The sequence below is a fragment of the Herpetosiphon gulosus genome (genome assembly GCF_039545135.1).
GTDB classification, from domain to species: Bacteria; Chloroflexota; Chloroflexia; order Chloroflexales; family Herpetosiphonaceae; genus Herpetosiphon; species Herpetosiphon gulosus.
The window spans coordinates 288,358-403,700 of sequence record NZ_BAABRU010000003.1 but is presented as its reverse complement, the minus strand read 5'-3'; the positions used below and the strand labels follow the sequence as shown (position 1 = coordinate 403,700).

Sequence of the window (115,343 nt, the reverse complement as noted above, 5' to 3'; positions counted from 1 at the left end):
CAATTGAGCAGGCGCAAACCCATGTTGCTGAACATGAGCATTTGGTTGCTGTTGCCCGTGAGCAAGCCGAAACCGCAGCGGCAGCTAGTCGGGCTAGCGAGGAGCGGGTTGCCGCAGCGCGGGCAGCGATTGTTTCCAGCGATGCAACCTTGCAGGCGACCCAGCGTGCCCAACGCGATCAGCAACAGGTGATTGATGGTTTGGCGCGGCGTAGCCGTGAGGATCAGCAACGTCAGCACGAGTTGGCTGAACAATTGGCCTTGGCTGAAGCCCAAAGCGTGATTGTGGCTGAACGCCGTCAGCAAGCTCATCTGCAACGTGAGGCCGCTTATGCTGAGCAAGCCCCGCTGCTCGAACGCTTGAATCAGGCTACTTTGACATTGCAACAAGCTGAACAGCAAGAACGGACAGCCTCGCAGGCCTTTGTTCAAGCGCAAGCTAGCCTTAGCCGGGCTGAAAGCCAATTGGCAACGGCCAACACCCGCCGTGACCATGTGTGGGAACGTTGCGCCGAAGAGAACATTGATATTGAGCAATTGGATTTGAGCCAAACGCCTGAGGCTGAAGAGGCTGAATTATCAGCCCAAGCCTTGAACGAGCAAATTGATCAGTTGCGCAATAAACTGCGGCGAATGGGCACGATTAACCCGCTTGCACCGCAAGAATATGCTGAACTTGGTGAACGCAATCAATTCTTAACGGGCCAAGTCAGCGATATTCGCCAAGCGGCTGATGGTTTGCGCGAGTTGATTAATGAGCTTGAAACGGCCATGAATAGCCGTTTTGCCCAAACATTTAGCGCCGTGGCCGAGGAATTTAGCTTAGCCTTTACCCGTTTGTTTGGTGGTGGTACGGCTCAGTTGATTTTGAACGACCCTAATAGCAGCGAAAGTGGCATTGATATTATTGCCCAACCACCAGGCAAACGCCGCCAACCGCTCTCGTTGCTCTCTGGGGGCGAACGTTCGTTGACCGCCGTGGCGCTGTTGGTGGCCTTGTTGAAAGTTAATCCTACGCCGTTTTGTGTGATGGACGAAGTTGACGCAGCCTTGGACGAAGCCAATGTTGTGCGACTTCGTGAACAATTAATCGAGATGAGTCAACAGACCCAGTTTGTCTTGGTGACGCATAACCGTGGTACTGTGGAAGCGGCTTCAACCTTGTATGGCGTAACTATGAATCCTGATGGAGCTTCCAAAGTTTTGTCGATTCGCTTGGATCAGTTGGTCGATGATGGTGGGGCAGTGCGAATTGTTGAGACAGTTGGTTAAGAAACTACCACACTATCCGGCCAAAGATTGTGATACACTCTATGCTGAAACGCCTATGTTTCATGGTTTGTTGGGTGGTGCTGGCTAGTTTGTGGTGGACAGATCTAGCAGCGGCTCATGGCGGCAATTACATCATCAATGAAACCCGTAATCAATATTTTGTGGTCGTCTCCTTGGCTCCTGCGCCCATGAGCGTTGGCCGTGGCGATGCGAGTATTGCGGTGCGCAACAGCACCGATTATGCCGCGTTGCCAGTCGAAGCGATTTCATTGGTATTGATTGATCCTGATGGTCAAGAATTTCGCTACCTGCCTGCGCCCGAAAGTCGCCCAGAAGATGCAATTTATGGTTCGCATGACCTCGATTTTTCGAGCAGTGGCGATTGGCAATTTCTGATGAGCTTCAGTGAGGCGGGCCAAACCCAAGAATTTCGCACAACTGTGAATGTTGCTGGTGGCATTATGCGCTGGCTAAATGTAATTCTCTACTTGGCACCTATCATTGTGCTAACAATCTTAATTACCTTGGCAGCGTTGCGCAATCGCATGCTGCGTAAGGCGGCGATGGAGTCGGATGCCCATGCAACATAAACTCAATCGGTGGCGGCTGATTGCCCTGTTGTTGACACTTGGAATCCCTAGTTTAATTGCTTGTGGTGAGGCTGCTCAACAAGCAACGCTAACTTTAGGCGAACCAACCGTACCCTATATCGAGCCAGCGTTTGGCGAAAAATTGGCCAGTGGTCAGGCCTTATTTGGCCAATATTGTGCCAACTGCCATGGCCAAAGCGGCGAGGGCATGGGGCCGTTTCCAGCACTCAACGATGGTATGCATGCCTATTCACACCCCGATTGGGAATTGATTTCGCTGATTCGTGATGGTAAAAATTCAATGCCGGCCTTTGGCTCGCAGCTCAGCGAAGAAGAAATAATTACGATCATCGCCCGAGTGAAAGCATGGTGGGGGCCGGGTAAACTATCCGAGCAACGCCAATTATGTTTGATCTCGCCGGGGCCAACGCCGACCTTGATGCAATAATTTCATGAAGCAACACTGGCACAAATTAACTAACAAACAGGCATGGCTGCCGATCGCTGGCAGCCTATGTGGCTTGATCCTCACTCATGGGATTGCCTTGGCTTGTATTGTCTATTGTGCCGTGATTCAAGCCGATAATCCATTAATTGCCCATCACGGGCATCATCATCACCAAACTCAAATTCCAGTTGTGATTGATGATTTTCAACATTTCCAACCAGCGCCGTTTACCTCAGGCGTGCTGGAGCAAGGCCATGAAGTGCCATTGGCTTTGATAGCCTTGGTGATTTTGCTTGGCTCAATCCGAATTGCCCGTTGGATTTACCGCGAATTAGGCTACCTTGGGCGTTCTTGGATCGAACGGCCACTTGCCCCGCCCCCACGTATCCTTGGTTGTAATGCTTAATCTCATTCGCTTAATCGGTTTTTGCATTCTTTGGCAGATCGTTGTGATCTGCTGCAATCAGGGATTTACATAATGAAACGTTTAATTGCAGTATTGGCCTTGGTGATTATTTTTGCTCAGCCTGGGGTTAGCTCGGCTCACTCCAAATTGGTTAGTTCAACGCCCGCCGATGGCTCGAAATTGGCAACTGCTCCGAGCGAAGTTGTGCTGACCTTCAACGACGAATTGGAATCCGAAGGCTTGAAATTAAGCGTTACCGATGCCAATGGCACAGTGGTTGATACAGGCGATGGCCGAGTCGATTTGGCTGATCTTGAGCGCAAAACCATGCGGGTTTCATTGAAATCGGGAGTTGGCACAGGCAGCTATACCGTTAGCTGGTCGGTTGTTGGTAGCGATGGTCACGAAGTAACTGGCTCAATTGGCTTTGCTGTGGGCGATGCTGCTCTGCCAGTAACTCCTCCCGAATCCGATCAGCACAACCCAGGCTTGCCAGCAACTGGCAGCAATGGCTTTAATCTTGGCATGCTTGTGGCTGCAATCATCATCTTTATGGTTGCTGGCGTGGCCTTGCGCCGCCGCTCAGTTCGTGCCTAAACTAGGATTTTGAGTGATTAAGCGTGCTAGGTTTAGGCCTAGCACGCTTTTTTTAGTAGATCTATCCAATAATTGGCATTGTATATGATGTTAATAATTGCTTGGATGCCCTCCCCCCCTAGCCCCCTCTCCCGCCCAGCGAGCGAGGGGGAAGCACCGTATCATGACCGGTGGAACGCCCCTCGCTCGCCGCAGTGGGAGAGGGGACGGGGGTGAGGGATCTTTAAAACCTAGCCCCGACCCTACTATACTTAAGGAACACTAGCTATGAAGCGGATTTTAGTTGTAGCTCTATTTGTGCTGTGTTTATGGCCAAGTGTGGCGGCAGCCCATGCCTTGGTTATCGAGAGCAGCATTGTTGATGGGGCAGTGCTTGATGTTGCACCTGCCGAGGTTGTATTGCGATTTAGTGAGCCGCTTGATCGTAGTTATAGCTCACTAACGCTTTACAATGAGCAATCGCAGCCAATTGGCCTGCCGCAAACCCAGTTTCCCGCTGCCGATAGTATGCAGGTGGCCTTGCCTGCTGAGCTGCGGCCTGGTGAATATACTTTAATTTACAAAGTGCTTTCGACCGCTGATGGTCATCGTTCGGCTGGCTCGTTGTTGTTTAGCATTGGCACTGGAGTTGCTCCGACTGCGCCCTCGGTCGAAGTTAGCGCAACTGCCGATGCTAGCTTAAATTGGGGCGTGGTCAGCGGGCGTTCAATCGCCTTAACTGGCGGCTTAGGGGCAATTGGCGGTTTAGCGTGGTTGTTGATTTTGCTCTTGCCTGCAATTCAACATAATCCTGAATCGCGCTTGCCTTTGCTGGTTCGGCCAACGATTTGGCTGACTCAATTGAGTTTAGTTTTGTTGTTGATTGGCTCGGTTTGGGAATTTGTGGTACGCGCCAGCGATTTTGGCGATGGTAGTTTGGCATCAATTCAATATGCCGATGTGCTTTCCTCGATGGCGATTAGCCGTTGGGGCGTGTTGGCTTTGATTCGCTTGGTTGCGATTACGCTGTTAATTCCGCTGACGTTCTTGGCTGCTTACCAAAAACCAATGGGCTATGCCGCTTTGGCTTTGGCAAGTTTAAGCCTCTTGACCTTCAGTATGAGCGGCCATGCAGCGGCCAACATCGACGATCCAATCACGCCTGTAGCCTCAGATTGGCTGCATATGCTGACGGCGGCGGTTTGGTTTGGTGGCTTGATTGGCATGGCTTTGAGTGCTTGGGTGTTGCGCAAAACAGAAGCTGCCTTACGCAACAGTGCCTTGGCATGGCTGATTGCCCGATTTAGCCCGTTGGCCTTGTTTAGCATTGCGATGGTTGTCTTGACTGGCACGATGCGTACCTTTGACCAATTGCCAACCTTGGCAGGCTTGTGGGAATCGCGCTACGGCCAGACCTTGTTGATCAAGTTGGCGGTGATGTTGGCGGCGTTACTGCTGGGCTTTTGGCATTGGCGTAAGCTTAATCCACGCCTGCAAGCCGCCAAAGATCAAACAACCGTCGTCAAAATTGGCCTGACTTTGGGCTTGGAAAGTGCTTTGGCGATCGGGGTGATTCTGGTTGCTAGTGCCTTGACCCAAACGCCGCATCCAGTCAAAGCCGCTCCCAGCGCTGGTGGCACTGCCCGACCAACCTTGCCAACACCAACCCCGCGTATCGCTCAGCCGCTTTATCTAACAGCCCAGCGTGAAGATTTAACTATGACCCTCGATACTGATGATAATCGGCCTGGTGAGCGTCAATTTAGTGCAACCGTCCGCGATGCGAATGGCGTAATTCGCCCAGATCGAGTACGCTTACGCTTTGAATCGCTTGATCTCGAAGCTGGCCAACAAGTGGCAATGCTCGAACCTGCTGCTGATGGACGTTTTACCGCGACCTCAGGAGCGCTAAGCTTGGTTGGGCGCTGGAAGATCGAAATGCAGGTGCGTCGTTTGAATCTGCCCGACGTAACTGCTGAATGGACTGTGGAGATAACGCGCTAATGCTACGTTTTGCTGTGCCTTCCAAAGGCGCTCTTGCTGATGATACGTTTCGCTTTTTTGAAAGCTGTGGCCTGAAAGTCTCACGGCCTAATCCGCGTCGCTACACGGCTTCGATTAAAGCGCTGCCCGAAGTTGAAGTCTTGTTGCATCGTGCTCCCGATATTGTCGAAAAAGTCGCCGATGGCTCGATTGATTTGGGCGTAAGTGGCTATGATTTGGTCGAGGAACTGGGCGGCGAGAGCGATGATTTAGTGGTGGTCTATAAAGATTTGGGCTTTGGCTACTGCGATTTAGTGCTGGCTGTGCCTGATCATTGGATTGACGTAACCTCGTGGCGTGATGTGGCCGATTTGGCGGCGGAGTATGCCCGTGCTGGCCGCCAATTGCGGATCGCCACCAAGTTTCCCAATTTGGTGCGCCAATGGTGTCATCAGCAAGGCATCAATGTTTTTGCGCTGATCGACTCGCAAGGGGCAACCGAGGCCGCGCCTTCGTTGGGATATGCCGATATCATCGCCGATTTGACAGCCACTGGGACAACCCTACGCGATAATCATCTCAAAATGATTCAAGGAGGCACGATTCTGCAAGCGCAAGCTGCATTAATCGCCAACCGACGGTCGCTACGGGAAAGTTCGCAAAAACAACGGGTTGTTCAATCGATTTTAGAGCTGATCGAAGCTCGCCATCGCGCCAAAACCTATGTTTCGTTGATTGCCAACGTGCCAGGCTCGGATGTCGCTGATGTTGGCGCAAGGGTCGTGGCCCATGCAGCTTTGGCGGGCTTGCAAGGCCCAACTGTTTCGCCAGTTTGGAGCCGCGATGGTGGTGAAGGCTGGTACGCAGTCTCGTTGGTCGTCGATAGCGCCAACATTTTGCCAGCCATCGATCATTTGCGTTCGATTGGCTCAACGGGGATTACGGTTTTGCCTGTGCACTATGTTTTTGCCGAACGTTCCCAAAGTTTCGCCGCATTGAGCGAGTTGATGCACAAAAGCTAGCAGAAGGTGCTCCACGCTGGAGGCACTGATGTTAACTGCAAGTGAACAATTGGTAACTGCGATTAAATTGCGCGAGCTGGGCTTGCAACGCGAGCAAGCCCTTGCAACCTATGCTGAAATTAGCCAACGTTTAGCTACAATTGAAGAACCCCACGCTCGGATCAATCTGCTCCACGAGCAGCTCCAGCAGCTAACTTTTGCCAAACAGCCGCTGCACCCAAGCATCACCAACATGCGTTTACTGAGCGATCCGGCTACGCCTGCGAGCAGCGAATTGACCGCTTGGTGGTCGGCTGAGCTAGAGCGCGAATTAGCTAGCGGACAACTACGAGCCGAATTAGTCTCGATTTTTGGCGCATTATTTCAAGAATGGCTTGATCATGCTGAAGTAGCGGCGAGCTACCCTGAGCAAGCCCAAAGCCTTGTTACCCAGATTAATCAGCCGAGTACCGAGACCAAACATGCGACGGTGCTCGATGCAGTGTTTCATAATCAATTTGAGCCTGAAACCCGCAACGAATTGAACAAAGCGCTGCAAACTGAGCCTGATGAAATTGATAGCGACACGCTTTGCGCGATTTTGCGGCGGATTGCCAAAGATAGTTTTTATAGCGCTGCTACTCGGGCCGAGGCTCGCCAGATTTTAGGCGACACAATTATGCGCAAAGAATTGGCCGATGCCTTGATGATTGTGCGGGCCCAGTTGGCCGATTGGCACTGGCCTAAGGCGGGAGTTACGGCGGTTGCTCAGTATGCCCGTACCAAATGGCGCTTATTTTTGCAAGAAGATTTACTGACCGCCTGTTTGCATCATGTCGTTGCCGAGCATTGGCAAGATTATTTTGCCAAATTTTGTCGGGTTAACAGCAGCTTGCCCCTGAAAAAACTCAAGCGCATCGCCCAAGATCGCGGCTATGATCGCGATTTGAATAAGCTGATTGCCGAAAGCTATGCAGTTTCCAAAAGCGTTAATTTGTGGCACACCTTGCGCCGCCCGCTCACGCTCGATGCTGCTGAGCAACTTGAACTGTATGGTAATCCTAATTCGATTTTTGCCAGTCGGGCGGCGGAAATTGAGCGTTTGCAGCAATGGAGCCAATTGGCTGAGTATGATGGCAATTATGAGCATAATCTCGAAGTTGCATTACGTTTGATCAACGCCGAAATTCAGCTTGGCTTACACGCCACGCCCGATCAAGCCATGTATGTGCTCAAAACCGATTTCCGCGATTATTATCCGTCGCTCAATCAGCAATTTGTGCTGAATGTTTTGCAGCGCATGGGCTTGAGTGAGCAACAAATCGGCTTTTTTGCTGAATATATGGCAGTGCCGTTGCAAGTCAATCAGCAAGCAACCCAGCAGCAGGTTGGTATCCCCAATCATCGTCCAATTTCAGACATTTTAGGCGAGTTGGTGTTGCGTTTGATGGAGCAATATCTTGAGTTGCATGCTCATGTGCAAATCGTGCGCTTCGTCGATGATCTAACGATTATCGCCACTGATCCTGAGGAAATGCGCAAAGCTTGGCGAGCACTGCAAACCTGGTGTGTGAGTTGTGGCCTCAATCTGAACGAGCAAAAAACTGGTGCAATGGCAATTAATGGGCAATTACCCAGCGAATTACCACAACAAGCACCACATTGGCTCTTTTTGACGCTTGATGCTCAAGGCACATGGCAACTTGATCATAGTCTGATTGGCGAATATATTAACCAAACTGCTCAGACGATCACCAATACCCCTGCAATTCTTAATAAAATTGAGGTGTATAATGGCGCTTGTACCTATCTTTGCCAAGCGATTGGCCTGCGGGTTAACCTTGGGGCCAGCCATCGCGAGCAGGTGCGTACAACCTTATGGCGCTATGGTCAACAAATCATTCAACAAGGCAGCATGGTCGCCTATGTGGGCGATTTGATTCACCAGCGTTTGAACAACAGCGTTAGCTTGCCCGAAGGTTGGTTTCATTGGCCAATCACCGCTGGCGGCTTGGGCATTCAACAACCGTTGGTTATTGCTCATAGTTACCAGCAAGCGTGGCAAGAAGCTACAGCACCAAACATGCCAAGCGAACGCTTAGCATGGTGGCAACAAAACGATAATCCATGGCGCAAGTTTTATCGTCATTGGTTGCAAAAACTTGCGGCAAGCGAGCCAGAAGCCAACAGCGTATTAACTTCATTGACCGATGATTTTATTGCGCGAGGCGGCGAGGTTCGTAATGGCGAGCAACATGGTTTATCAGCCTATTGGCGCTGGGTGCTGGCACTCTACGGCCCCCAAATGCTTGAACGCTGCGGAAGTTTTCGTTTTCTCTTTACAGAACTCGTGCCATTACAACTGATTGCCCGTAAATCAGCCAATAAATTGCACGGCGCGGTCGAATAAACTGCCTCGCGAGAGAAATCACATTTAAACTCCTGATCTTGGTCTAATAGTTAGTTTTTGTTAATGTTAATTGAGGTCAAGCGAGGTGATTAATAACTCCTACAGGGGATTGTTAATCACCTCAGTGTAGTATCACGAATCACCTATTTCTACTCCCTTGACTGTGATTAACAATACTAGCTAGCTATGTTAGTATTTGTAAACGTTTACACAAATTAAAAAGGCCTAACTATCTGTGAGGAAGCAAGGACTATTCAACCATTGCTGAATAGGCTGCAATCAGCGACACTTTTGCTAGTTAGGTGCTATATGTAATGATTTATTGTCTTGGCAACGCAATGCTTCCCCTCACCCCCTGACCCCCTCTCCCGCATGCGAGGCGAGGGGGAACCGCTCCAACAGTGCTCCCCTCGCCCACCGCAGTGGGAGAGGGGCTGGGGGTGAAGGAATACATGATGTTTGTTAATGGTATAAATCATTACAATTACATTCTAGCCATTCCCCACTAGCGGCAATGTGAGCCGCCCAACCGATGGTGGTGGAACTCGTATATAAGGAAGGAGCGGGCGAACGATGACGATCATGCTGCTCTCAGATCATCGCGCATTTCCTGCGCTACGTGATCAAGCCCTGCCAAGTTTAGGGATTTTCACGCTACATCCAACGTTCAATGTCGAACCAATTATGAATACTCCCAGCGTGCAACGTGTGCATGAAGCCCATAGCGGCGTGCACGTGGTGATTAAGTCGTTTGAGCATAAAACTGGCCTAGATGGCCGTCGCTTTTTGCCGACCTACTCACGCACGTTGTTGAACCGTGAAGCCACGACGCTGGCGCAATTGCATGCGCTTGGTTTTGCCCAAGCCCCCTATTTGGTGCCACGCCCACTGGCGACCGACCCTGAGCGCCTGCTGTTGATCACTGAATGGCTGCCAGGCCAAAGCTGGGGCACAATTCTCGAAACCACCCTGCAAACCCGCAATCTTGGCCCATTGATGGCCTATGTCAATACGATTACTGGTTGGTTGGCCACCTTGCACCGCCGCACCGCCACCACCGATAAAATCGATGTGACCAATGCTTGGGAATATTGGGAAAAATTGTTGCGTCAATTGCGTGAACAAGAATTGCTCAATCATGCAGCGTTGGCCAATTTACGCATGCTCCAAGTGCATTGGCAAGCCAGCGATATGTTGCATCAAGGCCTGCGCTCGATGATTCATGGCGATGCAACCCCGGCGAACATGCTCTTTACTGCTCCGGAAGAACTTGCATTAATCGATTGGGAGCGATCCCGCCACGATGATCCAGCGATTGATATTGGTTGTATGGTGGCTGAATTGAAGCATGCCTTCTTCAATGTCACAGGCGATCCAACCGCTGCCGAGTGGTTAATCCGTCGGGTTTATGATCGTTATGGCTTGTTGAGCGATTTTGATCAAGAGGAATTTGCCGCCTTTACTCAACGTGGCCAATTTTATATGGGTTGCTATTTGCTGCGGATCGCTCGCAACGAATGGTTTAGCTGGGAATATCGCCAACGGTTGGTCGCGGAGGCACAGGCATGTCTGGTCGTCCGCTAGTTTTGTTTGATATTTATGGCACGCTGGTTGATGTGCATACCGACGAGCATCAACCAGCGTTGTGGCAACACTTGGCGCAGTGGTTGCGCTATCGTGGCGTGGTTTGTAGTGCTGAGAGTTTACATAAGCGCTATTTTGCGGCGATGCAAGCCAATTTGCCAGCCCACGAAGCCTACCCCGAATGGCAAACTGAGGCAGTTTGGGCTGAGTTGCTCGCTGAACTTGGGCTTGATCCAGCTGAGGCTGTCAGTATCACCCAATTATTGCGAGTCTTGAGCATCAAGCATCTACGGCTTTTCCCCGATACAAAAGAGGCCTTGCGAATATTACGCCAACACTATCGACTTGGGATCGTCTCCGATGCGCAGCGAGTGATTGCACTGGCCGAATTAGCTGAGTTAGAAATTCTGGACTATTTCGACCCAATTGTCATTTCTTCGGATTATGCCTATCGCAAGCCCGACCCGCGTTTGTTTGCCCATGCTCTGGCTCAAGTCGAAACTCCGGCCAACCAGCCTTGGTATATTGGCGATAATCTGTTTCGCGATGTGCAAGGTGCGCAGTTGGCAGGCTTACGGGCGGCCTGGGTCAAACGACCGCAAGCCACCACCGAAGCCTCGCAGCATACCCCCGATTTGATTGTGCCTGATCTGATGACCTTTGCGCTGCATTTGATTGCCAACTTCTAGCTTACTTGAGCAAAGCGCTGAGCCGTCGAATATCGCTCCAGTTGGTGCTGCTCTCGGGGTTGCCAATCGGCGTGTAAAGCGTATCGAGTGCAAAGACTTGCACCGAAAATTGCTGACCGCCAACTGTGATCCGTTTGCTTTCGCCGAGTGGTGAGCCAAGAAAGCGTCCAGCCTTGGCCTCGTTCATTGCATATTGATGAAAAGCCCACTCGGGATGATAGGTTGCGCCAACCGCCTCGAACGCTGCTACCATCAAGGCATCTTGTAATTCAGCCACGCTTGGACCTCCTGTCGAAACTACCACCGGCTGCGGATCTTCCGCCTGCCAACGAGTTACCAATCGCTCAACATGCTGGATATAGGCTTTTTCGTTGTTGCCATCGGATGAAGGGGCATAGACCGGAATCGCCGCATCGACCGTAGTTAGGCCACGTTCTTTGATATAGCGATTGAGAATCCGCTCACACCAATCGCGCAACCCATCCTGCCACGAGCGAAAACAGACGAATTCGCCATGACCGCTAGCGCTTTGCACGGTTCCGGCGGCCCGTTTGGGATCGTAGGGCGTGCGCACATTGCCCCAATTGAGGCTTTTGGTTGAAACACCATCAAGGCCAAATTGCGATTCGTGGGCGAAAAACCCGAGTGCTACTGCTGGATCTAAGCCATAGCCAACAATAATTTGATAGCACTCATCGGCGAAAGGGGCGACGGGCGAGCGACCAAGCTCTGTGCCACGTTCGAGTACACGCCGAAACTCTGCTTGCGAAATGCGTGGGGCGGTTTGAAAGGTTAAGGCCATCGTTGCAACCTCCGTTCAATCCAGACGCTTGGCGCTAGTATAGCTGTTGGTTCGGGCTTTGGCTAGCCACAAAACGAGCACTGCTAGAGTTTATTGCTTTTTTATTTCCAATATGGTTGCTGTAATTATTGAAACTTAAATAATTGAAAGCATATGATCATTGCTGCTATCATAAGGAAGATAATGGGGATTGACCAATATGCACTAATTGGTTCTTTAGTGCTTGTATTATATTTGTCATTATTGGGACTGTATTTAATTGAATCATTGAGTAATTTTTTATTTAAATCAATACTATAAGATTCTACTGATATATTATTAGTATTAGTGTACTTGATTTATTGATGGATATATTATCTTTATATATATCCCAATATGAATTTTTTGAGGTTTAATAAATTCTTGTATAAAATCAAATGATAGAGGTGTAATTATTGTATCTAATAATTTTGATTGTTTTTCTTCATTAAAATAAAAACCTGAATTTTCAAGATTTTCTATAAGATAATTAAATATTTTTCTTAATAAATTTCTATCTTCTTGAGGGAAATGATATGAATAATTTAATTCACAATATGGGAATCCATGTGCATTAAGATATAGAAAACCAGTAAACAAAGTATAACTTGATGTAAATCCTGTTTTATCTTCAAATATTGAAGCTATGCAACTGAAAGAAATATAAAGATCAAGATCTTGATATGGTTTATTATTTTTAATATAAATTGATAATTTACCAAACACAGCAATATTTTCATTACTATTTAGATGATTTACATTATTTTGGGTGATGCTTCCTTGATTGCCGATTGCAACGTTGCCGCCATTAATAGTGCTTCCATTAATAGTATTCGAGATTTGTGGATTGTTGGGATTCATGGGGAGCCTCCAACGTTTTAGTAGCTGTAGAGTTTTGCGCCCTCACCCCCTAGCCCCCTCTCCCGCCAAGCGAGCGAGGGGGAACCATCTCTATAAAAGTTGTAACACCCCTCGCCCGCCGCAGTGGGAGAGGGGACGGGGGTGAGGGATTGTGTATTTATGGGTGTCAGGCAGTTACAGTATAACGGAGATAAACGAATTATCAAGCTTAAAAATATAAGGGAACGATAATCATTTAAGGTTATCGTTCCCTTATATTGTTGTGGCAATATTTACTCTGCCGTAATCTCGGCTAGCGCCACTCCACCGCTGACTTGTTGGCCTTGGTGGTAGGGCAGTTTGGCGACAGTGCCAGCGTAGGGCGCGGTCACGGTGTGCTCCATTTTCATGGCTTCCATAATCAGCAATGGTTGGCCTGCACTGACTTGCTCGCCTTCGGCTACTAGTAGTTTGATAATTGTGCCGGGCATGGGCGCTTCAAGGCTGGCATCGCCTTTGTGTCCATTATTTTGGTCGAGGCTGGGAGCGGCAGCAGGCTGAATCTGATAGCCGACCCCTTGCCAAACTAAGCTATCCTGCTCAAGTTGGCATTGATAAATTCGATCGGCAACCCGCACAACCATGCGATTAAGATGGCGACGCAAAACTACAATCTCAAGTTGCTCGTCATTAATCGTTACCAGCCATGCTTGGGGCGCTTGTGGCTGAGCTTTGATCGGCACAATTTGATCGTTGGTTTGGTAGCGCAGTTGATGCGGCATGTGGGCCGCCCGCCATGGTACATTCCAAGGGTCGCCAACCAACGTTGCATCAGGATCAGGCTCTAAATCAAACAACGCTCTGGCTGCTAAAGCCAAATTGGGCGGCAATTGGCGCTGTTGCAATTGCTCGCTAATTGCATAGGTTTGCAGAAAATCGGTGGTGGTGGCTCCGGTATGGTAGGCTGGTGTGTTGATAATCGCCTGCAACAACGGAATGTTGGTGGTAACTCCAGCAACCGCGAAATGTTGCAAGGCATAACGCAAACGGGCAATTGCTTGCTCGCGCTGCTCATCCCATACAATCAACTTGGCCAGCATTGGATCATAATTGATCGTGACATGATCGCCAACTGTAACCCCAGTATCCAGTCGAATGCCTGGGCCTTCGGGCGGTGTGTAACTGGTGAGTTGGCCAATTGAAGGCAACATTTGCACTGGATCTTCCGCATACAACCGCACTTCAATTGCATGGCCAGTTTGCTGGATATCCGCTTGATCAAAGGGCAAACGCTGGCCGGCGGCGATGGCAATTTGCAACTGCACCAAATCCAAGCCTGTCACCAACTCAGTCACGGGGTGTTCAACTTGTAGGCGGGTGTTCATTTCGAGGAAATAAAACTCACCATTGGTATCGAGCATAAACTCTTGGGTGCCAGCATTGTAATAATTAACGGCTTGAGCCAAACGCACAGCCGCTGCGCCCATCGTAGCGCGTAATTCTGAGGTTAAGGCGATTGAGGGCGATTCTTCGAGCACTTTTTGATGGCGGCGTTGAATTGAACATTCACGTTCGCCCAGATGTAGCATAGTGCCATGTTGATCGCCGAGGATTTGAAACTCAATATGGCGTGGGCGTTCGATCAGCTTTTCGAGCAAAACATGCTGATCGCCAAAGGCGGCGAGAGCTTCACGCTGCGCTGCTGCCAAAGCCGCCGAAAATTCAGTAAGCCGATGCACGCTGCGCATCCCTTTGCCGCCGCCACCAGCTGAAGCCTTGATTAGGAGTGGAAAGCCAATCCGTTCGGCTTCGGCCAACAAGCGTTGTTCACTTTGGTCATCGCCGTTATAGCCAGGCACAGTTGGCACGCCCACCGATTCGGCGAGGCGTTTGGCGGCGCTTTTCGAACCCATCGCCTCGATTGCTTCGGCGGGTGGGCCGATGAAGGCAATTCCGGCCTTACTACAAGCACGGGCAAAATTGGCATTTTCTGAGAGAAAGCCATAACCTGGGTGAATCGCCTGCGCTCCAGTTTGTTGAGCAGCAGCTAGCACTGCTTCGATATTCAAATACGATTGAGCGGCGGCAGCTGGGCCGATGCGAATCGCTCGATCAGCCTCGCGCACATGCAAGGCGCGTGCGTCGGCATCGGAATAAACCACGATTGCTTCGATGCCCAACGAGCGACAAGCCCGAATTACCCGCACCGCAATTTCGCCCCGATTGGCAATTAACAAAGAGTCGAAGTAGGTCACCGTTGACACTCCGCACTAGCGATGCAGGCGAATGCTTGCATCATTCACGACAAATGCAGCCATTGATAGCGTTGATCAGTGGTTGCTACCATTATACAGCCTTGATGCTTGTGCGTTGTGCTACCAACCTCGGTTAAAATAGGCTTGTTAATATTGAGGAAGTAGCATGACCGAACAATCGATTGACGAATTATTGCGCTCAGCCAAAGCGGCGGCCAATCAAGGTAATACTGAACAAGCGCGAAAATTGTTGAGCAACATTGTGCAACGCGACCCCAACCACGAGCAAGCATGGCTCTGGCTGAGCGGCGTGGTTGATTCTGCCGATAAAATGCGCTACTGCTTGGATCGGGTGCTGACGATTAATCCAGCCAATCAGCTAGCACTTTCAGCTTTGGAAGATTTTGCTGAGCTTGCTGAGCAGCGTTTTCGCAACCAAACCAAGCCACTGGAAACGCCAACCCCGCCAATTGCTAGCCAAACCGAGCCACTGGAAACCCCAGCCGCGCCAAAACAGCCAACCAAGCCGCGACCGCGTGCTCGCAATGTGGCTATGCCGCGTCCACGCCCCGAATCGATGATTGAATCGGGATCAGTGCAAGAGGTATTGCAAGGCCATCAACGCACGACTTGGGGCTATATTGGGCTTTGGTCAGGTTTGGTGGCGGTGCATATGTTGTTATTGCGTGCCCCCAATTTAGCCCAGCAAAGCTTGGTGCAAGCGATTGGCGTGGTGCTACAACTGGGGCTGATTATTGCAATTATTCAACTGCCAGCATGGTGGTTATTATTAAACAACCAAAGCCGCATTCAGCACGAAACCTTGGGGCGAACAACCTATTTGGCTTTGTTGAGTGCCATGCTTTGGCGTAGTAGTTTGCTACTAATTGCAGGGATTGGTGTGGGCTTGCTCGGTGTTTGGTGGGGTGAGCCATGGTTGGCGGTTTTGCGCTTAGCCCAATTATTGATTGTTGCTTGGAGCGTGTTTAATTTAATGACCCAACTCCTGCGGCCAGCTATTCCAGGCTTAGAGCTTGATCGGGCGACGAGTGCCAAAATGACCCAGGCCAGCTTGATTTGGTTTTGTCTCTGGGCTGTCAGTTTGATTGGGGCATGGCTTTGGTGAGTTAATAGCTGTTCATCATTTTATTACATCGCTGACCTAGTTTGTAACCAGGGGCCGTGCTACTATAAAACCGTTCAATACTGCTAGGAGGAATCAAATGTTCAAGCGAATGTGGAGCTTGATGCTCGTGTTAACAATGGTGTTAGCAGGCTGTGGTCAAGAAGATATCACGGCTGAAAACATCGTTACCAAAATTCGGGAAGGCCAAGCCAATACCAACAATGTTCATGCAATTATGCGCGTCGATTACACCTCAGATCAAGCGACTGGCTTTATCAAGGCCGAAGTTTGGTCGAGCAAAACTGGCAACAAAGATGCTGAAGGCAACGAAATCAAAGCCTTCCGCGCGAAAATTCTTGATGCCAACGATGCCAAGATGGTTGGCGCTGAAGTCGTGACTGATGGTACTCAAGGCTGGTTCTATGATCCTGCTGAAAATAAAGCTTATGTTGGCACTGCCGCTGAGTTGAGCGAATCGCAAATGGGACAAGGCCAACAAGACGAAGAGCAAGGCCAAGGCGGTCGCGGTCGCATGGATCAAACCGAAATGCTCGGCCAATTGCAAGGTGTAGTTGAAAAAGGCTTGGATGCCTTGACGATTACGATTTTGGGCGAAGAAGAAGTTGCCGGTTTCAATACTTACAAAGTTAGCATTGCGCCAAAATCAGATGCCCAACAACAATTGCCAATCGATTTGTTGGTTGATATCAACGTTTGGCTAGAAGATACCAACTGGATGCCAGTCAAGTTTGTGCTTGATGCGAAAGATATGGGCAACGTCAGCTTTGCCGCTGAAACCCTTGAAATCAATAAAGGCATCGATCTGGCAATTTTCAGCGCTCAGCCACCAGCTAATGCCGAAATCGTCAAGATCGCCGATATGATCAAGGAAATGGAACAAGCTGCTCCAGCTACCGATTTGACCTTGGACGAAGCCAAGACGCAAGCAGGCTTCGAACTGTTGGCTCCCAGCGAAACCTTGGGCACAAGCTTGAGCGATGTTCAATTGCTGACCCTTGCCAAAGCCACCACCGTAATTCAAACCTACGCTGGCACTGACTTGGAATGGACATTGGTTCAAGCCAAAGGTGATGATCCAGATGCGAAGATTCAACGTGGCGGCACTGAAGTAACCGTCCGTGGCGTTCAAGGCACCTTGATCGAAGGCCGTGGGAATGTTGGTGTGGTGTTGACCTGGCAAGAAGGCGATGTGACCTTCGTGATTACTGGCAACATCGATGGCGAACAAGCCACCAAGATTGCCGAAAGCCTCAAGTAACTTTCGATTACTCTCAACCAAAAGGCCTGCTCAACCAAGTGTTGGGCAGGCCTTTCTCGATCAATGGCTGAATTTGGCTAATCCTAACAGGCTATGCATATCGAAGGATGAATTATGAAGGATGAGGGATGAATGACACAGCCTTAGCTGCTTGAAACTGAATATTCATCCCTCCATCTCGATTGATTTTAAATATTCATTGAGACCAACGGAGTTTTCATCCTTCATTCCTCATCCTTCATCCTTGTATCAGGCTTGGTAAGTGCCAGCAGTTGTCGTACCGCCTTTGCCTGTCCAGTTGGTGTGGAAGAACTTGCCACGTTCGGCATCGATGCGCTCGTAGGTGTGAGCACCGAAGTAATCGCGTTGGGCTTGCAACAGGTTGGCTGGCAAATTGCCCGTGCGGTAGCCATCGAAGAAGGCCAGGGCACTCGATAAGGCTGGCACTGGAATGCCTGCCAGCACTGCGTGAGCAATTACCCGTCGCCATGCTGCTTGCGATTGCTGCACTTCGTTGCTGAAATAGGGGTCGAGCAACAAGTTCACCAATTCGGGGTTATTGCGGTAGGCTTCCTCGATTTTGCCCAAGAAGGCCGAGCGAATGATACAGCCACCACGCCACATCAAGGCAATCCCGCCATAATTGAGATTCCAGCCTTGTTCCTTAGCAGCGGCTCGCATCAACATATAGCCTTGGGTATATGAAACAATTTTGGCAGCATACAAGGCATCGCGTAGATCGTTAACCAAGGCTGCACGATCAACGCTTGGCTGATCGACTGGTCCACTGATTACGCTGGCGGCGTGCACCCGTTCATCTTTGAGTGCTGACAAAAAGCGGCTAAACACTGCTTCGCCGATCAAGGTCAGCGGAATGCCATTATCCAAAGCGGAAACGACCGTCCATTTGCCTGTGCCTTTTTGACCAGCGCTATCCAAAATCTTATCGACCAAGGGTGCGCCATCGCTATCGCGGAAGGCCAAAATATCGCGGGTAATCTCGATCAGATATGAATCGAGTTTACCCGCGTTCCATTCGCCAAACACGCTGCTCATCTCGTCGGCGCTCAAGCCCAACGAGCGCATGACATCGTAGGTTTCGCCGATCAATTGCATGTCGCCATATTCGATGCCGTTATGTACCATCTTGACGAAGTGGCCTGCACCGCCCTCGCCAACCCAATCGCAACAAGGCGAGCCATCATCAACTTTGGCTGCGATGGCTTGGAAAATTGGCTGCACATGCGGCCATGCGGCAGGCGAACCACCAGGCATAATCGATGGCCCATGGCGTGCACCTTCTTCGCCACCAGAAACCCCTGTGCCAATGAACAACAAGCCTTTGGCTTCGAGATCAGCGGTTCGGCGGTTGCTATCGGTAAACAGCGAATTCCCACCATCAATGATAATATCGCCTGGTTCGAGCAAGGGCACTAATTGATCGATTGTGGCATCAACCGCGCTTCCAGCCTGAATCATCAACATCACGCGGCGTGGGCGCTTGAGTTTGCCGACCAATTCTTCTAACGAATGTGCCCCGACAACATTGGTGCCTTGAGCCTCGTTAGCCAAAAATTGATCGACCTTGCTAGTGGTGCGATTATAGACAGCGACCACAAAACCGTGGTCGTTCATGTTCAAAACCAAGTTTTGGCCCATTACGGCCAACCCGATTAAGCCAATATCGGCTGTTGCGTCCATGGGTTCTAAGCCTCCGCACAAAGAATGGCCTTCGACTCTCTCGCTTAAGTATACCAGCCACAGCATTGGGGCGGAGTAGGGATTTAATTATATTGTATATCATCAACATACCAAATCCCATCTTCATTGATCAACGTTACAATATCGTACATCTCATTAAGTGGATTGGTTACGAACTGGTTGTTCTTGACAACAATAACCATATCACCAGAAATAATTTTAAGCCGAATTTTTTGATCTTTAACTTCAGAAATCACCGAATATTGAATCGGCGTAACATAGGCTTGGGCAATCAGCGGAAGAATTGTTTGGATATCATCGCCTGCGCCCTCCTTAAGCCCACCAATCATATCTTCAGCATAAATTCGAGGATTCCTACGATATTTTGCGGCAAAGTAGGTTTTAACCAATGGTTCTGCAGTCAGTTTAGCCCCATCAACCCCGTATGATTGAGGGTTTGTTGACATTTTGACAATATCGTTCAACATCGCTGTTGTGCGATCTTGGGCGCTAACTTTGGGTGTTGGCGGTGGTTCTTTGCCTAAATCGCTGAGAACGCTAATTCCAAAACAGACTACCATTAAACCGAATACCGCAAAAACCAGCCATTTCAAGAATTTGGCTACGCCACTTGGCTCCACATGGGGGTAGACCACTTGGCCATATTGCGGTTGAGCTTGGCCATAATTGGCTACTGGCGGGATGAAGGCTTGGTTGGGTTGGGCATAATTTGGCTGGTTATAGGCAGGCTGAGTTGGCTGAACATAGCCAGTTGGTATTGCAGGTGTGTTGCTCAACTCGACCAACGACGGTGTTTGGGCCTGCGCCAATGGCCGAATGCCGCTAGGCGAGTTTTTTGGTAATGTTGAGGTTGCGATCGGCCCACCAACTTGGGCGGTTAGTTCTGGCTCAGCTGATTTGTTGCCAAACCACGCCGATTTGGGTAATTCAAAGCTGGCGGCAGCAACTGGGGCTGGCGCATCAAGTTGGTTCAGTGCTTGTTTGGCAATTGGATTCGTTGGATCGATGGCCAAAATTCGTTGAAAGCAATCGCGTTTTTGCGCGGGAACTTCGACTAAATCAGCCAGTAAAAGCCATGTTTCGATATGCTTGCTATCAAGTCGCAAGGCTTGTGAAGCTAATTGCTTGGCTTTGGCGCGATCTCCTACACTCAAGGCATGACGAGCCTCGGTCAATAATGCGGCTATTTGCATTGTTCTTCCCTCATTGGTTTAGTACTTTGGTCAGTATTTCCCTAGTATAGCATTACAGGTTTGATTAATGAAGCGCCTTTTGATTGAATTTATGGTTTAGCGTAGCAGATTAAACGCCCACCATGCTGCTCCAAGCCATAGCCCAATAATCAGGCCTGCACTGATATAACTAACTGGCTTGGTTTGGGCTGGAGTTTGCTGGGCCTTGATTGTATATTCTTGCCAAACGACGCTAGGAATGAGTTTGATTGTTAACATAATGCCGAGTGGCAAAATCAAAAGGTCGTCTAAATAGCCTAACACCGGAATAAAATCGGGAATTAGGTCGATTGGGCTAAAAGCATAGCCCAAGGTGCAAATTGCTAGGGCTTTGGCATACCACGGCACACGCCGATCACGCCATGCCAACAATAATACCCGTAGCTGTTGTTTAAGCTGGCGGGCCGATTGTTGCCAACCCGCGAGTTGCCGACGCATTATGGGGCATCCTCAGGCTGCACATTTAATAGATTAAGGTAAATTTGCTCGTCGAGCCGTGCTTGACGTAATTGATCGCCCCAGAGAATTGGCTGTATACCGCGCCAACGTTCTTGCAAAAAGTGCTCAATTGCCTCGACACTTTGCTGTTGATCGGCAACTTGGGCTTCGTAGGCGAGGGCGGCGGTGCGCATCGTGCAAAAACCACCTTGGCACGGCCCCATGCCGATGCGTGTATCGCGGCGTAAATCGTCGATGCTGGTTGCGCCTGCTTGCCAGGCATCGAGCAAGCGTTGGCGGGTAACCAATTCGCATTCGCAAATTAAATCGCCATAGCTTTGTTCGGCTTCAATTGTTGCCAATGGCGCACCAACCGTAAATAAACGGCGTTGATCGGGGGCTGGAATGACTTCCTCAGCAGTGCGACAGGCGCTGGTGTTTTGTAGATATTTGGCAACCAGATCGACTGTACGTTCGGCCATCATGCGGTAGGTTGTATATTTGCCGCCTACAATTGAAATAATTCCTGCCACCCCATCGCGTTGCGTATGATCAAGAACTTTAAAATCGCGGCTAAGATCGCGATCTTCGGTGGTGGCTTGCTCGCGGTAGAGTGGGCGCACGCCAGCCCAAGCTCGTAGCATGCGGGCTTGAGATAAGCCGGGAATGAGAATCTCACCTTCATCTAAAACCGTAGCAATTTCATGGGCCAGCATCGAACGATCATCGGGGTCGGGCACGCTTTCGTCGGTGGTTCCAGCCACACAAACTGTGCGCACTGGCACAATAATGTCGCCATCACCTGGCTGCTTACAGCGATTGATCACGCTGTTGACCAAGCGATGATTGAAAGCCACCATCACGCCTTTGCCTGCCACGATATCGACTGAAACTCCAGCCATGGCGGCAATTCGGCCAGCCCATGCCCCAGCAGCATTGACCACATAACGACAAGTCAGATTAAATTCCGCGCCAGTCAGGGTGTTGCGCAAGCGAGCGCCAACCACTGTGCCAGCCTCAACGATTAAATCAATCACTTCGTGATAGAGTAAGGTCTGCCCTCCATACTCCCGAGCTGAGCGTACATTCGCTTCAACCGTCAAAAAGGCATCAGCCGAACCATCGGCAACCTCAAAGGCATGCGAAATCCCACGATTGAGGGCTGGCTCACGTTGCAAAAGGCTGCTAACCCGCACTTGTTGGGCTGGCACGCCAGCAGCAAAGCACAAACCTAAAAATTCTTCGGCATAGCGCTTGGGATCTTGGGGCGTTGAAACGAAGTAACCGCTGGTATCCTCGATGCAATGCGGAATGATACGGCGCAAAATCTGGTTTTCAATTGCGCAATCGCGGGCGGCTTCACGGTCGCGGCCAATGTAGCGTGCGCCTGAATGCAGCAAGCCATGGTAACGGCCAGTTGTGCCATCGGCCAGATCGCGGCGCTCGACCAAAACGCAACTCAAGCCACGCATCGCCAAATCGCGCAAAACCCCAGTGCCGGTTGCGCCACCACCAATCACCAAAACATCAATCGAATCAAGCATCGCCAATATCCTTATGCCAGTTTAAATAACCCGAAGATCGTGCAACTTAGCTAAATCTTCGGGTTATGTTGTTTATTTGGGTATTAATCTACCAGCGGCCAATTTGTGGCCCAGCTGGGAACATTGCTCCAACCGAAATCCCAGTGTGGATACGCTGAATGACCTCGCCCAAGAGTGGGGCAACCGATTTGACCACCAAGGCTGGCCAGCGTTTTTCCGGTGGCAAGGTGATTGTATCGGTGGTAACAAAGCGCTCGATCGGGCTGCGCTTGATCCGTTCAACCGAATCGCCGTAGAGCAAGGGATGGATACAGCAAGCGCGAACTGAGCGTGCGCCGCGTTCCATCAACAACTCTGAAACCCGCACCATGGTATGGCCAGTTGCCACTTCATCATCGACGATCACACAATCGTGATCAGCTACATCGCCCAAAATTGCCAAGTGACCAACTGTACCATCCTGGTGATTGATGCGGCGTTTTTCGACCAAGGCCAAGGGCATATCGACCGCTTCAGCAAAGTTGCGGGCTTTTTTGGCAAAACCCAAGCCAGGCGAAACGATGATGCCATTTTCCAAGCCCCACGATTTGACCTCGTTGGTCAGCAAGTGCATGGTGCTCATTTCATCGACTGGAACGCTGAAAAAGCCTTGAACTTGGCCAGCATGCAAATCGAGGGTCAGCACCCGTTGAGCGCCAGCAGCGACGATCAAATCGGCTAGTAAACGGGCAGTGATTGGCACACGTGGTTGGTCTTTTTTATCGGTGCGGCTATAGGCGAGGTAAGGAATCACAGCGGTAATGCGACCAGCCGAAGCCCGCTTGAAGGCATCGAGCATAATCAACATTTCCATAATCAAATGGTTAAGCGGAGCACCTAATGATTGCACCACGAACACATCTTGTTCGCGGACGCTTTCTTCGATTTTGACAAAAATATTTTCATTAGGAAACGTATGGATACTCAGTTCACCGTGGCGAATGCCAATGTACGAGCTGATCGCCTGCGCTAGGGTTGGGTTGCCCGTTCCACTAAAAATGCGCATTTCATCAAAACGGCTCACGCGGTGTTCTCCTTATGCTTGCAATATGCGGCTGGCTGGCTACGTTGCCAACCAGCATCTCGCGGCGAATGGCTATAACGCGATAGCTTGTTCAAATTCAGCGGCCTCGGCATGCGGGCCGATGATTGCTAAGTATAAGTTATCTGGGCGAATTAGGCGTTGAGCCACGCGCTGAATATCTTCGAGTGTGACCGCTTCGATCCAAGCCACAATTTGCTCAACCGGAATCACTTCGCCATAGCGCAGTTCGTGGCGAGCATTGCGATTGGCCACCGACCAAGTATCTTCCAGTCCAAGCAACATTCCGCCCTTAACTTGCTCTTTGATCCGGTGCAACTCGGCGGCAGTCACCCCATGATCGCGCAATTTGCGCAGTTCTTCGACGACCGCTGCAATCGCATCGACCGCTTTGCTGACCTCAACCCCGCCATAGACAATCCACTTGCCAGCGTCATCATATTCAGCAGTGTAGGAGCCGACGCTATAGGCTAAGCCGCGTTCTTCGCGAATTTCTTGGAACAAACGTGAGGACATGCCGCCGCCAAGGATGCTGTCGAGCACGCTGAGCGCCCAGCGATCGCTATCGCCATAACCAAACGATTTGAGACCGAGCACAAAATTGGTTTGTTCGGTTGGTTTATTTAAAAGATGCACGACTGGAGCTGTGCCAAAACTATTGGTAGTGATTGGTTTGGGTACATCAAGCACGCGATAATTGCTAAATAAGCTCGTGAGGCGATCGACAATTTCGGTGCTATTAAAATTGCCGGCCAATGAAATCACCGTATTACCTGCAACATAATGCTGATCGCGATAATTCAACAAATCTTCGCGGGTAAAGGCTCCAACGCTTTCGAGTGTGCCAGCGATATCACGGCCAAGTGGCTGATCGCCCCACATTAATTCATCGAGCAATTGATGCACCCATTGAGCGGGCACATCGAGCGACATTTTAATTTCTTCTTGAATCACACCACGTTCTTTTTCAACTTCTTTTGGATCGAACAAGGCAGCATTGAGCATATCAGTTAACACATCAATGCCGCGTTCGGTGTGAATATTGGCAACTTTACAATAATAACAAGTTGTATCATATGATGTAGAAGCATTGATATAACCACCAATGCCCTCAATTGCCTCGCTCAAATCCTTGGCAGTGGGATATTTGGTAGTGCCCTTAAAAAACATATGCTCTAAAAAATGCGAAATTCCCGTCAGGCGAGCATTCTCATAGCGCGAGCCAACTTGGGTAAAAATACCCATCGAGACTGAATGGGTATGGGGCATTTCATCGGTATAAATTCGAAGGCCATTTGGTAAGACAACTTTTACAGGGGCCATAGTACACTCCTAAAACCTGATTAAATCATCACATTTCGCAATGGTTTAGGTTAATCATAACACGGCATTTTGTGCCAAGGAACAGCTCTTTTGGCGAGTTAGGCTAGGGGTGTCATGCCCTCACCCCAACCCCTCTCCCACTGCGGTGAGCGAGGGGCTGTTAGTTTTGTGGTTCCTCTTTCGCTCGCTGGGCGGGAGCAGATGGTGGATTTTTAGGATGGACTGCATTCCCTCACCCCAACCCCTCTCCCACTGCGGTGAGCGAGGGGCTTTCTGCTGAGTAGTTCCCCCTCGCTCGCGTGCGGGAGAGGGGGCTAGGGGGTGAGGGCATGAAAATCAATCACACATTCATCATGCCTTTGTTATACAACCAATCCTTGATAAGGATGGGGCTAGAGGTGAGGGCATAAATCATCAAATCCCCTCGACAGAGTAGCCGTGGATGTTATATAATCGTCAGCGAGATGTAAGAGAAACTGCACTATTTCCCCTAATCATTCCCTGCTTGGCAAAATCTCTCCACCATCTCAATCACACCATAATCATTATGTGTGAAAGGGATTCATTGATGTGCTAATCAATTAATATATGACTCATTCGTTCAGGCTCATCAACTCATGCATAGCTGTTAGATGGCAATATTTGGCGGCTTGCTGAGACTCGGCTTACAAGGATTATGTGTGGAACGTTACATGTGCTCGATTCTTGGCGTGTTGGTTCTGGTTTTGGCGGCATGTGGGCCAAACCAACCTGATCCAACAGCCCAAGCAATTACCTATCGCCTTGCCCAAGAGGGCGCTCACTTTAGTGATACTGCCAACGTTTATCTTCCAAAGAACTGTTTCGATCTGCATGAATCAATCACTATCCGGCTGACGTTGCAAGCAGGTACCTTAAATCTTCATCTTGCACAGCTCTCATTCATTGTGAAAGGTCCGCTGTATACCGATGCACCGCAACGCTTTGTCTGGACTCCTCCTACTGCGACGGTACTTCGGGCCAGCGATCCCGCACAGCAGTATGACTGGACGCTTCCCGACCTTGAACCGGGGATGTATATACTCGTGATTGGGAGTGGAAACAGCGAGGAACCTACACGGATGCTGTTTGGTGTCACCTATCTGCAGAATTTCTATGATGTCAATATCCCGTGTGATCAACTCGAAACTGAATAACCATATCCGTTCGTCAGTTCATCGTGAGGAGTCACTGTACTGATTTAATGTTGCTGGCTGATCGGGCAACTACAGAAACTACAATTACCCTAATAATCCCCCCTTAATCATTTCATCATGCCAATGAGACTGTGTTATAATAAAGCGCAGCATATCAGCAATCACCATTAAGTACCGCTTTTTTATACCATTTGAGAGCCATCGGAGCGTGATATTTCGAGTTCTCCCCAAATGAGGTTGTACAACTTTCAGCCACGGGGTTTATCTGTAATCATCTGCCAAATCAGGTTTAACGCTGATTTGGTTCAGGCTATAGATTGATATGCGAATTAAGGCACTGTCGATAAGGAGGTTGATTTTCATCGTAGTATTCCCAACTCGCCCAGGTCTGAATTCGGTATAGCTGAAGGAGTAACTGGTAGTGAAACATCGTTACACTCGTTTAGCAACGGTCTTAGCGTTGTTAACCATGTTAGCGGGCAATTTGAGCGCTAACAATGTCACACGGGCGGCAGAACCCCTCAAGCCCGCTGTGGAAACGGCCACTGATTCGGTTCAGGTGAACCAAGCCAGTGCTAATCGTTCAAGCAAGCCCACAATTGCCCCATTGTATGGTGATTTCCCCAAGTCTGGCAAAGTTAAAGTTATTGTTCAATTCCACGATGCTCCGTTGGCAACCTATGCTGGCGAAGTTAAGGGTTTGAAGGCTACCGCCAATGCGCAAACTGGCCGCACCAAGCTTGATGTCAAGACGGCTGAATCCCAAGCCTACTTGAAATATCTTGATGCTCAGCACGCCAGCTTCCTCAAAGATGTCCAAGCCAAATCAAACCAAATCAAACAAATTTCTGATTATCAAGTCGCCTTGAACGGGATGTTCTTGGATGTTGATGTTTCAGCGATTACCATATTGCGCAACCACCCTGATGTTGCATCAGTTGAAATTGCCAAAGTTGAAAAACTCGATACAGATAGCAGCAACCAATTCATTGGTACGCCAAGTTTTTGGCAAAACCTTGGTGGTGGCAGCACTGGCACGAACGCTGGTGAAGACATTGTGATTGGGGTGATCGATAGCGGTATCTACAACCCTTCAAGTGTTTTGACCTCAACTGGTATTCACCCATCATTGCGCGATCCATCACCAGTTGGTGGCGATTACAGCGCATGGCCAGGTGGCTACAAAGGCGTTTGTGCTCCAACGATGCCTCCAGGTCAACAGCCAGATAATAGCTTTGGCCCTTGTAACGACAAACTGATCGGGGCTTGGTGGTATAACGGTGGCGGTATCGCCAATGACGGTGAAGTTGATTCACCAATGGATGAAGATGGCCACGGTACGCACACCGCTACCACTGCTGGTGGTAATGGTGGCACTGCTTCGCCATTCGGCACCGTCTCGGGCGTGGCTCCTCGCGCTCGGATCATCGCCTACAAAGTTTGTTGGGAAGAAGATCCAGCAATTAGCGATGACGGCGGTTGTAACGGTGGCGACTCAGTTTCAGCTATCAACCAAGCCTTGATTGACGGCGTTGATGTGTTGAACTACTCGATCAGTGGTGGTAACTCACCATGGACTGATGGGGTTGAAATTGCATTCCGTAACGCTAACGCTGCTGGCGTGATTGTTAGCGCCTCAGCTGGTAACGCTGGTACGGTTGGTAGCGTCGCTCACAACTCACCATGGTTGATCACGGTTGCTGCCAGCACCCAAGCCCGCGAATTCAAAGGCTATGTGACCAACTTGAGCGGTGGCACGGGCACAGCTCCATCACCACTGGTTGGTGCTTCACTCTACCCAGGTTCAGTGACTGGTCAAATCAAGTTGGCTCCAGTCCAAGCAGGCGAAACAGTTGCCCCAAGTTTGTGTTTAGAAGCATATGCGCCTGGTACTTTCCAAGCAACCGATATCGTGATTTGTCGCCGCGGACAAATTGCACGGGTGCTTAAGTATTCTAATGTATTTGCTGGTGGTGCTGGTGGCGGGATTCTTGTTAATGCCAATAATAATGAGGGTCTGGTCGCTGACTTCTGTACTAAAGTTTGTATCCACCTCGAAAAGAATGCAACTTTGGAAAGCGCTGCTGGTGACGATCTAATTACCTATGTTCAATCAGGCACTGTCAATGGCCAAGCCGATGGTGGTGTAAAGATTATGGGCGCTGGCGATAAGATGGCCGGCTTTAGCTCAATGGGTCCTTCGCCGATCAAGAACGTGCTCAAACCAGACGTAACCTTGATCGGTGTTGATGTCAACGCTGGTCATACCGCATTCGTTTGGGATGATGGCTTCGCTGATGGCGAATTGTTCCAAGTTATTGGCGGTACATCAATGTCAAGCCCGCACAATGCTGGCGTGACCGCTTTGATGCGCCAAAAATACCCAACTTGGACTCCATTTGAAATCAAATCGGCCTTGATGACGACTGCTAAGACCAGCGTTGTTAAACCTGATGGCGTAACCGCTGCTGATCCATTCAACATGGGTGCTGGCCGTGTCGATTTGACCAAAGTATTCAATGCTGGTTTGGTGCTTGATGAAACCATTCCAAACTTCATCAATGCGAACCCATCAGCTGGTGGCAACCCTGCAACCTTGAACATTGCAAGTGCTGCTAACGAATCGTGCCCAGTCGAATGTACCTGGACACGGACGGTCAAGAACACCTTGAACGTTGCAGCAACTTGGAATGTTAGTGGCTCAACCTCGCCTGTAACGGTAACTGCAACTCCAGCCAGCTTCACCATTCCTGCTGGTGGAACCCAGGTGATCACGATCAAGGCGGACGTTCGTGGTCAACCAATCGATGGCGTTTGGAAGTTTGGCGAATTCCGCTTGACCGAAGCTGCAAGCCTTGCCCCAGCCGTCCACTTCCCAATTGCCGTCAAGGCCAGCGCTGGTGGCGTGCCCGATAGTGTTTCAGCAACCACCCGCCGCGATAGTGGCATGGTGACCGCTGGTGGCTTTAGCGCCCTCAACGTGACCAACCTGACCATCCGCGAATTTGGCTTGACCAAGGGTGTTCGCGCAACCGAAGTTATCACTGGCGATACCACCAACGGTAACCCATACGATAGCTTGACCAACGGTGTCTTCTATCGTGCCTTGCAAGTTCCTGCTGGCGCAAGCAAGTTTGTCGCGAAGATCACCGATACGGCCTCAGAAGACATCGACTTGTTTGTTGTCCGCGATGCTAACGGCGACGGCATTCCTCAAGCTGGCGAACAAGTTGCTGAATCAGCAACCTCATCGGCTTACGAAACTGTCACAATCAACAACCCTGCTGCTGGCAACTACATTGTGGTTGTTCAAAACTGGCAAGCTTCACCTGCTGCTCCCGACTCAACCACGGTTGATATCTACTATGTCCCTGGTAGCAATCTTGGCAACTGGGATGTTGTTGGTCCAAACACCGTTTCAGGTAGCGAACCATTCAGTGTTGATATTCACTGGGATGAGCCAAGCCTCGAAGCTGGCGATGTCTGGTTCGGCGAATTCGACCTTGGCACCAGCCCAGCTAGCCCAGGTAGCATTGGCCGCACTACCTTCACCCTCGAAGTCTTGGAACCAGAAGTCAGTGTTGATGTTAGCGATACCATGGTTGATGTTGGTGAATATGTCACCTACACCGTGGCAATCTCTAACTACAGTGCAATGAACGATACCTTCTATGTAACCAGCACCTTGCCAGTTGGCTTGGAAGTTGACGTGAGCAGCTTGCCTGCTGGCGCTAGCTACAACGCTGCAAGCCGCACGGTTACTTGGAGCGGTTTGGTCAATGCCGCTGAAACTGGTTATACCTTCAGCGATAGCCGCGATGGTGGCGTAGCATTCGATAACTTCGATGTTTCAGCCGATGCCAACGCGATTGCAATTTGTGCTGCTGTCAGTACGAGCTGTGACGAAACTGCACCAAACTTCACCTTAGGCACGTTCCTGGTTCGGGCCTATGATGTGAACTATGGTGCTGTTCGCCCATGGAGCAACGGTCTGATTCAATTCGACCCAACGCTTCCATCTGGCAATACTAACTATGTTGCCCAAGATATGCCAAACTCAGCAACTCCTAACGGGGTGTACGCTGGCCTTTGGACGGACTTGGACTTGGATGGTACTTCAGCTACCGATACTGGTGGTGGTGAGTATTACATCTTGATTGTTGATGGGGTCAATCCAAACGATCCAACTGTACCGTATGTTGCAGTTGAATACGAAGACGCTCAACAATTTGATGCTCCTACTTCGAACCTCAACTTTACCAACTATGCCCGCGCCGATGGCATTGAGTCAGAGTTCTGTACCGTTTACGGTTCGCTCACTGGCAACTTGACCACCTTCGCTGACGGTGTAGCAGTTGGGATCGAAAACTTGACTGGTACGGTTGGCAACACCTACTACTATAGTGGTGATAGCTCAACCGCCGCCAACTTGCCAACCGCAGGTGCAACCATTTGTACCTCGTTGGGTGCTGGCGAACCAGGCTTGCGCACGTTCAGCTACCGCGCTCGCGCAACCCAAGCTGGAACCTTGACCAATAACCTTGAATATAGCTCAGCCGCTGATAGCAATACCGGCACTGAAGCTGTGGCTATCGAAGCAGTTCAAGCAGTGTTCAAGATCTTCATGCCATTGGTTGGCCGTTCGTCGTAAACCTTAAACGATTGTCGGTTACAATGCCCTCACTCAATACGAGTGAGGGCATTTTTGTTGAGATCGTGCAATGTTGTATGATTTAAATTCTTTTTTGCGCCAAGCAAGCCCTGTATTGCAACAACGCTTGCAATGGTTAATCCAAACTGCTAATACTCATAATTGCGCCTGCTATCTGGTTGGTGGTTGTGTTCGCGATTGGTTATTGGAGCGACCAGTTGGTGATATTGATGTTGTGGTTGAAGGCGATGCTATCGCGCTGGCCAAGGTTTGGGCCGCCGTTTGGCCGGATCAACTGCATACCCACCCCCCTTTTGGCACTGCAACCCTGAGTTGGCAGGATAGTAGCTTGGATTTAATTTCAGCCCGCAGTGAATATTACCCTCAACCTGCGGCCTTGCCAGTCGTCAGTTTTGCCAATTTAGCTGCTGATTTGGCTCGCCGCGATTTTACGATCAATTGTCTGGCTTTACGCTTGATCAACCAACCAACCGAATTAATTGATCCACAACATGGCTATGCTGATCTCCAGCATGGTTTGATTCGGGTATTGCATGATCTGAGTTTTATCAATGATCCAACCCGCATTCTCCGTGCAATTCGCTTTGCTGCGCGTTTGAATTTTGAACTTGAGCCGCAGACCGCTATATTGTTGCAACACGCCTTGCCATGGCTTGATCAAACTACGCCTGCTCGTTTGTGGAATGAATTAGGTTTGTTGTTAACTGAGCCGAGTGCCTTAGTAGCATTAAGTTTGGCTGATAGTTGGGGTGTGCTCAATCAATTATTTGGCTCTGGTGGTTGGTCAGCCAGCCTTAATCAACAGGCGCAAACGTTGCTTGCCAATCAGTCCGATCAGCAATTAGCGATCGTGTGGTTGCTGTTGATGAGCCAATTAGCCCCCAGCGCGGCCCAAACCCAAACCCAGCGCTTTAGTTTGCCCAAACCGATTCGCTTGATGGTTGAGCAATGGCCGCAATTAGTGGCATTTGAGGCAACGTTATCCCAAACCACGCTCTCGGCAGGCCAACTTGATCGCTTGCTTAGCCCATTTGAACCGTTACTGCTCGAGGTATGGGCGAGTAATCAAGCAACATCAATTCAACACCAAATTAAGTATTATCTGCAATACTTACGGCCAATTGCTAGCATATTGACTGGGCGTGATCTACAAGCCCAAGGGATTCCTGCTGGCCCAAATTACAAAACCTTGCTGGCCGAGGCACGGGAACGCCAACTTGATCAATTTGAACAAGCGAACCCCAATCTTTGCTAAGATAGGTATCGATTATCCAAGGCGATCATGAGCTGCTATCCAATCTATGTATTCGCCCTTGAACTAGGAGTAATGCCAATGACGACATTCGATTTAAGTGGCAAGGTGGCAATTGTAACCGGTGCATCACGTGGAATTGGCGAGGCAATTGCCCAACATTTCGCCCAAGCCGGAGCCAAAGTCGTGGTTTGTGCCCGTAAATTGGAGAGCCTGCAAACCGTTGCTGATAGTATCAACCAAGCAGGTGGTATGGCGCTCGCCATGGCTTGTCATACTGGCAAGCGCGAACAGGTGCAGGCGGTAGTGGCGCAAACCTTGGCAGAATGGGGTCGCATCGATATTGTGGTTAATAATGCGGCTACCAACCCACACTTTGGCCCGTTGCTCAACTCCGATGCAGCCCAATGGGATAAAACCTATGAAGTCAATGTGAAAGGCTACTTTTGGTTGATCCAGGCGGCGGCTGAGGCCATGCAAAATCAAGGTGGTGGCTCGATCATCAATGTGGCCTCGGTGGCTGGCTTGCAACCTGCGACCGCGATGGGCATTTATAGTATTTCCAAGGCTGCCGTCATTGCCATGACCAAGCAGTTGGCCCAAGAATTAGGCCCAAGCAATATTCGGGTCAATGCCTTGGCTCCGGGCCTAATCAAAACTAAATTTAGCTCGGCCCTGTGGGATAACGAAGATCTGAATCAAAAAATTGTGGCTGGCACGCCCTTAGGTCGAATTGGCACGGTCGATGAGGTTGCTGCCGCTGCGCTGTATCTGGCGAGCGATGCTGCTGCTTTCACCACTGGCACAGTTATGACCATGGATGGCGGCAGTTTAGTCGGCGGAATTTTAGGTTAGGGGCTAGGGGTCAGGGGCTAGGGATCAGAGGGTTGAATCCTTCGTCTCCTTTGTGTTCTTTGTGGGTAAAACTGGCCCCTAATCCCTGACCCCTCAATTAAATATCGGGCATTGGCTCAGGTTCGCCAAGGGCATCGCCATACCAGCGTTCGAGCCAAGCAAGGGCTTCGTTGAGCCGAGCATGCGGCATGCGGCGATAGGTGGTGATGCCCCATTGGCGATATAAGCCATCGAAAATTGCTGGGTATTCGTTGCGCCGAGAGCGTTCACCAACCACCTGCGCTACTCGCCGAACGGTGCGAGCCAACAACACCGCATTAGCTTCAATTTCGGCGCTCATTCCACCCATTTCGCGAGCCTCAACATCGGCGGTCAGCTGGCGCTCAAGCAACATTTGCTCACGGGTAAGGTTGGCCACGGCCAAGGCTCCGCGATAGGCCACCTCAGCTTGAGTTTGCTCCCAGCGATTGGGTAATAGTTGATCGTTGGTTTCAAAGGCTTGTGGGCGAAAGCTCTGCCAAAGTACTGAGGCCATTTCGCTGCTCAGCGCTTGCACAATTGGCGCAGCTTCGGCGCTGACACTGTTGGGATCAAGCCCAGCCGCCCATAATGGAATCAAATCGATCCGCAAACAGGCTTGACGTTCATCCTCGCCATCAAGGTTGGGTACTTTTAGTTGACGTAAGCCTGCTGCTAGCGTCGCATGGGCTTTGATCCGTTTGATCTGCGACGCATGCGGAATTTCGAGCATGGCACAAATCACGGGAATTGCGGCGTAGGTTTGGTTGGGATCAAGCGCAAGAATCTGGCCGAGATCGCTATTGTAAAAATGTTGCATGAAAATCCTTTATCAACAGCCTAATGTTGAAGGCGTTCGACCATGGTGTTATGTGCGGCTAGCTCCAACTGATCGTCAAGTGGGCTGAGGGTTGCGCTTGCGCCATGGCGGCGTTGCAAGGCTAGCTCCAGCAAGTGGTCGGCGAAATGTGGGTTTTTGGGCAGCAATGAGCCATGCATATAGCAGCCAATCACATTTTGCCAAACTGCGCCTTCGCTGCCATCTTGGCCATTGTTGCCGTGGCCTGCGAGCACCTTACCCAACGGTTTTACACCCTTGCCGAGGAAGGTTCCACCACTATGATTTTCAAAGCCAACCAAAGTTTGGCGGCCAGTTCCCCAATTAGCTTCGATCAGCAAATTGCCAATCAGGCGTTGGGTGCTGCCAACGGTGTGCACATCCAACAAGCCAATCCCTGGGAGCTTCTCGCCAGTGTGAGTTAGAAAATAATGGCCGAGCAGTTGATAGCCGCCACAAATTGCCAGCAGCACCATGCCAGTTTCAGCGGCTCGGCGTAATGGCTCGGCTTGGTGTTCAACAAAATCGGCAGCAATTAACGCTTGACCGCTATCTTGACCCCCGCCAAAAAAAGCCAAATCGACACTTTGCCAATCGATGCTGCTGCCTGGCATCACCGGAATCAGGGTTGTTGTAATCTCACGCCATGCACAGCGCTGTCGTAAGGTGATGATATTCCCACGATCACCATAGATATTCATTTGCTCAGGGTATAGATGCGCAATCGTCAGGTTGTACATAGCACCTCCACATATTCGCGCCCATTGTACTACGCTCGGCTACTTAACAAAAACTTGATATTCATAGCGTATAACGATTAAACTACGTCTCGGTTCGTTTGATCAAAGGAATTATTATGCAGCCGTTTTTACTTGACCCCAAGAATGCCGCCGTGGTGACCCGCCAAAAACCGTATGGTAGCGGCAAATTTATGCTGTTTATGTTGCTGTTTAGTCTGCCATTTTTGTTTGTGGGCTGTGGAGCATTGGGCTTTCTGCTGCGCGATCTTGGCCAAGCCGAGTCCCCGACCGACTGGAATTCGGTGTCGATTCAATTGGGGTTTGTCGTATTATTCGGCTTATTTGGCAGTTTAGCCTTATATTTCTTTGTGCTGCGGCCATGGCGTTTGGCCAAGGCGTTGCGCGAGCGCGGCCAAATGTTGCCTGGCCAAATTATCAATGCCCGCTTTGAAAAAGATAGCGATGGCGATTGGAATTTAGTGATTAACTATCAATTTGTTTCGCCTCAAGGCATTGGTATGAGCAAAACTCAAAGCCAGATTCGTAATGATTTGCGCAATACCCCGCCGCCGCCAGCCAATACTCCCGTGGTAGTGATGTATGCCGACGAGCGGAATTTTACCGTGTTGTAGTAACTTAATCGGTCGCCAGGCCTTAGCTGAATTTCCGCATCTGCTATATACTTATCCTAATATGCGGGAAATTTCATAGGTGCTTTGGAGGCTTCATGGCAACGCGGACAAGTGGGCAGGCTGTCGCTCTGACAGGCCTTTCGGTCATGGTGATGATGACATTTTCGCATGCCATGAATGATATGTGGACTTCACTATTAGCGCCCTTGCTGCCAAGCATTCGCGATACCTATCAGGTGAGTATTGGTCAAACTGGAATTTTGGTGGCAATTTTGTCGTTTGCTGGTTCGATGCTTCAGCCGTTGCTTGGTGCGGTTGGCGATTATATTGATCGGCGCTGGCTGGCGGCGTTTGGTCCTGTGCTGACGGCGATTGGCCTAACCTTGATTGGCTATGTGCCTAATTTCTTTATGTTGGGCGCGTTGATTATGCTTGGTGGTTTGGGTAGCGCGATTTTTCACCCAGCAGGGGCAGCCTATATCGCCATGGGTGCGAATCCCCATCAACGCGGGCTATTTGTTTCAATCTTTTCGGCTGGCGGCACGGTTGGCATGGCCTTTGGACCGTTGATTGCTGCCCAGTTTGATTTGGTGAGTTTGCCCTATTTGCTGCCCGTAGGGATTGCAGTTGGGGTTTTGACCTTTTTTATGATTCCTTCGGCGGTCCAAAATCGTAGCCAGCCCAAAACGTTGCGCGATTATATCAGCGTTTTTCAGGGGCCGTTGCGCTGGCTTTGGTTTATGAGCGTGTTGCGTTCGCTTTCGAGCGTTTCCTATAGCAGCTTGTTGGGTTTTATGCTGCGCGATCGCTTTGATCAAGCCATGGCTGATGCCCATGTTGGCCCAACTTTGGCGGTTTTCAATATTGCCTCAGCGGTTGGCGGCATTATTGGCGGGCGAATTTCCGATCGGGTTGGGCGTACAGTGGTGTTGCGTTCAAGTATTTTGAGCACAATTCCGCTGTTTATTGGCTTAGTGCTATCATCGCCGTTGGATTGGTGGTATTACCCCTTGACGGCGGTGGTTGGTGCAATGGTGATGGCTAATATTCCAGTCTCGATTGTCACGGCGCAGGAATATGCACCGCAGCACATTGCTACTGCCAGCGCCATGATGATGGGCTTTGCTTGGGGTACGTCGGGCGTGCTTTATCCAATTATTGGTAGTTTGGCTGACTGGACTTCGCCAACCTGGGCCATGATTGCCGCGATCGGCTTGTTGCTGCCAGCCTTCTTTATTACGGTGCGCCTGCCCGAGCCTGAACGCACGACGACGATTGGCTAGTTTAATCGGGGGCCAGAGGGCAGGGGTCAGGGGCCAGAATCAATTCTTTAACCGCGAAGAGCGCGAAGATTCACTAATATTAATTATTTAACGCAGAGACGCAGAGCTTTTTGGTGAAAATTTCTCCCAACATAAAGCTTTGCACTTCTGCGTTAATCGTTCAGTTTCCGATCCCCAATAACCGACCCCCGAACCCCTACTTCTATGCTCTATGTTCTATGTTCTTAGGTTTCACATCACGATACTGGCCGGAGATCGCGTTCCAGCGTACTTTGAGCACATCACGCAGGTTGCGCCAAGAATCGCGGATATTATCGACTTTGGTTTCTTCGCCGTAGCGCCAAGTTACGGGTACTTCGGCAATCCGGTAGCCACGCCGCAAGGCCAAATACAACACCTCAACATCAAAGGCGGTAACTGCCGCACCCTTAGGTGCTTCGGTGGTATCGTCGTACAGCCGCATACGCCCAAAAACATCGTGCGATGCTTCGCGACTGAATACCTTAAAACCACATTGGGTATCTTGGAATTTACCAATGCCCAAAACCCGCACAATGGTATTAAACACCCGACCCATCAAGTGGCGCATAAATGGCTCATCAATGCGGCTAGCTCCTGCGCCTTCGCGTGAAGCAATCACAATCTCGTAGCCTTGCTGGAGCTTGGCTTCAAGCTTGGGCCATTCTTCCATGGGCACGGCCAAATCGGCATCGGAGAAAAGCACATAATCACCAATCGCTTGAGTCATCCCAGTGCGCACAGTATAGCCCTTGCCACGATGTGGGTTTTGAATCACGCGGGCTTGGGCGAACTCACGACAAGCAGCCTCTGCCAGTGCCACTGTTTGATCAGTGCTACCATCATCAACCACTAATAACTCCCATGACCATGGTTGGGCATTGAGGAATTGCAAGACTAAAGGTAAGGTCTGAGGTAGTCGGCGGGCTTCGTTATAGGCTGGAATTACCACCGAAAGATACGGGGCCATGGGGACTCCTATCGTCCAAGCCAAGCAAGCAGCCGCTGTGCTTCTGCTGTGGCTAACGTTCGTTCACGCCAAATTTGGGGAATGAGCCGCAAACCAGCCCATTGACCACGTAAGCGAGCACGGGCAGCTTCGCCGCGCCAATGGCGTAGGGCTTGCCCAAAAATCGTCAGTTGCGACCACAAAAAGGCTGGCAAGGCATACGGCCAAGCTTGCACTGGCATATGGCGCAACCACAGCACAATAAAATTACGCCCACAATAATAGCTAGCTCGTACTCCGCCACCAGTAGCGCTCAAATGATGCAGCACCCGCGCTTGAGGTACAAATAGGGTGCGCATTCCGGCTCGCCGTGCCCGCAAATTGAGATCAACATCTTCGCAATACATCACTAACAATGGATCAAGCAAGTGTCCATGTTGATTGACGAGTTGTTGCAAACTAGTGCGTTTGTAGGCCGCTGCCCCAGCGCATGGCCCAAAAACCTCGCTGATTGCATCATACTGACCACGATCAACTTGCCAAACCCCGCGACTCCAGGGCACGCCATCCCAATTATAGCCATCGCCCGTGGTATGTAAATGGTCAGGTTGATTGTAGAGCAGCATTTTGGCGGCAGCAAAATCATAGGTTGGAAAACGCTCAAGCGTATCAATTAATGCTGCAACAAAGTTTGGCTCAACTTCAGTATCATTATTAAGCAAGATAACCCAAGGCGCACTGGTTGCCTGAAAACCGCGATTAACTGCCGCGACAAAGCCTTGGTTTTCGGGTTGAATTAGCCAATTGACCTCGGGATAAGCGGCCTGCAAAGCGGGAACGCTCCCATCAGGTGAGGCATCATCAATCACCGTTATCAGAAAATCGCGGCGGGTTTGGTGGCGCAAGCTTTCAAGGCAGGCAGCCAATAAGCTAGCTCCGTTATAGTTCGGAATCAAAATGTCGATGCTATGGCTCATTTAAGCTGGCTCGTCGATGGCCGCAACCGCTGCAATTACCGCTGCTTGCCAGCGGCGCAAACGAATGCCCATGGCTGCGGCGGCATTGTTGCTCAATGCTGAAAATGGCGGTGGGCTGCTTGGACGGCTGAATTCGGCAGACGTAATTGGCTCAACTGGCAGGTCGATGCCTGCCGCTGCTAAGACCGCACATGCCAACTCATGGCGTGAGCAAGCACCTTCATTGACCACATGATAGATGCCTGGAATGTTGCTATCGACCAGTTGGCGAATTGCCCAAGCTGCTTCGGCTGCATGGGTTGGTGTGCCAACTTCATCGGTCACGACACGTAGCGGTTCGCCAGTTTGCAGGCGTTCGCGGCCTAAGCGTGCGATCGTGCGCACAAAGTTGCGCTGGCCACCAAACAACCAAGCCACCCGCGTGATAAAAAGATTGGGTGCATGCTGCAAAACTGCCTGCTCGCCGCCCCACTTGGAACGACCATAGGCATTAATCGGCGCTGGTTGATCGTATTCGCTGTAGGCTTGCTGGCTGCTGCCGCTAAATACCTCATTGGTGCTGACATAGACTAAGGGAATATCGCGGTCGCGGCAGGCAAGCGCAGCGTATTTTGGACCTAATGTATTTTCGCGAAAAGCCCGCGCTGGATCGAGCGCACAGCCATCGACATTGGTAAAGGCCGCTGGCAAGAGCACCAAATCGGGGGTTAATTGATTGATGGCCGCCCGCGCAGTGGCTTGACTTAAATCTAGCTCTTGATGGCTCGGCATTAATAATTGATGATCGGCAAACGTTTTGGCTAACTCAGTGCCAAGTTGACCGCTTGCCCCCAGGATCAACACACGCATATAAACTCCTTTGCGCGGCGCATGGTAGAACAAGCCCTCGCATTCGTCAATTAATTGGGCTTAGTTTAGGCGCTAGGGGTGATTTGGTTGGCATGTTCGCCAAAATAGTGCAGTTCAACCAGGCGTTTGAGTTCGTCGGTTGCCAAGGCATCATAGGGCGAAAGCCGCCATTCCGACCAACGGTTTAGGAAATCGCGCACCCGCCCAAAGTTATAGCTCTCGCCTTCTTCGAGTGGGCTGGTATCTTGCGAACAGAGCAATTGGCCGCGACTATTGTAGATAAAAATATGCGGAACTCCATCAAAACCTGGCAGGTGTTCTAAAAAGGTCTTATTTTTTTGTTGCTCATCGCCCACCAAAACTTTTACTTTGACATAATGAATGTCGCGTAAATAGCGTAATTGTGGGTGAGCATTAATAAAGGCCTCTAAGCGATGACACCAAACACACCAATCGCCACCAAGCTCGACTAAAATATTTTTGCGTTCACGTTGCGCAGTTTCTAAAGCTTGGCGCATATCTGCAAAGGGGTCACGTTCTGGATCAAAGAGTGAATCGGCCATGGATATAGTCCTCAACAGTTGTGATTTTGTGCTTGCTTTGAGTTTGCTCTTGGGCGCAACGATCAACAGCACGTTCAAGCTCCCCTTATTATAGCGGTTTCTCTTAAATTTGGAGCGCAATGCTTGCTGCGCTTACTCACCTTTGACTTGATTGGGGGCTAGCCCATTGATACGCCTTTTGACCCATTGTTGCTTGGATTCTAAGCTGGTATCCTCGATCATGAGAGATTTCCCCACAATCTAAATCTCTTTATGGATAGCTTTCCGATGGTAAACTGAACTTAACCAGCATATTTGTTGGTTTAGTTTATTGGGATGGCCTAAGCTTGAAAGCCATGCTCAGCCAGATTTTCTATAAAGCGAGGGAGTTGAAGATGATGCAGCGATGGTTTTTGGTTGGGCTATGTTTAGGATTAAGCTTAATCTTGCCAGTGGCGGCCCAACAACCCCAAATTCCCCAAACGATTGATCAGCCCCAAACCGCTGGAACGTGGAGCGATGAATTTGCTTCTTATGATCGCTCTGATTTGAATGATTATCCTCGGCGTCCGATGGAATGGAATAACACGCTGTATTCGGGCATGCATAACCATGGCGTAGCCGCTTGGAATGGCCGCCAATGGCTGCAAATTGGCAATCTCGAAGGCCGAGCGATTGCTATTACATGGCATCAAAATAAGCTCTACGCCTATGGCAAACTTAATTTAGCAGGCGCACCTGTTAGTTTAGCCTCTTGGGATGGTACAACCTGGACAGCCATGCCCCACCAGATTTCTTACCACACATCAGTTACGTTGGCAAGCTATGACAACCAATTGTATCTCGCGAGTGGGCATGCTTTTACGATTGATGGGCAAGCGATTCAGCATTTGGCCCGTTGGGATGGCAATCAATGGCAAGATACTGATGTTGGTGTGCAGGGCATGATTCTTACCATGCTGGTGCGCCCTGATGGCTTGTATGTGGGCGGGACATTTGCCCACGAAAATAACCAATGGCAGGGTGTATTGCGCTGGGATGGCAGCCAATGGCATCAAGTTGGTAGCCCATTATCAGGTTTGGTGCTCGATCTGGAATGGGCCAATGATCAATTGTATGTTGGTGGCTTATTTACCTCGACCCTTGATCCCGCAATTAACAATATTGCTGCGTGGAATGGCACCAGCTGGGATAGCTTTGGTAATGGTATTGGTGATGGTCGTCGTCGCGATGTGCATAGTATCGCATTTTTAGATGATGAACTGTATGCAATTAGCCGAGTTGATACAGCTTTAGGTTATCATCAATTGCAACGCTGGAATGGCACAACTTGGGTGATCCTTGCAAACACAAGTGGAGCCAATGGAGGGATTGATTGGCTTTGGTATCCTGACGTTGTATTGCTGAATTACCAAGAGCAACTTTTTGCTTTTGGCTTGATTTCGTTTGTTCATGATCATGATAATAGCGATCAATATAGCATTGGCATGATGGCATTGGCGTGGAATGGCACGCATTGGGAATCGATGACTCCCAATGGCTTGCTGATTAAAAATGGTGGTCAGCAGCTTAATTTGCTAGCAACTAGTGGCGAAACTGTTTACGCAGCTGCCAATAATTTGAATTGGGGCAATGGTCAAGCCGCGTTGGCGCAATTTGAAGCTGAGCAAACTTGGCAAGTGCTACTACCACCCTATCTTCTAGGAACTAACACGGTTTATGAGGCCGAAGCCTACCAAACAACCCTATTTTTAAGAATCGAGAATGCACTGTTTAAGGTTATCAGTGATACAGTCGAGTTGCAGTCTACCTCGGAAATTAATTCGATAGCCCAAGCCAACAATCTCTTGTATGTTGCTGGGCGTTTTGAGCAATTTAATGGGGTTGCCGCGCATAATTTGGTGATGTGGAATGGCAGCCAATGGCAAGCGTTGAATGTACCGACCACAATTGATCAGGTAACAATCGTTGAAGTTTACGCTAACTATGTCTATGTTAGCGATGGCGAACAACTGCTCCGCTGGGATGGCACAGTATGGCAAACGCTTGTGACAGCAGTCAATCGGATCACTCAAATCGAGCCAACCGCCAGTGGGGTGTATGTCGCTGGCTCATTTAGCAGTATTAATGGAGTTGCCGCTCAAAAAATTGCCTACTGGGATGGCTCGGTATGGTCGGCGTTAACTGGGGTTGTTAATGGCCTGATCTACGATCTTGAGCTTGGACCTGATGGCTTATATGTCGCTGGTTCATTTAGCGGCATTACCAATGGTGTGGTTAGCCCAGGCATTGTGCGCTGGAATGGTGTTTGGAATAGCGTTGGTGGTGGGGTGCAATATCGCTATACCCCGCAGTTGCCAATTAGCGTAACCACCTTAGCCTCAACTCCAACCCGAATGTATGCGATTGGCACATTTGATACGGTTGGCAATCGCTATGAATCGTCGCTGATTGCGGCTTGGCAATATGGCGCACCAACTTTGATCAATGCAGCCCCAGATACGGCCACGACCTATCGTCCGCAATCGGTCAGCGTTGATGTGGTGGCCAATGATTGGACGATTGATAATGAGGCTGTTGAAGTTGTAGCAGTAACCTCGGCCAGCCATGGCACAGCCACGATCAGCGGCACGCAAATTCTCTACACACCAAATAATGATTTTCAAGGCACTGAGAGCCTCAGTTATACCTTGCGCAATCCAGCACGTGGCATCACCACAACTGGAGCATTGACAATCGATGTACTTAATCATTTTCCAACGCTTGTACCACTGACCCATACTGTACAGCCGAATAGCACTACTACCTTCGATGTTTTGGCTGACGTGGTTGATTTGAATGGCGATGATTTGAGCATTACTCAGGCCAACGCCACGCTTGGTATGGTTAGTATCGAGCAACATCAATTACGCTATATTGCGCCGAATCAAGGGATGGTTATGGCAACAATTAGCTATATGGTAAGCGATGATCATGGCGGTGTACAAACCTCGACCATGAGTGTCACGATCACAGCCCAGCATGTGTATCTGCCATTTATAGCTCGTTAGGAACGTTTGAACTTTGTATTGTTCTGAAAGTAGTATTAAATATGCCTAAACCATCAAACATCATCGGCTTATTGGCTATCTTCGTGCTGTTGTTTGGGGCTGTACAAAAGCCTGTTATGCCAGTTGCTGCCGTGGAGCCACAAACCCCAAGCAGCCCCGGGTCGTGGAGTCAAGCCTTTGCCGACCCGCTGAAATTTGACCCTGGCTATATACCACTGCGCCCGATTGAATGGAATGGCACGTTGTATGCTGGAATTGTTGGTAGAGATGGCTTTGATCCAGGAGTTGGCTACTGGAGCGGTCAGCAATGGCTGAAACTTGATGGATTGAGAGGTGAAGTTGATTCATTGGTTGTCCATCAAAACCGCTTATTTGTTGCTGGACGTTTGACCCTTGGTGGCAAACAGATCAGCATTGCCTTTTGGGATGGCAACCTCTGGACGGCTCTGCCGCTTCAATTTAGTCTTAATGTTTTCGTCTTAGCTAGTCATAATGATCAACTCTATATTGGTGGTTATTCAGAGCAGATTAACGATCAACCCTCAGGTTTGGTCTTCCGTTGGGATGGAGCTCAATTGCATTCTGTCGCTGAAGGGATCTATGGGGCTGTTTTCAGCATGCTCTCACGACCTGATGGCTTGTATCTTGGTGGAACATTCAGCCTCAATGGCCAAAGAACGAGCTTGATCCATTGGAATGGAGCAGAGTGGCAGAGCGTTGGCGGGGGTGTTTATGGCATAGTCATGGATGTTGAATGGGCTAATGATCAACTCTACATCAGTGGCCAATTTACCTCGACGCTTGAACCAACCATGAAGAATGTGGCTGCGTGGAATGGCACGAGCTGGAATACCTTTGGTACCGGGATTGTCAGCCCAACCCATAATCTAGCTATGCTTGATGGTGACCTCTATGCCCTCAGCCGAACCTCCAGGCCTTTTCCTTATACGCCGATTTTTCATCTTCAACGTTGGGATGCGACGCACTGGACGACACTCTCCAACGCTAGTGGTAACAATCTCCTGCTTAATTGGTCACGCTTTCCTGACGTTGTGCTGGTGAATTACCAACAAGAATTATTCGCATTTGGCACAATCGGCTTCGTGGACCGTAATGAGCAAACACTGAGGTGGGGTGATTCGGCCTTGCGCTGGAGGGGTGATCGTTGGGAGGCCATGACTCCCAATGGAATTTCTACGATGGAATTGGCGTTGGCTGTTGATGGTGAGGATGTCTATGCGGCCTCTAGTCGGATGGTTTGGGGTAATGGTCATGCGAGCTTGGCGCATTTGACTCCAAATAATCAATGGCAATTGCTGATAGCCTATGAATCCCAGCAGCAACAATATGCCCAAGCCCTCCAAAAGTATCAGCAAAGCTTTTTCAGTATTGATAGCAATAAACTGTATCAGGTCGTTAATAATGCATGGGTTCGAATCGGTTCTGCTCTGGTTAATAGTTTGGCCCAAGCCAATAACCTCTTGTATGTGGCCGGCAACTTTGAGCAATTCAATGGGGTTACGGCACATAATCTTGTGACGTGGGATGGCAGCCAATGGCAAGCCTTGAATACCCCTGCTTCATTTGATCAGGTTGTGATTGTCGAAGCATATGGTAATAACGTCTATATCAGCGATGGCTTTCAATTGGCCCGCTGGGATGGTAGCCAATGGACAACCCTCGCCACCAATGTGGTTAATATTGGTGAGGTTGAGCCAACCGCCAACGGCGTGTATATTGCTGGCACCTTTAGCAGTGTTGGTGGTGTAACAGCGTCCAAAATCGCCTACTGGAATGGTACGGCATGGTCAGGATTAACAGGCGAGATCGATGGTTCAATCTATGATCTCGAAACAGGGGCCGATGGCCTGTATGTCGCTGGTTGGTTTCGTGGCATTATCAATGGTATTTATAGCCCAGGTATTCTGCGCTGGGATGGCACTGCATGGCATGGGCTTGAGGGTGGAGTTAGGTCAAGTGCCACGCCGAATCAACCTGGCAGCGTTTCTTCCTTAGCAGCAACCCCAACCCGCATGCTGATGTATGGTTCGTTTGATCGCGTGGGAAATACCTATGAATCCAACCAAATTGCGGCGTGGGAATATGGCAACGAACCGTTGATTCAGGCCAAGCCCGATTATGGTAGTACCTATCGTGCTCAGCCAGTTGTGGTTGATGTGATAGCCAATGATTGGAGCGATCAGCCAAACCGCTTACAATTGGTAAATGTGAGTAGCTCAAGCCATGGCACGGCGGTGATTAACGGTAACTCGGTAGTCTATACGCCGGAAACAGAATTTCAAGGCGTTGAAACCTTAAGCTATACCGTGCGTGACCCAATTAATGCGGTGACCACGACCGCCCAATTGCGGGTGCAGGTCTGGAATCATTTCCCCACGATTGCTGATCAAGAACAAACGATCTATCCCTTTGTTGAAACGCTGCTTGACCCATTAGATGGCCTAATTGATTTAAATGGTGATGCTTTGACGATCACCCAAGCCAGTGCGGTCAGTGGCACGGTGACGATCGTCAATAATCAATTGCGCTATATGCCGCCAAACCAAGAGCATTTGACTGATCTGGTGACCTATACCGTCAGCGATGGTCATGGCGGCCAACAAACCGCGCGAATTAAGCTGCATAGTATTGATGCTGTGGTGGTTGCGGTCGATGATGTTGCCACAACCTATCGACCACATGCGGTCAATGTGGCAGTTTTAGCGAATGATTGGTCACTTAATAACGAGCCAATCCAGCTGATTGCGGTGAGCGCAGCCAGCCATGGCACGGCAACGATCAGTGGCAATCAAGTGCGCTACGTCCCAATCGCCAGTTTTCAAGGCATCGAAACCTTGGAATATACCGTGCGCAACCCAACCCGTGGGGTAACTGCAACTGGAATTCTGACGATTGAGGTGCAGAATCATGCGCCAACGGTTGCGCCAATGACGATTACCATCAAACCCAATAGCATAACCGTTGTCGATGTACTAGCCCATGTGAGCGATTTGAATGGCGACCCCGTAGCGATTTCCTTGGCAAGTGCCGCACCAGGTATGGTTGCCGTGGTGAATAATCAATTGCGCTATACCGCGCCCAACTACTATCCATTTGCTGCCACCATTAGCTATACCGTGGGCGATGATCATGGTGGTTCGCAAGTAGGAACAATTGTGGTCAATAGCGCGAAGTATCAATTATTTTTGCCCTATACCAGTAAATAAACGATTAAATCAGCGGCAATCGGTGCTCGATTGCCGCTCCTCACCCTAGCCCTGAGAGGATACGTCAATGCCGAGAAGTTCAAAATTAATTAGCATCATTACCCTGCTGTTGATTATTTTCAGTGCTTTGTCCAAGCCTGCTGCTCCAGTTACGGCGGTGGAATCGCAAACCCCAACTAGCCCAGGCACATGGAGCCAAGCCTTTGCTGGGCCAGATAAACAAGATTATGGCTATGCCCCGATCCGCCCAATTGAATGGAATGGCACGCTCTATGCCTCACTATTTGGGGGTTATGGTTGGGGATCAGGCGTTGGCTATTGGAGTGGTCAGCAATGGTTGAAACTTGATGGTTTGACTGGTGATGTTTATTCATTGACCGTCCATCAAAATCGCTTATATGTTGCAGGAAGCTTCACCATCGCTGGCAAGAATATCAACCTTGCCTATTGGGATGGTAACTTGTGGACAGCCATGCCAACTCGATGGAATACTGGTAATCAGCTACAAATGGTTAGCCATGCAAATCAACTGTATGTTGGTGGCTTCAACTTAGTCATTGATGGTCAAGCTGTCGGCAAAATCGCTCGGTGGGATGGAACACAATGGCATCAGGTCGCTGCTTATGTTCCTGGCTTGGTGCTTGGTTTATTATCACGCCCTGATGGTTTGTATGTGAACGGAGTATTTGATCTAAATGGTCAAATTAATGGATTACTCCGTTTAAATGGTTCAGCTTTGGAGCCAGTTGGCGGCGGAATCCATGGGTGGGTTTTTGATCTAAAATCCTTCAATAATCAGCTCTATGTCAGTGGCCAATTTACCTCAACGCTTGTGCCAAGCATGAAGAATGTGGCGATGTGGAATGGCTCCGACTGGGAAACCTTCGGTACGGGCCTTAACAATGAAACCCATAATCTAACAATGTTCGATGGTGATTTATATGCGCTAAGTCAAATTGGTTCAGGATTTCAGCTGCAACGCTGGGATGCAAACCAATGGGTTAGTTTAGCTAATCTGACCCGATTGAATAATTACCCTGTTTGGGAACGCTTTCCTGATGCAGTGTTGGTGACCTACCAGCAAGAATTGTTGGCCTTTGGGCCGATACAATTTTTTAATACCACACCACCCGATTACCGTTACGGCGATTCGGCCTTGCGTTGGCAGGGTGATCGCTGGGAAGCCATGACTCCCAATGGAACCACTGCTTATGAGGCTGCCATTACCACTGATGCCGACAATTTGTATGTTGCTGATAATCGCATGAGCTGGGGCAATGAGCTTGCTAATTTGGCGCAGCTGAATGCAAGCGACCAATGGCAATCCCTGATTAGTGGTTATTCCCAAAGTTTATCTTCCGTCCAAGCACTCCAGAAGTATCAACAACACTTTTTTAGTATCTCACAATATGGACTGTATCAGGCAGCCACTAATGATTGGAATAGAGTGAGTAACGCCCATGTCAATGCAATTGCCCAAGCCAATAATCTGTTGTATGTGGCAGGTGATTTTGAGCAATTCAATGGGGTCTCGGCGCATAATCTGGTGACATGGGATGGCAGCCAATGGCAAGCCTTTAATCCACCTGCTTCGTTTGATCGAGTCTCGATCGTTGAGGCTGATACCAATTATGTGTATATCAGCGATGGTTTGCAACTCGCCCGTTGGGATGGCAGCCAATGGACAACCCTCGCTACCAATGTGATCAATATTGGTGAGGTTGAGCCAACCGCCAACGGTGTGTATATTGCTGGCACATTTAGCAGTGTCGGTGGTGTAGCTGCGCCAAAAGTTGCCTATTGGAATGGCACAACTTGGTCAGGTGTGACGGGTGTGGTTGATGGTTCGATCAATGACCTTGAAATGGGAGCCGATGGCCTGTATGTTGCAGGTAGTTTTCGTGGGATTACCAATGGTATCGTTAGCCCAGGGATTCTGCGCTGGGATGGGACGGCGTGGCATGGAGTTGGTGGTGGCGTTCAGTCGGGCAATGTGACTCAACTCGCCGCAACCTCAACTCGTATGTTTTTGCATGGCCCTTTTAATCGAGTGGGTAATAGTTATGAATCGAGCCAAATTGCAGCGTGGGAGTATGGCAACGAACCCTTAATTAAGGCTAAACCAGATTATGCGATTACCTATCGGCCTCAAGCGGTTACGATCAATGTTTTAGCCAATGATTGGAGCGATCAGCCAAACCGCTTACAACTGGTGGATGTGAGCAGCCCAAGCCATGGCACGGCTATGATTAACGGTAACTCGGTAGTGTATACCCCTGATCCTCAATTTGAAGGCGTTGAAACTTTGAGCTATGTTGTGCGTGACCCAATTAATTTGGTGACCACAACCGCCCAATTGCGATTACAGGTCTGGAATCATTTCCCGACCATTGCTGATCAAGAACAAGCGATTTATCCCTTTGTTGAAACGCTGCTTGACCCCTTGGATGGCCTAATTGATTTAAATGATGATGCTTTGACGCTCACCCAAGCCAGTGCGATCACTGGCACGGTGATGCTTGTTAATAATCAATTGCGTTATCTGCCGCCAAAGCAACAACATTTTACCGATGTGGTGACGTATAGCGTGAGTGATGGTCATGGCGGCCAACAAACCGCCCGAATCAAGCTCCGAAGTATCGATACAATCGTAACGGCAACCGCTGATTATGCGACAACCTATCGTCCATATTCTGTCAGCGTTGATGTGATTGCCAATGACTGGACGATTAATGGAGAACCCTTAGCGGTGGTGGCTGTTGAAGCGGCTATTCATGGCACGGCAACAATCAGTGGTAACCAAGTGCGCTATCTACCAACTGCTACATTTCAAGGTCTGAAACCTTAACCTATACCGTGCGCAATCAAACCCGTGGCGTAACAGCAACCGGAACCTTGACAATTGCGGTGCAGAATCATGTGCCAACCGTTGCGCCAATCACGATTACAATGCATCCCAATAGTACAACCTTAGTCGATGTATTGGCTCATGCGACTGACCTGAATGGCGATCCCCTGACCATAACCCAAGCCCATAGCACCTATGGAACAGTCACCATCAGCAATAATCGACTGCACTATACTACGCCAAGCATGTATCCATTTGAAGAGCCGATCACCTATACCATCAGTGATGGGTATGGTGGTTTGCGTGAGGGAACGGTTGTGGTACAAGGGCTGAGGTATCAATTATTTTTGCCCTATACCAGTAAATAAACAATTAAATCAGCGGCAATCGAGCGCCGATTGCCGCTCCTCACCCTAGCCCTGAGAGGACATGCCAATGCCGAGAAGTTCAAAAATAATCGGTATCATTACCCTGCTGGTGATTATTTTAAGTGTTGTCGCCAAGCCAACTACTCTAGTTGTTGCGGTTGAGCCGCAAGCCCCAAGTAGTCCAGGCACATGGAGCCAAGATTTTGGCTTGTATTTCAAAACTGCCGATAATAGCTATACCCCGTTGCGCCCAATTGAATGGAATGGCACGCTCTATGCAATTTTGCATGGACATCGCAACTTTGCGTCGGGGGTTGGCTATTGGAATGGTCAACAATGGCTGAAGATCGATGGCTTGGGTGGCTTTGTTGATAGTTTAACCGTTCATCAAAATCGCTTATATGTGGCTGGACGAATAACCATCGCTGGCAAGAACATCAACCTTGCCTATTGGGATGGTAATTTGTGGACAGCCATGCCCACGCAATTCACCCTAAATAGTCCTTTAAATCTAATAAGTTATGCCAATCAGCTCTATGTTGGTGGCTATCAATTGATTATCGATGGTCAAGCCTATGGTAGTTTAGCTCATTGGAATGGCGAACAGTGGCATGCTGCGGCAGCCGGGATTGATGGTATTGTCTTTAGCCTGCTAGTCCGCCCTGATGGATTATATCTGGGTGGCTCCTTCGTATTCAATAATCAAAAGACAGGCGTTTTGTATTGGAATGGTACCCAATGGCAAACTGTTGGTGGTGGGGTTTATGGCCATGTATTTGATCTGAAGTGGGCTAATAGTCAACTCTATATTAGTGGTCAATTTACCTCAACCCTTGTACCAACCATGAAGAATGTGGCTGCCTGGAATGGCACGAGTTGGAATACCTTCGGTACAGGTTTGGCTGGCAGTGTCCATAATCTGACAATTATGGATGGTGAACTCTATGTACTGAATCGGCCAACTGGTGTAGGCTATGAGTATCTGCATTGGGATGGGGGTGAATGGACACTCTTAACCAATCTTGCTTCAATGAACCACCAGTATACGAATAATTGGCTATTACCTCCATATGCGGTGTTTGTGCAGTATCAGCAAGAATTGTTGCTAATTGGCGAAATTGGCTATAGTAGTGATTCCTCGGAACCAGTCCATCAAGGTGATTCAGCCTTACGTTGGAATGGCACACACTGGGATTCAATGTCTCCCAATGGTATTTTTGCTCCACAAGGTGTTGCCATTACGACTGACGACGAAAATCTCTTGGTAGCAGCAAGAGGCTTTTATTGGGGCAATGGTACTGCTTCGCTGGCCCAATTTGGCAGTACCAATCAATGGCAAACGATTGTTGAACGTCAATATACATTGGAGTCACCACAAGCACTCGAAGCCTTTCAACAAAGCCATTTTATTGTTGCTAACGACACATTGTATCAAGCTGCTGGCACAACCTGGAACCAAATTGGCGCGATCCATCTGGTTGATGCAATTGCCCAATCCAATAACAAATTATATGTTGCTGGTGATTTTGAGCAATTCACTGGGGTTACGGCACATAATCTGGTGACGTGGGATGGCACGCAATGGCAAGCCTTGGATACGCCAGCTTCATTCGATCAAGTGGTGCTGGTCGAGGCCCATGGCCAGAATGTGTATATCAGCGATGGCTTTCAATTGGCCCGTTGGGATGGGACGCAGTGGATAACCCTTGCCACCAATGTAGTCAACATTGGTTCAATTGAAGCAACGGCTACTGGGGTGTATATCGCTGGTACATTTAGTAGTGTGGCGGGAGTTTCTGCCCCTAAGATTGCCTATTGGAATGGTACAGCATGGTCGGGCTTGAGTGGAGTGGTTAGTGGTTCAATCCTTGATCTGGAAATGGGTATCGATGGCTTGTATGTTGCAGGCAACTTGAGTGGGATTACCAATGGCATCGTTAGCCCAGGCATTGTGCGTTGGGATGGGGCTGCGTGGCATGGCGTTGGTGGCGGTGTTCAAACGCTTCGATACTCAAGTGGAGTTGGCAATGGGGCTGTTCGGCGCTTAGCCGCAACCCCAACCCGTATGTTCATGTATGGCGACTTCAATTGGGTTGGCAATCAATATGAGGCGTTTCAATTTGCTGTGTGGGAATATGGCAACGAACCTTTGATTAAGGCTAAACCAGATTATGCGATTACCTATCGGCCTCAAGCGGTTACGGTCAATGTTTTAGCCAATGATTGGAGCGATCAGCCATCCCAATTGCAATTGGTAAATGTGAGCAGCCCTAGCCATGGCACGGCGGTGATTAACGGTAACTCGGTGGTGTATACGCCCGATGCCCAATTTGAAGGGGTTGAAACCTTAAGTTATACCGTGCGCGACCCAATTAATGCAGTGACCACGACCGCCCAAATCCAAATCCATGTCTGGAATCACTTCCCCACGATTGCCGATCAAGAACAAGCGGTTTATCCCTATGTTGAAACGCTGCTTGATCCATTGGATGATCTGATTGATTTAAATGGTGATAGCCTGACCATCACCCACGTCAGTGCGATCACTGGTACGGTAACGCTTGTTGCTAATCAATTGCGCTATATGCCGCCAAACCAAGAGCATTTTACTGATATGGTGACCTATACCGTCAGTGATGGCCATGGTGGTCAACAAACCGCGCGAATCAAGCTTTATAGTGTGGCTTCGGTGGTGGATGCGGTTGATGATTTTGCGACGACCTATCGACCGCATGCGGTGAATGTGGCGGTATTGGCGAATGATTGGTCGCTGGATAATGAGCCAATTGAATTGGTGGCGGTAGGTACAGCCAGCCATGGCACTGCAACCATTAGTGGCAACCAAGTACGCTATGTGCCAGCTGCCAATTTTCAAGGCACAGATAGTTTGGCATACACTGTGCGCAACCAGACGCGTGGGATCACCGCAACTGGAATCCTGACAATTGCCGTGCAGAATCATGCGCCAACGGTTGCTCCAATCACGATCACGATGCGACCTGGTTCTACGACTATTATCGATACACTCAACAATGTCATTGATCTGAATGGTGATCCAACTGGGATATCCAATGTTCAGGTAACAGCAGGATCATTTGAACTGGTGTATCGTGAATTGCACTACACGGCACCCAATGCGTATCCATTTACAGCCACGATCACCTATACCCTGTTTGATGATCACGATGGTTCGAGCGTGGTAACAATTGCAGTTAATAGTGGAAACTATCAGCAAGTATTCTTACCATATACTAGCAAATAAGCCAAGCAATGCTGAGGATATGTTGGTATTTTATTCCAACATATCCTCAGCGTCTATGTGAGGGCAGGAGAAAAATCATGCTGAAACTATTGCGGCGCTTAGGGCGCATCGGCGTAATCATTGGTTTATTGAGCTGTGGATTGAGCCTATCTATTCATTCAACTCAAGCTAGGCAACCGAGTGAAGCCAACAATGGCGGCTCGTGGAGCAACGAATTTGCAGGGTTTGGGATAAACGCCGATGATTATGGCTTGCAACGGCCAGTGGTTTGGAATGATACCCTCTATGCAGCAACCGTTGAGCGCTACCCTATGACTATACAATCAAATGATGGGGTCGTTTATTGGGATGGTCGGCAATGGTTGCGGTTAGGGGCTTTGAATGGCTTTGTTGAAGCCTTAACGATCCATCAAGATAAGCTTTATGTTGGTGGCGAATTGTCGCTTGCTGGTCAAAACTTTAACTTGGCCTATTGGGATGGCACGACTTGGACTGGTGTTGCAACGGTTGTCAGTAATAATTTTATGATGAGTTTGGCTAGCTATCAAAATGAGCTTTATTTAGCTGGTTATCCCTTGGTGATTGATGGCCAAGCCTACCAAAATATTGCCCGTTGGAATGGCACGCAGTGGAATGAAGTGGGAACTGGGATTGATGGACTTGCCTTTAATTTGCTAAGCAGCGCCGACGGCTTGTATGCTGGTGGCTCGATTCAGCCAATCGATCCTCAAAACCAAGGCGGGCTTGTGCGCTGGGATGGCACCCAATGGCTCGATGTTGGTGGCGGGGTCATGGGGCAAGTTTTGGATTTGCAATTGGTTGACGATCAATTGGTGATTGGAGGTCAATTTACTTCAACCACCAACCTCAATATGCATAATATTGCTTCATGGAATGGCACAAGCTGGAATAGCTTTGGGAATGGCGTGCCAAATCGGATTGAAAGCCTACTGATGCACGCTGATGGCCTGTATGCCTTGGGGCATATAAATTATTCTAATGTACCGCTACATTATTGGAATGGTACAAATTGGACAGTGCTGGGGCAAGCTGTTTATAATGATTACACTTTGATTGAATTGCCCAAATATTCGTTAGTTGAACTTGACCAAGAAATGTATGCTTTAGGCGATTTAACGATTAATGGTCAGTATCGTGGTTCGAATCGGTTGGTTTGGCGGGCAGACCATTGGGAATCGATGACTCCCAATGGTCTGTATAATGCACCGCTGACGCTTAGTAATCTTGGCGAAACGATCTATGGCTATTCTCCTTTGCGACCAATGTGGAGCACCGGACGGGGTGCATTCGTTCGTTTTGATGCCACGAATGGTTGGCAAGCACTGATTGAATTACCAATTGAGTATATGGATTGGTCTTCACCCCGCCAATTGGAAGTGTTGAGCGATACGAGCTTTTTGCTGCAAAATCCTAAGCTGTATCGCACTGATGCAATTTCAGCGACTTGGAATGCTGTTAGTGATCAACCAGTCTTTGGCATCGCTCGTGATCAAGGTAAGCTCTACGTTGCTGGCGATTTTAGCCAGTTTGCAGGCGTAGATAGCGCTAACTTGGTGGTTTGGGATGATGGCCAATGGCAAGCGTTTGCTGCTCCAGCGTCATTTAATCGTGTAACAGTGGTAGAAGCTTTAAATGGCGTGGTGTATATTAGCGATGGTTCCCAAGTGGCCCGTTGGGATGGCGTGCAATGGCAAACCATCGTCACTGGAGTGAGCGGCATTCAAAAGCTTGAGGCTAGCGCTGATGGTTTGTATATTGCTGGCACGTTTAGTAGCATTGCTGGCATAACTGCCCCGAAGATTGCCTATTGGAACGGCATGGCATGGTCTGGCTTGCGTGGCGTGATTGATGGCTCAATCAATGATCTTGAAATGGGTGTTGATGGCTTGTATGTTGCTGGTACATTCAATGGCATAACCGACGGTGTCGTTAGCCCTGGTATTCTGCGCTGGAATGGGGTTTGGAATAGTGTTGGTGGCGGGGTTCAGCAGCGCGAGGACTTTGCATCTAATTTTTTAGTTAATGCCTTAGTTGCCACTCCAACCCGTATGTATCTCAGTGGATTATTCGATACCGTTGGTAATACCTACGAGTCATCGATGATTGCTGCTTGGACGTATGGTGAACCTGGCTGGGTTGTGCCAACGTATGCAGTCTATGCACCGTTGACAGTGCGTTAAGTTAAAGCAACAGGCCACTCAAACTTGAGTGGCCTGTTGCTTTTTTGTTTAGATTGAAAGAATTTTAAGGAAGTTGGTTGTACCGCGTACTGCCAAGGGGTGACCGCCAGTAATCACCACCGAATCGCCTGGCTTGATCACTTGGCGCTCGATCATAATTGCCCGAGCTAAGTTGCTCAAATCGTCAAGCCGCGTCACGAATGGGCACAGCAGCGATTCAACTCCCCAAAGCAAGGCCAAGCGATGATAGACATCGTATTCGTGGGTCATGGCGATAATTGGCACGCGTGGGCGATCGCGGGCAACCAACCGCGCCGTAAAGCCCGACGACGTGAAAGCGACAATCGCCGCAATATCAATTGATTCAGCAATTGCACAGGCCGCGTGGCTGATCGCGTGTGAGTAGGTTTCAGGCGCATCAGACTCGTTGCGTTGTTGGGCATCACGTGGTGGTGCGCCGCGCTCAGTTACTTCGGCAATTCGCGCCATAATTGTCACCGCTTCAACTGGGTAGGCCCCGTTGGCGGTTTCACCACTTAACATAACTGCATCGGTGCCATCGAGAATCGCGTTGGCCACGTCGCTGGCTTCGGCGCGAGTTGGCCGTGGGTTGACAATCATCGATTCGAGCATTTGGGTGGCAGTGATGACCGGAATCCCCGCCCGATTGGCTGAAGCAATGATCAGTTTTTGAATCAATGGCACTTCTTCTGGGGGCATTTCTACCCCCAAATCACCCCGCGCAACCATAATCCCGTCAGCGACCGCAACGATTGATTCAATGTTATCAACAGCTTCAGGTTTTTCAATTTTGGCGATCACTGGGGTGCGATAGCCAGCCCCGGCAATTTCTTGCTTGACCAATTGCACATCTTCGGCGCGGCGCACAAACGAGATTGCCACATAATCAACCCCTTCGTGTAAGCCAAAGATCAAATCTTCACGATCTTTTTCGGTCATAGCGGGAGCACTAACGGCTACGCCAGGCAAGTTGATGCCTTGATTTTCGCGCAGCATACCGCCTGTTACCACTTCGGTGATCACTTCAGTGGCGGTGCATTCTTGGACGCGCAACTCGATCAACCCATCAGAGAGCAAAATCCGGTCGCCAGCTTTACAATCGGTGGGTAAATTTTTATAGGTGGTGTTGACGCGGCCAACCCGACCAACTTCATTTTCAATCGTAATAACGAAACTTTCGCCTGCCTTGAGCGGGATCGGCTGTTTATCAACTAATTTGCCAGTGCGAATTTTTGGCCCTTGCAAGTCTTGCAGCACTGCAATTGGGCGATTGAGCTTAATTGAAATTTGACGCAGGAGCCGAATGCGTTCTGAATGGTCGTGATGGGTACCATGGGAGAAATTTAAGCGAGCAACATTCATTCCCGCTAATGCCAACGCTGTCATTTTTTCCTCAGTATCAGAGGCTGGCCCGAGCGTGGCAACAATTTTGGTTCGGCGCATTGATGACCTCGTGTTAAGTGCGGAACACCGAGTCGGCATCTTTGGCGAAACAGTGACCTAAAGTTCTCAAGTGATGACTAATTCAATTCGCTCCAATTATAAACGAAAACGCATCCACGAGGGATGCGTTTTTAGCCGATTCTAGCAAGCTATTATGTAATGCGCTGCGTCAAATCTAGTAATCCGACCAGCTGCGAAAATGCGCTTGCAAGGTTGCTACAATCCGTTGACCAACCCCACGTTGGCCATAAACTGGGGCAAATTGCTGGCCTTTCTTGGCTCGCTGACTGCGCACAGCTGCGATAATTGCTGCTGGCTCGAAGCCAGTTACCACATTTGCGCCCGAATCGATCGTTTCAGGCCGTTCGGTGTTATCGCGCACAGTCACACAGGGCACACCAAAAATATAGGCTTCTTCTTGAATACAGCCGCTATCAGTGATGATAATGTTGGCGTATTTTTCATACGCCAGCGATTCAAATGGCTCAACTGGATCAAGCACCTGCACCCGACTGAGCAGATCCATGCTCAAACCATAGTGCTCCATGGCCGCCCGTGTGCGCGGATGCATGGGAAAAATCATGGCATCAAATTCTTGGGCTAGCTCATTAATCGTGCTGAAAACCTGTTGCATCAACTCGCGGCTATCGGTAAATTCTTTGCGATGCAAGGTGATGTAGGCATAGTTATCGGTGCGGCGTGGCGTGAGTTCATGGGCAAAATCATGAATCAAATCAACCGTCGTATTGCCAATATTGAAAATTCGCCCACGCAAATCGGGAATTTTGGCCAAATAATCGGCTTGATATTGGGTGTATGAGAACAAATAATGGGCTGCGCCATCGACCATAATCCGATTGCGCTCTTCATACATGCGCTTATCGAAGGCCCGCAGGCCTGCTTCGACATGAGCTAAACCAACATCGGAGTAGACCGCCGCGATTGCTCCAACCAAGGCCGCCGCAGTATCGCCATTGACCAAAATCAAATCAATTTCATGGCGGCGAATTTGCTCGCGCACCCAATCAATCGCTGCGCCGATGCTATAGTTGCCCGGGAAAACCTCGTCGGGTGTATAACCCATTTGGCCAAAAATCGCTGCTTGCAGCAAATGATCATGATGCTGATTGGTGTGCAGCACCACGAACGGCAGATCCGCTGCTCGTAATGCCTGGACAATCGCATAATTTTTCATCACCTCAGGTCGCGTGCCAAGTACAATCCCAATGTTCATAAGTTTACAATGACCTCACAGAATGATTCGGCGACCCGCCGATTGCCATCTTCATTGAAGTGCACTGGGTCAACATAACATTCACGATTTAAGCCGACCATGGGAACCCAAATTGCCTTGCTAAATTCAGCAACCACCTTGCCGACTACTGCATTGTATTGCTTGCGGCGTTCGAGGGTTTCTTTGGTGAAAAAAATATGCCCATCAGCATAGATTGGCGGAATTTCGCCACAAAAAACTGCTTTGTGGCCCTTAATTAATAAGGTGCGAATAATTTGGCGATAATATTCTTCAAAAAGATCGATCGGGGTATTATTGCCGACATCATTTGTACCAATCAGCACACACGACTGATAGGTATCGTTGATTGTATCAATTTCTTCGTTGAGTTTAAACCATAAGTTACGGGCGGTGTAGCCATTGACGCTGCGATTAATTGTACGCCATTGATAGGGTGTGCGCTGAGTCAACATTTGTGCTAAATGTAAGGGGTAACAGCCATACGAACGTGCGCCAAAGGTTTGGCTATCGCCAATACACAACATATTTTGGTAATGCATAATAATAATCAACCTAATAATCAAAAATAATCCCGACAGCGAATATTCCACGCAATCCGAGCAAGATTAACCTGATTATGCTCACCTCCCTCAACTCACACCTATAACTCTAACCCAGCTAGCCAGATATTAAAATTTGTTTAAAATAGCTAATTACTGATTAATCTTGGGAAGCGCGGTTGATTATAGGCCAATCTGGCTATAAATAAAAGGGCCAATATAACTATTGACATAGCTATGTTAGCTTGAGCGAGTGAGGGTTTCGTCCCAGCGTGTCATAGATGATCATAAAATTGCCCATAACAGGCGCAAAATCCTATGGTATGGTTAAGCCAGCTTATTTTCCAAGGAGTCGCTATGGGTCAAGCTAGCTCGTTAATTAGAACTACCAACCTCCAACGAACCTATCAAATGGGGAAAAATACTGTCCAGGCGTTGGCTGGCGTTGATTTGGAGATTGAACGCGGCACGTTTGTGGCACTAGTTGGGCCATCTGGCTCAGGCAAATCGACCTTATTAAATGTGATTGGTGGCCTTGATCGTCCAAGTTCAGGTGAAGTTTGGGTTGATGATTTGGAGCTTGGGCATGCCCCAGATAAAAAATTAGTCAGCTTTCGCCGCGATCGGGTTGGCTTTATTTTTCAGAGTTTCAACCTCTTGCCAACCAACCAAGCATGGGAAAATGTGGCCTTGCCCTTGATGTTAGCGGGTCGCGGTCGCAGCGAACGGCGCAAACGAGCTGAACATTTGCTCGATCAAGTTGGGCTAGGCGATCGCGCCGATCACCGTCCGGCTGAGCTTTCAGGTGGTCAGCAACAACGGGTAGCAATTGCGCGGGCTTTGGCCAATGATCCAGTGTTGATTTTGGCCGATGAGCCAACCGGGAACCTCGATTCGCGCACGGGACGCGATGTTTTGTTGTTGATGCAACGGCTGGTGCGCGAACAACAAGTGACCTTGCTGATGGTCACTCACGATATGAATGCCGCCTCGTATGCTGATCGGATTGTGCATATGCGCGATGGAATTATTGAGCAAATTGAAATTGTTGAACGAACGGCGGAGGCTGTAGCATGACATTTGGCGATATTTTACGCACCGCTTGGAGCAATTTAACCCGCCGTAAAGTCCGCACTTCCTTAACGTCGCTGGGCGTGACGGTTGGGATTTTCACCATTGTGGTCATGCTTTCGTTGGGGGTCGGGGTTCAGCGGGTTATTCAGCAACAATTCGATGCGATTGGGCTGGAAAATGTGGTTGTTCAGCCACGTGATGCCGAGCGCAACCCCTATACACGCTACGTGCGCCCCGAACGGGAAGTGGTGATTTCGCCAGCTAAAATTGCTGAGTGGCAGCAACGCCCCGATATTGTCAGCGTTACGCCAATCGTCGATGTCAACGAATCGATCTCGAAGCGGTTGGTACTGCCTGGTGATGCTACGGCAACGATTGCAGTTGGGGTTGATCCTGGGGTTGGGATCAATAATCCCTTTGAAACGCCGCCAACCGCTTTGGCTGGAGTATTACGCCCAACTAAAGATGGCGAGATTGTGATTTCGCAACGAGCATTACGCCGTTTGGGTCTCACCGCTGAAGTTAATAATCTGATTGGCCAAGAAGTGCAGTTGGTGATGGAAACCCCGCGCGGCGAATCGCAAACCTTTGATTATACCTTGGTTGGGGTTTCGAGTGCTGATAATAATTTGGTTGCATTAACCCCCAACGATAGCATTGCGCTCAAGGCTTGGTGGTTTAACGAGCCAGATTTGTTGGCAACCGAAGGCTATGATTATGCCTTGATTCGCGCCAAAGATTTAAATGTGGCGCGTCAATTGACCAATGAACTACGGGCTGAGCGTTTTCGGGTGCAATCGGTTGAAACGGTGCTTGAACTGGCCTCGAAAATTTTCTTGGTGATCAATATTATGCTTGGCTCGGTTGGTGGCTTGGCGCTGTTCGTCGCTACGATCGGCATTATGAACACCATGATTATGGCAATTTATGAGCGGACTCGCGAAATTGGCACGCTCAAGGCAATTGGAGCTTCGCGCGGCAATATTCGCACGCTCTTTATGACTGAGGCTGGTATGATTGGCTTCTTTGGGGGAGTTGTCGGTTTGCTGGGTGGTTGGGGTACAGGCCGCGTACTCAATCGCTTTGCGCTCGCCTATCTCGAACAAGAGCAAGTGCCAATTCGCGGCGATTTCTTCTATATTCCACCGTGGCTGATTGCGCTAGCCCTAGGCTTTGGCTTGGTGGTAGGGATTATTGCGGGCTTGTATCCCGCCGCTCGCGCCGCCCGACTTGACCCAATCAAGGCGCTGCGCCACGAATAAACTCGCTTGTTAATGCAAATCCCCTCGCCATTGATTTGGTGAGGGGATTGCTGTTTAATCGGCATGTTTGATAAATTCGGCCATTTTGAGCGGAATAATTTCAGCGTGAAACTCGCCATTTTCCTGAATATCTAAGAAAGCCACAGTTGGCTCGCCGAGCTGGCCGCGTGGCTGCGAAGCCGAGCCTGGGTTAATAAACAAGACTCCTTGATATTCCTCGATCAAGGCGATATGGCTATGACCACAAATTACCACATGCGGCAAGGGTTGTGGCAATTGACGATGCCAGCGTTTGGGAATATCGCCAATATGCTGGATCATAATCCGAATACCTTGCACCTCAAGCGTTGTATTAATTGGGTAAATATCGAGCGCTGTATTCCAATCGATATTGCCAGTCACCGCTGTAACCGGAGCAATCGCACTCAAGCGTTCGATGATTGGCGGTTGTGCTCGCCCGATGTCGCCTGCATGCACAATCCGGGCTGCTCCTACAAAAAGCTGCTCGATCCGTGGGTCAAACTTGCCATGGGTATCCGAAACAATACAAATCCGTTGCATCACATGCCTCACCACAATCCACAAGAATCCTTGCTCATCATAGCATAGCCAAAAATAGCTTACGAAAATGTAATGACAGATATTGACATCTGTCATTTGATAATTTATACTTCAACTAGTTACTGATTTATGATGATGGAGTTGTGATCATGCAAAAGCGTCAATTGGGTCGTGATGGTTTGGTGGTGTCGGCAGCGGGCTTGGGTTGTATGGCCATGTCGGGGATGTATGGGCCTTCAGATCGCGCCGAGAGCATCGCGACGATTCATTCAGCGCTTGATGCTGGGGTTAATTTGCTAGATACTGGCGATTTCTATGGGATGGGCCATAACGAATTATTGCTTAGCGAAGCCTTGCGCGAGCGTTCACGCTCCGATGTTGTTTTGAGCGTCAAGTTTGGGGCATTGCGCAGCCCTGATGGTGCGTGGCTTGGCTATGATGCCCGGCCCGCTGCGGTTAAAAATTTCTTATATCACAGCCTTACCCGCTTGAATACCGATTACATTGATATTTATCGACCTTCGCGGCTTGACCCCAATGTGCCAATTGAAGAAACAATTGGGGCGATTGCCGAGATGGTTGAAAAAGGCTATGTGCGCCATATCGGTTTATCGGAAGTTGGGGTTGAAACGATTCGTCGAGCGGCGGCAGTGCATTCAATTGTCGATTTGCAAATTGAATATTCCTTGATGTCGCGTGGCATTGAGGCCGAAATTTTGCCTGCCTGCCGTGAATTAGGCATCGGCATTACCGCCTATGGGGTGCTTTCGCGTGGCTTGCTGAGTGGTGCTTGGTCGAAAGAACGGGTTTTGGCTGGCTCAGATTTTCGTGCCCATGGCCCACGCTTTACTGGCGAGAACCTTGATCATAATTTGAGCCTCGTTGCGACGTTGCAAACAATTGCCGATGCCAAGGGTGCAAGTATTGCCCAAATTGCCAGTGCTTGGGTCGTGGCTCAAGGAGCCGATATTATTCCATTATTCGGGGCACGTCGTTTGCATCAACTGCACGATTCATTGGCTAGCCTTGAAATTAATTTAAATGCTGATGAATTGGGCACAATTGAGCGGACGATTCCCAAGGGCTCGGCGGCTGGCGAACGCTACAATGCCTATTTGATGCAACATTTGGATAGCGAACGCTAAAGCACTTGCGATGCAGCGCTAATCGCTTAAAATGGTGCAAATCGCTTTGCTACAGGAAGACCAACTATGCACGCTGAAACGCTGACTTCCGAACGAATTTTGAATGCTACTGTTGATGTGTTGCGGCGCTATGGGCCGAATAAAGCCACAGTGGTTGATGTTGCCCGTGAACTGGGAGTGAGCCATGGTAGTGTGTATCGCCATTTTGCTAGCAAATCAGCCTTGCTCGATGCAGTTGCTGAACGCTGGCTAGCCGAAATTTCAGCGCCGTTGGATGAAGTGCTACAACGCCAAGATCGCAGCGTAGCCAAATTACGGGCTTGGCTAGAATGTTTGATGCACACCAAACAACAGCGAGCCAGCCAAGATCCGCAGCTTTTTGCCACCTATAGTGGCTTAGTACAAGGGCTGCGATCGGTGACTGATCAACATGTAGCGCATATGATCGAGCAGATTGAGCGTTTAGTGCATGAAGGTGTTGCCAATGCTGAGTTTGTGGTGAATGATGCCCATGCGACGGCAACCGCAATTTGGCATGCGACGGCTCGTTTTCACAACCCGCTGTTTGTGGCAGCTTGGAGCGAACCAAGCCTAGCGGCAGAATTCGACGCAGTTTGGGTATTGATGATCAACGGTTTGTTGGTGCGCTAAACATCAACGTTAATAACGAATGCAGGATGTTGCTTTAGCGCGGCATCCTGCATTTTTGGTTAAACAATTTTTGTTGATACGAGCGACCAGCCTATTTCTTTGAGGCAGCCAGACCTGCAATTGCTTGGGCGATCAAGATGACTTTATGTTCGGCCAACTGACGAATTGTTTTGATCCCAAGGGCTTGTTTGAGGGCTTCAGCATCGCTTTTGCTAATTCCGGCGAGGGCATCGACTGGAGCATCGGCGAGTTCCTCGAAGCTGGAGTTTTCGAAGGCTTTGTCAAGGAAGGCTGAGAGATCGGCCATGATCAGAATCCCCCTAATGAAAGGCGTATCGCGGCTATCATAGCAGGATTACTACCGACTGTAAATGATTTTTTGCAGGCCATCGGCGGTATTATGCGCGATTACGATCATGATTTTTAACCGCGAAGAACACGAAACTCACAAAGGTTGGGAATTAGTGGGAACAGCCTAGTTCACTGGATAAAAAATAAGTTGAGGTAGCAAATTAAACAAAACCCCTCACTGATTGTGATCAGCAAGGGGGCTTGTTGACTTGAGTTTTAGGCAAATTGCTCAAGCTGTTGCTTGACAGTTGCCAAGAATTTATCGGCGGTTGCGCCGTCGATCAAGCGATGATCAAACGTAAAACTGAGGTAGCACATTGGCCGAATCGCGATTGCATCGGCTCCGTTGATCGTCATGACCACCGGCCGCTTTTGAATTGCGCCAATTCCCAAAATGCCCGATTGAGGCTGATTGATGATGGGCATGGCAAATAACGAGCCACTTACACCGTGGTTGGTGATGGTAAACGTACCATCTTTAACTTCATCGGCGGTTAGACGGCGCGTGCGGGCGCGTTCGGCCAAATCGTTGACTGTGCGCGAAAGCCCCAGCAAGCTCTTTTCATCGACGTTATGCAGTACTGGCACGATCAAACCATCGGGAATGGCCACTGCCATGCCAACGTTAACCGATTTATGCAGCAAAATGCCTTCATCGGTATAGGTAGCATTGACAATTGGCACTGCCCGCAGGCCTGCCACAGTTGCCTGCACAAAATACGGTGTAAAGGTTAATTTAACCCCTTGACGCTCGAAATCGGCTTTGTACTGGTCGCGATGAGCGATGATCGTGCTGAGATCGACTTCCATCACCGTGGTAACGTGCGGCGAGGTTGCCTTTGATCGCACCATATGCTCAGCGATTGCCCGCCGCATGCCGCTCAACGGTTGCAATTCATCACCAACAAATGGCTCGATGCTCGGCGCGGCTGGCATGGCTGGTGGAGTATAAGCCACTGGTTTGGCCAGCAAACTGCCAGTAATCGTTGGCATTGGCGCTGGGGTTGAGCTTGGTTTGATTACCGGCATCGGCGCTGGGGTTGGCGCGGTTGGCGTTGGCATTGGCATCGGTGCTGGTTTGGCAGCATCACGCTGCGCCACGAAGCGCTCAACATCTTGCTTAGTCACGCGGCCATCTTTGCCAGTGCCAGCAATTTGTTTAATATCGAGGTTATGCTGGCTAACCAAACGAGCGACGACTGGTGACATAAAGCTATTGCCACCGCCGTTATTGCTGCTTGTTTGGGTAGTAACGGCAGGCGTGGCAGTCGCGGCAACGGCGGCAACCGTAGTGCTACTACTATCTTCCAAGACCGCGATGACCGTACCAACTGGCACGGTATCGCCCTCGTTGACCCGAATTTCGAGCAAGCGCCCATTGACTGGCGAAGGAATTTCGGTATCGACTTTATCGGTGGTAACTTCGAGCATTGGCTCATAGAGTTCAAGGCTCTCGCCTGGTTGCTTGAGCCAGCGCCCAACTGTGCCCTCGGTGACACTCTCACCAAGCTTTGGCATCTTAAATTCGACGGACATCCCAGTCCTTTCTATGGTATCGATGACTAAAGATTTTTGAGTTCCCTCATCTCCAAGCCCCCTCTTCGCACGCCATGCGAAGAGGAATCACTTTGGAGTGCTCCCCTCGCCCGCCGCAGTGGGAGAGGGGCTGGGGTGAGGGAACCAAACCACCTAATAATTGACTAAATCGCGCAGTGTATCGGCAATTTTGCTTGGAGTTGGCAAGAACTCATTTTCAAGCGGTGTGCTGTAGGGCATGGCTGGAATATCCAAGCCTGCCAAGCGTTGCACTGGCGCATCAAGATATTCAAAGCCATCTTGGGCGATGATTGCGGCAATTTCTGCACCATAGCCACCAAACAAATTATCTTCGTAGAGCACCAACACTTTGCTGGTTTTCTTAACCGAATTGAGAATTGTTTCGCGATCAAGTGGCACTAACGAGCGCAAATCGACGACTTCGACGTTAATATCTTCCTTGTCCAACATTTCGGCGGCCTCAACTGCGTAATGTCGCATCATGCCATAGGTAATCACCGAAACATCGCTACCTTCGCGGGCAATATCGGCCTTGCCAATTGGCACGGTATAGTGCTCGTCGGGCACATAGCCTTTGATCAAGCGATAGCATTTTTTATGCTCTAAAAACAACACTGGATCGGGATCATCAATCGCTGCTAGCAGCATGGCCTTGGCATCATAGGGCGTTGACGGCGCAACCACCTTGAGGCCTGGAATATGGGCGAAAAAGGCCTCGATACTTTGCGAGTGATAGAGTGCCCCGTGGATACCGCCGCCATAGGGAGCGCGAATAACTAAGGGCACTTCCCATGTATTATTTGAGCGATAGCGCATGCGTGCGGCTTCGCTAATAATTTGGTTGAAGGCTGGGAAGATAAAATCAGCAAATTGAATTTCGGCGATCGGGCGCATCCCATACATTGCTGCGCCGATTGAAGAGCCAATAATAATTGATTCAGCCAGCGGTGCGTCGATCACCCGTTTGCTACCATATTTGGCGTGCAAACCATCGGTAACCCGAAATACCCCACCACGCTGACCGACATCTTCGCCAATAATATAGACCCGCTCGTCGTTGGCCATAGCTTGGTCGAGCGCCTGATTAATCGCTTCTAAGAGATTTAATTCTGCCACCTGATACCTCTATGCATATGATAAATAGCGAAACTGCCTGTAAGCACGGTTATTCGGCAAACACATATTTGCGCACGGTGCTGGGGTCGGGCAAGGGTGCTGCTTCAGCATAGGCTGTTGCATCATTGACAATTTCTTTAATTTCGGCGCGAATTGCCGCAACCTTGGCATCGTCGAGCATGCCTTCATCGCGCAAGAAATGCTCGAAGCTTGCGATTGGGTCGCGGGTGCGCATGGCCTTGATATCTTCGGGTGAGCGATAGGTGCGATCGTTATCATCAGAGGAGTGGGCGGTCAAACGCACACATTTGGCCTCGATTAAGGTTGGGCCATCGCCACGGCGGGCGCGTTCGACTGCGGCGGTCATGGCTTCGTAAACCTCAAGCACATTGGTTCCATCAACGGTAATTCCAGGAAACCCATAGCCTGGGCCGCGATCCGAGACGTTTTCCACGCCCATTTGCTTGTGTTGGGGCACGGAGATCGCATAGCCATTATTTTCGCAGAAGAAAATTACTGGCAATTTCATCACGCCCGCCAAGTTCATGGCTTCGTGGACATCGCCTTGTGATGATGTACCTTCGCCAAACGCTGTCCAAACTACAATATCATCGCCGCGCATTTGTGCGCCCATAGCGACACCGACGGCATGCGGCACTTGGGTGCCAGTTGGTGATGAGTGCGAAACAATATTCAAAGCACGATGGCTATAGTGAGCGGGCATCTGACGGCCACCACTGCTAGGATCTTCGGCTTTCGCCAACAAGCCGAGCATCACCTCGCGCGGGGTCATTCCCATGGCCAACATCATTGCTAAATCACGATAGTAAGGCACAATCCAATCGTGTTTTGGGCGCATTGCAAAGGCTGCGCCTACTTGAGCAGCCTCATGACCTTGGCAGGAAATAACAAAAGGGGCTTTGCCTTGACGATTCAATTGCCACATTCGCTCATCAAGCGAACGAGCCAAAACCATCGTGTGATACATCGCTAACAACCGCGTTTGATCGCGTTCTTGCTCCATGAAGGCAACTCCTCATATGAAGGATTACTTTGTTCGTCCATCGAACCCTGTTAAGTTAAAAACCCCGGTATGGCGACCGAGGCAAGGGCAAGCAAGGAAAAACTGGCGTTGTCCTCGTTGACACGGCCTATATGACAAGTATAGCATAAAGCCTCGGCTGCGCTGTCACCACTGCTCAGTGTTGGTTTTGATTACAAACAAAAAGGGTAGCATTGCTGCTACCCTCGTTGCTGAAATTGGCCACTGCTATTGACTTAGCTCAATATAGGTATCTTGGCCCAGTCGAATGGTTGTGGGCAAGCGCAATTGAATTGGCGTATTGGCTTGCTGGCGTTGCTCATTGATAAACAAGCCATTCTTGCTCAAATCGGCCACATAGAATTGCCCACCGATCAAGCTGATTTCGACATGCTGCCGTGAGAGCAATTTATCACCAGTGACGATTACGCTGGCTTCGCTGCGCCCGATGGTACATGGAAACATCGTGATCGTTTTATTTTGAATCTGGCTCGGATCAGGTGTTTGCACCACACGCACATGCAATTGTTGCTGGCGGCTGGCGACTGGCGATGGGTTATAAATCATGGTTGCGCCATTGTCGGGCATGCCACCATCGAAATGGGCAGTTGGAATGCTGGCATTGGCATTTGAGGCCGGGCTTTGGGGCCGACTTGGTTGATTAACTGCCGAATGCGGGGCTGGTCGAACCGCCGATTGTTGCTGCGGTTGTTGCGGCACATTGGCATTTTGGCGCGAAGCTGGGTTTACGCCTGGCAAATCGATTCGATTGAAGGCTTGAGTTGGTGGGTTATACGGCATTGGCACATTGCCAGCTTTGGGCTTGCGATTGCGCCAGAGATACCAGAAACCTGCCGCGATGGCAATCACCACCAAGGCAATCAACACATAAACCCCATAGCGTTTGAGGAATGGCTCTTTGGGTTTGACTGGGAACAAGAAACTCTTGAACGGCGATTCAATTGGCCGAATATTCGAGGTTTCTAAGATAATCTGTAAATTGAGTTGGCTCTGTTGCTCAGTTGGAATCAACTCTTGAGGAATATCAGCTAATGGAATTGCAATTTTAGGATTAGTTGGGTCAAGCTGAATCCGCTCTGATTCGAAAAGTTGTATATCTTCGCGGAACAACCGGACTTTATAGTAGGTAAATTTAGGGTCGATGATGTTTTGCTCATCGGTAATTTCGACATCATCGATCCGAATAGTATTGGTTTCATAATCGACGACTGGATTTGAGCGAATTTCAAAGGTAATTGGAATCGGCGAGTGGGCAAAGGCTTGGGTTGCCAAAATTTCGCTACGTTCGCTGGGGTTGCCAATGCGGAAGGTAAAGCCATCGCTGCTATAGCCCAGCACATGCAAGGTATAGTTGCCGGCTACGGTCAGCTTGGTATCGCTCATTTCCATCGGAATAGTTTTAGTTTCTTGGGGTGAAATACTGACCGCGATCGGCTCAGTATAAACCAAGGTTTGGCTTGGGCCAAGCACTTGCAACTCCACCCCAACCATATTAACGGGGCTGGTATTGGTAGTGGTGAAATTGAATGAGTATTTTTGTTTTTCAGGCAATGGGTTGAGGTTGGCGATTTTGGCCTCGCTCACGGTTGGGTTGTAGCATTTATGTGCGCCGATTGGAATAATCCCAGCGATTGTATCGCCGCTGATCAATTGAACCTCTAGAGTTACTTGAGTTTCAACGCAGGGCCGTAAGAAACCGCTCGTATATTTTTGGTTCTTGATGCTATCCATAATCAGGATAAATGCTGATGACATTTGGTCACGTGGGCCAACCACTGAGATAGCTTGGGTATTGTCTGAAATTTGGCGCAGGAATTCTGGCTGGATTCGGGCACAATCGGCTGAACACAGCCCAATTGTATAAATTGGAGTTTTGGTGCCTTGGGTTGGGCCGGCTTTGGTTGTCACATCGATCACGCTTTTATCGCTGCACTGATTACCATTAATATCTTCATCTTTACCATCAGTAAAGAGAATGATCGCTCGCCGTTCTTCTGGCTTGAGCGTATTTAATAAGAAATCAGTCGCTTGGTGGGCGGCAGTATAGAGACAAGTTTCGCCGCCTGGCTCAGAGCGATAATTCTGGTTGATATAATCCTTAACCGCGTTGCGATCGTCGGTAAAATCTAAAGCCGGCAAATACACATCAACACTGTTCATGCGGGTGAAGGTAAAAACCGCCAGCTTAGCATTGGCAGGGGCTTGATCGATGGCTTGGTTGGCTGCTCGTTTAACTTCCTCGATGAATGGATTCATACTGCCACTTTGATCCATGACCAAGGCAATTTTGATTGGTGTGGTGGGATCTTGGGGCACGGCTTGGACAGGTGGTTCACCATTTTTGAGATCAAGCACAGTTGAGGAGATCTCGTTGACCGGAACCGCGCGACCATCGTTATAGCGAACGCTAAAATAGGCCTCGACACTCAAGGCGTTCTTTTCGGTAACGACTTGGTGGGTAATGACGACTTTGGGCTTGTCGTCTTGTGATTGGGCAGGCGCTGGCAAAACCCACAAGAGGCTGAGCAACGCGATGATGGTGAACCAACTATGCTTTCTCATGGTTAACACTCATTCCAGCAACTAAAAACGGCTAGACCAATTAAGGATACGGCGCAGTATACCATCCATTAGTACTGTAGGCTAGTTAGGATGGTTGTTGAACAAGATGCGCCAAGATTGTCGTGTGTAAGAGGTCGCTTAACTGTGCTTGATCAATGCGCTGCACGGGCGTTGTTTCGGGTTTGGCAGCGTGTGGGTCGGCCAGCCAAAGGCTATCGTGGGCTACGAGCCAAGAAAGACTGGTTGGTTGGCTGGTAGCAGCGGCTGGCTCCTTGATGATCAACAGTAAAGCGGCTTTTTCAGCCTCTGGCATCAATGCTGTGAGTTCGGCGGTGCTTGGTAGGTTGGCATGAGCCACAAATGGCTGAGTTGTTAGTTCGATGATCTGATTAATCACATGATCGAGTGTACCCAATTCGAGAAAGGTTTGCAAGCCTTGTGAATCGACATAATTGAGCACGATTAATTCATCGGTAAAACTAAAATATTTGGGTAAGCCTGTGCCTTCACGCTCGGTAATGCTCAAAATTGCCAGCGTGCTTGGCTGTAAGGTTGCCTCCAAAAGCAGTGCTAACTCCCCAGTGATCGTCAGTTGATTGCTAAATGGATCGCGCAGCAAAATCCCGCGATCATACAATTCATCCTCGGCAGCTTGTAATTGCTCAGTGCTAACCGCCAGATCATTGGTTGTATTCTGGATGGCAAGGGCTTCGCCAACCAAATAATGCAAGATAATCGCCAATTCTGCCTGGGTGAGTACAAAACGATTCATTCGGGCCACCTCGATACTAGTTCAGACAACTCACTCAGGAATACGCGCAAGACGTGATGATGATGCGCGACCAGCTTTTTGCTTCAAATGACCATCCGCATGAATTGTCATGGGTTGTTGCATGCTACCATTCAGGTTGGCTGGGTTGCTCCGCTGATTGACCCTGATTTGCAAGGGCTGGCTTAATCGATTTCGGTTTATTTAAAGAGCGTTGTAAGTTGCGCGAGCTTTCCATCAAGTTGATTGGCAACCCATGCCAGATCATTCTGTTTATGGCGCTTGAACGTATGCCATAAGCGTTGCAATGGGTTTGCTTGACGATCAAGCAAATCGAGCACATTGTACCAACCTTGGGAGCCATCGAGTTTTAGTTGTTGGTTGGTGATAAAGGGGGCAGTGTGTTTGCCAAGTGCGACGTGATACTCGCCATCTGAGAGTACCAGCAAGGCACTACAGATTGGTGAACGGTAGAGCACGAGACATTCTCTGCCACCATGTTGGGCATCGCACTGTTGGCGCACGAACTGCTGCGCTTGAAAATGGCGCTGCAAACAGTTCTCGGCATAGCTGATAAACCCTTGACATGCTGCACAGTGCGAATCCATGAACTTCCTTTAGGTGTGGCCTGCCTCCAAATAAATCTGGAGGCAGGCCGTTGATTTGATTATGCGCCGTAATAGCGTTGGCGTTGCATAAACTGAATGTAATCTGCCAACCATGTGGCTGGCACACCAGGCTCAAACATCGCCAAGAGTTGTTCGAATTGGCCTGTGAGCAATTGGGCCAACCATTGATGATAATCTAAACTACCATCCCAAAATTGTTCAATCACCCGTTGAGTCATGATCTTTTTGTTGGCACGAAACTCCAACAAATAGACCAAATTGAACCAACCTTGGGAACCATCGACCTCAAGCACTTGATCGATCAAAAATGGAGCTTCAAACGTGCCCAAGGCGCAATAATCAGCGCCATCAGTCCGTTGAATGAGCAATTGGCAGCTTGGCGAATGATACAAGGCCAAACATTCTTGCCCATCAGCTTGTGAATCGCATTGAATGCGTTGAAATTGCCCAGCTTGCAGATAGCTGCTTAGTTCTTGCTCAACATAATTGATGTAGCTTTGGCATTGGCCACAATCGTTGCTCACAGAAAACCTCTTAATCGTTCAATGATTGGCTGGTTTGTAGAATCTCACCACCTGGCCCAATGCTACCGCCAATGACACGGCCAGTCGTGCTTGCCCGCCAATCGCCAGTCTTGATCCAGCTATTGCCAACTTGACGATAGCCATATTGGTAGGCTTGGCTTTGCATAAATCGCACTTCCATGGCGCTATACGATTGGGGCCGTTTGGTCAAAATATCGTCGATTGAGCTGCCTTTGATATCGATGCGGCTAATGCCACTTTCGAGTTGGGCTTGCAAGAATTCGCGATTGACAGGCCAAATTCGATTATTGCCACCTTCGGCAATTGGTTTGAGTTTATTCCACACATCGCTGGTGGTGCTGAAGTAGCGGCCACCATGAGCGTTGGCTTCACCAATATAACCAAGAAATCCCGATGCAGGGTCGGCTTTAAAACCGCCCAATACAACCCGATCGGTCAAGGCCGTGCCTGCGCCAACATGGCTTGATTGATTGGCGATATAGCGAGCCATGGCTGTTTCAGCGCCACCACCTTTGGCGAGCATGCCAATATCGCTGGCTGCTTGGAGTGGGTTGCTGACGCGGGCAATATCGGCGGCAGCATCAGTAACGGTTGCTGCTTTGCTGATCTTAGCCGCTTTACCAACTTTATCAGCACCTTTAGTGCCAATTAACAACGAGCCAATAAACATCGTGCCACGACCAATTGCTTCCCACGGGCGGCCATTTTCCCAGGCTTCAACATACGGCGCTTTGAAGGCTTCCCAGAATTCGCCTGGGTGGGTTACCGCATGCCAAATGCCTTTGGCGGTTTCGATTGGGTTGGTGACCATATTCCAAACCCCAACCACCATATCTTTGAGTTCTTTACCTGCTCCAACGAAGAAATCTTTGATGCCATTGCCAACACTGCTGAAGAAGCCACCAACGCTATCGAGCCAACTTCCGCCACCCTTGTCGCCATCGGCAGTGCCGAGCAATTGGCCTTTGAATAAGGCTGCTGCCTCTTCTTCGGCTTGGCTAAAGATTTTTTGGATTTCGAGCGTGACTTCTTGGGCGGTTTGGAATGCAGTAATCAAACGATTGAAGGTTGGGTAAATTTCACCATCGAGTTCTTTCGCAAAGGCAACGCTGGCATCGCCCTGCCAATCGCCATCAACCAGTGGTTGGCTGACGTTGCGAATTGTCGTTTGCAATTGTTCAACCGTTTGCTTGAGGCGGCCAAAATGCTGAGCAACTTGGGCAGTTTGCTCATACTGTATCTGAACAACATCCTTGCTCATGACACATACTCCTAGGTTGTAAATGGGGTTGATGATCGATTAGAGTTCCTAGGGTGGGCGACTCATGAGTTGGGAGCCAATAAAAAGAACAGGTTTTGATTAAATAGAAAATAACCCATGAGGCCAAGTGACACTCTAGTACTCCACGTTCAGTATACCAAAGTCCTACCTTTTGGACAACGATCAAAATGAAGAACCATGAACAATCAGGCGTTAAGCGCTGGTTCATGGTTCTTCGCTGGCCCTCAAATCGGCCAATCGGGTTTATAAAGCGGCGGTTGCCAATTGTTCAAACCAATGTTGAATCTGTTGGCGCAACCATGCCTGATCGATCGATTGAACTTCGAAGGTTTCAGGATCGGCTTCATCAAGCTGAATCGCCCAAGCGCTGGTTGGCCCTTGCAAAATCGCTGGGTTGATCGCATCGACGATTTCGGTATCTTCGCAGCGCAAAATTGCCAACGAAGCACTGAAGACTGGCGCTTGAATTGCTTCGATCAAGGCCTGAGCTGCTTGCTCGTCAAGCCCAGCGCGGCTTAGGCGTTTGAAGGCTTCGGCTTCGGCGCGATTTTCAGCCAGCTCTTTGATCGCCATGAACTCGTTTTGGCTGAGTCGCACGCTGGCCTCAAAGGCTTTGCTTGGTTGAACTTCGAGCAAAAACGCCAACCGATCAAAGAGTACCAACATATCAGGCAAGAATGCCAAGCGATGCTGTTGTTCGTTTGGCAAGGTTTGCTCAACTACGCCTAATTGATTGACATAGTGTAAGAATAATTGACTGCCGACGTTTGGTGTATCGCGGGTGGTGATGAAGGCAATATCGGGAAACGCCACAATTTGCGAAAATTCTAAAATTTCGCGTTCGATCATCACGGTTTCATCGGCGCTGATCGTCGCTAATTCTTTGGCAACCAACCCTTGCACCCCTTGATTGAGTGCTGCAAGGTGGGTTGCTTGATCATGTGGAATTAACGTTTCACTATCTAAACCAATGATTTTATTGGTACGAGCGGCTTCGAGTAACACCAGAAACTCGTTACGCTCTAAAATAAGTCCATCCATGAGTTAACACCCTCTCTAAGTTATTTTGCTCCGCCAAACGAGAAGCCAAACGAGACAAATGGCAATTTGATTTTGGTTTCTTTACCGATACTAAAGCCAAGCTCGGCCTTGAGGCCAACTTCGGCGGTAACCCCAACGTTTACCCCAGCAATATTCAAACCTTTGGTAGCTTGAACTGAGGCCAGCGTGCCGCCGATGGTTGCGCCGACTGAACCGTCTTTGAGGCCAGCAAAACCCTCAACCGAAAGCACTTTGCCTTCAAGGGTTTCAGTTACCCCAAAGTTTTTGTCGCCATAAACATTGGTTAATTCGCCTTTGGCAACAGTTCCTTCAACGTATGGCCCAATTGTAAATTTCTTATCGCCGTTGACCCCTAAGCCGATCCCAGCTTCGCCGTAACCAACTTGGTATTTGCCTTTGAGGGTATAAGGAATCGGCCCATCAACTTTAATCAGATCGCCTTTATCTTCAAGGAGTGCGCCGCTAACGCCTAATTTGAGTTGTGGCTTGGTTTCGCCAGTTTTGGTCTTGTAATCGTAGGTGTGAACTTTAACTTTACCCTTGAAGGTTGGGCCACTGCCCGAGCCGCCGGTGCCCGTGCTACCATCGCTAGTATTGCCACTGCCACTGCCATTGCCATTGCCATTGCCAGCAGTCCCATTGCCGCTGCCATTACCATTAGCACCACCGCCAAAGACATCGCCACGAAAAAGGGCAGCCGCTTCTTCTTCGGCTTGTTGGAAGACTTTTTTGATCTCTAAGGTTGTGCTTTGTGCTTGTTGGAAAAAGGTGTGAAGGCGGTTAAAGGCTGGTTGAACCTCGCCACGAAATTCAGCACTAAATGCCTTTTGAGCATCGCCCTGCCAATCACCACCCTCGAGCCGATTGGCCATACTTTCAAGCGATTTGAAAATTGCAGTGGTGGTGTCAGCGGCTTTGCCAAAACGGCTGGCAACTTGATCCAACTCATCGTACTTGGCCTGAATGGTGTCTTGAGCCATGAGGTAAACTCCATCGGGTATAAAAAGAACAGAAGATTGTGATCATTGCTAGAGATACTAGCCAATGATTATGCTATGGGCTTATTCAGGTTAAACCATGATTAAGCGTACACCCTTCTTAGTTAAGACTGCAATAAATGGCGCAGCCTTACCAAGGAATAATAGAATCGCATCTGTTCCAGCATACTCGATGGATTAGTGCTTTACAAGAGGGGCTTTTGATGGATTTTTAAGCAAATTCGCGGCCCGTAAATCGATCAAACGAAATGCGATTACTGCATCTCGTTTGATCAGGCTAGGTAATTAGCGTCCGTGGATTTGATCGAGGGTTGCAACGGTTTCGCCAGTTTGTTGTTCGTAAGCTGCAATCATAGCCAAAAGCCCTTGGCCAAGAGTTTTAGCGACTGGTAACGACATATTTACGACGGCAACGGCACGGCCATTGGTTTGTAAAACGGTATAGGCATCGGTTGCCCCTAAACCGTTGATAAAGCCATTCGCATACATCAAGGGCGCTTCCAAAAAGGCATCTTCGACCAAACTTTGCAGGTGTTCTAAATCGCTCATCATTGCTCCTAAATCCTAAAGTGCGCATAAAAATAGCGCTGATCTGAACCAAGCGCTATTTTAACTGCATATTGATTTTTCGGCGAATAGCCTAATCCGAGATGATCACTTTAAACGTGATTTGGCTGCGATCAAGCGTGATCAAATCGCCATGTTGCAGCACTTGGCGACGATCAACTTGGATTGGCCGCCCAGTTGAATCGGTAATTGTGGTTGGATTAGGCGAAAGGCTTTCAATATAGAAATGGCCGCTAGTTTCGGTAATTTCAAATTGGCGACGTGAAACTCGTAAGCCATTGGGATGGCTGCCCAAATCAACTGCCAAAAGATCGTTGTTTGATTGATTATCGAAGCGGCCAACAATTGCTGGTTGCCAGTGTAAGCGAAAACTATTGCCGGTTGGATGTTCGCGTAGGTAAATGCGGCGGGCCATTGGTTGCCCATCGGCAGGCATATTCGGCATAGCTTCGCTAAAAATCAAGCGATCTTTATTAGATACTTGTTTATCGAGCGTGCGATTATTGCTCAAAACCGTGCCATCAGCTTTCATCAAGCAATAGGCATCGGGGTTTTGGCCGAGAAAATCGAAATCACGCCGAAATTCCTTCAGAATCGATTCAACAAGTTCGCCAGTTGGCATATTGGTGAGGGCTTGGGCAACTTGTTGCTTTTTTTCATAAACATCGATGAAAAGTTCGAAGCGGGCTTGTTTAGCCATGAACGTAACTCCTCGCACAGGATTATGTTTGGGTGGCAGAATCTGAATTCAGTCTGCCACCCAATTAGTACTAGCTTTCTACTAGGGTTGATTCAAAGGCCAGAATCAACGATTCATCGTCGCTGTTGGTCATATCGGCCATCATCGTGGCAGTTTCAAGATCAAGCCCATCGTGCATATGTTGATCAATCAACATTTGATGGAGCATTGATCGCAGCCGTTCCGAACTATTCCAGCTGACAAAATCCATCGTAATGTAGTTTTGCATAATGCTTTCGGTAATGCTACCTTCGCCATTGGATTCTTTGAGCCGTGGCATTAAGCGTTGGATACCTTGACGAATCAGCGCCGACATCTGGACAACGCGTGGATCTTGTTCCATGTTAACTGGCTTGTCGCCAATCGTGATTGCTCCGCTTGACCAAGCTGCCCGTTCAGGGTAGCGTTCAGCAATAGTTTCGACCCAGCTATCAAGCGCATTGATTACCCGTTCGGCTTCATCGCTGGCATCTTCGGTCACAATTTGGCTCCCGTTGGTATATGGGCTAGCAACTTGAATCAAGGTGGTTTGGCCAGCTTTGACCATAAAGCCTCGCCCCATTGGCAATTCTTTGCCACGAACTTCGCTTGGAGTGCGCATAACCCGCAGCGATTCAACTGCTTGCGCGGTGCGCAGCCCAACCCCAAAATTCGCGCTCATAACCCGTCGGCGTAAATCGTTGACTGAGCCATCAAGTGTCCCCGCGATGATCACAAACACGCCTTCGCCACCGTAACGTCGGGTGAGCACGGCAATGTCGTTCATGACTGAACGTTTGCTTTCGGCTTCGTCGCTGAAATCTTCAAAGTTATCGATGAAGATGTAGACTGGTCGACTAATTGCTTGTTGGGCAAATGCTTGACATTCGATTTGCAGATTTTCGAGTAAACTCGGCATTTGATCGATTTCGCTGACCGTTTGCAAAACATGCGGCAAATCAGCAAAGTTGCGCTTGCCACCATATTTGAAGAAGCGTCCACGGGTGTCAATCAAGACCATTGCAACTTGTTCAGGTGTGTAGCGATCGGCTAACGAAAGTACCCAGTTATAGAGTAAGGTCGTTTTCCCTGAGATTGGCGGCCCTGCAATCGCTGCGTGTGGCCCAATCTTCTTGAGATCGTACATGGCTGGTTGGAGATTATTGCTTTGGCCAACAACGCTCCAAATGACTTTACCTTCAGCAACTTCATTGGCGGCATCCAGCATCTCACGCAATGGCACAATTTGCGGCAGAATTTGAATTGGATCAGGTGTGGTTTTCATGCCGCCAAGTTGTTGGACTTTAGCTTGCATCATCATGCCCATCAGATCCAGTTCTTCGGCTTCGTTGCGATGATCGCGGCCATCGGGGCCAACTAAGCCGACTGGCAAAGTCGATTGGAAGAGCAATGGGCGCTTGCCAACCCGAATATAGCCACGGCCTGGAATATCGCCAAACTCAATTGCGCCGCGACCAACAATATCCATATAACGATCTTGCTGCCCTTGTTTGAAGGTGATCCGTTCACCGAACAAGCTACCGAATCGGCTTGACATATTGTTTGGAAAGTTGGCGGTCACGATGAAGGCAATCCCAACACTTAGCGAGCGTCGTACCAACGGAATCAGGATCGATTCTTCAACCGCATCATAATTTTCGTGGATGATTGCAATATTATCGATTGCTACCACGATTGCTGGCAAAGCTTGCTCGGGAAACTGCTGGTTGTACTCATAGATCGTGTTGACCCCAGCATCGCTAAAGATTTGTTGGCGTTCGCGGGTCAAACGTTCCATTTTGCTAAACAAGCGCAGCATTTGTTCTTCAAAGGTCTCATCATCGGCGTAGATCAAGGCTCCAATGTGAGGCAAGTTGCGCAAGCTACGGTAGTTGCGTCCTCCCAAATCGACCACATAGGCGTGGAGTTCATCGGGGCTGTGGGTTGCCGCTAAGCTTGTAATGATCGAACGTAACAATGAGGTCTTGCCCCAACCAGAATCACCATAGATTGCCAAGTGATTGGTGCTGAAATCAAAGACGAATGGCAATTGAGTTGCTTCATTTGGGTCATCGACCAGCAATGCGGCTGTGCGCATGGCTTCAGTTTCCCAATTGACACCAGGCCAGAGCCGTTCGGTATCACCGTTGATCCAGTCGGTAACCGCTGGTTGGAAGACGATGATCGTATTGTCTTTGGCATTGACAATCGGCGATTGCAAACTTACTCGTTCAGGCAAGAAATTGGGCCATGGCTTAGGCGTTGGTTGATAATTGACCAATTCGCGCGAAATTTGCACCACTGTATCGAACAGTTTAGGTGTATCTTCGCTGGTTGAAACTGGTTCTGGCTCACGTTCAGGCCATAGTACCCCAACTTCACGATCGTCGATTTGGCTTTCACCAGTATATGAAACCTGAATCAACTCAAGGTTTTCGTTGCCAATTTGCAAATAGCCGCGACCTGGCATGCCGTTTGGTAGGAAAGCGGCATCAGGTTTGCGCAAGAGTTCGCGACTGGTGTCAGGTTGCTCAACCCGTAAACAGAGCCGTAGCTTGATATTGGCCCGCATTTGGTCAGTAACGCCCTTGGGTTGTTGTGAGGCCAGCAAGAGGTTAACCCCTTGGGCACGACCAACCCGCGTGATACTTTCCAATGATGGCAAATATTCAGGGTTTGAATCGAACATTTCGGCATATTCGTCGATGATGATGAACAAGTGGGGATATGCACCAAACTCAGGTTTGAGATGGAACCCACGTTCGCGATATTCGACAATATCTTTGGTTCCAGTCATGGCGTTGAGTGCTTGGCGGCGACGAATTTCAGCATCAATCGATGTGAACATCCGATCAACTGCCGATTTATTCAAGTTGGTCACGATGTCCACACAATGCGGCATATTTTCAAAGGGTTTGAAGGCACCACCGCCTTTGAAGTCCACCAAGACGAAGTTGAGAATACTTGGCGAGTAATTCAGCGCCAGACCAACAATCAAGGTCATCAGCAATTCCGATTTACCAGCCCCAGTACCCCCAGCGACCATCCCGTGGACACCGTCGCGTTTGGCTTCAAGTTGCAGTGTACGTGGACGATTGCCCGAGACAATCCCCAAACAGGCTGCCAACCAACCAGCTTGCTTGCCCGTTCCACCGTTGTATTCCCATGTTTTGGCGGTGGCTTCTTTGAGTTCTTCGACGAATGGACGATCACCACGGCCAATGTTGTGCATCTCTTGCAATACTTGGCGATACGATGAACTCTTGGGCAAGGCGGCAATCCCCAATGGTGGTTGGTATTTGCCAGGATTATTAGCAATATACGCATTCATATGCTTGCCAATTACCCGAATTTGGCCAGCTTCACCGCGAATTTGGAGTTTTTCGGTGACCTGTGGTTGACCGTCAGCCCCAAGCACATCAGCTTTGCCAATCGTGCCTGGTGGTAGCGCAATGTGATAACTCAGTGCATCCCGCCCAACCTTGGCTGCGCCACGGCCTGGAATTTCTTCGACTTCCAACAGGCGCGTCCCTACAATTGATGAATAATCGCCTGCATCAGAGATGCGGAAGGTCAAACGTTCAGTAAAGAGGCTATATAGTTTACTTGACAGAATGTTCAAGCGGCTGGCAGTGATCAAAATGTGTAGGCCATAGGCTTTCCCTTGGCGTGCCAAAGCCACAAAGGCCTCAAGCAAGTTATTGGCATCGTTATTCTTATCATCGCCAAAGGTTTCGATATACTCGCCGAAGTTATCGATCGCTACCAAAATGGCTGGCTTGGGTTTGGCAGCGTTTTGGCTATTGTATTCAGCAAGGGTTGAAACGCCAGCATCGCTGAACAGCTTCTTGCGTTCATCAACCACATTATTCAATTCACGCCAAAGCTGTTGAATCCGCTCTTCATAGCCTTGTTCATCGGGCAGAATCACCGTCCCGACGTGGGGAATTGAGCGGAGCACTTCAAGGTTGCGCCCACCAAGATCAAGCACATGAGCATTGAATTCATTTGGTGAGTGAGTTGCTGCCAAGCTCAACACCATCGAACGAATCATGGTGGTTTTACCCCAACCAGAAGCCCCAAACACTACCGCATGGCCTTTATTGAAATCGAGAATTAGAGGCATTTGACGGGCATTGCCTGGATCATCGAGTACCCCAACGATCGCTCGCATGGCCACGTGATTCCAATCGACTCCAAACCATTGACCTTTGTTTTCAAACCAATCGCCAACGAAGGCATTCAAGGAAATCCGCTGCGAGCGGCCAAGCGTCATCAATGGCAGATAGGTTTTATCGACATAGCGTGGGTTGAGCAATTGTTCAAAGGTAATTGCATCGGGTAATGGGGCTGGCCATGGCGTTTGTGGTCGTGGGCGTGGGTTGAGTAATTCCTGCGCCATGCTCACAATCAGTTCATAGAACTTAGCCTTAGTACCATCAGCCGCCACTGCATAATCGTAGGATTCACCAGTGTACGATACTTGAATCAGGTCGAGATTTTCGTTACCAACTTGGAGATAGCCACGGCCAGGCATCCCGCTAGGCAAGAAGGCTGCATCCGAGCGGCGCAACATTTCGCGGCTGGTATCAATATCTTCAACCCGCAGACAAATCCGATACTTGATATTGGCCCGCATCTGGTCGGTAACCCCAATTGGCCGTTGTGAAGCCAGCAAGAGGTTAACCCCGATCGAACGACCAACCCGGGTGATACTTTCCAATTCATCGCGGAATTCTGGTGTGTCGCTGATCATTTCGGCGTATTCGTCGATGATGATGAACAGATGCGGGAATGGCCCCCATTGTGGGTCAAGGTGGAAGCCCTTAGCGCGATATTCAACAATATCTTTGGTGCCGGTACGGGCATTTAATGCTTGGCGACGACCCATTTCGGCATTGATCGCGGTAAACATCCGCCGTACCCGCGATTTATTTAAGTTGGTCACCAAATCGACGGTGTGTGGCATATCCTTGAAGGGATCAAACGCACCACCACCTTTGTAGTCAACCAGAATAAAGTTGAGAATGCTGGGGTCGTAACGCACGGCCAAACCGATGATCAAGGTCATCAGCAATTCTGATTTACCAGCCCCAGTACCCCCCGCGATCATCCCGTGAACACCATCTTTTTTGGCTTCGAGTTGTAGCGTGCGTGGGCGATTGCCCGACATTACCCCAACCGTAACCTTGAGCCAATCGGCGTTTTCAGGCTTGATGCTATCTTCCCATGCTTCGCTCATCAAGGCATTGAGCTGGGGACGTAAATCTGGCTCAAAGCGAATCTCACGTTGCAGCATGGTGGCATACATTTCGGGCAGCATCGATTTGAAGAGAATCGCCTTGGGCATGGCATCGACGCGACGTGGCTTGGCGTAGTTTTTGCCACGGGCATAATCGCTCATAAATTGTGCTAGCTGATCGATTTCCTTCATTTCGATGGTTGAATCGAGTGAGCCATCGCTACTGATGCCTGCCGATACTGCTACTTGGAAGCTAAGCGGCTGTGGCCCAACCTTGGTATAGCCACGGCCAGGAATATCGTTAATATCATCAACCCGACCGCCAACGATTGCCCGATATTCGGTGTTATCGCTGAGCTTCAAGGTATAGCGCTCGGTAAACAAGCTAAAGATTTGGTTCGATAGCTCAGCCATGCTGCCAATCGTGATGATAAAGTGAATGGCGTAAGGTTTAGCTTGGCGGGCAATTGAAATCAGTTTATCCAACACGCTTTCAACATTGGTATCCGGACCTTCGCCAAAGGTTTCAGTAAATTCGGCAAAGTTGTCGATTGCAACCAAAATTGCTGGTTGGGTGTTCTTGGGATTAACCGTATTGTATTGGTAAATATCGGCGATCCCTGCATCGTTGAGCAAGAGCTTACGCGCATCAACAATATCGTTGATTTCGCGCAGCAATTGTTCAACTCGCTCTTCATAACCTTCACCGTCAGGAATAATTACCGCACCCGAGTGAGGCAATTTATCCAAAACGCTAAAGTTACGCCCACCCAAATCGAGAATATACATATGCATCTGATTGGGTGAGTGGGTCGCAGCCAAACTCATCAGCATCGAGCGCAGGAAGGTGGTTTTACCCCAACCCGAGCCACCAAAGACCACTGCATGACCACGTGGGAAGTCAACTGTCAATGGTATTTGTTTGGCAGCATAAGGATTATCGATCAAACCAACGACTGGACGCATCGCATATTCACGCCAGTTGAGATCTTCGACCCAGCCTGAGCTACCGTTAATCCATTTATTTAAGGCTGGGTTGAGGGTGAGGTCGTGCTCGCGCGGCAAGCCAACCATAATATCGTCGATACCTAAGAGATATTCTTCAAAGGTAACCGCATTAACATTGGGATCATTAGAGATCAAGTGTTGGGTCAAGGCCAATTCACGTGGCAAGAAGTTGGGCCATGGCGCACGTTGAATTGGAATGTTGTTATCGCGTGATAAGGTATCGAGCGTGGTCACAATTACTTTATAGAGTTCTGGTGGGCTTTGATCTTGGGTATCAATCCCTGGATCAACCCCTTCAGCGCGGCGACGATCCGGCCAGATAACCTTTTCTTGCGAAACTGAATTGGGATCAACATAGGGATCACCAGTGTAGGCCACTTGAATCAATTCAATTTCTTCGTTACCAACTTGGAGATAGCCCCGACCTGGAATCCCAGTTGGCAAGAAGGCGGCATCCGAGCGGCGCAACATTTCGCGGCTTTCGCCCTGAGTTTCCACCCGTAAGCTGATCCGGAATTTGATGTTCGAGCGCATTTGGTCGGTGATCCCGCTTGGCCGTTGGGCTGCTAGAATCAACGAAACCCCAAGTGAACGCCCAATCCGCGTGATACTTTCCAACTCACCGCGATATTCAGCCCGATCGGCGATCATTTCAGCGAATTCGTCGATGATGATAAACAGATAGGGGTAGGGATAGTGGGTCGTATGGAAATTCTTTTTGCGATATTCAACAATATTTTTGGTATCAGTTTCGTTGTTGAGCACTTGGCGGCGTTGCATTTCCGACTTAATGGCCGTAAACATCCGCGTTACGCCATCGCCAGCCAAGTTGGTGATAATATCGACACAGTGGGGCAGCCGTTCAAATTCCTTGAATGCACCACCACCCTTGTAGTCAACCAAGACAAAGTTAACCACTGACGGATCGTAGGTAACGGCCATCACAGCAATCAGCGAGATCAGCAACTCAGATTTACCCGAACCGGTACTCCCTGCAACCATCCCGTGGACACCGTCTTTTTTGGCCGAGAAAACTAAAGTACGGGCTTTATTCCCTGACATACGGCCAACTTTAGCGCGAAGCCAGTTGGCATATTTGGGTTGGATGCTGCGTTGCCAATTCTTAAGCGCATCAACTTTGAGTTCATCGAGCGAGCTATAGCCCATCAAATCGAAGAAGGCTACTGCATCGGCAAGGTTTGCTCCAGCGCTTTGGCGTAAGTTGAGGGTTGATAATTCTTCAGCTAATTTGCGTGATTCATCGCGATTGACGATATTGTCGGCAGCCCCGATATAGCGGAAGGTATTGACCCCCTGCTCGGCGTAGCGGAAGAATAATTGTTGATGTTGGGCTTGTTTACTGTTGGTTGCTGGCGTGGTACGTTCAATTTCGATCACCGATTTACAACCGCCAGGCACTTTACTGCGCTCTGGCACAAGGAAGATCACCGCAGCCCCAAGCTGTGGACCTTCTTCGATCAAAATTGAAAGCGCTGCGTCCGATTCGATATTGCGTAGGCGTTCGCCAGCTTTTTCATACATATCGAGCAGGTCAACCACCAGCAACATAAATGGTAAGCCTGGGTTGCCACGGCCCGAATTATTGCTATTTTCTTCGTTATCTTCCATGCGCATCTTACGTTGCGATAGAATTTTACGAATGCCTTCCATGTATTGATCTAATTCATCGCCTTCTTCATCTGCATCATCAGCAACTTCTTTAATTTCGCTAACAAAACAGAGTTGTTCGTATTCGCCTGGCTGACAGTGAGGCAAGGTTTCGACCCAATCCCACTCGTTATATTTCGAAGCCAAGACATACAAACGGGTATCTGAGGGCGAGTGAAACACCACATAATGCGCCAAGATTGAGCGAATCGACTCATAGACAGCATCGCGTGCGCCAGCGATCCCCAAAGCATGGGTTGTTGGGGTAATCGGAGTAGACTTTTCCTTTGAATCACTTTCGTCCTCGGATTTGTGCCGTAACGTGATGATAATTGGAATATCTGAGACATAGCGCGAATCAGCATCGAGCTTCATTGCTTCGCGGGCGAGTGGGCTGCTAAAATTACCACCACCCCGCACCTCATAGACCACGGTTGAGGGCAGTGTCCCCATGCCAAGTCGCACTGAACCAAAGTCATCGTCAGAAACTCGGCGCTCCCAAATCCGCGCATTTGAACGGAGGGTACGTTCAGGTTTTTCTAAATCGTGTTTGGCATCAGTAATTACTCTGATTGTGCTAGGGGTATCGGGATAGTTATAGCGATAGAAACGGCGCTGCAAATCGTGATAGCCGTGCATATCCTTATTAAGCTCGACGATTTGTTCATGATATTGCCGTTCACGCTCTAAACGTTGGTTTTTTTCGCGAATAAACGAATAGATCGAGAACCCTGTGGAGGCCAACACCGATAAGGCCATCGGAATCAGAATCAAAGCGCCGCCGCCGCCACGCCCTCCGAACATTGTTACAAAGACATAGCCCACAATCATCGTCATCGGCAGAGCCAATTGGATTAACTTAGAAATCGCATCCTCAGGATTTTCTGGGGGTGATGGGATTTCAAACTTATTAAAAGGTAGCTCTGGTTGAATCCGTGGAGGACGATCTATCATTTGGATAGAGTTTTTCATCGGTGCATCTCCAAAATTCCGCCCATCGATCAATCACTGATCGGATCTAATCTTGAACACACTCTACAAAATGGCACGAGGAGAGAGAAATAGCGTTTCGCTGGTGTAACGTGCCAACTATACCATACAATCCGCTATTTCGGCTAGTGGTTGACAGCTTTTGAATAAATGAGTAGAGTAGTGCCAACAATCCTCGCCTAGCAATCCATATTGCGGTACGATAGAGCCGTAATCTGGTTTCCCATGACTACCCATGGAACGGAGTAAGCGCCCATGAAACAGGTATGTCTGTTATGTGAACGAACATCGTTTGATAATAATTTGTATTGTCAAGAAGTTTATTGTCAAGCTGAAAAATCGCCAACAATTCTCGGGTATGGAAAATGGCTGGGCGATATTGAAATCGTGCGGCCAGTTGTGGTATTACGCTCCTCGGTTTTATATGAAGCAAGCCATCAAAAAGAGCGGGTTTTTCTGAAAGTTGCCCACGTTGGTAGCGAAAATACCGAGCGCTTGAAACGAGAAGCTGAATTTCTTAAAACAGTGCGGGTTTCGAATGAACGCAATACCTTTTTGCCAAATTGGCGGCCACCTTACGCCAATGCCACCGTTAGCGCTCAAACCGAAGCTTATGGTCGGGCCATGCTCGGCGAACACCTCTTTTACTATTATTTGTCAGATTTCTTTGCTGGCGAATCGTTACGCGATGCGCTGACCAAAAACCCCCAAATGTGGGTCAACCACATTGGTTGGTTGGTGATGCGTTTAGCCTCATCAGTGGCTTTGTTGCAAAGCAAAGGCGTGTTGCACTTTGGGATTACGCCTGATTCGTTGTTGGTGCATTTTGAAGATAATCCTTCAGTCCCAACCGTTTATTTGCTCGATTTGGGGATTGCCAGCACGCCACAAAATATCAACAATGATTGGTATTCGTTTATGGTTCCCCCAGCCTATACCTCGCCCGAAATTATGCAACCACATTTGCAAAAACCGAGCTATGCCACCGATGTCTATGGCTTGGGCTTGATTTTGTATGAAATGTTGGTTGGTGTTCCCGCCTACCCCTTTAAGCTCAAAAGCGATGAAGAGGTCTATCAAGCGGTTTTGAAAAACCATCGGATTAATATGAACCGGACTGCTGACGTGCGAGCGATTGCTGAGCTGGCGGTGCGCATGGTTGATACCCAAGTAGCTAATCGTCCACAGAATGCCGCTCAAGTTGTGCAAGAATTGCTCAAGCTATTCGGTGAAGTCCCAACTGCTAAAAAGAGCCGCTGGCCTAGCCTTAATACGATTTTGGTCATTGTGATTAGCCTCTTGACCGTGGCCTTTTTGATCACCTTTTTTGTAACGCTGAACCAGCTTAATATTATTTAATATCTATACCCTCACCCCGACCCCTCTCCCGCTGAGCGAGGAGAGGGGTGTTTTATTCATGGCGCATACTTATAATCTGATCAACCCTACTAGTGAAAATCCCCTCGCTTACCGCAGTGGGAGAGGGGGTAGGGAATTTAAATTCAAACCGACCATGCAGGTGCATGATCGGTTTGAAATACAGGGTAAAATGACTTAGATATAAAACTAACCGAAGCGACCTGAGAGGGTTGAATCTTGGTTGATGTATGCTTGAACTGCTTTGTTGACTTCACCTGCAGTTTCGAGCAATTTTTCCGACATTTTTTCGATTGTTGGGCGGAATTGATCGATGTATTGAGCAACGGCATAACCGCCGACCAACCCGATGAACGCGGTAGCTTTAAGCGTGGTTGAAAGCACTTCCAACACCTTAGCCACAGTTTTCAAGACTTGCCCAATTGTATTGAGAGTCTTGGCAATTTTTTCAACTGGGCCTTGCTCTAGATATACTTCTACTTCTGCCATGAAATGGCCTCCTTAAAATCTATACTTAAGAATTCAATGTCAAAATTAGTAGAATTTAGCAATACTGCGCAATTTTGAGTTGACCAAGTTGCGAGCGGTGCTATCAGCACGGTCGATCAAATCACGGGCTTTGGTCAAGTTTTTGTGGTAGTTGGTGATGCCAGTCCCGATGCGAGTAACTTCGGGGGTCATCAAATTCAGCAACTCGTCTTTGAATTGAGTTGCCCCATTACCACGCCATACACCGTCAACCATGCCAAGAATTTGCTTGATTGGAGCCAAGGCTTGTTCTTGAATGACATTGAATTGTTGCATCAATTGTTGCAGAACGCTATCCAAAACCTTGCGAGCTAAGCGCATTAGGAAACTTTTCATTAATTAACTCCTTGATATTCTGAAATGGCTTTTTAAATTTAGAACATTTGGGAATTTTTGTTGTCGGTATCGGCCATTTGTTGCATTGAAACCTTGATATCGTCTTGAATATTGGTCATCTTAGCAGCAAATTTGGCGATTGATTGAGCCATGATTTGCAGGGTGTCAACAAATTCATTGCCAGCATCACCTTTGAGTGATTCTTGGAGGGTGTTGGCAATCGACAATACTTCTTGGTTGACATCTTGCAAACCTTCATGCGCTTTGCCGAAGGTTGCGGCGGCTTGATGCATAGCCTCTGGATTAAATTTTGTTTTCTCTGCCATGAGAGAGCCTCCTTAGAATAAAAATAGCGAAAGTTAGATTTGCCAAGCTTTGAAGATACCAGCAGCTTCTTCTTCATGTTGCTCGAAGGTCTTCTTGATTTCGTTGGTGGTTGATTGGAAGGTGTTGAAGGCTTCGATCAAGCGCATGTAGGCTGGTTTAATGTCTTGTTCCCATTCTGCCTGGTAACTTGTTGCTGCATCACCAAGCCACTCTGTGCGAAGAGTTTGGCTCAGTTGAGTGAGCATTTGCATCAATTGTTGTGATGATTGAGCAAGTTTGCCAAAGCGGCTGGCAACTTGATCCAACACATTGCGGTCAAATTGTACTGTGTCCTGTGCCATTGAATAATCCTCCTTGTGTGTTCGGAGCCATTTTGGCTGCACTGGGGTCACACATTCGCAGTGCTTGTAGGTTTCATCAATCTGACGAAAGGAGTTAGTTGAACCTTTCCTTTTGAGTCTGAGTTGATATGCCGAACAACCGATAGTACTAATAGTTGAATCGTTCCATGATTGTCAAGCGTTGTTCGAGTTTCGCAAGTGCTTACTTCTAACACCATCAGCCCAACACTGTCGCTTTTGTATAAAAAGACCAAATAGGGGTTTATCGATTGTTATTGCCACCAAAGCGATAGAGTTGTTACAAAAACATTCCAATCAATCAAATTCGTATCCGTCGAGAAACGAGTTTTCCGATTAGTGATTTTTGCGCTTACTGAGTGTGCCTGCTTTAACCAAATACATTCTCTCACCCCATGTATTTAGCTATTGCAACGTTGTAATGCTATTTGCTTCACATAAACATCGATTGGCAAGTGCGGTTAATTCGTACTCAGAGTGTACAAAACCAATTTGTTCTTGTCAAGAGCTTTTTTTGGGGTTTTTCCCACCAATATCGTTCTCGGCTAGGAGTGTTGTACTATCTCTGGCCAACAAACCACCTTCAATTGTTAAAGCTATCGAACCTCAGACCGCCAAGAATGGTTAGCGTTTTAAGAATTTCTGTCATTTGCTATGCTGGCTTGATCCTAGCTATTGCGCTAGCTAGCTAATGGCCTAGCCCAATTACTAGGACTTTTAGGGTTGCTCGGCAATTTTGCCAATTTTTGGGCTTGCTGCTCGGTGGCGTGGTTTAGTACATAGCTGATTTAGCGCTTTGCAATGGGCTAATCGACTGCAAAGTAGCCCACTTTTAGCTTGATTGACGACTGATCAGGCTTCTGCTACAGTACAGCCTACAAAATTTTTTCGTCTGAGGCCAAGTGTCGTAGCTTGGCTGGAATATTGGGGAAAGTCCGGTGAGATTCCGGCACTGTCGCGCAACGGTATGGCTTAATGCTAAGTCCGAATGCCCACTCAGTTCGAGTTGATCAAGATGTCCCTTCGCGTCAAAGGGGGTGATCATTGCCGCTTGCAATTAATGCCCATGGGCTGCTGCCCATGGTTTGGTAATGGTTTATGCCTGTTCCGCTAGGGAGCAGGCATTTTTTTATTTAGCTCAATTAAGGATGCTCTATGAATGAGATCGAAGTTGGGGCTAGCGCCTCTGCTGAACAAACTCCATGGCTTTATCAATTAATTATTGAAGCCTGTGCTGCTTATCCCCAAACAACTGACGCGACTACGCTCTGGCAGGCTGCTAGCTTGGGCTTTTATCCCAATATGACGGCTGCCGAGCAATTGCAGGCCTGTATCCTAACCGCTCGCAGTTGGATTGAGCAGGAGCCAGATTATAGTTTTGTGGCCGCTGCACTCTTGGCCAGTCAACTTCACTTTGAAGTTCTTGGCGAATATTTGGCTGCTGCAGCGGTTGCTCCGCGCTATGCTAGTGCCTTTATTGATTATATTCAGGCTGGAATTGCCCAAGGTTTGCTCGACTCCAAACTTGCTAGCTTTGATTTGGTGCGTTTGGCGGCGGCAATTGTTCCCGAGCGCGATGCTCTTTTGGCCTATCCTGGCCTGCAAACCCTGTATGACCGCTATTTTATTCAGTGGCAGGGCTTGCGCCGTGAATTGCCGCAAGTTTTTTGGATGCGCGTCGCAATGGGCTTGGCTTTGAATGAAGCTGATCGTGAAGCCCAAACCTTGCGTTTTTACGCGGTGTTGTCGCAATTCCACTTTACTTCGGCCACCCCAACCCTGTTCAATGCAGCGACAAATCACCCTCAATTGTCATCGTGCTATCTCTCGACGGTCGGCGATGATCTTGAGGCAATTTTCGGAGCAATCAGCGATAACGCCATGCTTTCAAAATGGGCGGGCGGTTTGGGCAACGATTGGACTTCGGTTCGTGCCCTTGGTGCACCAATTCACGGTACAAATGGCGTGAGCCAAGGCGTAATTCCCTTCCTCAAAATTGTCAACGATACAGCGATTGCGGTCAATCAAGGTGGCAAACGCAAGGGTGCTGTCTGTGTTTACCTTGAAGCTTGGCACGCTGATCTTGAGGATTTTCTTGATTTGCGCAAACCAACCGGCGATGAGCGCCGTCGCACCCACGATATGCACACGGCCCTGTGGATTCCCGATTTGTTGATGGAACGGGTGTTGAGCAATGGCGCATGGACGTTATTTTCGCCCGATGAAGTGCCCGATTTGCATGATTTGTATGGGCAAGCGTTTGCTGTGCGCTACGCCGAATATGAGGCGCTGGTGGCTCAAGGCCTCATGCGTTCAGCTCGCCAAGTTGAGGCAGTATCACTCTGGCGTAAAGTGTTAACACGCTTGTTTGAAACTGGCCATCCTTGGATTACTTGGAAGGATGCTGCCAATTTGCGTTCTCCTCAGGATCATGTTGGGGTGATTCATAGCAGCAATTTGTGCACCGAAATTCTGCTCAATACCTCGGCAGATGAGATTGCGGTTTGTAATCTTGGCTCGATTAATTTGGCGGCACATATTAGCAATGGCTCGCTTGACCTCGAAAAATTGCGCACCACGGTTACGACGGCAGTGCGCATGCTCGATAACGTGATCGATATTAATTTTTATCCGCGCCACCAAGCAGCTCAAGCCAATGCCCGCCATCGGCCAATTGGCCTGGGTTTGATGGGTTTTCAGGATGCTTTGTACGCGTTAAATATTGGCTATGCCAGCCAAGCGGCGGTCGAATTTTCTGACCGTTCGATGGAAGCAATTGCCTATTTTGCGGTTGCCGCCTCGATTGAATTGGCACGGGAACGCGGGACGTATCCAAGTTTTCGTGGCTCGAAATGGGATCGTGGCATCTTGCCAATCGATAGTTTGGCAATTTTAGCCGATCAACGTGATACCAAGCCTGAACTTGATCATAGCAGCCATTACGATTGGCAACCGCTGCGCCAGGCTTTGGCTCAATATGGCATTCGTAATAGCAATTTGTTGGCAATTGCCCCAACCGCCACAATTGCCAATATCGTTGGTACAAGCCAATCAATTGAGCCAACCTATCGCCATTTATATGTCAAAAGCAATCTTTCGGGCGATTTCACCACGGTCAATCGAGCTTTGGTCGATGCACTCAAAGCTCGCGGCTTGTGGGATGCTGATTTGCTGGCCGAATTGAAATATTACGATGGTGCAATCAGTCAAATCGAACGAATTCCGGCTGAACTCAAAGCCCAATTTTTGACCGTCTTCGAAATTGCCCCCGAATGGCTGATTGCCTGCGCTGCACGTCGCCAAAAATGGATTGATATGGGTCAATCACTCAATTTATATGTGGCTGAAACCAGCGGCAACCGCTTGAATGAGATGTATCTGACGGCGTGGCGCATGGGCTTGAAAACCACCTACTATCTACGCACGCTGGCCGCGACCCAAATTGAAAAATCGACCTTGGATATCAATCGTTTTGGGGTGCAACCACGTTGGATGCGCAATCGCAGCGAATCGGCCAGCGTGCTGAGCGATAACGTTTGTCCAATTGATGATCCTAGCTGTGAAGCCTGTGAGTAACAAGGAATTTTCGATGATTGAACAATTTGGCCGCTTTAATGCTAGCGATAAACGCTTGATCAATTGTAATCAAGTCGATGTCAATCAATTGATGCCGTTGCGCTATGGCTGGGCGTGGGAGCATTATCTGAATGGTTGTGCTAACCATTGGATGCCCAATGAAGTTGCGATGACTGGTGATATTGCAATTTGGCGTTCAACGAATCTATCGGCTGATGAACGCTTGATGGTATTGCGCAATTTAGGTTTTTTCGCTACGGCTGAAAGTTTAGTTGGCAACAATATTGTTTTGGCGATTTTTCGGCATATTACTAATGCTGAATGTCGTCAATATTTATTACGCCAAGCATTTGAAGAGGCGATTCATACCCACGCATTTTTACATATTGTTGAAAGCTTGGGCTTAAATGAACATGAAATCTTCAATATGTATCATGAAATCCCGGTGATTAGCCAAAAAGATCAATTTGAGATGCAATTAACTGCGGCGGTGCTTGACCCACAATTTAGCACCGAAAATCTCGCAGGTATGCAAACCTTTGTCAAAAATTTGATTGGCTATTACGTGATTATGGAAGGCATTTTCTTCTATAGCGGCTTTGTAATGCTGCTTTCATTACATCGCCGCAATGTACTAACCGGTATTGGCGAACAAATTCAATATATTTTACGCGATGAAACAATTCACCTGAATTTTGGGGTCGATTTGATTAACGGCATCAAAGCTGAAAATCCAGCAATTTGGACGAATGAATTTCAAGCTGAAATTGTGCAATTAATTCGCCAAGCAGTTGAATTAGAAGCCCAATATGCTGCTGAATGCTTGCCACGTGGTGTAATGGGCTTGCATGCAGCGATGTTCCGCGATTATGTGCAATATATCGCCGACCGCCGACTACAACGGATCGGTTTGGCAATCCAATATGGCTCACAAAATCCATTTCCATGGATGAGTGAAACGATCGATTTGACCAAGGAGAAGAATTTTTTCGAGACGCGGGTCACTGAATATCAATCAGCGGCCAGCCTAGAATGGGATTAATCATGAATTTTCAAACAACAGTCGTGGGCTATCCACGGGTTGGCGTTGGCCGTCCATACAAGCAGGCTTTGGAACGCTTTTGGAGTGGCAAACTCGATGAAACTGGTTTTCGGGCGGCAATTAACGAACTGCGCCAAGATCGTTTGGCGATCCAAGCCCAACGCTTGGATCTGGTGCCAGTTGGCGATTTTAGTTTATACGACCATGTGTTGGATACAGCGCTGATGTTGGGAGCCGTGCCAGCACGCTTTGGCAAGGTTGATGCGCATAATTTACAGGGCTATTTTGCCATGGCGCGGGGCCGCGATGGTCTGCCAGCCTTGGAAATGACCAAATGGTTTGATACCAACTATCATTATTTAGTGCCAGAAATTCCTGAACGCTGGGAACTCCAAGCCAATTTGGTGCTGGAGCAAGTGCGTTTTGCTCAGAATCTGGTTGGGACAAAAGCTCGTCCAGTGCTGCTTGGGCCTTGGACATTCTTGCGTTTGGCTCGCTTGGCGGGGGCTGAATTAACCAAGCATCTGCAACAACTAACGCCAATCTATGCCCAAATTGTGCGTGAATTGAATGATTGTGATCTGGCATTTATTCAATGCGACGAACCTGCTTTGGTTGGCGATGTGACTGAGGAAGAATGGCAAGCCTTCGCTGCCTGCTACCGCGAGTTGAGCAAGTACGGCAAGATCGTGGTGCAAACCTATTATGGCGATGTTACGCCATGGTATCGCGAACTCTGTCGATTGCCAATCCATGGCTTGGGCTTAGATTTGGTACAAGGCCATGCCAATTGGGCTGCAATTCAATATCATGGCTTTCCCCAGGATAAAATTTTAGTCGCTGGTGTGGTTAATGGGCGCAACGTTTGGCGTAGCGATTTAGCCGATTTGCATGCCAAAATTACTGGATTAAGCGAATTTGTCGCACCAGACCGTCTGATCTTGAGCAGCTCATGTTCATTGTTACACTTGCCCGAAACCGTGACTGCTGAACGTCATTTGCCAGTTGCGGTTAGCAGCGGTTTAGCTTTTGCCCAAGAACGTTTAGCTGAACTAGAATTATTAGCTCAGGCTTTGCGCGAAGGCATTGCAAGCGTGCAAACAAGGTGGGATGCCGCGTTGGCCTCGCGTCAGCAATGGCTTGACGGAGTTGGCCGAATTGTGCCAGCAGTGCGTGAGCGGAGCGCTGGCTTGGGTGCTGAAACGCCAGCCCGTTTGGCCTATGCTGAACGTGTGCCATTGCAACAAGCTAAATTGAATTTACCACTGTTGCCAACCACGACAATTGGCTCGTTTCCGCAAACGGCGGCCTTGCGCAAAGCCCGCGCTGAAGCCAAACGTGACCCAAATGGCTATGCTGCCACAATTCAGGCTGAAATCGCCCATGTGATTGGCCTGCAAGAGCAGTGGGGAATTGATGTGTTGGTGCATGGCGAGCCAGAGCGCAACGATATGGTGCAATTTTTTGCCGAACATTTGGCGGGTTATGTGGCAACCCAAGAAGGTTGGGTGCAAAGTTATGGGAGTCGCTGTGTGCGCCCGCCAGTGATTGCTGGCGATGTTTATCGCACGGCGGCTTTGAGCGTTGCCGAAACCACCTATGCTCAATCGCTGACTGAATGTCCTGTCAAGGGCATGTTGACTGGGCCAGTGACAATGTTGCAATGGAGTTTTGTGCGTGATGATTTGCCACGTAGCGTCGTTGCCGTCCAAATTGGCTTAGCGTTGCGCGATGAAGTGGCTGATTTAGAGGCAGCAGGCATTAACATTATTCAAATCGATGAACCAGCTTTTCGTGAGGGCTTGCCATTGCGCCGCAACGATTGGCAAAACTACCTTGATTGGGCCGTGCGAGCCTTTCGAATTGCGACTAGCGAGGCCAAACCGAGCACCCAAATTCATACCCATATGTGCTACAGCGATTTCAACGACATTATTGCGGCAATTGCCGCGCTTGATGCTGATGTGATTAGCATTGAGGATGCACGCAGTGCCGGTTCGTTGTTGGCTGACTTAGAAGGCCGCTACACCCAACAAATTGGGCCTGGAGTTTACGATATTCACAGCCCGAATATCCCAACGGTTGAACAATTGGTTGCTCGGATGCAGCAATTGCTCAACTATTTACCTGCCACCCAACTGTGGATTAACCCCGATTGTGGCTTGAAAACTCGGACTTATGCTGAAGTGGCAGCAGCGCTGCAAGCCATGGTCACCGCGACCAAACAAGTGCGTAACCAAATCGGCTAAATTAACGTATTTTGATCAATCCGACCTGATCAACTTGTACGAATGAAGGTGCTAGCGAAGGCTAGCATCTTTGGTTTTAGGAGTATGTTGGTTAATCAATAATCAACATTCTATTCATCGCGAATTCGTGCAGGTGGCGTATAATTAATCCTAGTGGATCAATCAGTTATCATGAAAGGATACCGACGACGTGTGGCAAGACATTTTTGATATTCTGCAAATTGTGTTTCTTTTAGTGTTTCTCGAAGGGATTCTTTCGATCGATAATGCCGCAGTATTAGGCGCAATGGTGGCGCATTTGCCGCAAGATCAGCCGATTCCATGGCCAAAATGGCTGCAATGGATGCAGGGTCATGGCGAGCGCTTTTTGGGTATGCAACAAGCGGCTGCATTAAAAGTTGGCCTGATTGGAGCCTATGTTGGGCGTGGGTTAATGTTGGCGGTGGCCTTCATTATTACCGAAAATCCATGGGTTTTGGCGATTGGCTCGGGCTATTTGGTTTGGCTGAGTGTCAATCACTTTGCCCATGTGCATCGCCGAGATCAAGAAGTTGAACATGGTGAGACCAAGCAACGAGTCACTGGTTTTTGGCAAACTGTCTTGATTATTGAAATGATCGACCTTGCCTTTAGCCTCGATAATGTTGTTGTTGCGGTGAATGCTGATCCGCAAAAGCGCTTTTGGGTGATTGGCTTAGGCGTAGCGATTGGGATTTTGGTGATGCGGTTTGCGGCGCAAATTTTTACCAACTTGATCGAATGGGAGCCAAACCTTGAGCATGCCGCATTTGCCTTGTTGCTGGCAATTGGCACCGAATCGGTGATCAAAATTGTTTGGCATCTTGAAACGCCACATGGCCTGAAATTTGTAATTTCGATGACAATCTTGGGCTTGACCGTGGCCCTTTCACGCTTGCCATTCTTGAAGCCACTCAAACAATTTTTGCGTTTAGGCTTACCGTTAGCCGCGATAGTTGATACGCTGGTTGGCTGGCTCTTATGGCCAATTCGTTGGTTGTTTGGCTTGTTGATTGCGCCATTTCGCCAACGGGTTGCTGCTCGCATTCAAGGCGAATAGGAGAAATCATGCAACTAACTGAGTTGGTGCGTTATTTGGATAGCTATTTGCAAACCGCCAAATTTCGCGATGCAAGCTTAAATGGCTTGCAAGTTGAAGGGCGCGATGAAGTTAAAACCATCGCGCTGGCGGTTGATGCTTCATTGCAGGCAATCGAGGCGGCAATTGCTGGTAACGCCGATTTGTTGCTGACCCATCATGGCTTATTTTGGGGCAATGCTCAGCCTTTGGTTGGCTGGTTTGGCCGCCGAATCAAACGCTTGATGGCAGCTGATTGTTCGCTGTATACCTCGCATTTGCCGCTTGATGCTCATGGCGAAGTTGGCAATAATGCCCAATTAATCAAGCTTTTAGGCTGGGAGATGGTTCAGCCATTTGGCGATTATCGCGGCCAAATGTTGGGCTTTATTGGTCAACTGACCACGCCATTGAGTATTGAAGGCTTGGTTGCCCATGTCAAAAGCATCTTGGCAATTCCTGAAAACGAGATCAAAGTTTGGGGTCAAACCCCGCGTGGGATCAAACGAGTTGGGGTAGTTTCGGGTGATGGAGCCAGCGAATTGGAGCAAGCGCTACGTGATGGCTGCGATGCCTTACTGACAGGCGAAGTCAATTATGCAGCGGTTTTCCCCTCGATCGAGGCCGATATGCCCTTGATTTGCGCAGGTCATTATCATACTGAAACGTTGGGCGTTAAGGCATTGGGCGCACACCTGGAGCAAACATTTCGGGTAAAAACCTTCTTCGTTGATGTGCCAACTGGGGTATAACCTGCTGCAACTTGTGAGCATTTGGCAACGTTAAACCAACCCATGGCCCAAGGCTTGCGGGAGGTAGCATTTGAGGTGTATTTCCGCTAGAATAGGCTTGTAGCCATGGTTTCCAGGCTATTGTAGGAGGAATATATGGGATTTCTCGACAATCTTAAAGGAACACTCTCGCAAGGTGTTGACCGCGCCAAGTTCGAGGCCGACAAATTACAACGTACCAGTCGCGTTCGCAGCGATATTGGCGATATGCAGCAGCAAATTGCCACAAATTATGGTTTGTTGGGCCAACGCGCCTACGAACTACACCAACAAGGTGTTTTGACTGCGCCCGAAGTTACTAGTTTGGTCAATTTGATCAACGATTTGCAAGCGCGTTTGACTTCCGCCCAAGCTGAATTAGAACGTGCCCAAAACGAGCAATTTGTGGCAGTGCAAACCCCGCCACCACCAGCCTATCCTCAGCCGTATGCGCCATCGGTGCCACCACAACAAGCGCCGTATGCACCGCCAGTTGAGGCCCAAAATTATGTGCCACCAACCAGCTATGCGCCACCAAGTGAGGCTCCTGCTGCGCCACCAGTCGATAGCGGTGCGATTCCGATTGAGCGGTTGTGCCCAAGCTGTGGCTTTAAAGTTGCTGGTCAAGCGGTGTTCTGCCCTGAGTGCGGCGCTCGTTTGTAAAAACGTGAAGCTTGCTACAATACCCATGGTTGCTTTGGCAGCCATGGGTTTTTTGATCCTGAACATAATTAAGAATGGAATAGAGCATGTTACCCAAAATTATCAGTGCTGTGCCTGGGCCACGCAGCCAAGCGTTGTTAGCGCAATTGGCAGCCAGCGAAGCGCCAAGTCTAACCTTGCCTGGCGGTATCGTTTGGGCCGAGGCCGAGGGTGCGTTGGTAACTGATGTTGATGGCAATCGTTATCTTGATTTTGCGGCAGCCTTTGGGGTGGTCGGGATTGGTCATCGCCATCCAGCGGTGTTGGCGGCAATTCAAGCTCAAAGCGAGCGCTTGATTCACGGCATGGGCGATGTGTTTGCCCATGAAGCGCGGATTGAATTAGTTCAATTAATTAAACAGCATGCGCCAATTGCTGATGGACGGGTGTTTTTGGCCGGCGGTGGCGCTGAAAGTATCGAAATTGCCCTTAAAACTGCTATGCTTGCAACCCAAAAACCGGGAGTTGTTGCGTTTACTGGTGGTTATCATGGCTTGAGTTATGGGGCGTTGGCGGCAACCAATCGGGCTGATTTTCGCCAACCATTCTTGCCGCAACTGTCGAGCCATGTTCAACGTGCCCCGTATCCCTATCCATTTCGTTGGCGTGAGGCTGGTGATTGCTTGGATTGGGCATTAACTACCACCGAGCAGCTGATCAAAACCAGTGCTAGCCCGATTGGCGCATTAATTGTTGAGCCAGTCCAAGGTCGTGAGGGCGAAATTGTGCCGCCTGATGGTTGGTTGCGCGGCTTGCGCCAACTGTGTGATCACTATGAAATCTTGTTGATTGCTGATGAAATTTTTACTGGTTGGGGGCGCACTGGCAAGTGGTGGGGCGTGAATCACGATGGGATTGAGCCAGATTTGATTTGTATGGGCAAAGGCATGACTGGTGGTTTGCAAATTGCGGCCTGCGTTGGCCGCGCTGAACATATGGCCCATTGGCAGGTTAATGGCGAACCCTTGCATACTGGCACATTTATGGGTCATCCCTTGGCATGCGCTGGGGCCGCTGCCGCAATTCGAGTATTAACTGAACATAATACGTTAGATCAAGTTAATCAATTAAGCCTGAACTTATTGCGTGGCCTAGCTGCAATTGCTGAAAACTGTGCTTTGGTCGGCGATGTGCGTGGTCGCGGTTTGATGATCGGACTAGAGTTGGTACAAGCCGATAGGATTACACCAAATCCCGCAGCGGTGATGCACGTGGTGAGTTTGTGCCAAGCCCAAGGGGTTTTGGTGCTTGGCGGCGGCATGCATGGCAATGTGCTAAGCCTTACGCCGCCGTTTATCCTCAACCAAGCCCAAGTTGAATATGGCTTGAATGTGTTGCAACAGGCGTTGATGGCAGTTGCTGAAGAGCAAAAATAGCAGCGGAGCAAGCTTGCTCCGCTGCCCAAGCACCTGGAGGAATTGGGCTTTAGCCCCGGCGACCTACATCGCCATCGCGGTCGAGATCACGGTCAAGTTTGCGTTCGACGCTATTGCCAGCATCGCGTAACTTATCACCGACTGCGTTGGCGGTGCCTCGATATTGTGCTTGATTATCATGGCTGAATGCACCTGTTTCGGTATCAGCTTGTTCTCCAACGGTATCACCAACTGCGCCAATTGCTGCGCCAGTAACCCCACCAACCACGCCGCCAACGACTGCACCGACTGGACCACCAGCAGCACCAATCGCTGCGCCAGTTACCGCGCCAGCAGCGCCGCCGCCAGCAGTACCAACTTTACTACTGTTATCGTAGGCTTGGTCGGCAGCATGGAAGGTATCGTGGCCTTGATCATCGGTGGTCACATCGCGCACAGCGTTTTCAATCCGATTGTTCACCGGCATTTCGTTGGTGGTGCTGTAATCACGATTAGCCATGGCTTCGCGAGTTGTATCGACGGTAGTCATTTGATCATAGGTAGCATTGCTAGAGTAGGCATTGGTAGTATCGTAGGCAGTGCTATGCGGATAATCGCTATCAATCGTGCGATCATCCATTTTTTCGCCAGCGGTATCACCAGCGGCTCCAATTGCGCCACCAACCACTGCACCAGTGACACCGCCGATCACCGCGCCAACTGGGCCACCAGCAGCGCCGATGCTTGCGCCAGTTACCGCGCCAGCAGCACCACCGCCGACTGTGCCAACTTTGCTGCTATCGGCATAGGCTTGCTCATTGCTTTGGTCGTAATCGGTATCACTATCCCATTGGAAGCGTTCGGCTCCTGCTTGACGTAAGGTAGTTCGTACTTGGGCCGCCATGCTGTCGTCGGCGTGCACCGTGACCAAGGTGCTACCAGCTTTGACCCGTTCTTCGTAGACATAGGCTTGATCTTCGGGCACGCTAGCAGCGTTGATCAAAGCTCCGGCGATCCCACCAGTGGCTGCGCCTGCAACCGCGCCTGTTAGCGCAGCAGCCAACGCACCTGCACCAATTAATGGCCCAATGCCTGGAATTGCCAAAGCGGCCAAGCCAACCAATCCGCCCCAAACGGCCCCAACAGTTAAGCCTTCGCCAGCAGTCATATGATCGTCACTGACGGTGACCAAGTTCCCATCGGCATCAACGGCGCGGCTGGTATCGCGAGCGACAACTGAAATAGCATCATTGGTGATACCAAGTGCTTGTAAATCGCGAACAGCGGCTTGAGCTTGTGCGTCTGAACTGAATACACCTACAACTGTGGTTGTCATACAATTAACTCCTTTGTTACCTAACTGATGTTTACAATCATTATTTCGATTTCCTGATTGCTTATAAAGCAAAAAGTGTGCCACCTGCTTTGCTGGTTTTGATCAACCTTGGCAAAATAGCCTGTAAAGCGGCTGCCCAAGCCTTAATTCGGCTTGAAATTTCATATCGCAACAAGTGCTAAATTCGCGGTACAATGGCGTAATTGTCTGTACAACAGGCATTGAATTCCAATGAAGGAGCCGAAACCTGTGGCAATTCACTTTGGTACTGATGGCTGGCGTGCTGTCATCAGCGAAGAATTTACCTTTGAAAATGTGCGTTTAGTGGCCCAAGCAATCGCCGAGCAGTTGCTGGCTGAAACTCCTGCTGGCGAGGTAACGCAAGCGGTGGTGGGCTTCGATACGCGCTTTCTTTCCGATCGCTATGCGATTACAGTTTCAAATGTATTGGCTGCCAATGGTTTGGCGGTCTATTTAAGCAAAGCCGATTGTCCAACTCCGGCTTTGTCGTTTGCAGTTAAACAGTTGGCGGCCCAAGGCGGCGTGATGATTACCGCCAGCCATAATCCGCCGCGCTACAACGGGATTAAAGTCAAGGCAGCCTTTGGTGGCTCGGCCTTGCCCGCAACCATGAAGCAAATCGAGGCCCGGATTAGCGATTTACAACACTCTGGGCGGGCAGCCTTATATGCTGAGCCAGTTTGGCAAGAAAACACCACCGCCCAAGCGGGTGAGGTCGTGCGCTTCGACCCATTGCCGGCCTATTTAACCCATTTGCGCACATTAATTGATTTTTCAGCGATTGCCCGTAGCTCGTTGCGTGTGGCAATCGACCCAATGTATGGCGCTGGGCGTGGCTATATTGCCCGTTGGTTGCGTGAATTGGGCGTGATGGTAGCCGAAATTCATGGCGATATGAACCCTGGCTTTGGCCGCTTACACCCTGAGCCAATTGGCCGCAACTTACAACCATTGGCTGAAATGATTCGCCGCGATGGCTACGATTTGGGGCTGGCAACCGATGGCGATGCTGATCGGATTGGGGCGATGGATGCCCGTGGCGAGTTCGTTAGCCCACATCAAATTTTTGCCCTAGCCTTGCGCCACTTGATCGAAACCAAAGGCCAGCGCGGTTTAGTCGTCAAAACGATTTCAACCACCCAATTGATCAATCGCTTGGCGGTAGCCTACGATTTGCGGGTGGAAGAAACGCCAGTGGGCTTCAACCATATTTGTGATCTGATGTTGGCTGAGCCAGTATTAATTGGTGGCGAAGAATCAGGCGGCATCTCGATTTTGGGCCATGTGCCCGAGGGCGATGGCATTTTGATGGGTTTGCTGTTGCTTGAAATTGTGGCCCGCGCTGGCAAACCGTTGCATGAATTAATTGAGGAGTTGCAACACCAATATGGCCCATTCGCCTATGATCGGATCGATCAGCGCGTGCAACCATTTAAAAAGGCCGATTTGGTGCATGCGCTCAAAGCCGAAGCGCCCCAAGAAATTGCTGGGGTGGCCTTACAATCAATTAATGATCGCGATGGAGTCAAATATTTGCTTGCCGATCAAAGCTGGCTCTTAATTCGACCCTCAGGTACCGAGCCTGTGTTGCGCATTTATGCCGAAGCTGCCAATGCTGAGCAGGTGCAAGCTTTATTGCAAGCTGGCGTACAATTTGCCAACCAGCAATTGACCAATCTGGTGGCAGTTGGCTAAAATAGCCCAAGGAGGTGCGTTTGACGATTCTTGATTGGGTCTTGATCGGCATTTTGCTGTGGTATAGCGTGCTCGGTTTCTACTGGGGCACCATTCGTCAGTTGCTGGCATTGGCGGGGCTGATTACCGCGATCGCGATTGCCGGACGAATTTATCCCAGCGTGACCGATCTGCTGATCAGCCTGATTCCTGCGACCGCGCCGGGCTTTATTAGCGTTTTTGCGTTTTTGCTGAGTTTGTTGGCAGTAACAGCCTTGGTTAGTGCGATAGCAACGTGGCTACGCCTCAAAGTTGGGCTGTTGTTTTTGGGCCGCGCTGATCATGTGATTGGGGCGGTGTTGGGGTTAGTGCAAGGGATTGTACTGATTGGGGCTTGCTTGGCAGGCTGCATTGGATTACCCCAAATTGGGATCATCGATGCAATTCAACAATCAACCTTGGCAGAATATTGGGGGCCAGTTGTGTTGGTGATTGTCAACCTACTGCCCGAAACCTTCGTGCCAATGAATCAAATGCTATTTGGGTGAAACAATGCAAACTAGAAACGATCGTCCATGGGTTTCAACGAGGAGACCAAACTATGCCAAATAATACGATGCGGGCGGTGCAAAAGCCATCGGCAGCTCCTGGAGCCAAGCTGATCACTGCGCCGATTCCTCAGCTAAAGCGTGATGAAGTGCTGATTCGGGTGCGAGCCTCGACGATTTGTGGCACCGATTTGCATATTTATAAATGGGACCCGTGGGCCCAAAGCCGCTTCAAAGCACCGATGATTTTCGGCCATGAATTGGCTGGCGATGTAGTCGAAGTGGGCAGCGATGTAACCATGGTCAAGGTTGGCGATTTTGTCTCCGCTGAAACTCATATTGTGTGTGGCTATTGCTATCAGTGTCGCACTGGCGCAGCCCACATTTGCCGCAACGTCGAAATTATCGGGGTTGATCGGCCTGGTTGTTTTGCTGAATATATTGCAGTTCCGGCGGTCAATGTTTGGCGCAACGACCCCAATATGCCGCCTGCTTTGGCTGCGGCCCAAGAGCCATTTGGCAATGCGGTGCATACGGCCTTGGCAACTAACCTTTCGACCCGCAATGTTTTGGTGACTGGTTGTGGCCCGATTGGTTTGTTTGCGGTGGGAATCGCCCATGCCGCAGGAGCCAAGCAAATTTTCGCTACCGATATCAACCCCAAGCGCTTGGAAATGGCTCGAACCATGGGCGCAACTCATGCCTTGGATTCACGCGACGATGTGGTACATCATGTGCTAGCAGCGACCGAAGGCGAAGGCGTTGATGTATTGCTCGAAATGTCGGGTCATCCTAGTGCGATTGATCAGGGCTTTCGTTCGTTGCGCTATGGTGGTTTTGCCTCGCTGCTGGGTTTACCTCCCAACGGCTTGCCCGATTTCGATCTTGCCAACCATGTGGTGTTCAAAGGCGCGACCGTGTACGGCGTTTCAGGCCGCAAAATGTTTGAAACATGGTATCAAACCCAAGCCTTGGTGGCTGGCAATAAAGTCGATTTACGTCCGATTATTACTCATCACTTGCCCTTGGAAGAATTTGAAACCGCATTTGAATTGATGCTGCGCGGCGAGGCTGCCAAAGTAGCCTTGTATCCCCATGGCCTTGATGGTGCTTGGTAATTAAACCCAAAGGCCGTTCAGTACGCCAACTGAGCGGCCTGCCCACTTAATCATTAATACGGCGTAAAGTATAACGACTGCTATGATTGATTTCCACCAGTTGCGAACTTAATTGCTCATAGTCATCGTGGACTGTAATCAACCGTCCAGTGAGTGGATTATCCTCAGCAAGCAGCCAGCGCACTAATTTAGCGGCCTCCTGCCCAGAAACCCCTTTGGTTTGGGCCATTTTGACCATCCCATCAGCAAAGCGTTGGGCCTCGGGCGTGCTCTCAAGCTCGGTGCTCAGTTTGGTTGCAACAAGGCCTGGCCCAATACAATTAACCCGAATCTTTTGGCGCTTCAATTCCATCGCCAGCGTTTCGCTCAAGCGCACAATTGCGGCCTTGATTGCCCCATACGCTGCCAGTCGTGGCGATGCTTCAACTGCGCCATAGCCAGCAATATTAATAATGGAGCCGCCACCGCGCTCGATCATTGCTGGAATAACCGCATGACAGAGATTGAGTGTCCCCCACCAGATCGTATCGCACATTGCCCGCAGTTGAGCCAGATCGAGATCGTGAAATTGGCCAAATGGCCCAAGCACTCCCGCAAGATTGATCACGGCACTTGGTGTTCCTACCTCATCCATGACGGTGGTAAGTACCCGTTGAACTGCTTCGGAGTCGCGGACATCAGCACTAAAACCAATACTGCGATGGCCTTGGTTCTGCAAGACTTGGACTGTTTGATTGAGTTTGGTTGGCTCGCGGGCTATCAAAACCGTCTGCCAGCCATGTTCTGCGAGCCCTTGCGTGATAGCTTGACCAATTCCACCGCTTGCCCCAGTGATCAAAGCGATCTTTTGCATCAGTAAATCCTTTATTAAACATCGAGAACCTGACGATTGCTCATCAGGTTCTACGTGACAGGAATGATGCGAGGATGTTATTGACGAACGCTTGGGTTATTGATCTCGTTAGGATCAAGTTTGACCGTACGCTGGCCGGTCATTGGGTCGAAATTGGCCTGTGGGCTTGGCGCAGGATTATAGTTTGGCGCTTGGGCATAGGGTGCTTGGCTGGTTGGTGGCGTGTTGTTGACCGCTGGCTCAAAACCGGTGTTGATCACGCTTGGTGTGCTTGGTTTGCGGCGCACCTTGCTGCGAATGCTATTCCACCAAGCGCGATAAGTTGCGCTGGTATCAGTTTTGCCAAAGGCCAATGGTGCTGCTAGAGCTAAACAGATCACTGCTGGAATGTAGAACAGAATACGTAAGAACGTTTCGCCGAAGAGCGTCTGCCCAGCACCAAAGAGCACGAGCGAAATCCCAATCAACACATTTAGCGAATTAAGCCCCAAGTTACGAGTTCGTAACAAGCTCATCAATTCGGTGCGATTGCCGAAGAGTAATAAACTGCCAGTAATCAGTGGTACCAGCGCCCCCACAACATTGGCGGCAATATTGGCAATCATAATCAGTAATACGATCGCAACTACAACAACGACTACCGTTCCAACGGTCATCATGGTATTGCGTTGATTTTTCATCAGAACCTCCTAGAACGGGTAAACCCCCGTTTGGTTTGCTGTGGATGATACGGCAGCCAGCTCTGAATTGTTGCGTTAACGTTTGGATAGTGCCAAGCGGATGCCAAAGCCAAATAGAATTAGCCCCGTACTGCCTTCGATCCAAGCCCGTACCCGTGGCTTGAGCATCCAACTGCGCATTTTATCCAAACTTAGGGTAATCAGGCCTAGCCAAACGATGCCAAGCACAAAATGAATTGAAGTTAACAGCAATGAGCGTAATAGCACTGGATCATTCGAGCGAATGAATTGGGGTAGGAAGGCCAAATAAAACAGGGCAACTTTGGGGTTCAAGACGTTGGTAATCAAGCCTTCGCGGTAGGCATGCCATGGGTTGAGGCTTGGCTCAGTAGTGCTTGACAATTCGCTGGTTGGTTGATTGGGTTTGAAGGCGCTACGCAGCGATTGTAAGCCAAGATAACATAAGTAGAGTGCTCCCGCCCATTTGACCACACTAAATGCCAGCGCTGAGCGAGTCAAAATCAACGATAAGCCGAGGCTTGAGAGCAGTGCATGGATGAACAGGCCTGAGCTAACGCCGAGCGTCGCCAGAATCCCAGCTTTGCGGCCACGTGCTAAAACATTGCGCATAACCAACAGCGTATCAGCCCCAGGCGTGATGGTTAATAAGGCGACGGCGAGCGTGTAACCAATTAACTGAGCATCAAACATACGCTGCTCCTAAAGTAAAGCCCCTCTCCTGTTTGCTCACAAGAGAGGGGTTGAGTTGAGGTAACGATTATTCCTCAAACACGGCTTTCACACGGAAATAATCGCCTTGACGATCGGGCGCGTTGGCCAGTGCTGCATCAACTGGCAAACTCGATGTGACTGCATCAACCCGCGAGACATTGGTCAAATCGGTCACTTGCGCGGTAATGGGCACATCGGTCACATCAATTGCTTGCAACATCTCAATATGATCAAGAATCGAGGAAAGCTGCAAACGCATGCGTTCCATCTCATCCTCATCCAATTTTAAACGAGCTAAGTGAGCCACTTGGCGCACTTGTTCAGGAGTTAACGACATAGCATCCTCACAATTACTACTGGCGCGAACGGTAGCCCATAATTGCCCCGCCGATGACCGAGAGCAATAGCACGACGATCAGCACTGGTTGATCGATCTTGAGCACCCAACCAACCATACTTGCCATCATGCCACTGAAAATTCCACTACCGATTGCATAACCCAGCCGATTTGGCTGCGATTTAGGTTTTGCCATTGCTGCCTCGATTGTACCAGATTTCGCTCTGGGAACTTTTACGATTCACGTGGCGTTAGTCTAGCATAAACAACATCAGTTGAAAGGAACCTTCCAGTGCTTCGACGAATTATGGCAATTGTTGCCCTTTTAGTTTTGGCTGCCTGTGGTAACCAAACCACCGCAACCAACGTTCCCACAGTCCAAACGATTGTAACTGCTACTCCGGCGGTTGCCAGCGGCTTTGCTTATGATCCGAGTGCAGCGGTAACCATCGTAGAATTGCGCAATGAGGGTGGCTTTGTCACTCCGTTGTACAACAAATTATTGTCTGTGCCACAGTTTCGCTTGTATGGTAATGGCGAATTAATCTATCAATATTATGATGCAGATAGTAAATTGCTGTGGCAACAAACCACATTAAACGAAACCCAAATTCAGCAATTGCTCAACGATCTGCTTGGCGCTGATCAAGCTTTCTGTCTTGACACGCCACTAGGCGATCCCGAGCCGATGATCTCTGATGCCAATGTAACCACTTTAACGGTGAATTTGAGCGAGCGTTCGTGCAGTGCCCAAGCTTATGCTGCATTTTCTGAACAACGCTCAGGCTTGAATGCTGATGGCCAACGCCGTTTTGCTCAATTCCGCAAAGGTTTGAATACAGTTGAAGGCTTGATGCAAGTCCAAACCAAGCCCTATCAAGCCCAAGGTGCAACGATTTACTTGGAACCAGCAGGCGCTGAAGAAATTGCGACTGCCCAAGATTGGACATTCAAGGCTGAGTTGCGCGAAGGCAATGTGGTAACCGATAGCGAAGCTGCGGCGCTCGTCGCCTTTGCTGGCGCTCCAACCTTGGTAAAATCGGGCGAGCAAACCTTCCGTGTGGTAGCTGTACCAATTTTGCCATAATTGCAGCTAAAAACGTGAGGCTCTTGGTTCAAGATTTCTATATCAGAACCGAGAGCCTTTTGAGGTTTAGCGATTTGGTAATTTATTTAATATCGATTGGCTCGCCGGTAGCGCGATCAAGCCGAGGACGTAGAAAATTGTAGACCGCGCCACGCCGATTGGCGCTCAGCTTGCTCCAGGTCAGGCTAATAATTTCATGTAATTGCTCAGGGTTCAGTTTGTTGATCATGCCGCTGCGGACGAGCCAGCGCTGTACGCCGCCCCGTGGTTCTAGCCCAATATCAACCGTGGCAGTGCCAGCAATGGCGCAACCATCTTCAGCAACGCGCAATAATTCATCAATTAATGTTTCAGCATGCGGCACGACCTGCAAGCCATTTAATGTCACAATTTGGATGAATTGATCAGCATGAAAAGGTAAGGCAGTCATATCAGCACAAATTAAATGCACATTGATAATGCCTTTGTTAGCTAGTTCAGCTTGGGCCGCTTGGAGCATTGGCATTGCCAAATCGATGCCAACCACCTGTAAATTGGGGCGTTGGGCATATAAATCGATGGTCAACCGACCTGTGCCGATTGGCGCTTCGATGGCCCAACCTTCATGTTGCAAGGCTTTGGCGACCAATGCAGTTTGTTCTGAGCCAGTCATGCCCAGCCAGCGAAAAATCCCATGATGCACCAGCAGATCATAGGCACGCGGAAATCGATAGGGCAATTGCTGAATCAAGGGGCGCAGGCTAGCCAAAAAGCGCTTCACAAGGATTATCTCCAATAAAAGACCTGCTGTATTATAGCCAAATCTCAATTATTTGCGACTGAAAAAATTGCCAAACCAGCCGCGCAAGGTCAAAAGCCAATTGCGAATGCCCAAGCCTAGCCCAAGCGCCGCCGCCCCAAATGCCACTAACCCTAACCAACGAATTTGCCAAATCGCACCGCCAAGCAATGCTAAGACAGTGATGATGACGCAAGTATCAATTAACCAACGCTGTTGGGGCGCAGTTTGATAACTGCTACGGCTGCTGATTCGTTGCCATAGCCAACCCATTATTGTAATCAGGGCAATCCATTCCCATACCGATAAACGCATAAGCCAACGCATAAACGCTCCTGATGCTTGCTCAATCTAGCGTATTATAGCCAATGGCCTGCGAATTGGATGCATGCTAGCTAGTTTTTTCAAGCCAATTAACGACCTCTTTGTTGACATAATTCTCTTGTTCGGCATACGGTAAATGACCAACATGAGGAATCGCCACCAAATCAGCGTGGGGAATATTGAGTTTAAGCCATTGGGACTGTTTAAATGGCACAATTGGATCGTGCTGGCCATGCACAATTAATGTTGGAACCGTGGTTGGTTTGGCCATAATCAACGGACGAATATCGGCCTGTTTAAGCACGGTGGTGATGCCTGCAATGCCAGCAATCGGGGTTTGTTGCATTTGCTCGTAGCCATCGCGAATTGTTTTCACCACTTTGGGATTACTATAAAAGCCTTGGCGATCTTTGATGAAGGCCACCAGTGATTTGGAAAAAGCCCAATGGCTACAGCGGCCTAAGCCCAGCGAGCTATGAATAATCGCTTTGAGCAAGCTGGGCTGGCCGACAAACCGTTGCCATAAACTCACAATCCCAGTTAATTCCGACCAAACAACTGGCGAAAGCACGATCAGGCGTTTGACTAACTCTGGCGCTCGGTGGGCAATTCCCAAGGCGATTAAGCCGCCAGTGGAGTGGCCGATGATCGTCGCAGGTTTGCCGTTATTGAGCTTTTTGAGGCTGGCGATTCCAGTTTCAATCAGATGTTCTTGGGTCCAGCGGCTCCATTGCTGGTTGGGTTGGTTGGGCACGGCTCCATGGCCAGGTAAACCGACCAATTGCACCTCTCCATGGGGCCAAAGTGCATCCCACAACCAAAACCGATTAACGGCAGTGATGCCATGCCATGCGATAAATTGTTCAGCGCCAGTGCTGCGTTGCAAAACCCGAATCGCCTCTAGGCCAACCGTACCCTGAACGCTGATCGTGTATTCATCCATGGTATGCTCCCTTTATCGCCATGAATTGTTTGCGTCTGTAAACGCAACTCTCTTGCATTACGCTTTACTATAGAGTACTTTTTGGCTTAATGCAAGTCTCTTGCATTAGCTGTGGAAGGATCGAACCCATGAAATCTGCGCCATCTGAGGGGTCTGATGAGCCGACTGTTTATCAATCGTTGTTGCATCGCCAACGTCCAGGCGGGCGCAGTGCCAAGGTGCATGCGGCGGTGTTGCAAGCCACAGGCGAATTATTGTTCGAGCAAGGCTATGCGCAATTGCGCATCGCTGATGTAGCTCAACGCGCAGGCGTGCATGAAACCTCAATTTATCGACGCTGGAAAACCAAGGCCATGTTAGTGGCAGATACCGTGCTGGCTTTGTTCGATCAGCATGTGCCAAATCCTGATACTGGCTCGTTTCGCGAGGATGTGTTGAGCTTTTTACCCAGTTTGGTGCGCTATTTACAATCGCCAGAGGGCGAAGCGCTGGGTCGGGCTTGTGTTGATGTTTCTAATCTGGTCGAAGCGGCTGAGGCGCGTCAAGCGGTGTGGGGCATTTGGGTCGATCAATTTGCAGTGTTGGTTGAGCGAGCGATCGTTCGCGGCGAATTGCCAGCAACAATCAATGCCCAAATTTTTCTAGAGATGTTGATTGGGCCATTTTTTCTACGCTTGCTGGTAACGGGCGAACCATTGCACGAAGCGATGGCGGTGCAAGTGATTGATCTGCTCTTACAGCATTAAACAAACAACGCAATCGATGTTAACCGATTGCGTTGCTTTTTAACTTAATTAAATTTATTGGCCTTGTTGACGTTCGTTTTGCTCACGAGCTTTTTCAACTGCGGTGTTGGTTGGATCTTCGTCGCGATCACGACCAACTAAGCCACCGACAAAATCTTTGGTATATTCAACGATACCACGATCGTGAGGGGTATTAGCTTCGCCTTCTTCACGCCGTTCGTGAGCGCGATCATTGCCAAAAACGTTGCTGACAAAATCTTTGGTATATTCAGTAATGCCACGATCGCGTGGTTTATGCGATTCTTCGGTCGTTGGTTGCTCCTTTGGCGTTTCATCGCGATCAAACAAATTTTGAATAAAATCTTTGGCTTTTTCGCCAAAACCACGTTCATCATGATTGTTTTCTTGATTGCTCATTATCAATTCCTCCAATATTAATTAGGCTTTACGGCGCTGGGCTAATTGCGGAGCTGGTTGAATGCGGCTTAGCACAAAGCCAATCACAACTCCAGCGATGAATCCACCAGCGTGAGCAGCATAGGCAACACCGCCGCTGGTTTGGCTGGTTGTGGTGATTGTGGCAAAGGTTGCAACAAATTGCTGCACTGCCCACAAACCAATCATCATCCAAGCTGGAACCGTTTGAACGAAACGCCCGAGCAAGACTTTGACTGAATTGCTACGAAACATCACGATATAGGCTCCGAGTACGCCCGAAATCGCCCCTGATGCACCGACGCTGGGAATTCCAGCGCTTGCTGAATTGAGATTAAGCAGAATGTGTGCCGCCGTGGCAATTAATCCAGTAATCAGATAAAAAGCTAAGTATTTGGCATGGCCAAAGGCATCTTCAACATTATCGCCAAAAACAAACAGAAACAGCATATTACCAATTAAGTGTGCCCAACCACCGTGCAAAAACATCGAAGTCAATAAGGTGATCAAGCCATCGCCAGCAGCGATTCGTTCGGGCACTGCGCCCCAGGTCATAATAAAATCTTGCAAGGCTTGGCTTTCGCTGCCCAACGAAAATTCATACAGGAATACCAGCACGTTGAGCGCAATCAGGCCATAGGTTACATAGCCGCGCCGCTGTAATTTGGAGTTATCGTCGCCTAGTGGAAACATAGCCCCTCCCTACAACACGCTATATTTTTCAGCACCATTTTGCCAATATTCTTGCTTATCGAGCGATGCTGCACCATCTTCTGTATGATCGTTGCTGCTGGGTGTGGTTGGCAGTGTTTGATCAAACAAACCTAAGATGCGTTTTTTCAAGAGTTGACGGCTTTCTGCGCCAGTTTGTGGCGCAGTTAGGGCGGCGGTTGCTAGCCCCAAAAGGAAATATTTGGCAGCCATCCAGATCGTTTTGAAGAAATGTCTAAACATTGCGGTTCCTCCAACTTATGTGCTTGATAAACCGTGTCGCTATTTGCGTTGAAATTGACGACCGAATATCAACCAACTAAGCAAAAAGGATACCAAGGCTATTCCACCAAGCCAGATATAGGTGCTAGCTGCTGGCGCACGGTTGAGCAACATAATTTGTTGATAATTGGCGATGCCATGGGTTACGGGCAATCCTCGGGCAATATTCTGCACAAACGGCAAAAACGATTTTAACGAGATGAAGAAGCCGCTGAAGAACACCGACATGAGCAATACCAACATCGAGAATTGGACTGCTTGGCTATCAGTGCTAACTACCGACGAGATCAAAAAGCCAATCCCCAGCGAGGCGATCGTCAGCATAAATGTCAATAAGGCAAAATTGAGCAATTGGCCAGTGTAGAAGGGCACGCCTAACCCAAACACCATTAACGAGACCAACACACTGACAATCACTGCCGCCAAAATCGTGTAGCTGGCATATTTGCCAATCAAGGTTTGGAAGGCTGAGAGCGGCGAAACCCGAAACATCTCAAGCGAGCCTTGTTGCAACTCACGTACCAGCGACAAGCCTGCTAAGGTCACCATCATATGTTGCAGCAAGAGTGCCAAAACTGCTGGGGTATAAAAACGCACATAGGCCGTCGCTGGATCTTTGGTAATATCGCCAAGGCTTTCGATTGGCGCAAGATTGTTGGCAACCGAGCGCAACGGCGAAACTACCACCGCTGGATCGATCGCCTGTACTCGATCAGCCTGTTGATCAAGCTCGCCGAGCCGCGTATCAAGTTCAGCTAATTTTTGATCTTGTTGCTCCAAGGTTCCGCCTGCGGCCAAATCGCGATCAAGACTATCAAGCGAGGCTTGGAATGAGCTAAGGCTTTGGGTTGAGCTGCTGGTTTCGCTGGCTCCATTTTGGGTCATTGATAAGGCAATTAATTGCAAGGCTCCCGATTCGCGTAATGTTTTGATAGTTTGGCGAGCTTCGTCGCGTTTGTTGCTATTGAGTTGTTCGCGCAATTGGCTAATTTGCTGGCGAGCGTCGCTAACATAATCGCGCAATGTGCCAATTTGCTGCTGGCTCTGACCTACCACGCTAAACAACATGCCTTTGTTCAATTCGTTAATTTGGGTGTACGAGAGATATTCGATCCACGAGCGTAGCAATGGGTCAACTTCGCTATAGATAAAACGAATATCAACCGCCTTGCCCGTGGAGTAGACCGTGGTCATCTCCAACGGGAAAATTTCGACCAAATCTAGCTCGTCGTTGTTGAGCGCGGCGACCGCTGGCTCCTCACTTTCATAAATATGCCGCTCCGCATCAATTACAAAGGTATTGCTGATGCGCTTGAGCAATTCAGTTACTTGCGGATCGTCGCGATGGCCTGGTGGCACGACGATGCCTGTACGTAATTTAGGTTGTTCGCCTTGATAACCGACCCCAAACAAGGAGAGAATCAGAAATGGCCCGATGATCAAGCCAACCAAAAGCAAGGGTTGTCGTCGTACTGCATTTAATTCTTTGGCACAGAACGCAAAGATGCGCACTAAATCTTTAACCATTGCTCTGCTCCTTGGGTTCTGGTTGCTCAAGCCGCTCCATCAACGTGATGAAAATATCGTCGAATGGTGGGTTATATTCGCCAACTTGGCGGGTGTCGATGGTTGGATCGGTGGCGAGAGCGGCGAGTAATTCAGGCAATGCCGTGCTGGCATCATCAACATAGACCATCATGCTGCCCAGCGGTGCATTGTGTGGGCGTTCAATCCCCAAAACCAACTGATGGCGGCTCAAAATTCGCACAGCACTGCGCAGATCGTCAGCATCAACCCGAATTGTTAGCACATCGCTACCTAAGGCGCGGCGGCGCAAGCCATCGGGCGTATCGACCAGCAATAATTGACCATCGCGCATCACTGCCACCCGATCACAATAGGCAACTTCGTTGACATATTGAGTGGTGACGACCAGTGATTTGCCCATGGCCTTGAGTTCTTGAAATTGATCCCAGAAGCGGCCACGCAGCACTGGGTCAATGCCAGCGGTTGGCTCATCAACAAATAATAATTCTGGCTCGTGCACCAAGGCGGCGGCTAATTGTAAACGCCGTTGCATGCCACCAGAAATATTGCCAGCCAAGGTGCGGCGAGCCTGATCAAGCTCAACAAAGTTCAATAATTCATCAATTCGTTTGCGGCGTTTAGTCAGCGAAACGCCATACATCGAGGCGGCAAAGCGCATATTTTCAACCACATTCAGATTGGGGTACAGCACGAAGAGTTGCGGCATATAGCCCAATTGCTCACGATCGCGGGCCTTGAAGGTGGCTGGATTTTTGCCCAATACGCTGACCGAGCCAGATGTTGGGATATACACGCCCGTCATCAAGCGGACTGTGGTGGTTTTGCCACAACCTGACGGCCCGACGATCCCAAAAATCTCGCCAGGCTGAATATTCCATGAAACATCGCGCACCACGTCGCGATCGCCAAAACGCTTTGTCACCTGTTGAAGTTGAATCAACGATTGACCGGCATGTGCTTGCATAAGCTGATTGCTCCTTGCACCAAGCGGCGATACTGCTCTTAACTTGTTGATCGGCTTTGGCTCTATTGTATCCTAGCGATCAACTGTATTTTGAAAAAGGCTCCACGCTTCTAGCAAGATGTGAACCATGTTGAGTGAGGGATCAGGGTCTAGTAATTAGGGATCAGGATTGCTGATTGGGCTAGCTAATTCAAATCTGCTCCCTTCTGATCCCTAGCCCCTGACTCCTGACCCCTCTGATCCCTAGTCCCTGACTCCTGACCCCTAACCCTTCGTGCTGTTCGTGTCCTTCGTGGATCAAAACCTGACCAGCAAACCTGCGTTGTTGCAGTCGCGCAGATGTGCTAAAATGAGTTACCGAGTTTGTACGGAGTTTTTGAGTATGGCACATGCAACACGGATTGGGCTAGTAACCAGTGGCTCGTTATTGGAAGGCTTAACTGCCCGTTTAGATGAACGCTACGAGATTGAGCGTTTGCGCGTTGGTCAATTTATGGTGGTACAAGGCCGCCATAATCGCTTTTTTTCAATGTTGACTGATGTGCAATTGGCTGCAACTAGCCTTTCGATTTTGGCTGATCCGCCGGATGATGAGCACCCGTTGTTGCGTGAGATTTTGGCTGGACGTAATACCTATGGCACATTTAAATTAACTCCCCAATTGATGTTGCCCGAAGATTCACTCGAAACGCCCCGTCCAGTCAAGACTATTCCGGCCCATTTTGCGCCAATTTATGAGGCCAGCGAAGATGATTTTGGCTTGGTTTTTGGGGCTGAGGGCGATGGTAAGTTTCAAATGGGCACGCCGCTTGATATGGATGTGCCTGTTTGTATTGATTTGGCGCGTTTTGTTGAGCGCTCGAATGGCGTGTTTGGCAAGTCAGGTACAGGTAAATCATTCTTAACGCGTTTATTATTATGTGGCGTGATTAAACATAATGCTGCTAGCAATTTGATTTTTGATATGCACTCCGAATATGGCTGGAGCGGCACAACCGAGGATAAGATTCAAGAAGTTAAAGGCTTATCGCAGCTTTTTCCTGGTCAAGTTTATATTTACAGCCTCGATCCTGAATCGTCGCGGCGGCGCGGGGTAAAATACGATGGTGAGATTACGATCGGCCTGAATGAAATTCGAGTTGATGATATTTTGTTATTGCAAGACGCACTTAATCTTAATCCCACTGCGGCAGAATCGGCCTTTATTTGTGCCCAACGTTTTGGCGATGATTGGATTCAAAAGCTGCGTGAATTAGATACCGAACAATTGAAAGAATTTGTTGAATCAACTGGCGCGAATATGTCGTCGATGTCGGCACTTTCGCGCAAATTAGCCCAGCTTGAGCAGCTCAAATTTGTCACCCGCAAATCTAGCCAATCATCAATTCGCCAAATTATTGATGCCTTGTTAGCGGGCAAAAATGTGGTGGTGGAGTTTGGTCAATACCGTAGTGAATTGGCCTATATGCTGGTTTCAAATATTCTGACGCGCCTGATTTATGATGAGTGGGTGCGGCGTACCGAAACCTTCCTTGCCACAAAAAAATCCAGCGATAAACCACCACAACTGATGATTACAATCGAAGAAGCGCATAATTTTCTTACGCCCAGCCTTGCTAAGCAGACGATTTTCGGCAAAATTGCCCGTGAATTGCGCAAATATTCGGTGACGTTGCTGGTAGTTGATCAACGGCCATCATCGATTGATAACGAAGTAATGAGCCAGCTTGGCTCGCGGATTACCGCCTTGCTCAACGATGATCGTGATATTGATGCGGTATTTATGGGCGTTGGTGGCTCGAAAGGCTTGAAAACCGTGTTGGCCTCGCTTGATTCGCGCCAGCAAGCCATGATGTTGGGTCATGCTGTGCCGATGCCAGTGGTGATGCGCACCCGCGCCTATGATAAAGCTTTTTATGAAGCGATGATGCAGGGGAATCGACGTGGGCCAAGCTCACGACCGCGCACCCCCGAACTGATCGATCAAGAAGCTGACGAATTATTTTAAGCATGCAATAATCCATTTTTCCTAAACCTAATCAGTCAAAAGATGGAGA

93 protein-coding genes and 1 riboswitch (1 of these 94 running past the window's edge) are annotated in these 115,343 nt (G+C 49.2%); of the genes, 42 read left to right on the top strand and 51 right to left on the bottom strand.

What is annotated here, in order from left to right; translation table 11 throughout:
• The 10 genes from smc to ABEB26_RS05650 form a co-directional block, all read left to right on the top strand.
• Positions 1–1,271, top strand: partial view of a chromosome segregation protein SMC gene (smc, locus tag ABEB26_RS05695; protein WP_345721008.1) — the final stretch only. Its footprint begins 2,308 nt before the window's first position; the window shows 1,271 of its 3,579 coding nt (coding positions 2,309–3,579); its start codon lies beyond the left edge, outside the window; the stop codon is at positions 1,269–1,271.
• A 41-nt stretch (positions 1,272–1,312) separates the two neighbouring features.
• On the top strand, positions 1,313–1,861 hold the full coding sequence (locus ABEB26_RS05690; RefSeq protein WP_345721007.1) for a hypothetical protein: 549 nt from the start codon (positions 1,313–1,315) through the stop codon (positions 1,859–1,861).
• Positions 1,851–2,309, top strand: coding sequence for a c-type cytochrome (locus tag ABEB26_RS05685; RefSeq protein WP_345721006.1), 459 nt, complete (start codon positions 1,851–1,853; stop codon positions 2,307–2,309). Before ABEB26_RS05690 ends, ABEB26_RS05685 begins: the two co-directional genes overlap by 11 nt.
• 4 nt (positions 2,310–2,313) lie before the next feature.
• Positions 2,314–2,715 carry a hypothetical protein gene (locus tag ABEB26_RS05680; protein ID WP_345721005.1) on the top strand — a complete coding sequence of 134 codons (402 nt, stop codon included), beginning with the start codon at positions 2,314–2,316 and terminating at the stop codon, positions 2,713–2,715.
• A 72-nt stretch (positions 2,716–2,787) separates the two neighbouring features.
• Positions 2,788–3,312 carry a copper resistance protein CopC gene (locus ABEB26_RS05675; RefSeq protein ID WP_345721004.1) on the top strand — a complete coding sequence of 175 codons (525 nt, stop codon included), beginning with the start codon at positions 2,788–2,790 and terminating at the stop codon, positions 3,310–3,312.
• Positions 3,313–3,579: 267 nt separating this feature from the next.
• Complete coding sequence (locus ABEB26_RS05670) at positions 3,580–5,295, top strand: copper resistance CopC/CopD family protein (RefSeq protein WP_345721003.1); 1,716 nt, start codon at positions 3,580–3,582, stop codon at positions 5,293–5,295.
• Entirely contained in the window at positions 5,295–6,296 is a 1,002-nt protein-coding gene (gene hisG / locus ABEB26_RS05665) for an ATP phosphoribosyltransferase (protein WP_012190174.1), read from the top strand. Before ABEB26_RS05670 ends, hisG begins: the two co-directional genes overlap by 1 nt.
• Positions 6,297–6,324: 28 nt before the next feature.
• Positions 6,325–8,685, top strand: a complete 2,361-nt coding sequence (locus tag ABEB26_RS05660) for a reverse transcriptase domain-containing protein (RefSeq protein ID WP_345721001.1) — start codon at positions 6,325–6,327, stop codon at positions 8,683–8,685.
• A gap of 573 nt (positions 8,686–9,258) precedes the next feature.
• Positions 9,259–10,269 carry an aminoglycoside phosphotransferase family protein gene (locus tag ABEB26_RS05655; RefSeq protein WP_345720999.1) on the top strand — a complete coding sequence of 337 codons (1,011 nt, stop codon included), beginning with the start codon at positions 9,259–9,261 and terminating at the stop codon, positions 10,267–10,269.
• Positions 10,251–10,958, top strand: a complete 708-nt coding sequence (locus ABEB26_RS05650; RefSeq protein ID WP_345720998.1) for an HAD family hydrolase — start codon at positions 10,251–10,253, stop codon at positions 10,956–10,958. Before ABEB26_RS05655 ends, ABEB26_RS05650 begins: the two co-directional genes overlap by 19 nt.
• Before the next feature lies 1 nt (position 10,959).
• On the opposite strand, the gene ABEB26_RS05645 is transcribed toward ABEB26_RS05650, so the two are convergent.
• From ABEB26_RS05645 to ABEB26_RS05635, 3 genes are all read right to left on the bottom strand, one after another.
• Positions 10,960–11,760: a glucosaminidase domain-containing protein gene (locus tag ABEB26_RS05645; RefSeq protein WP_012190170.1), complete on the bottom strand. Its 801-nt coding sequence runs from the start codon at positions 11,758–11,760 to the stop codon at positions 10,960–10,962.
• A gap of 324 nt (positions 11,761–12,084) precedes the next feature.
• Positions 12,085–12,639 carry a hypothetical protein gene (locus tag ABEB26_RS05640; protein WP_345720996.1) on the bottom strand — a complete coding sequence of 185 codons (555 nt, stop codon included), beginning with the start codon at positions 12,637–12,639 and terminating at the stop codon, positions 12,085–12,087.
• Positions 12,640–12,911: 272 nt separating this feature from the next.
• Entirely contained in the window at positions 12,912–14,873 is a 1,962-nt protein-coding gene (locus tag ABEB26_RS05635) for an acetyl-CoA carboxylase biotin carboxylase subunit (RefSeq protein ID WP_345720995.1), read from the bottom strand.
• 166 nt (positions 14,874–15,039) lie between these two features.
• On the opposite strand from ABEB26_RS05635, the gene ABEB26_RS05630 reads away from it, so the two are divergent.
• Together ABEB26_RS05630 and ABEB26_RS05625 are read left to right on the top strand one after the other, a co-directional pair.
• A complete protein-coding gene (locus ABEB26_RS05630) occupies positions 15,040–15,999 on the top strand; it encodes a tetratricopeptide repeat protein (protein WP_345720994.1) in 960 nt (319 codons plus the stop codon).
• Positions 16,000–16,096: 97 nt separating this feature from the next.
• Positions 16,097–17,278, top strand: coding sequence for an outer membrane lipoprotein-sorting protein (locus tag ABEB26_RS05625; protein WP_345720993.1), 1,182 nt, complete (start codon positions 16,097–16,099; stop codon positions 17,276–17,278).
• A gap of 249 nt (positions 17,279–17,527) precedes the next feature.
• Here the strand turns inward: ABEB26_RS05625 and gnd are convergent, their stop codons facing one another.
• From gnd to ABEB26_RS05595, 6 genes are all read right to left on the bottom strand, one after another.
• Positions 17,528–18,979, bottom strand: coding sequence for a decarboxylating NADP(+)-dependent phosphogluconate dehydrogenase (gnd, locus tag ABEB26_RS05620; RefSeq protein WP_345720992.1), 1,452 nt, complete (start codon positions 18,977–18,979; stop codon positions 17,528–17,530).
• Between the two features lie 83 nt (positions 18,980–19,062).
• On the bottom strand, positions 19,063–20,193 hold the full coding sequence (locus tag ABEB26_RS05615; RefSeq protein WP_345720991.1) for a hypothetical protein: 1,131 nt from the start codon (positions 20,191–20,193) through the stop codon (positions 19,063–19,065).
• A gap of 96 nt (positions 20,194–20,289) precedes the next feature.
• Positions 20,290–20,670 (bottom strand): YkvA family protein, encoded by a 381-nt coding sequence (locus ABEB26_RS05610; protein WP_345720990.1) that lies wholly within the window; start codon positions 20,668–20,670, stop codon positions 20,290–20,292.
• Positions 20,670–22,214, bottom strand: a complete 1,545-nt coding sequence (gene glpA / locus ABEB26_RS05605; protein WP_345720989.1) for an anaerobic glycerol-3-phosphate dehydrogenase subunit GlpA — start codon at positions 22,212–22,214, stop codon at positions 20,670–20,672. Before glpA ends, ABEB26_RS05610 begins: the two co-directional genes overlap by 1 nt.
• A gap of 88 nt (positions 22,215–22,302) precedes the next feature.
• Positions 22,303–23,277 (bottom strand): ribose-phosphate diphosphokinase, encoded by a 975-nt coding sequence (locus tag ABEB26_RS05600; protein ID WP_345720988.1) that lies wholly within the window; start codon positions 23,275–23,277, stop codon positions 22,303–22,305.
• A gap of 72 nt (positions 23,278–23,349) precedes the next feature.
• Positions 23,350–24,618, bottom strand: a complete 1,269-nt coding sequence (locus ABEB26_RS05595) for a M16 family metallopeptidase (RefSeq protein ID WP_345720987.1) — start codon at positions 24,616–24,618, stop codon at positions 23,350–23,352.
• A gap of 680 nt (positions 24,619–25,298) precedes the next feature.
• On the opposite strand from ABEB26_RS05595, the gene ABEB26_RS05590 reads away from it, so the two are divergent.
• The 4 genes from ABEB26_RS05590 to ABEB26_RS05575 all read left to right on the top strand — a co-directional run bounded on the left by ABEB26_RS05590 (position 25,299) and on the right by ABEB26_RS05575 (position 32,572).
• Positions 25,299–25,793 (top strand): hypothetical protein, encoded by a 495-nt coding sequence (locus ABEB26_RS05590; protein ID WP_345720986.1) that lies wholly within the window; start codon positions 25,299–25,301, stop codon positions 25,791–25,793.
• Positions 25,794–26,214: 421 nt separating this feature from the next.
• On the top strand, positions 26,215–30,444 hold the full coding sequence (locus ABEB26_RS05585; protein ID WP_345720985.1) for a S8 family serine peptidase: 4,230 nt from the start codon (positions 26,215–26,217) through the stop codon (positions 30,442–30,444).
• A gap of 70 nt (positions 30,445–30,514) precedes the next feature.
• Positions 30,515–31,720: a CCA tRNA nucleotidyltransferase gene (locus tag ABEB26_RS05580; protein ID WP_345720984.1), complete on the top strand. Its 1,206-nt coding sequence runs from the start codon at positions 30,515–30,517 to the stop codon at positions 31,718–31,720.
• 72 nt (positions 31,721–31,792) lie between these two features.
• The gene (locus tag ABEB26_RS05575) at positions 31,793–32,572 is read left to right on the top strand and encodes a glucose 1-dehydrogenase (RefSeq protein WP_486348293.1); all 780 of its coding nucleotides are present in this window, start codon (positions 31,793–31,795) and stop codon (positions 32,570–32,572) included.
• A gap of 97 nt (positions 32,573–32,669) precedes the next feature.
• Here ABEB26_RS05575 and ABEB26_RS05570 read toward each other — a convergent pair whose 3' ends face one another.
• Entirely contained in the window at positions 32,670–33,410 is a 741-nt protein-coding gene (locus ABEB26_RS05570) for a phage antirepressor N-terminal domain-containing protein (RefSeq protein WP_345720982.1), read from the bottom strand.
• Between the two features lie 20 nt (positions 33,411–33,430).
• On the bottom strand, positions 33,431–34,168 hold the full coding sequence (locus ABEB26_RS05565) for a type 1 glutamine amidotransferase (RefSeq protein WP_345720981.1): 738 nt from the start codon (positions 34,166–34,168) through the stop codon (positions 33,431–33,433).
• A 116-nt stretch (positions 34,169–34,284) separates the two neighbouring features.
• Between ABEB26_RS05565 and ABEB26_RS05560 the strand changes: the two genes are divergently transcribed.
• Both ABEB26_RS05560 and ABEB26_RS05555 read left to right on the top strand, forming a co-directional pair.
• Complete coding sequence (locus ABEB26_RS05560) at positions 34,285–34,800, top strand: hypothetical protein (protein WP_345720980.1); 516 nt, start codon at positions 34,285–34,287, stop codon at positions 34,798–34,800.
• A gap of 95 nt (positions 34,801–34,895) precedes the next feature.
• Positions 34,896–36,083, top strand: coding sequence for an MFS transporter (locus tag ABEB26_RS05555; RefSeq protein WP_345720979.1), 1,188 nt, complete (start codon positions 34,896–34,898; stop codon positions 36,081–36,083).
• 202 nt (positions 36,084–36,285) lie between these two features.
• Here ABEB26_RS05555 and ABEB26_RS05550 read toward each other — a convergent pair whose 3' ends face one another.
• From ABEB26_RS05550 to ABEB26_RS05535, 4 genes are all read right to left on the bottom strand, one after another.
• Positions 36,286–37,071, bottom strand: coding sequence for a dolichyl-phosphate beta-glucosyltransferase (locus tag ABEB26_RS05550; protein ID WP_345720978.1), 786 nt, complete (start codon positions 37,069–37,071; stop codon positions 36,286–36,288).
• Positions 37,072–37,079: 8 nt separating this feature from the next.
• Positions 37,080–38,027, bottom strand: a complete 948-nt coding sequence (locus ABEB26_RS05545) for a glycosyltransferase family 2 protein (protein ID WP_345720977.1) — start codon at positions 38,025–38,027, stop codon at positions 37,080–37,082.
• A complete protein-coding gene (gene rfbD / locus ABEB26_RS05540; RefSeq protein ID WP_345720976.1) occupies positions 38,028–38,876 on the bottom strand; it encodes a dTDP-4-dehydrorhamnose reductase in 849 nt (282 codons plus the stop codon). It lies immediately after the preceding gene.
• 65 nt (positions 38,877–38,941) lie between these two features.
• Positions 38,942–39,439 carry a thioredoxin family protein gene (locus ABEB26_RS05535; protein ID WP_345720975.1) on the bottom strand — a complete coding sequence of 166 codons (498 nt, stop codon included), beginning with the start codon at positions 39,437–39,439 and terminating at the stop codon, positions 38,942–38,944.
• Between the two features lie 374 nt (positions 39,440–39,813).
• Here ABEB26_RS05535 and ABEB26_RS05530 point away from each other — a divergent pair, with 374 nt between their 5' ends.
• The 6 genes from ABEB26_RS05530 (at position 39,814) to ABEB26_RS05505 (ending at position 54,374) form a co-directional block, all read left to right on the top strand.
• On the top strand, positions 39,814–42,468 hold the full coding sequence (locus ABEB26_RS05530) for an Ig-like domain-containing protein (RefSeq protein WP_345720974.1): 2,655 nt from the start codon (positions 39,814–39,816) through the stop codon (positions 42,466–42,468).
• A gap of 41 nt (positions 42,469–42,509) precedes the next feature.
• Positions 42,510–45,695 (top strand): Ig-like domain-containing protein, encoded by a 3,186-nt coding sequence (locus tag ABEB26_RS05525; protein ID WP_345720973.1) that lies wholly within the window; start codon positions 42,510–42,512, stop codon positions 45,693–45,695.
• Between the two features lie 67 nt (positions 45,696–45,762).
• Complete coding sequence (locus ABEB26_RS05520; RefSeq protein WP_345720972.1) at positions 45,763–48,543, top strand: Ig-like domain-containing protein; 2,781 nt, start codon at positions 45,763–45,765, stop codon at positions 48,541–48,543.
• Between the two features lie 8 nt (positions 48,544–48,551).
• Positions 48,552–48,911, top strand: a complete 360-nt coding sequence (locus ABEB26_RS05515) for an Ig-like domain-containing protein (protein ID WP_345720971.1) — start codon at positions 48,552–48,554, stop codon at positions 48,909–48,911.
• 67 nt (positions 48,912–48,978) lie between these two features.
• Entirely contained in the window at positions 48,979–52,173 is a 3,195-nt protein-coding gene (locus ABEB26_RS05510) for an Ig-like domain-containing protein (protein WP_345720970.1), read from the top strand.
• 77 nt (positions 52,174–52,250) lie between these two features.
• Positions 52,251–54,374 carry a hypothetical protein gene (locus ABEB26_RS05505; protein WP_345720969.1) on the top strand — a complete coding sequence of 708 codons (2,124 nt, stop codon included), beginning with the start codon at positions 52,251–52,253 and terminating at the stop codon, positions 54,372–54,374.
• Positions 54,375–54,422: 48 nt separating this feature from the next.
• Here ABEB26_RS05505 and pyk read toward each other — a convergent pair whose 3' ends face one another.
• From pyk to ABEB26_RS05490, 3 genes are all read right to left on the bottom strand, one after another.
• Positions 54,423–55,838, bottom strand: a complete 1,416-nt coding sequence (pyk, locus tag ABEB26_RS05500; protein ID WP_345720968.1) for a pyruvate kinase — start codon at positions 55,836–55,838, stop codon at positions 54,423–54,425.
• Positions 55,839–56,013: 175 nt separating this feature from the next.
• Entirely contained in the window at positions 56,014–57,072 is a 1,059-nt protein-coding gene (wecB, locus tag ABEB26_RS05495) for a non-hydrolyzing UDP-N-acetylglucosamine 2-epimerase (RefSeq protein ID WP_345720967.1), read from the bottom strand.
• Positions 57,069–57,632, bottom strand: coding sequence for an SGNH/GDSL hydrolase family protein (locus tag ABEB26_RS05490; RefSeq protein ID WP_345720966.1), 564 nt, complete (start codon positions 57,630–57,632; stop codon positions 57,069–57,071). Before ABEB26_RS05490 ends, wecB begins: the two co-directional genes overlap by 4 nt.
• Positions 57,633–57,989: 357 nt before the next feature.
• Between ABEB26_RS05490 and ABEB26_RS05485 the strand changes: the two genes are divergently transcribed.
• Positions 57,990–58,709 carry an ABC transporter ATP-binding protein gene (locus ABEB26_RS05485; RefSeq protein WP_345720964.1) on the top strand — a complete coding sequence of 240 codons (720 nt, stop codon included), beginning with the start codon at positions 57,990–57,992 and terminating at the stop codon, positions 58,707–58,709.
• Positions 58,706–59,968 carry an ABC transporter permease gene (locus ABEB26_RS05480; RefSeq protein ID WP_345720963.1) on the top strand — a complete coding sequence of 421 codons (1,263 nt, stop codon included), beginning with the start codon at positions 58,706–58,708 and terminating at the stop codon, positions 59,966–59,968. Before ABEB26_RS05485 ends, ABEB26_RS05480 begins: the two co-directional genes overlap by 4 nt.
• A gap of 54 nt (positions 59,969–60,022) precedes the next feature.
• Here the strand turns inward: ABEB26_RS05480 and ABEB26_RS05475 are convergent, their stop codons facing one another.
• A complete protein-coding gene (locus ABEB26_RS05475; protein ID WP_345720962.1) occupies positions 60,023–60,529 on the bottom strand; it encodes a metallophosphoesterase family protein in 507 nt (168 codons plus the stop codon).
• A 149-nt stretch (positions 60,530–60,678) separates the two neighbouring features.
• Between ABEB26_RS05475 and ABEB26_RS05470 the strand changes: the two genes are divergently transcribed.
• Together ABEB26_RS05470 and ABEB26_RS05465 are read left to right on the top strand one after the other, a co-directional pair.
• Positions 60,679–61,674 carry an aldo/keto reductase gene (locus ABEB26_RS05470; protein ID WP_345720961.1) on the top strand — a complete coding sequence of 332 codons (996 nt, stop codon included), beginning with the start codon at positions 60,679–60,681 and terminating at the stop codon, positions 61,672–61,674.
• Between the two features lie 66 nt (positions 61,675–61,740).
• The gene (locus tag ABEB26_RS05465) at positions 61,741–62,325 is read left to right on the top strand and encodes a TetR/AcrR family transcriptional regulator (protein WP_345720960.1); all 585 of its coding nucleotides are present in this window, start codon (positions 61,741–61,743) and stop codon (positions 62,323–62,325) included.
• A gap of 91 nt (positions 62,326–62,416) precedes the next feature.
• On the opposite strand, the gene ABEB26_RS05460 is transcribed toward ABEB26_RS05465, so the two are convergent.
• The 14 genes from ABEB26_RS05460 to ABEB26_RS05395 all read right to left on the bottom strand — a co-directional run bounded on the left by ABEB26_RS05460 (position 62,417) and on the right by ABEB26_RS05395 (position 84,299).
• Positions 62,417–62,632 carry a hypothetical protein gene (locus ABEB26_RS05460; protein ID WP_054536383.1) on the bottom strand — a complete coding sequence of 72 codons (216 nt, stop codon included), beginning with the start codon at positions 62,630–62,632 and terminating at the stop codon, positions 62,417–62,419.
• A gap of 260 nt (positions 62,633–62,892) precedes the next feature.
• Positions 62,893–64,194, bottom strand: a complete 1,302-nt coding sequence (locus ABEB26_RS05455) for a dihydrolipoamide acetyltransferase family protein (RefSeq protein ID WP_345720959.1) — start codon at positions 64,192–64,194, stop codon at positions 62,893–62,895.
• Between the two features lie 171 nt (positions 64,195–64,365).
• Complete coding sequence (locus tag ABEB26_RS05450) at positions 64,366–65,349, bottom strand: alpha-ketoacid dehydrogenase subunit beta (protein ID WP_345720958.1); 984 nt, start codon at positions 65,347–65,349, stop codon at positions 64,366–64,368.
• 49 nt (positions 65,350–65,398) lie between these two features.
• A complete protein-coding gene (locus tag ABEB26_RS05445) occupies positions 65,399–66,373 on the bottom strand; it encodes a thiamine pyrophosphate-dependent dehydrogenase E1 component subunit alpha (RefSeq protein WP_012190131.1) in 975 nt (324 codons plus the stop codon).
• A gap of 246 nt (positions 66,374–66,619) precedes the next feature.
• The gene (locus ABEB26_RS05440; RefSeq protein WP_345720957.1) at positions 66,620–68,974 is read right to left on the bottom strand and encodes an FHA domain-containing protein; all 2,355 of its coding nucleotides are present in this window, start codon (positions 68,972–68,974) and stop codon (positions 66,620–66,622) included.
• 85 nt (positions 68,975–69,059) lie between these two features.
• Positions 69,060–69,746 carry a hypothetical protein gene (locus ABEB26_RS05435; RefSeq protein WP_345720956.1) on the bottom strand — a complete coding sequence of 229 codons (687 nt, stop codon included), beginning with the start codon at positions 69,744–69,746 and terminating at the stop codon, positions 69,060–69,062.
• Between the two features lie 197 nt (positions 69,747–69,943).
• Complete coding sequence (locus tag ABEB26_RS05430) at positions 69,944–70,351, bottom strand: hypothetical protein (RefSeq protein WP_345720955.1); 408 nt, start codon at positions 70,349–70,351, stop codon at positions 69,944–69,946.
• Positions 70,352–70,410: 59 nt separating this feature from the next.
• Positions 70,411–70,896 (bottom strand): hypothetical protein, encoded by a 486-nt coding sequence (locus ABEB26_RS05425; RefSeq protein WP_345720954.1) that lies wholly within the window; start codon positions 70,894–70,896, stop codon positions 70,411–70,413.
• Between the two features lie 10 nt (positions 70,897–70,906).
• Complete coding sequence (locus ABEB26_RS05420; RefSeq protein WP_345720953.1) at positions 70,907–72,178, bottom strand: WXG100 family type VII secretion target; 1,272 nt, start codon at positions 72,176–72,178, stop codon at positions 70,907–70,909.
• Positions 72,179–72,442: 264 nt separating this feature from the next.
• A complete protein-coding gene (locus tag ABEB26_RS05415) occupies positions 72,443–73,240 on the bottom strand; it encodes a hypothetical protein (protein WP_345720952.1) in 798 nt (265 codons plus the stop codon).
• A gap of 20 nt (positions 73,241–73,260) precedes the next feature.
• Positions 73,261–74,241: a WXG100 family type VII secretion target gene (locus ABEB26_RS05410; protein ID WP_345720951.1), complete on the bottom strand. Its 981-nt coding sequence runs from the start codon at positions 74,239–74,241 to the stop codon at positions 73,261–73,263.
• 303 nt (positions 74,242–74,544) lie between these two features.
• The gene (locus ABEB26_RS05405; RefSeq protein WP_345720950.1) at positions 74,545–74,811 is read right to left on the bottom strand and encodes a hypothetical protein; all 267 of its coding nucleotides are present in this window, start codon (positions 74,809–74,811) and stop codon (positions 74,545–74,547) included.
• Between the two features lie 88 nt (positions 74,812–74,899).
• On the bottom strand, positions 74,900–75,526 hold the full coding sequence (locus ABEB26_RS05400) for an FHA domain-containing protein (protein WP_345720949.1): 627 nt from the start codon (positions 75,524–75,526) through the stop codon (positions 74,900–74,902).
• Positions 75,527–75,596: 70 nt separating this feature from the next.
• A complete protein-coding gene (locus ABEB26_RS05395) occupies positions 75,597–84,299 on the bottom strand; it encodes an FtsK/SpoIIIE domain-containing protein (RefSeq protein ID WP_345720948.1) in 8,703 nt (2,900 codons plus the stop codon).
• 408 nt (positions 84,300–84,707) lie between these two features.
• On the opposite strand from ABEB26_RS05395, the gene ABEB26_RS05390 reads away from it, so the two are divergent.
• A complete protein-coding gene (locus tag ABEB26_RS05390; RefSeq protein WP_345720947.1) occupies positions 84,708–85,811 on the top strand; it encodes a serine/threonine protein kinase in 1,104 nt (367 codons plus the stop codon).
• 207 nt (positions 85,812–86,018) lie between these two features.
• Here ABEB26_RS05390 and ABEB26_RS05385 read toward each other — a convergent pair whose 3' ends face one another.
• The 4 genes from ABEB26_RS05385 to ABEB26_RS05370 are packed head-to-tail and all read right to left on the bottom strand — an operon-like array spanning position 86,019 to position 87,361.
• Positions 86,019–86,318, bottom strand: coding sequence for a hypothetical protein (locus ABEB26_RS05385; RefSeq protein WP_012190119.1), 300 nt, complete (start codon positions 86,316–86,318; stop codon positions 86,019–86,021).
• Between the two features lie 45 nt (positions 86,319–86,363).
• On the bottom strand, positions 86,364–86,693 hold the full coding sequence (locus ABEB26_RS05380) for a hypothetical protein (protein ID WP_012190118.1): 330 nt from the start codon (positions 86,691–86,693) through the stop codon (positions 86,364–86,366).
• A 38-nt stretch (positions 86,694–86,731) separates the two neighbouring features.
• A complete protein-coding gene (locus ABEB26_RS05375) occupies positions 86,732–87,019 on the bottom strand; it encodes a WXG100 family type VII secretion target (protein ID WP_345720946.1) in 288 nt (95 codons plus the stop codon).
• 33 nt (positions 87,020–87,052) lie between these two features.
• Positions 87,053–87,361 carry a WXG100 family type VII secretion target gene (locus ABEB26_RS05370; protein WP_345720945.1) on the bottom strand — a complete coding sequence of 103 codons (309 nt, stop codon included), beginning with the start codon at positions 87,359–87,361 and terminating at the stop codon, positions 87,053–87,055.
• A 932-nt stretch (positions 87,362–88,293) separates the two neighbouring features.
• Positions 88,294–88,381, top strand: a riboswitch (adenosylcobalamin-variant (AdoCbl-variant) riboswitch).
• Between the two features lie 153 nt (positions 88,382–88,534).
• Between ABEB26_RS05370 and ABEB26_RS05365 the strand changes: the two genes are divergently transcribed.
• The 7 genes from ABEB26_RS05365 to ABEB26_RS05335 all read left to right on the top strand — a co-directional run bounded on the left by ABEB26_RS05365 (position 88,535) and on the right by ABEB26_RS05335 (position 98,190).
• Positions 88,535–90,955, top strand: coding sequence for a ribonucleoside-diphosphate reductase subunit alpha (locus ABEB26_RS05365; RefSeq protein WP_345720943.1), 2,421 nt, complete (start codon positions 88,535–88,537; stop codon positions 90,953–90,955).
• A 13-nt stretch (positions 90,956–90,968) separates the two neighbouring features.
• On the top strand, positions 90,969–91,997 hold the full coding sequence (locus tag ABEB26_RS05360; RefSeq protein ID WP_345720942.1) for a ribonucleotide-diphosphate reductase subunit beta: 1,029 nt from the start codon (positions 90,969–90,971) through the stop codon (positions 91,995–91,997).
• A gap of 2 nt (positions 91,998–91,999) precedes the next feature.
• Entirely contained in the window at positions 92,000–94,246 is a 2,247-nt protein-coding gene (gene metE / locus ABEB26_RS05355) for a 5-methyltetrahydropteroyltriglutamate--homocysteine S-methyltransferase (protein WP_345720941.1), read from the top strand.
• A 190-nt stretch (positions 94,247–94,436) separates the two neighbouring features.
• Positions 94,437–95,324: a TerC family protein gene (locus ABEB26_RS05350; RefSeq protein ID WP_345720940.1), complete on the top strand. Its 888-nt coding sequence runs from the start codon at positions 94,437–94,439 to the stop codon at positions 95,322–95,324.
• Between the two features lie 8 nt (positions 95,325–95,332).
• The gene (locus tag ABEB26_RS05345) at positions 95,333–96,094 is read left to right on the top strand and encodes a Nif3-like dinuclear metal center hexameric protein (RefSeq protein WP_345720939.1); all 762 of its coding nucleotides are present in this window, start codon (positions 95,333–95,335) and stop codon (positions 96,092–96,094) included.
• A gap of 135 nt (positions 96,095–96,229) precedes the next feature.
• Positions 96,230–96,775, top strand: a complete 546-nt coding sequence (locus tag ABEB26_RS05340; RefSeq protein WP_012190110.1) for a zinc ribbon domain-containing protein — start codon at positions 96,230–96,232, stop codon at positions 96,773–96,775.
• Between the two features lie 86 nt (positions 96,776–96,861).
• Positions 96,862–98,190, top strand: a complete 1,329-nt coding sequence (locus tag ABEB26_RS05335; protein ID WP_345720938.1) for an aspartate aminotransferase family protein — start codon at positions 96,862–96,864, stop codon at positions 98,188–98,190.
• A 49-nt stretch (positions 98,191–98,239) separates the two neighbouring features.
• Here the strand turns inward: ABEB26_RS05335 and ABEB26_RS05330 are convergent, their stop codons facing one another.
• Positions 98,240–99,505, bottom strand: a complete 1,266-nt coding sequence (locus tag ABEB26_RS05330; protein WP_345720937.1) for a general stress protein — start codon at positions 99,503–99,505, stop codon at positions 98,240–98,242.
• A 249-nt stretch (positions 99,506–99,754) separates the two neighbouring features.
• Between ABEB26_RS05330 and ABEB26_RS05325 the strand changes: the two genes are divergently transcribed.
• From ABEB26_RS05325 to tdh, 3 genes are read left to right on the top strand one after another with little or no spacing between them, the layout of a single operon-like run.
• Positions 99,755–101,221, top strand: a complete 1,467-nt coding sequence (locus tag ABEB26_RS05325) for a phosphoglucomutase/phosphomannomutase family protein (RefSeq protein ID WP_345720935.1) — start codon at positions 99,755–99,757, stop codon at positions 101,219–101,221.
• A 20-nt stretch (positions 101,222–101,241) separates the two neighbouring features.
• Positions 101,242–101,748 carry a CvpA family protein gene (locus tag ABEB26_RS05320; RefSeq protein ID WP_345720934.1) on the top strand — a complete coding sequence of 169 codons (507 nt, stop codon included), beginning with the start codon at positions 101,242–101,244 and terminating at the stop codon, positions 101,746–101,748.
• Positions 101,749–101,801: 53 nt separating this feature from the next.
• Complete coding sequence (gene tdh, locus ABEB26_RS05315; protein WP_345720932.1) at positions 101,802–102,866, top strand: L-threonine 3-dehydrogenase; 1,065 nt, start codon at positions 101,802–101,804, stop codon at positions 102,864–102,866.
• Between the two features lie 46 nt (positions 102,867–102,912).
• Here tdh and ABEB26_RS05310 read toward each other — a convergent pair whose 3' ends face one another.
• From ABEB26_RS05310 to ABEB26_RS05290, 5 genes are all read right to left on the bottom strand, one after another.
• The gene (locus tag ABEB26_RS05310) at positions 102,913–103,719 is read right to left on the bottom strand and encodes an SDR family NAD(P)-dependent oxidoreductase (RefSeq protein ID WP_345720931.1); all 807 of its coding nucleotides are present in this window, start codon (positions 103,717–103,719) and stop codon (positions 102,913–102,915) included.
• A 77-nt stretch (positions 103,720–103,796) separates the two neighbouring features.
• Complete coding sequence (locus ABEB26_RS05305; protein WP_345720930.1) at positions 103,797–104,399, bottom strand: hypothetical protein; 603 nt, start codon at positions 104,397–104,399, stop codon at positions 103,797–103,799.
• Positions 104,400–104,474: 75 nt separating this feature from the next.
• The gene (locus tag ABEB26_RS05300; protein WP_345720929.1) at positions 104,475–105,110 is read right to left on the bottom strand and encodes a LysE family translocator; all 636 of its coding nucleotides are present in this window, start codon (positions 105,108–105,110) and stop codon (positions 104,475–104,477) included.
• Positions 105,111–105,177: 67 nt separating this feature from the next.
• Positions 105,178–105,468, bottom strand: a complete 291-nt coding sequence (gatC, locus tag ABEB26_RS05295) for an Asp-tRNA(Asn)/Glu-tRNA(Gln) amidotransferase subunit GatC (RefSeq protein ID WP_345720928.1) — start codon at positions 105,466–105,468, stop codon at positions 105,178–105,180.
• A gap of 16 nt (positions 105,469–105,484) precedes the next feature.
• Positions 105,485–105,664 (bottom strand): hypothetical protein, encoded by a 180-nt coding sequence (locus tag ABEB26_RS05290; RefSeq protein ID WP_345720927.1) that lies wholly within the window; start codon positions 105,662–105,664, stop codon positions 105,485–105,487.
• A gap of 96 nt (positions 105,665–105,760) precedes the next feature.
• Between ABEB26_RS05290 and ABEB26_RS05285 the strand changes: the two genes are divergently transcribed.
• Positions 105,761–106,555 carry a hypothetical protein gene (locus tag ABEB26_RS05285; protein ID WP_345720926.1) on the top strand — a complete coding sequence of 265 codons (795 nt, stop codon included), beginning with the start codon at positions 105,761–105,763 and terminating at the stop codon, positions 106,553–106,555.
• 82 nt (positions 106,556–106,637) lie between these two features.
• Here ABEB26_RS05285 and ABEB26_RS05280 read toward each other — a convergent pair whose 3' ends face one another.
• The 3 genes from ABEB26_RS05280 to ABEB26_RS05270 form a co-directional block, all read right to left on the bottom strand.
• Positions 106,638–107,315, bottom strand: coding sequence for a class I SAM-dependent methyltransferase (locus ABEB26_RS05280; RefSeq protein ID WP_345720925.1), 678 nt, complete (start codon positions 107,313–107,315; stop codon positions 106,638–106,640).
• Between the two features lie 48 nt (positions 107,316–107,363).
• Positions 107,364–107,660 (bottom strand): hypothetical protein, encoded by a 297-nt coding sequence (locus ABEB26_RS05275; RefSeq protein WP_345720924.1) that lies wholly within the window; start codon positions 107,658–107,660, stop codon positions 107,364–107,366.
• A 64-nt stretch (positions 107,661–107,724) separates the two neighbouring features.
• Entirely contained in the window at positions 107,725–108,600 is an 876-nt protein-coding gene (locus ABEB26_RS05270; RefSeq protein WP_345720923.1) for an alpha/beta fold hydrolase, read from the bottom strand.
• A gap of 128 nt (positions 108,601–108,728) precedes the next feature.
• On the opposite strand from ABEB26_RS05270, the gene ABEB26_RS05265 reads away from it, so the two are divergent.
• Complete coding sequence (locus tag ABEB26_RS05265) at positions 108,729–109,346, top strand: TetR/AcrR family transcriptional regulator (protein WP_345720922.1); 618 nt, start codon at positions 108,729–108,731, stop codon at positions 109,344–109,346.
• Between the two features lie 54 nt (positions 109,347–109,400).
• On the opposite strand, the gene ABEB26_RS05260 is transcribed toward ABEB26_RS05265, so the two are convergent.
• Genes ABEB26_RS05260 through ABEB26_RS05240 form a run of 5 tightly spaced genes read right to left on the bottom strand, consistent with a single transcriptional unit; the run spans position 109,401 to position 113,286 of the window.
• On the bottom strand, positions 109,401–109,763 hold the full coding sequence (locus ABEB26_RS05260) for a hypothetical protein (protein ID WP_345720921.1): 363 nt from the start codon (positions 109,761–109,763) through the stop codon (positions 109,401–109,403).
• A 21-nt stretch (positions 109,764–109,784) separates the two neighbouring features.
• On the bottom strand, positions 109,785–110,474 hold the full coding sequence (locus tag ABEB26_RS05255) for a rhomboid family intramembrane serine protease (protein WP_345720920.1): 690 nt from the start codon (positions 110,472–110,474) through the stop codon (positions 109,785–109,787).
• Positions 110,475–110,483: 9 nt separating this feature from the next.
• Positions 110,484–110,735, bottom strand: coding sequence for a YtxH domain-containing protein (locus ABEB26_RS05250; protein WP_012190092.1), 252 nt, complete (start codon positions 110,733–110,735; stop codon positions 110,484–110,486).
• Positions 110,736–110,774: 39 nt separating this feature from the next.
• Complete coding sequence (locus ABEB26_RS05245; protein WP_345720916.1) at positions 110,775–112,301, bottom strand: ABC transporter permease; 1,527 nt, start codon at positions 112,299–112,301, stop codon at positions 110,775–110,777.
• Positions 112,294–113,286 carry an ABC transporter ATP-binding protein gene (locus ABEB26_RS05240; protein WP_345720915.1) on the bottom strand — a complete coding sequence of 331 codons (993 nt, stop codon included), beginning with the start codon at positions 113,284–113,286 and terminating at the stop codon, positions 112,294–112,296. The genes ABEB26_RS05245 and ABEB26_RS05240 overlap by 8 nt, the downstream gene beginning before the upstream one ends.
• A gap of 382 nt (positions 113,287–113,668) precedes the next feature.
• Between ABEB26_RS05240 and ABEB26_RS05235 the strand changes: the two genes are divergently transcribed.
• Positions 113,669–115,294, top strand: coding sequence for a helicase HerA domain-containing protein (locus ABEB26_RS05235; RefSeq protein ID WP_345720914.1), 1,626 nt, complete (start codon positions 113,669–113,671; stop codon positions 115,292–115,294).
• Positions 115,295–115,343: the final 49 nt, after the last annotated feature.

What these genes read in the sequence shown, in the direction of transcription:
- ABEB26_RS05375 (WP_345720946.1), bottom strand. Translation starts at nt 87,019, where the DNA reads ATGGCAGAGAAAACAAAATTTAATCCAGAGGCTATGCATCAAGCCGCC.
- ABEB26_RS05370 (WP_345720945.1), bottom strand. Translation starts at nt 87,361, where the DNA reads ATGGCACAGGACACAGTACAATTTGACCGCAATGTGTTGGATCAAGTT.
- ABEB26_RS05640 (WP_345720996.1), bottom strand. Translation starts at nt 12,639, where the DNA reads ATGAATCCCAACAATCCACAAATCTCGAATACTATTAATGGAAGCACT.
- ABEB26_RS05610 (WP_345720990.1), bottom strand. Translation starts at nt 20,670, where the DNA reads ATGCGTCGGCAACTCGCGGGTTGGCAACAATCGGCCCGCCAGCTTAAA.
- ABEB26_RS05445 (WP_012190131.1), bottom strand. Translation starts at nt 66,373, where the DNA reads ATGGAGCAAGAACGCGATCAAACGCGGTTGTTAGCGATGTATCACACG.
- ABEB26_RS05380 (WP_012190118.1), bottom strand. Translation starts at nt 86,693, where the DNA reads ATGAAAAGTTTCCTAATGCGCTTAGCTCGCAAGGTTTTGGATAGCGTT.
- glpA (WP_345720989.1), bottom strand. Translation starts at nt 22,214, where the DNA reads ATGCTTGATTCGATTGATGTTTTGGTGATTGGTGGTGGCGCAACCGGC.
- ABEB26_RS05685 (WP_345721006.1), top strand. Translation starts at nt 1,851, where the DNA reads ATGCAACATAAACTCAATCGGTGGCGGCTGATTGCCCTGTTGTTGACA.
- ABEB26_RS05690 (WP_345721007.1), top strand. Translation starts at nt 1,313, where the DNA reads ATGCTGAAACGCCTATGTTTCATGGTTTGTTGGGTGGTGCTGGCTAGT.
- ABEB26_RS05265 (WP_345720922.1), top strand. Translation starts at nt 108,729, where the DNA reads ATGAAATCTGCGCCATCTGAGGGGTCTGATGAGCCGACTGTTTATCAA.
- ABEB26_RS05405 (WP_345720950.1), bottom strand. Translation starts at nt 74,811, where the DNA reads ATGATGAGCGATTTAGAACACCTGCAAAGTTTGGTCGAAGATGCCTTT.
- metE (WP_345720941.1), top strand. Translation starts at nt 92,000, where the DNA reads ATGAATTTTCAAACAACAGTCGTGGGCTATCCACGGGTTGGCGTTGGC.
- ABEB26_RS05545 (WP_345720977.1), bottom strand. Translation starts at nt 38,027, where the DNA reads ATGAGCCATAGCATCGACATTTTGATTCCGAACTATAACGGAGCTAGC.
- rfbD (WP_345720976.1), bottom strand. Translation starts at nt 38,876, where the DNA reads ATGCGTGTGTTGATCCTGGGGGCAAGCGGTCAACTTGGCACTGAGTTA.
- ABEB26_RS05345 (WP_345720939.1), top strand. Translation starts at nt 95,333, where the DNA reads ATGCAACTAACTGAGTTGGTGCGTTATTTGGATAGCTATTTGCAAACC.
- ABEB26_RS05415 (WP_345720952.1), bottom strand. Translation starts at nt 73,240, where the DNA reads ATGGATGGACTTATTTTAGAGCGTAACGAGTTTCTGGTGTTACTCGAA.
- ABEB26_RS05250 (WP_012190092.1), bottom strand. Translation starts at nt 110,735, where the DNA reads ATGTTTAGACATTTCTTCAAAACGATCTGGATGGCTGCCAAATATTTC.
- ABEB26_RS05255 (WP_345720920.1), bottom strand. Translation starts at nt 110,474, where the DNA reads ATGTTTCCACTAGGCGACGATAACTCCAAATTACAGCGGCGCGGCTAT.
- gatC (WP_345720928.1), bottom strand. Translation starts at nt 105,468, where the DNA reads ATGTCGTTAACTCCTGAACAAGTGCGCCAAGTGGCTCACTTAGCTCGT.
- ABEB26_RS05560 (WP_345720980.1), top strand. Translation starts at nt 34,285, where the DNA reads ATGCAGCCGTTTTTACTTGACCCCAAGAATGCCGCCGTGGTGACCCGC.
- ABEB26_RS05520 (WP_345720972.1), top strand. Translation starts at nt 45,763, where the DNA reads ATGCCGAGAAGTTCAAAATTAATTAGCATCATTACCCTGCTGTTGATT.
- ABEB26_RS05555 (WP_345720979.1), top strand. Translation starts at nt 34,896, where the DNA reads ATGGCAACGCGGACAAGTGGGCAGGCTGTCGCTCTGACAGGCCTTTCG.
- ABEB26_RS05530 (WP_345720974.1), top strand. Translation starts at nt 39,814, where the DNA reads ATGATGCAGCGATGGTTTTTGGTTGGGCTATGTTTAGGATTAAGCTTA.
- ABEB26_RS05340 (WP_012190110.1), top strand. Translation starts at nt 96,230, where the DNA reads ATGGGATTTCTCGACAATCTTAAAGGAACACTCTCGCAAGGTGTTGAC.
- ABEB26_RS05465 (WP_345720960.1), top strand. Translation starts at nt 61,741, where the DNA reads ATGCACGCTGAAACGCTGACTTCCGAACGAATTTTGAATGCTACTGTT.
- ABEB26_RS05470 (WP_345720961.1), top strand. Translation starts at nt 60,679, where the DNA reads ATGCAAAAGCGTCAATTGGGTCGTGATGGTTTGGTGGTGTCGGCAGCG.
- ABEB26_RS05440 (WP_345720957.1), bottom strand. Translation starts at nt 68,974, where the DNA reads ATGAGAAAGCATAGTTGGTTCACCATCATCGCGTTGCTCAGCCTCTTG.
- ABEB26_RS05245 (WP_345720916.1), bottom strand. Translation starts at nt 112,301, where the DNA reads ATGGTTAAAGATTTAGTGCGCATCTTTGCGTTCTGTGCCAAAGAATTA.
- ABEB26_RS05595 (WP_345720987.1), bottom strand. Translation starts at nt 24,618, where the DNA reads ATGGCCCCTGTAAAAGTTGTCTTACCAAATGGCCTTCGAATTTATACC.
- ABEB26_RS05235 (WP_345720914.1), top strand. Translation starts at nt 113,669, where the DNA reads ATGGCACATGCAACACGGATTGGGCTAGTAACCAGTGGCTCGTTATTG.
- ABEB26_RS05330 (WP_345720937.1), bottom strand. Translation starts at nt 99,505, where the DNA reads ATGACAACCACAGTTGTAGGTGTATTCAGTTCAGACGCACAAGCTCAA.
- ABEB26_RS05365 (WP_345720943.1), top strand. Translation starts at nt 88,535, where the DNA reads ATGAATGAGATCGAAGTTGGGGCTAGCGCCTCTGCTGAACAAACTCCA.
- ABEB26_RS05260 (WP_345720921.1), bottom strand. Translation starts at nt 109,763, where the DNA reads ATGAGCAATCAAGAAAACAATCATGATGAACGTGGTTTTGGCGAAAAA.
- ABEB26_RS05535 (WP_345720975.1), bottom strand. Translation starts at nt 39,439, where the DNA reads ATGGCCGATTCACTCTTTGATCCAGAACGTGACCCCTTTGCAGATATG.
- ABEB26_RS05305 (WP_345720930.1), bottom strand. Translation starts at nt 104,399, where the DNA reads ATGAAAAATCAACGCAATACCATGATGACCGTTGGAACGGTAGTCGTT.
- ABEB26_RS05490 (WP_345720966.1), bottom strand. Translation starts at nt 57,632, where the DNA reads ATGCATTACCAAAATATGTTGTGTATTGGCGATAGCCAAACCTTTGGC.
- ABEB26_RS05475 (WP_345720962.1), bottom strand. Translation starts at nt 60,529, where the DNA reads ATGCAACGGATTTGTATTGTTTCGGATACCCATGGCAAGTTTGACCCA.
- ABEB26_RS05410 (WP_345720951.1), bottom strand. Translation starts at nt 74,241, where the DNA reads ATGGCTCAAGACACCATTCAGGCCAAGTACGATGAGTTGGATCAAGTT.
- ABEB26_RS05625 (WP_345720993.1), top strand. Translation starts at nt 16,097, where the DNA reads ATGTTCAAGCGAATGTGGAGCTTGATGCTCGTGTTAACAATGGTGTTA.
- ABEB26_RS05460 (WP_054536383.1), bottom strand. Translation starts at nt 62,632, where the DNA reads ATGGCCGATCTCTCAGCCTTCCTTGACAAAGCCTTCGAAAACTCCAGC.
- ABEB26_RS05580 (WP_345720984.1), top strand. Translation starts at nt 30,515, where the DNA reads ATGTTGTATGATTTAAATTCTTTTTTGCGCCAAGCAAGCCCTGTATTG.
- ABEB26_RS05300 (WP_345720929.1), bottom strand. Translation starts at nt 105,110, where the DNA reads ATGTTTGATGCTCAGTTAATTGGTTACACGCTCGCCGTCGCCTTATTA.
- ABEB26_RS05570 (WP_345720982.1), bottom strand. Translation starts at nt 33,410, where the DNA reads ATGCAACATTTTTACAATAGCGATCTCGGCCAGATTCTTGCGCTTGAT.
- hisG (WP_012190174.1), top strand. Translation starts at nt 5,295, where the DNA reads ATGCTACGTTTTGCTGTGCCTTCCAAAGGCGCTCTTGCTGATGATACG.
- ABEB26_RS05510 (WP_345720970.1), top strand. Translation starts at nt 48,979, where the DNA reads ATGCCGAGAAGTTCAAAAATAATCGGTATCATTACCCTGCTGGTGATT.
- ABEB26_RS05290 (WP_345720927.1), bottom strand. Translation starts at nt 105,664, where the DNA reads ATGGCAAAACCTAAATCGCAGCCAAATCGGCTGGGTTATGCAATCGGT.
- ABEB26_RS05430 (WP_345720955.1), bottom strand. Translation starts at nt 70,351, where the DNA reads ATGGATTCGCACTGTGCAGCATGTCAAGGGTTTATCAGCTATGCCGAG.
- ABEB26_RS05455 (WP_345720959.1), bottom strand. Translation starts at nt 64,194, where the DNA reads ATGCCAAAGCTTGGTGAGAGTGTCACCGAGGGCACAGTTGGGCGCTGG.
- ABEB26_RS05655 (WP_345720999.1), top strand. Translation starts at nt 9,259, where the DNA reads ATGACGATCATGCTGCTCTCAGATCATCGCGCATTTCCTGCGCTACGT.
- ABEB26_RS05275 (WP_345720924.1), bottom strand. Translation starts at nt 107,660, where the DNA reads ATGCGTTGGCTTATGCGTTTATCGGTATGGGAATGGATTGCCCTGATT.
- ABEB26_RS05485 (WP_345720964.1), top strand. Translation starts at nt 57,990, where the DNA reads ATGGGTCAAGCTAGCTCGTTAATTAGAACTACCAACCTCCAACGAACC.
- ABEB26_RS05435 (WP_345720956.1), bottom strand. Translation starts at nt 69,746, where the DNA reads ATGAATCGTTTTGTACTCACCCAGGCAGAATTGGCGATTATCTTGCAT.
- ABEB26_RS05390 (WP_345720947.1), top strand. Translation starts at nt 84,708, where the DNA reads ATGAAACAGGTATGTCTGTTATGTGAACGAACATCGTTTGATAATAAT.
- ABEB26_RS05550 (WP_345720978.1), bottom strand. Translation starts at nt 37,071, where the DNA reads ATGGCCCCGTATCTTTCGGTGGTAATTCCAGCCTATAACGAAGCCCGC.
- ABEB26_RS05395 (WP_345720948.1), bottom strand. Translation starts at nt 84,299, where the DNA reads ATGACGATGATTGTGGGCTATGTCTTTGTAACAATGTTCGGAGGGCGT.
- ABEB26_RS05615 (WP_345720991.1), bottom strand. Translation starts at nt 20,193, where the DNA reads ATGCAAATAGCCGCATTATTGACCGAGGCTCGTCATGCCTTGAGTGTA.
- ABEB26_RS05270 (WP_345720923.1), bottom strand. Translation starts at nt 108,600, where the DNA reads ATGGATGAATACACGATCAGCGTTCAGGGTACGGTTGGCCTAGAGGCG.
- ABEB26_RS05400 (WP_345720949.1), bottom strand. Translation starts at nt 75,526, where the DNA reads ATGGCTAAACAAGCCCGCTTCGAACTTTTCATCGATGTTTATGAAAAA.
- ABEB26_RS05335 (WP_345720938.1), top strand. Translation starts at nt 96,862, where the DNA reads ATGTTACCCAAAATTATCAGTGCTGTGCCTGGGCCACGCAGCCAAGCG.
- ABEB26_RS05660 (WP_345721001.1), top strand. Translation starts at nt 6,325, where the DNA reads ATGTTAACTGCAAGTGAACAATTGGTAACTGCGATTAAATTGCGCGAG.
- ABEB26_RS05480 (WP_345720963.1), top strand. Translation starts at nt 58,706, where the DNA reads ATGACATTTGGCGATATTTTACGCACCGCTTGGAGCAATTTAACCCGC.
- ABEB26_RS05650 (WP_345720998.1), top strand. Translation starts at nt 10,251, where the DNA reads ATGTCTGGTCGTCCGCTAGTTTTGTTTGATATTTATGGCACGCTGGTT.
- tdh (WP_345720932.1), top strand. Translation starts at nt 101,802, where the DNA reads ATGCCAAATAATACGATGCGGGCGGTGCAAAAGCCATCGGCAGCTCCT.
- ABEB26_RS05310 (WP_345720931.1), bottom strand. Translation starts at nt 103,719, where the DNA reads ATGCAAAAGATCGCTTTGATCACTGGGGCAAGCGGTGGAATTGGTCAA.
- ABEB26_RS05420 (WP_345720953.1), bottom strand. Translation starts at nt 72,178, where the DNA reads ATGAGCAAGGATGTTGTTCAGATACAGTATGAGCAAACTGCCCAAGTT.
- pyk (WP_345720968.1), bottom strand. Translation starts at nt 55,838, where the DNA reads ATGCGCCGAACCAAAATTGTTGCCACGCTCGGGCCAGCCTCTGATACT.
- ABEB26_RS05675 (WP_345721004.1), top strand. Translation starts at nt 2,788, where the DNA reads ATGAAACGTTTAATTGCAGTATTGGCCTTGGTGATTATTTTTGCTCAG.
- ABEB26_RS05670 (WP_345721003.1), top strand. Translation starts at nt 3,580, where the DNA reads ATGAAGCGGATTTTAGTTGTAGCTCTATTTGTGCTGTGTTTATGGCCA.
- ABEB26_RS05680 (WP_345721005.1), top strand. Translation starts at nt 2,314, where the DNA reads ATGAAGCAACACTGGCACAAATTAACTAACAAACAGGCATGGCTGCCG.
- ABEB26_RS05645 (WP_012190170.1), bottom strand. Translation starts at nt 11,760, where the DNA reads ATGGCCTTAACCTTTCAAACCGCCCCACGCATTTCGCAAGCAGAGTTT.
- ABEB26_RS05505 (WP_345720969.1), top strand. Translation starts at nt 52,251, where the DNA reads ATGCTGAAACTATTGCGGCGCTTAGGGCGCATCGGCGTAATCATTGGT.
- ABEB26_RS05575 (WP_486348293.1), top strand. Translation starts at nt 31,793, where the DNA reads ATGCCAATGACGACATTCGATTTAAGTGGCAAGGTGGCAATTGTAACC.
- gnd (WP_345720992.1), bottom strand. Translation starts at nt 18,979, where the DNA reads ATGGACGCAACAGCCGATATTGGCTTAATCGGGTTGGCCGTAATGGGC.
- ABEB26_RS05360 (WP_345720942.1), top strand. Translation starts at nt 90,969, where the DNA reads ATGATTGAACAATTTGGCCGCTTTAATGCTAGCGATAAACGCTTGATC.
- ABEB26_RS05630 (WP_345720994.1), top strand. Translation starts at nt 15,040, where the DNA reads ATGACCGAACAATCGATTGACGAATTATTGCGCTCAGCCAAAGCGGCG.
- ABEB26_RS05240 (WP_345720915.1), bottom strand. Translation starts at nt 113,286, where the DNA reads ATGCAAGCACATGCCGGTCAATCGTTGATTCAACTTCAACAGGTGACA.
- ABEB26_RS05385 (WP_012190119.1), bottom strand. Translation starts at nt 86,318, where the DNA reads ATGGCAGAAGTAGAAGTATATCTAGAGCAAGGCCCAGTTGAAAAAATT.
- ABEB26_RS05565 (WP_345720981.1), bottom strand. Translation starts at nt 34,168, where the DNA reads ATGTACAACCTGACGATTGCGCATCTATACCCTGAGCAAATGAATATC.
- ABEB26_RS05525 (WP_345720973.1), top strand. Translation starts at nt 42,510, where the DNA reads ATGCCTAAACCATCAAACATCATCGGCTTATTGGCTATCTTCGTGCTG.
- wecB (WP_345720967.1), bottom strand. Translation starts at nt 57,072, where the DNA reads ATGAACATTGGGATTGTACTTGGCACGCGACCTGAGGTGATGAAAAAT.